This window comes from Amycolatopsis keratiniphila, from assembly GCF_000400635.2.
Taxonomy (GTDB): Bacteria; Actinomycetota; Actinomycetes; order Mycobacteriales; family Pseudonocardiaceae; genus Amycolatopsis; species Amycolatopsis keratiniphila.
The window spans coordinates 7654166-7766552 of the sequence record NC_021252.1 but is presented as its reverse complement, the minus strand read 5'-3'; the positions used below and the strand labels follow the sequence as shown (position 1 = coordinate 7766552).

General features: G+C 69.4%; 111 protein-coding genes and 1 pseudogene (2 of these 112 cut by a window edge). 59 read left to right on the top strand and 53 right to left on the bottom strand.

What is annotated here, in order from left to right; all coding sequences use genetic code 11:
* A protein-coding gene (locus AORI_RS75765) for a glycoside hydrolase family 3 N-terminal domain-containing protein (protein WP_016337230.1) crosses the window boundary here: on the bottom strand, window positions 1-857 show its 5' portion. 385 nt of this gene lie to the left of the window's left edge; only the first 857 of its 1242 coding nucleotides appear in the window; it begins with the start codon at window positions 855-857; the stop codon falls past the left edge of the window.
* 255 nt (window positions 858-1112) lie between these two features.
* Here AORI_RS75765 and AORI_RS75760 point away from each other — a divergent pair, with 255 nt between their 5' ends.
* Genes AORI_RS75760 through AORI_RS75750 form a run of 3 tightly spaced genes read left to right on the top strand, consistent with a single transcriptional unit; the run spans window position 1113 to window position 2559 of the window.
* The gene (locus AORI_RS75760) at window positions 1113-1463 is read left to right on the top strand and encodes an ArsR/SmtB family transcription factor (RefSeq protein ID WP_016337229.1); all 351 of its coding nucleotides are present in this window, start codon (window positions 1113-1115) and stop codon (window positions 1461-1463) included.
* Window positions 1464-1492: 29 nt separating this feature from the next.
* A complete protein-coding gene (locus AORI_RS75755) occupies window positions 1493-1987 on the top strand; it encodes an SRPBCC family protein (RefSeq protein WP_016337228.1) in 495 nt (164 codons plus the stop codon).
* Entirely contained in the window at window positions 1984-2559 is a 576-nt protein-coding gene (locus AORI_RS75750; RefSeq protein WP_016337227.1) for a TIGR03086 family metal-binding protein, read from the top strand. Before AORI_RS75755 ends, AORI_RS75750 begins: the two co-directional genes overlap by 4 nt.
* 6 nt (window positions 2560-2565) lie before the next feature.
* Here the strand turns inward: AORI_RS75750 and AORI_RS75745 are convergent, their stop codons facing one another.
* On the bottom strand, window positions 2566-2979 hold the full coding sequence (locus tag AORI_RS75745) for a MerR family transcriptional regulator (RefSeq protein WP_043849169.1): 414 nt from the start codon (window positions 2977-2979) through the stop codon (window positions 2566-2568).
* A gap of 67 nt (window positions 2980-3046) precedes the next feature.
* On the opposite strand from AORI_RS75745, the gene AORI_RS75740 reads away from it, so the two are divergent.
* Window positions 3047-4141 (top strand): alkene reductase, encoded by a 1095-nt coding sequence (locus AORI_RS75740; protein WP_043848385.1) that lies wholly within the window; start codon window positions 3047-3049, stop codon window positions 4139-4141.
* A 28-nt stretch (window positions 4142-4169) separates the two neighbouring features.
* Entirely contained in the window at window positions 4170-5495 is a 1326-nt protein-coding gene (locus tag AORI_RS75735) for an amidase (RefSeq protein WP_016337224.1), read from the top strand.
* Between the two features lie 82 nt (window positions 5496-5577).
* Here AORI_RS75735 and AORI_RS75730 read toward each other — a convergent pair whose 3' ends face one another.
* The 4 genes from AORI_RS75730 to AORI_RS75715 all read right to left on the bottom strand — a co-directional run bounded on the left by AORI_RS75730 (window position 5578) and on the right by AORI_RS75715 (window position 11075).
* Window positions 5578-6699, bottom strand: a complete 1122-nt coding sequence (locus tag AORI_RS75730; RefSeq protein ID WP_016337223.1) for a coiled-coil domain-containing protein — start codon at window positions 6697-6699, stop codon at window positions 5578-5580.
* Window positions 6700-6817: 118 nt separating this feature from the next.
* Entirely contained in the window at window positions 6818-8809 is a 1992-nt protein-coding gene (locus AORI_RS75725; RefSeq protein ID WP_016337222.1) for an SDR family oxidoreductase, read from the bottom strand.
* 97 nt (window positions 8810-8906) lie between these two features.
* Window positions 8907-9593 carry a class F sortase gene (locus tag AORI_RS75720; protein ID WP_016337221.1) on the bottom strand — a complete coding sequence of 229 codons (687 nt, stop codon included), beginning with the start codon at window positions 9591-9593 and terminating at the stop codon, window positions 8907-8909.
* Window positions 9594-9605: 12 nt separating this feature from the next.
* On the bottom strand, window positions 9606-11075 hold the full coding sequence (locus tag AORI_RS75715; protein WP_016337220.1) for a SpaA isopeptide-forming pilin-related protein: 1470 nt from the start codon (window positions 11073-11075) through the stop codon (window positions 9606-9608).
* 315 nt (window positions 11076-11390) lie between these two features.
* On the opposite strand from AORI_RS75715, the gene AORI_RS75710 reads away from it, so the two are divergent.
* The 5 genes from AORI_RS75710 (at window position 11391) to AORI_RS75690 (ending at window position 16742) form a co-directional block, all read left to right on the top strand.
* Window positions 11391-12227, top strand: a complete 837-nt coding sequence (locus AORI_RS75710; RefSeq protein WP_016337219.1) for a Bax inhibitor-1/YccA family protein — start codon at window positions 11391-11393, stop codon at window positions 12225-12227.
* Window positions 12228-12300: 73 nt separating this feature from the next.
* Window positions 12301-12813: an LppU/SCO3897 family protein gene (locus tag AORI_RS75705; protein ID WP_016337218.1), complete on the top strand. Its 513-nt coding sequence runs from the start codon at window positions 12301-12303 to the stop codon at window positions 12811-12813.
* 111 nt (window positions 12814-12924) lie between these two features.
* The gene (locus tag AORI_RS75700; RefSeq protein WP_228688243.1) at window positions 12925-13506 is read left to right on the top strand and encodes an LppU/SCO3897 family protein; all 582 of its coding nucleotides are present in this window, start codon (window positions 12925-12927) and stop codon (window positions 13504-13506) included.
* Between the two features lie 209 nt (window positions 13507-13715).
* On the top strand, window positions 13716-14984 hold the full coding sequence (locus AORI_RS75695; RefSeq protein WP_016337216.1) for a YeeE/YedE family protein: 1269 nt from the start codon (window positions 13716-13718) through the stop codon (window positions 14982-14984).
* 225 nt (window positions 14985-15209) lie between these two features.
* The gene (locus AORI_RS75690; protein WP_016337215.1) at window positions 15210-16742 is read left to right on the top strand and encodes a DHA2 family efflux MFS transporter permease subunit; all 1533 of its coding nucleotides are present in this window, start codon (window positions 15210-15212) and stop codon (window positions 16740-16742) included.
* Between the two features lie 280 nt (window positions 16743-17022).
* Here AORI_RS75690 and AORI_RS75685 read toward each other — a convergent pair whose 3' ends face one another.
* Window positions 17023-18243 (bottom strand): acetyl-CoA C-acetyltransferase, encoded by a 1221-nt coding sequence (locus AORI_RS75685; protein ID WP_016337214.1) that lies wholly within the window; start codon window positions 18241-18243, stop codon window positions 17023-17025.
* A gap of 179 nt (window positions 18244-18422) precedes the next feature.
* On the opposite strand from AORI_RS75685, the gene AORI_RS75680 reads away from it, so the two are divergent.
* From AORI_RS75680 to AORI_RS75655, 6 genes are all read left to right on the top strand, one after another.
* Window positions 18423-19793, top strand: coding sequence for a cystathionine beta-synthase (locus tag AORI_RS75680; RefSeq protein WP_016337213.1), 1371 nt, complete (start codon window positions 18423-18425; stop codon window positions 19791-19793).
* A gap of 233 nt (window positions 19794-20026) precedes the next feature.
* On the top strand, window positions 20027-21436 hold the full coding sequence (locus tag AORI_RS75675; protein ID WP_043848383.1) for a hypothetical protein: 1410 nt from the start codon (window positions 20027-20029) through the stop codon (window positions 21434-21436).
* A gap of 154 nt (window positions 21437-21590) precedes the next feature.
* Window positions 21591-22151 carry a hypothetical protein gene (locus tag AORI_RS75670; protein WP_016337211.1) on the top strand — a complete coding sequence of 187 codons (561 nt, stop codon included), beginning with the start codon at window positions 21591-21593 and terminating at the stop codon, window positions 22149-22151.
* Window positions 22152-22187: 36 nt separating this feature from the next.
* A complete protein-coding gene (locus tag AORI_RS75665; RefSeq protein WP_016337210.1) occupies window positions 22188-22658 on the top strand; it encodes a hypothetical protein in 471 nt (156 codons plus the stop codon).
* Between the two features lie 34 nt (window positions 22659-22692).
* Window positions 22693-23286 (top strand): hypothetical protein, encoded by a 594-nt coding sequence (locus tag AORI_RS75660; RefSeq protein ID WP_016337209.1) that lies wholly within the window; start codon window positions 22693-22695, stop codon window positions 23284-23286.
* Between the two features lie 51 nt (window positions 23287-23337).
* On the top strand, window positions 23338-24495 hold the full coding sequence (locus AORI_RS75655; protein WP_016337208.1) for a cystathionine gamma-synthase: 1158 nt from the start codon (window positions 23338-23340) through the stop codon (window positions 24493-24495).
* Between the two features lie 131 nt (window positions 24496-24626).
* Here AORI_RS75655 and AORI_RS75650 read toward each other — a convergent pair whose 3' ends face one another.
* From AORI_RS75650 to hppD, 7 genes are all read right to left on the bottom strand, one after another.
* A complete protein-coding gene (locus tag AORI_RS75650) occupies window positions 24627-24905 on the bottom strand; it encodes a hypothetical protein (protein ID WP_016337207.1) in 279 nt (92 codons plus the stop codon).
* Window positions 24906-25014: 109 nt separating this feature from the next.
* A complete protein-coding gene (locus AORI_RS75645) occupies window positions 25015-25866 on the bottom strand; it encodes a hypothetical protein (RefSeq protein ID WP_016337206.1) in 852 nt (283 codons plus the stop codon).
* Between the two features lie 11 nt (window positions 25867-25877).
* Complete coding sequence (locus AORI_RS75640) at window positions 25878-27428, bottom strand: TNT domain-containing protein (protein ID WP_016337205.1); 1551 nt, start codon at window positions 27426-27428, stop codon at window positions 25878-25880.
* 36 nt (window positions 27429-27464) lie between these two features.
* Window positions 27465-32126, bottom strand: a complete 4662-nt coding sequence (locus tag AORI_RS75635) for a DNA/RNA non-specific endonuclease (protein WP_016337204.1) — start codon at window positions 32124-32126, stop codon at window positions 27465-27467.
* On the bottom strand, window positions 32126-32440 hold the full coding sequence (locus tag AORI_RS75630; protein WP_016337203.1) for a type VII secretion target: 315 nt from the start codon (window positions 32438-32440) through the stop codon (window positions 32126-32128). Before AORI_RS75630 ends, AORI_RS75635 begins: the two co-directional genes overlap by 1 nt.
* Window positions 32441-32473: 33 nt before the next feature.
* Entirely contained in the window at window positions 32474-33031 is a 558-nt protein-coding gene (locus AORI_RS75625; RefSeq protein ID WP_016337202.1) for a YbaB/EbfC family nucleoid-associated protein, read from the bottom strand.
* A gap of 199 nt (window positions 33032-33230) precedes the next feature.
* Entirely contained in the window at window positions 33231-34430 is a 1200-nt protein-coding gene (gene hppD, locus AORI_RS75620) for a 4-hydroxyphenylpyruvate dioxygenase (protein WP_043848382.1), read from the bottom strand.
* 122 nt (window positions 34431-34552) lie between these two features.
* Between hppD and AORI_RS75615 the strand changes: the two genes are divergently transcribed.
* Window positions 34553-35026 (top strand): Lrp/AsnC family transcriptional regulator, encoded by a 474-nt coding sequence (locus tag AORI_RS75615; RefSeq protein WP_016337200.1) that lies wholly within the window; start codon window positions 34553-34555, stop codon window positions 35024-35026.
* Here AORI_RS75615 and AORI_RS75610 read toward each other — a convergent pair.
* The 3 genes from AORI_RS75610 to AORI_RS75600 all read right to left on the bottom strand — a co-directional run bounded on the left by AORI_RS75610 (window position 35023) and on the right by AORI_RS75600 (window position 37221).
* Complete coding sequence (locus AORI_RS75610) at window positions 35023-35826, bottom strand: MBL fold metallo-hydrolase (protein WP_016337199.1); 804 nt, start codon at window positions 35824-35826, stop codon at window positions 35023-35025. The two genes, AORI_RS75615 and AORI_RS75610, sit on opposite strands and share 4 nt — an antisense overlap.
* Before the next feature lie 239 nt (window positions 35827-36065).
* Window positions 36066-36566 carry a transcription elongation factor GreA gene (gene greA / locus AORI_RS75605; RefSeq protein WP_016337198.1) on the bottom strand — a complete coding sequence of 167 codons (501 nt, stop codon included), beginning with the start codon at window positions 36564-36566 and terminating at the stop codon, window positions 36066-36068.
* 199 nt (window positions 36567-36765) lie between these two features.
* Window positions 36766-37221 carry a DUF4307 domain-containing protein gene (locus AORI_RS75600; RefSeq protein WP_016337197.1) on the bottom strand — a complete coding sequence of 152 codons (456 nt, stop codon included), beginning with the start codon at window positions 37219-37221 and terminating at the stop codon, window positions 36766-36768.
* Between the two features lie 146 nt (window positions 37222-37367).
* Here AORI_RS75600 and mca point away from each other — a divergent pair, with 146 nt between their 5' ends.
* Both mca and AORI_RS75590 read left to right on the top strand, forming a co-directional pair.
* Window positions 37368-38261: a mycothiol conjugate amidase Mca gene (gene mca / locus AORI_RS75595; RefSeq protein ID WP_016337196.1), complete on the top strand. Its 894-nt coding sequence runs from the start codon at window positions 37368-37370 to the stop codon at window positions 38259-38261.
* Entirely contained in the window at window positions 38262-38591 is a 330-nt protein-coding gene (locus tag AORI_RS75590; RefSeq protein WP_016337195.1) for a hypothetical protein, read from the top strand. It abuts the gene before it with no gap.
* A gap of 70 nt (window positions 38592-38661) precedes the next feature.
* Here the strand turns inward: AORI_RS75590 and AORI_RS75585 are convergent, their stop codons facing one another.
* Window positions 38662-41154, bottom strand: a complete 2493-nt coding sequence (locus AORI_RS75585) for a polynucleotide kinase-phosphatase (protein ID WP_016337194.1) — start codon at window positions 41152-41154, stop codon at window positions 38662-38664.
* Entirely contained in the window at window positions 41151-42518 is a 1368-nt protein-coding gene (locus AORI_RS75580) for a 3' terminal RNA ribose 2'-O-methyltransferase Hen1 (RefSeq protein ID WP_016337193.1), read from the bottom strand. The genes AORI_RS75585 and AORI_RS75580 overlap by 4 nt, the downstream gene beginning before the upstream one ends.
* A 63-nt stretch (window positions 42519-42581) precedes the next feature.
* Between AORI_RS75580 and AORI_RS75575 the strand changes: the two genes are divergently transcribed.
* Window positions 42582-44600: a thioredoxin domain-containing protein gene (locus tag AORI_RS75575; protein ID WP_016337192.1), complete on the top strand. Its 2019-nt coding sequence runs from the start codon at window positions 42582-42584 to the stop codon at window positions 44598-44600.
* Here AORI_RS75575 and AORI_RS75570 read toward each other — a convergent pair.
* Window positions 44581-45063: a hypothetical protein gene (locus AORI_RS75570; protein WP_016337191.1), complete on the bottom strand. Its 483-nt coding sequence runs from the start codon at window positions 45061-45063 to the stop codon at window positions 44581-44583. The two genes, AORI_RS75575 and AORI_RS75570, sit on opposite strands and share 20 nt — an antisense overlap.
* A gap of 154 nt (window positions 45064-45217) precedes the next feature.
* On the opposite strand from AORI_RS75570, the gene AORI_RS75565 reads away from it, so the two are divergent.
* From AORI_RS75565 to AORI_RS75555, 3 genes are all read left to right on the top strand, one after another.
* A complete protein-coding gene (locus AORI_RS75565) occupies window positions 45218-45778 on the top strand; it encodes a hypothetical protein (protein WP_016337190.1) in 561 nt (186 codons plus the stop codon).
* Between the two features lie 69 nt (window positions 45779-45847).
* Window positions 45848-47203, top strand: coding sequence for a glycoside hydrolase family 28 protein (locus AORI_RS75560; RefSeq protein WP_016337189.1), 1356 nt, complete (start codon window positions 45848-45850; stop codon window positions 47201-47203).
* Window positions 47204-47268: 65 nt separating this feature from the next.
* Window positions 47269-49155: an acyl-CoA dehydrogenase family protein gene (locus AORI_RS75555; protein WP_016337188.1), complete on the top strand. Its 1887-nt coding sequence runs from the start codon at window positions 47269-47271 to the stop codon at window positions 49153-49155.
* On the opposite strand, the gene AORI_RS75550 is transcribed toward AORI_RS75555, so the two are convergent.
* Both AORI_RS75550 and AORI_RS75545 read right to left on the bottom strand, forming a co-directional pair.
* Window positions 49112-49858, bottom strand: coding sequence for a potassium channel family protein (locus tag AORI_RS75550; RefSeq protein ID WP_016337187.1), 747 nt, complete (start codon window positions 49856-49858; stop codon window positions 49112-49114). The two genes, AORI_RS75555 and AORI_RS75550, sit on opposite strands and share 44 nt — an antisense overlap.
* A 38-nt stretch (window positions 49859-49896) precedes the next feature.
* The gene (locus AORI_RS75545; protein WP_016337186.1) at window positions 49897-50346 is read right to left on the bottom strand and encodes a pyridoxamine 5'-phosphate oxidase family protein; all 450 of its coding nucleotides are present in this window, start codon (window positions 50344-50346) and stop codon (window positions 49897-49899) included.
* A gap of 69 nt (window positions 50347-50415) precedes the next feature.
* Between AORI_RS75545 and AORI_RS84080 the strand changes: the two genes are divergently transcribed.
* Complete coding sequence (locus tag AORI_RS84080; protein WP_016337185.1) at window positions 50416-50856, top strand: type II toxin-antitoxin system HicB family antitoxin; 441 nt, start codon at window positions 50416-50418, stop codon at window positions 50854-50856.
* Window positions 50857-50986: 130 nt separating this feature from the next.
* Here the strand turns inward: AORI_RS84080 and trhA are convergent, their stop codons facing one another.
* Window positions 50987-51628, bottom strand: coding sequence for a PAQR family membrane homeostasis protein TrhA (trhA, locus tag AORI_RS75535; protein ID WP_037342457.1), 642 nt, complete (start codon window positions 51626-51628; stop codon window positions 50987-50989).
* 131 nt (window positions 51629-51759) lie between these two features.
* Between trhA and AORI_RS75530 the strand changes: the two genes are divergently transcribed.
* On the top strand, window positions 51760-52536 hold the full coding sequence (locus tag AORI_RS75530) for an isoprenyl transferase (protein ID WP_037306485.1): 777 nt from the start codon (window positions 51760-51762) through the stop codon (window positions 52534-52536).
* 60 nt (window positions 52537-52596) lie between these two features.
* Here the strand turns inward: AORI_RS75530 and AORI_RS75525 are convergent, their stop codons facing one another.
* Window positions 52597-52845, bottom strand: coding sequence for a hypothetical protein (locus tag AORI_RS75525; protein WP_016337182.1), 249 nt, complete (start codon window positions 52843-52845; stop codon window positions 52597-52599).
* Window positions 52846-53575: 730 nt separating this feature from the next.
* Between AORI_RS75525 and AORI_RS75520 the strand changes: the two genes are divergently transcribed.
* On the top strand, window positions 53576-54862 hold the full coding sequence (locus tag AORI_RS75520; protein ID WP_016337181.1) for a PhoH family protein: 1287 nt from the start codon (window positions 53576-53578) through the stop codon (window positions 54860-54862).
* Between the two features lie 61 nt (window positions 54863-54923).
* Here AORI_RS75520 and AORI_RS75515 read toward each other — a convergent pair whose 3' ends face one another.
* From AORI_RS75515 to guaB1, 3 genes are read right to left on the bottom strand one after another with little or no spacing between them, the layout of a single operon-like run.
* Window positions 54924-56522 carry an alkaline phosphatase family protein gene (locus AORI_RS75515; protein WP_016337180.1) on the bottom strand — a complete coding sequence of 533 codons (1599 nt, stop codon included), beginning with the start codon at window positions 56520-56522 and terminating at the stop codon, window positions 54924-54926.
* The gene (locus tag AORI_RS75510) at window positions 56519-57562 is read right to left on the bottom strand and encodes a glycosyltransferase family 2 protein (protein WP_016337179.1); all 1044 of its coding nucleotides are present in this window, start codon (window positions 57560-57562) and stop codon (window positions 56519-56521) included. Before AORI_RS75510 ends, AORI_RS75515 begins: the two co-directional genes overlap by 4 nt.
* Before the next feature lie 32 nt (window positions 57563-57594).
* Window positions 57595-59034, bottom strand: a complete 1440-nt coding sequence (gene guaB1, locus AORI_RS75505; protein ID WP_016337178.1) for a GMP reductase — start codon at window positions 59032-59034, stop codon at window positions 57595-57597.
* Between the two features lie 35 nt (window positions 59035-59069).
* Between guaB1 and AORI_RS75500 the strand changes: the two genes are divergently transcribed.
* A complete protein-coding gene (locus tag AORI_RS75500; protein ID WP_016337177.1) occupies window positions 59070-59540 on the top strand; it encodes a DUF309 domain-containing protein in 471 nt (156 codons plus the stop codon).
* On the opposite strand, the gene AORI_RS75495 is transcribed toward AORI_RS75500, so the two are convergent.
* On the bottom strand, window positions 59526-59930 hold the full coding sequence (locus AORI_RS75495; RefSeq protein WP_016337176.1) for a winged helix-turn-helix transcriptional regulator: 405 nt from the start codon (window positions 59928-59930) through the stop codon (window positions 59526-59528). The two genes, AORI_RS75500 and AORI_RS75495, sit on opposite strands and share 15 nt — an antisense overlap.
* Between AORI_RS75495 and AORI_RS75490 the strand changes: the two genes are divergently transcribed.
* Both AORI_RS75490 and AORI_RS75485 read left to right on the top strand, forming a co-directional pair.
* Entirely contained in the window at window positions 59922-60296 is a 375-nt protein-coding gene (locus tag AORI_RS75490; protein WP_043848381.1) for a YybH family protein, read from the top strand. The two genes, AORI_RS75495 and AORI_RS75490, sit on opposite strands and share 9 nt — an antisense overlap.
* A gap of 73 nt (window positions 60297-60369) precedes the next feature.
* Window positions 60370-61599, top strand: coding sequence for an NADH:flavin oxidoreductase/NADH oxidase family protein (locus AORI_RS75485; RefSeq protein WP_016337174.1), 1230 nt, complete (start codon window positions 60370-60372; stop codon window positions 61597-61599).
* Here the strand turns inward: AORI_RS75485 and AORI_RS75480 are convergent.
* Window positions 61543-62244, bottom strand: a complete 702-nt coding sequence (locus AORI_RS75480) for a Pr6Pr family membrane protein (RefSeq protein ID WP_043848380.1) — start codon at window positions 62242-62244, stop codon at window positions 61543-61545. The two genes, AORI_RS75485 and AORI_RS75480, sit on opposite strands and share 57 nt — an antisense overlap.
* 117 nt (window positions 62245-62361) lie before the next feature.
* Between AORI_RS75480 and AORI_RS75475 the strand changes: the two genes are divergently transcribed.
* From AORI_RS75475 to AORI_RS75465, 3 genes are all read left to right on the top strand, one after another.
* Complete coding sequence (locus AORI_RS75475) at window positions 62362-63171, top strand: NBR1-Ig-like domain-containing protein (protein ID WP_016337172.1); 810 nt, start codon at window positions 62362-62364, stop codon at window positions 63169-63171.
* Between the two features lie 180 nt (window positions 63172-63351).
* Complete coding sequence (locus AORI_RS75470) at window positions 63352-63693, top strand: hypothetical protein (RefSeq protein WP_016337171.1); 342 nt, start codon at window positions 63352-63354, stop codon at window positions 63691-63693.
* The gene (locus AORI_RS75465; protein ID WP_016337170.1) at window positions 63690-64067 is read left to right on the top strand and encodes a hypothetical protein; all 378 of its coding nucleotides are present in this window, start codon (window positions 63690-63692) and stop codon (window positions 64065-64067) included. Before AORI_RS75470 ends, AORI_RS75465 begins: the two co-directional genes overlap by 4 nt.
* Before the next feature lie 297 nt (window positions 64068-64364).
* On the opposite strand, the gene AORI_RS75460 is transcribed toward AORI_RS75465, so the two are convergent.
* Both AORI_RS75460 and AORI_RS75455 read right to left on the bottom strand, forming a co-directional pair.
* Window positions 64365-65876, bottom strand: coding sequence for an ATP-dependent DNA ligase (locus AORI_RS75460; protein ID WP_016337169.1), 1512 nt, complete (start codon window positions 65874-65876; stop codon window positions 64365-64367).
* Between the two features lie 37 nt (window positions 65877-65913).
* Window positions 65914-66756 (bottom strand): helix-turn-helix transcriptional regulator, encoded by an 843-nt coding sequence (locus tag AORI_RS75455; protein WP_016337168.1) that lies wholly within the window; start codon window positions 66754-66756, stop codon window positions 65914-65916.
* A gap of 417 nt (window positions 66757-67173) precedes the next feature.
* Here AORI_RS75455 and AORI_RS75450 point away from each other — a divergent pair.
* A pseudogene (locus tag AORI_RS75450) lies at window positions 67174-68094 on the top strand (DMT family transporter); the annotation flags it as partial.
* Here the strand turns inward: AORI_RS75450 and AORI_RS84810 are convergent.
* Window positions 68092-68547, bottom strand: a complete 456-nt coding sequence (locus AORI_RS84810; protein ID WP_360960219.1) for an SRPBCC family protein — start codon at window positions 68545-68547, stop codon at window positions 68092-68094. The pseudogene AORI_RS75450 and the gene AORI_RS84810 overlap by 3 nt on opposite strands.
* Window positions 68548-68590: 43 nt before the next feature.
* Here AORI_RS84810 and AORI_RS75445 point away from each other — a divergent pair, with 43 nt between their 5' ends.
* A complete protein-coding gene (locus tag AORI_RS75445) occupies window positions 68591-69172 on the top strand; it encodes a TetR/AcrR family transcriptional regulator (RefSeq protein ID WP_043848378.1) in 582 nt (193 codons plus the stop codon).
* Here AORI_RS75445 and AORI_RS75440 read toward each other — a convergent pair.
* The gene (locus AORI_RS75440; RefSeq protein ID WP_016337165.1) at window positions 69169-70566 is read right to left on the bottom strand and encodes a class II fumarate hydratase; all 1398 of its coding nucleotides are present in this window, start codon (window positions 70564-70566) and stop codon (window positions 69169-69171) included. The two genes, AORI_RS75445 and AORI_RS75440, sit on opposite strands and share 4 nt — an antisense overlap.
* Before the next feature lie 113 nt (window positions 70567-70679).
* Between AORI_RS75440 and AORI_RS75435 the strand changes: the two genes are divergently transcribed.
* A complete protein-coding gene (locus AORI_RS75435; protein ID WP_016337164.1) occupies window positions 70680-71669 on the top strand; it encodes an NAD(P)/FAD-dependent oxidoreductase in 990 nt (329 codons plus the stop codon).
* Window positions 71670-71732: 63 nt separating this feature from the next.
* Here AORI_RS75435 and AORI_RS75430 read toward each other — a convergent pair whose 3' ends face one another.
* The 6 genes from AORI_RS75430 to AORI_RS75405 form a co-directional block, all read right to left on the bottom strand.
* Window positions 71733-72512: a S1 family peptidase gene (locus tag AORI_RS75430; protein ID WP_016337163.1), complete on the bottom strand. Its 780-nt coding sequence runs from the start codon at window positions 72510-72512 to the stop codon at window positions 71733-71735.
* Between the two features lie 9 nt (window positions 72513-72521).
* Complete coding sequence (glpX, locus tag AORI_RS75425) at window positions 72522-73592, bottom strand: class II fructose-bisphosphatase (protein WP_043848377.1); 1071 nt, start codon at window positions 73590-73592, stop codon at window positions 72522-72524.
* Window positions 73593-73676: 84 nt separating this feature from the next.
* Window positions 73677-73898, bottom strand: a complete 222-nt coding sequence (locus tag AORI_RS75420) for an exodeoxyribonuclease VII small subunit (protein WP_016337161.1) — start codon at window positions 73896-73898, stop codon at window positions 73677-73679.
* Window positions 73895-74296 carry a hypothetical protein gene (locus AORI_RS75415; RefSeq protein ID WP_016337160.1) on the bottom strand — a complete coding sequence of 134 codons (402 nt, stop codon included), beginning with the start codon at window positions 74294-74296 and terminating at the stop codon, window positions 73895-73897. The genes AORI_RS75420 and AORI_RS75415 overlap by 4 nt, the downstream gene beginning before the upstream one ends.
* Window positions 74293-75555, bottom strand: a complete 1263-nt coding sequence (xseA, locus tag AORI_RS75410; RefSeq protein ID WP_016337159.1) for an exodeoxyribonuclease VII large subunit — start codon at window positions 75553-75555, stop codon at window positions 74293-74295. The genes AORI_RS75415 and xseA overlap by 4 nt, the downstream gene beginning before the upstream one ends.
* Complete coding sequence (locus tag AORI_RS75405) at window positions 75552-76208, bottom strand: lipid droplet-associated protein (RefSeq protein WP_016337158.1); 657 nt, start codon at window positions 76206-76208, stop codon at window positions 75552-75554. Before AORI_RS75405 ends, xseA begins: the two co-directional genes overlap by 4 nt.
* A gap of 151 nt (window positions 76209-76359) precedes the next feature.
* Here AORI_RS75405 and AORI_RS75400 point away from each other — a divergent pair, with 151 nt between their 5' ends.
* Window positions 76360-77373: a 4-hydroxy-3-methylbut-2-enyl diphosphate reductase gene (locus tag AORI_RS75400; RefSeq protein WP_043848376.1), complete on the top strand. Its 1014-nt coding sequence runs from the start codon at window positions 76360-76362 to the stop codon at window positions 77371-77373.
* A 90-nt stretch (window positions 77374-77463) separates the two neighbouring features.
* Here the strand turns inward: AORI_RS75400 and AORI_RS75395 are convergent, their stop codons facing one another.
* Together AORI_RS75395 and rmuC are read right to left on the bottom strand one after the other, a co-directional pair.
* Complete coding sequence (locus tag AORI_RS75395) at window positions 77464-78351, bottom strand: DUF6542 domain-containing protein (RefSeq protein WP_016337156.1); 888 nt, start codon at window positions 78349-78351, stop codon at window positions 77464-77466.
* Window positions 78352-78745: 394 nt separating this feature from the next.
* Window positions 78746-79660 (bottom strand): DNA recombination protein RmuC, encoded by a 915-nt coding sequence (rmuC, locus tag AORI_RS75390; RefSeq protein WP_016337155.1) that lies wholly within the window; start codon window positions 79658-79660, stop codon window positions 78746-78748.
* 179 nt (window positions 79661-79839) lie between these two features.
* Here rmuC and AORI_RS75385 point away from each other — a divergent pair, with 179 nt between their 5' ends.
* Together AORI_RS75385 and AORI_RS75380 are read left to right on the top strand one after the other, a co-directional pair.
* Entirely contained in the window at window positions 79840-80991 is a 1152-nt protein-coding gene (locus AORI_RS75385; protein ID WP_016337154.1) for an exonuclease SbcCD subunit D, read from the top strand.
* Window positions 80988-83939, top strand: coding sequence for an AAA family ATPase (locus AORI_RS75380; RefSeq protein ID WP_016337153.1), 2952 nt, complete (start codon window positions 80988-80990; stop codon window positions 83937-83939). The genes AORI_RS75385 and AORI_RS75380 overlap by 4 nt, the downstream gene beginning before the upstream one ends.
* Window positions 83940-84024: 85 nt before the next feature.
* Here the strand turns inward: AORI_RS75380 and AORI_RS75375 are convergent, their stop codons facing one another.
* A complete protein-coding gene (locus AORI_RS75375) occupies window positions 84025-84525 on the bottom strand; it encodes a methylated-DNA--[protein]-cysteine S-methyltransferase (protein WP_016337152.1) in 501 nt (166 codons plus the stop codon).
* Window positions 84526-84535: 10 nt separating this feature from the next.
* Window positions 84536-85981 carry a DNA-3-methyladenine glycosylase 2 family protein gene (locus AORI_RS75370; RefSeq protein ID WP_016337151.1) on the bottom strand — a complete coding sequence of 482 codons (1446 nt, stop codon included), beginning with the start codon at window positions 85979-85981 and terminating at the stop codon, window positions 84536-84538.
* Window positions 85982-86086: 105 nt separating this feature from the next.
* On the opposite strand from AORI_RS75370, the gene ychF reads away from it, so the two are divergent.
* Both ychF and AORI_RS75360 read left to right on the top strand, forming a co-directional pair.
* Window positions 86087-87169 (top strand): redox-regulated ATPase YchF, encoded by a 1083-nt coding sequence (ychF, locus tag AORI_RS75365; protein ID WP_016337150.1) that lies wholly within the window; start codon window positions 86087-86089, stop codon window positions 87167-87169.
* Window positions 87170-87171: 2 nt separating this feature from the next.
* A complete protein-coding gene (locus AORI_RS75360) occupies window positions 87172-87489 on the top strand; it encodes a hypothetical protein (RefSeq protein ID WP_016337149.1) in 318 nt (105 codons plus the stop codon).
* A 1-nt stretch (window position 87490) separates the two neighbouring features.
* On the opposite strand, the gene AORI_RS75355 is transcribed toward AORI_RS75360, so the two are convergent.
* Window positions 87491-87859 carry a hypothetical protein gene (locus AORI_RS75355; RefSeq protein ID WP_016337148.1) on the bottom strand — a complete coding sequence of 123 codons (369 nt, stop codon included), beginning with the start codon at window positions 87857-87859 and terminating at the stop codon, window positions 87491-87493.
* A gap of 42 nt (window positions 87860-87901) precedes the next feature.
* Between AORI_RS75355 and AORI_RS75350 the strand changes: the two genes are divergently transcribed.
* Genes AORI_RS75350 through AORI_RS75340 form a run of 3 tightly spaced genes read left to right on the top strand, consistent with a single transcriptional unit; the run spans window position 87902 to window position 89935 of the window.
* A complete protein-coding gene (locus AORI_RS75350) occupies window positions 87902-88267 on the top strand; it encodes a hypothetical protein (protein ID WP_016337147.1) in 366 nt (121 codons plus the stop codon).
* The gene (locus AORI_RS75345) at window positions 88264-88731 is read left to right on the top strand and encodes a DUF6357 family protein (RefSeq protein WP_016337146.1); all 468 of its coding nucleotides are present in this window, start codon (window positions 88264-88266) and stop codon (window positions 88729-88731) included. Before AORI_RS75350 ends, AORI_RS75345 begins: the two co-directional genes overlap by 4 nt.
* A gap of 28 nt (window positions 88732-88759) precedes the next feature.
* The gene (locus tag AORI_RS75340) at window positions 88760-89935 is read left to right on the top strand and encodes a DUF6357 family protein (RefSeq protein WP_016337145.1); all 1176 of its coding nucleotides are present in this window, start codon (window positions 88760-88762) and stop codon (window positions 89933-89935) included.
* Between the two features lie 4 nt (window positions 89936-89939).
* On the opposite strand, the gene AORI_RS75335 is transcribed toward AORI_RS75340, so the two are convergent.
* Window positions 89940-90416: a hypothetical protein gene (locus tag AORI_RS75335; RefSeq protein WP_043848375.1), complete on the bottom strand. Its 477-nt coding sequence runs from the start codon at window positions 90414-90416 to the stop codon at window positions 89940-89942.
* On the opposite strand from AORI_RS75335, the gene AORI_RS83740 reads away from it, so the two are divergent.
* Complete coding sequence (locus AORI_RS83740) at window positions 90415-90558, top strand: hypothetical protein (protein WP_158509148.1); 144 nt, start codon at window positions 90415-90417, stop codon at window positions 90556-90558. The genes AORI_RS75335 and AORI_RS83740 overlap by 2 nt on opposite strands.
* A gap of 13 nt (window positions 90559-90571) precedes the next feature.
* Window positions 90572-91633: an ankyrin repeat domain-containing protein gene (locus tag AORI_RS75330; protein ID WP_016337142.1), complete on the top strand. Its 1062-nt coding sequence runs from the start codon at window positions 90572-90574 to the stop codon at window positions 91631-91633.
* 39 nt (window positions 91634-91672) lie between these two features.
* Here the strand turns inward: AORI_RS75330 and AORI_RS75325 are convergent, their stop codons facing one another.
* Both AORI_RS75325 and AORI_RS75320 read right to left on the bottom strand, forming a co-directional pair.
* Window positions 91673-93034, bottom strand: a complete 1362-nt coding sequence (locus AORI_RS75325; protein WP_016337141.1) for a M20/M25/M40 family metallo-hydrolase — start codon at window positions 93032-93034, stop codon at window positions 91673-91675.
* A 92-nt stretch (window positions 93035-93126) separates the two neighbouring features.
* The gene (locus AORI_RS75320) at window positions 93127-93501 is read right to left on the bottom strand and encodes a hypothetical protein (RefSeq protein ID WP_016337140.1); all 375 of its coding nucleotides are present in this window, start codon (window positions 93499-93501) and stop codon (window positions 93127-93129) included.
* 136 nt (window positions 93502-93637) lie between these two features.
* Here AORI_RS75320 and AORI_RS75315 point away from each other — a divergent pair, with 136 nt between their 5' ends.
* From AORI_RS75315 to AORI_RS75305, 3 genes are read left to right on the top strand one after another with little or no spacing between them, the layout of a single operon-like run.
* The gene (locus AORI_RS75315) at window positions 93638-93841 is read left to right on the top strand and encodes a hypothetical protein (protein ID WP_016337139.1); all 204 of its coding nucleotides are present in this window, start codon (window positions 93638-93640) and stop codon (window positions 93839-93841) included.
* Window positions 93838-94218, top strand: a complete 381-nt coding sequence (locus tag AORI_RS75310; RefSeq protein ID WP_016337138.1) for a type II toxin-antitoxin system death-on-curing family toxin — start codon at window positions 93838-93840, stop codon at window positions 94216-94218. The genes AORI_RS75315 and AORI_RS75310 overlap by 4 nt, the downstream gene beginning before the upstream one ends.
* Before the next feature lie 17 nt (window positions 94219-94235).
* A complete protein-coding gene (locus AORI_RS75305; protein ID WP_016337137.1) occupies window positions 94236-94574 on the top strand; it encodes a winged helix-turn-helix transcriptional regulator in 339 nt (112 codons plus the stop codon).
* Between the two features lie 387 nt (window positions 94575-94961).
* Here AORI_RS75305 and AORI_RS75300 read toward each other — a convergent pair whose 3' ends face one another.
* Window positions 94962-95252, bottom strand: coding sequence for a 4a-hydroxytetrahydrobiopterin dehydratase (locus tag AORI_RS75300; protein WP_016337136.1), 291 nt, complete (start codon window positions 95250-95252; stop codon window positions 94962-94964).
* 75 nt (window positions 95253-95327) lie between these two features.
* Here AORI_RS75300 and AORI_RS75295 point away from each other — a divergent pair, with 75 nt between their 5' ends.
* From AORI_RS75295 to AORI_RS75280, 4 genes are all read left to right on the top strand, one after another.
* The gene (locus tag AORI_RS75295; RefSeq protein WP_016337135.1) at window positions 95328-96380 is read left to right on the top strand and encodes a thiamine ABC transporter substrate-binding protein; all 1053 of its coding nucleotides are present in this window, start codon (window positions 95328-95330) and stop codon (window positions 96378-96380) included.
* Between the two features lie 47 nt (window positions 96381-96427).
* Complete coding sequence (locus tag AORI_RS75290) at window positions 96428-98005, top strand: ABC transporter permease (RefSeq protein ID WP_043849167.1); 1578 nt, start codon at window positions 96428-96430, stop codon at window positions 98003-98005.
* Window positions 98005-99021 (top strand): ABC transporter ATP-binding protein, encoded by a 1017-nt coding sequence (locus AORI_RS75285; protein ID WP_043848374.1) that lies wholly within the window; start codon window positions 98005-98007, stop codon window positions 99019-99021. The genes AORI_RS75290 and AORI_RS75285 overlap by 1 nt, the downstream gene beginning before the upstream one ends.
* An 81-nt stretch (window positions 99022-99102) precedes the next feature.
* Window positions 99103-100206: a serine hydrolase domain-containing protein gene (locus tag AORI_RS75280; RefSeq protein WP_016337132.1), complete on the top strand. Its 1104-nt coding sequence runs from the start codon at window positions 99103-99105 to the stop codon at window positions 100204-100206.
* 67 nt (window positions 100207-100273) lie between these two features.
* Here the strand turns inward: AORI_RS75280 and AORI_RS75275 are convergent, their stop codons facing one another.
* Genes AORI_RS75275 through AORI_RS75265 form a run of 3 tightly spaced genes read right to left on the bottom strand, consistent with a single transcriptional unit; the run spans window position 100274 to window position 103226 of the window.
* A complete protein-coding gene (locus tag AORI_RS75275) occupies window positions 100274-101152 on the bottom strand; it encodes an ABC transporter permease (RefSeq protein WP_016337131.1) in 879 nt (292 codons plus the stop codon).
* Window positions 101149-102144 carry an ABC transporter ATP-binding protein gene (locus AORI_RS75270; RefSeq protein WP_016337130.1) on the bottom strand — a complete coding sequence of 332 codons (996 nt, stop codon included), beginning with the start codon at window positions 102142-102144 and terminating at the stop codon, window positions 101149-101151. The genes AORI_RS75275 and AORI_RS75270 overlap by 4 nt, the downstream gene beginning before the upstream one ends.
* The gene (locus AORI_RS75265; protein WP_016337129.1) at window positions 102141-103226 is read right to left on the bottom strand and encodes a LolA family protein; all 1086 of its coding nucleotides are present in this window, start codon (window positions 103224-103226) and stop codon (window positions 102141-102143) included. Before AORI_RS75265 ends, AORI_RS75270 begins: the two co-directional genes overlap by 4 nt.
* A gap of 144 nt (window positions 103227-103370) precedes the next feature.
* Between AORI_RS75265 and AORI_RS75260 the strand changes: the two genes are divergently transcribed.
* The 3 genes from AORI_RS75260 to AORI_RS75250 are packed head-to-tail and all read left to right on the top strand — an operon-like array spanning window position 103371 to window position 105820.
* A complete protein-coding gene (locus AORI_RS75260; RefSeq protein WP_016337128.1) occupies window positions 103371-104099 on the top strand; it encodes a response regulator transcription factor in 729 nt (242 codons plus the stop codon).
* Entirely contained in the window at window positions 104096-105421 is a 1326-nt protein-coding gene (locus tag AORI_RS75255) for an ATP-binding protein (RefSeq protein WP_016337127.1), read from the top strand. Before AORI_RS75260 ends, AORI_RS75255 begins: the two co-directional genes overlap by 4 nt.
* Before the next feature lie 9 nt (window positions 105422-105430).
* Complete coding sequence (locus AORI_RS75250; protein WP_016337126.1) at window positions 105431-105820, top strand: (deoxy)nucleoside triphosphate pyrophosphohydrolase; 390 nt, start codon at window positions 105431-105433, stop codon at window positions 105818-105820.
* Between the two features lie 148 nt (window positions 105821-105968).
* On the opposite strand, the gene trpS is transcribed toward AORI_RS75250, so the two are convergent.
* Window positions 105969-106934, bottom strand: a complete 966-nt coding sequence (trpS, locus tag AORI_RS75245; RefSeq protein WP_016337125.1) for a tryptophan--tRNA ligase — start codon at window positions 106932-106934, stop codon at window positions 105969-105971.
* A 278-nt stretch (window positions 106935-107212) separates the two neighbouring features.
* Here trpS and AORI_RS75240 point away from each other — a divergent pair, with 278 nt between their 5' ends.
* Window positions 107213-107512 (top strand): YciI family protein, encoded by a 300-nt coding sequence (locus AORI_RS75240; RefSeq protein WP_016337123.1) that lies wholly within the window; start codon window positions 107213-107215, stop codon window positions 107510-107512.
* 7 nt (window positions 107513-107519) lie between these two features.
* Here AORI_RS75240 and AORI_RS83965 read toward each other — a convergent pair whose 3' ends face one another.
* Window positions 107520-107678, bottom strand: coding sequence for a hypothetical protein (locus tag AORI_RS83965; protein ID WP_167337783.1), 159 nt, complete (start codon window positions 107676-107678; stop codon window positions 107520-107522).
* A 195-nt stretch (window positions 107679-107873) separates the two neighbouring features.
* Here AORI_RS83965 and typA point away from each other — a divergent pair, with 195 nt between their 5' ends.
* The 3 genes from typA to AORI_RS75225 form a co-directional block, all read left to right on the top strand.
* Window positions 107874-109796 (top strand): translational GTPase TypA, encoded by a 1923-nt coding sequence (gene typA / locus AORI_RS75235; RefSeq protein WP_016337122.1) that lies wholly within the window; start codon window positions 107874-107876, stop codon window positions 109794-109796.
* Between the two features lie 166 nt (window positions 109797-109962).
* Window positions 109963-111177, top strand: coding sequence for an IS30 family transposase (locus tag AORI_RS75230; protein WP_420806970.1), 1215 nt, complete (start codon window positions 109963-109965; stop codon window positions 111175-111177).
* 869 nt (window positions 111178-112046) lie between these two features.
* Window positions 112047-112387 carry the start of an ABC transporter family substrate-binding protein gene (locus AORI_RS75225; RefSeq protein WP_016337120.1) on the top strand. Its footprint extends 1369 nt past the window's final position, so only the first 341 of its 1710 coding nucleotides appear in the window; the start codon lies at window positions 112047-112049; its stop codon lies off the right edge, out of view.

Here is a 112387-nt window from a genome sequence, read left to right as displayed (position 1 = left end):
TCGACCTTCCGCAACGAGGCCAGCGGCGGTGTCCGCACCAGTCCCTTGTGGGAATCCCCGCTGGCGTGCCCGTGCCCGGGGAAGTGCTTCAGCACCGGCTGAACTCCGGCGTCGCGCAGGCCCTGCGCGAACGCCAGGATGTACTTGCGGGCGACATCGGGATTCGCTCCGAACGACCGGTCGCCGACGATGTCGCGGTCCGGCTGGTCGGTGATGTCGGCGTCGGGCGCGTAGTCGACGGTGACGCCGCGGGCCAGCATCTGCCGCCCTCGCTCGGCGGCCTTCGCTCGCACCTGTGCCGGTGTCATGGTCGAGGCCATCTTCCGCGCACTCGGCATGTCGCCGTCGAGGGTGTCGATCCGCTGGACGCGGCCGCCTTCCTCGTCGATCGCCACCGATACCGGGACCTTCGCGGCACGCTGGACCTCGTCCAATGCGCGGTTTCGCAGGAGGGCCGTCTCGTTGCCGCCGAGGAAGATCCCGCCGACCTGCTGATCGCGTACCAGCTTCACCGCCGCCTGCGGGTCGCCCGCGTTCACGCCGACCACCACCAGTTGCGCCAGCCGCTGCCGGGGGCTCATCCCGGCGATGACGGCTTCGCAGGCTGGCACAGGCGCCTGCTCCGCCCTCGGTGACGGCGAGGACTCGGGCCTGGTGGAGCTGGCCGGGGCCGAAGCGGCACTGCTACGCGGCGGAGGTACCGTCCCCGCCGGCTGCGCGGATCCGGCCTCGTCGTTCGCCGTACCGCACTGCACGCTGGTGAGCAGAACGGTCGCGGCTCCCAGGATGACGGTCGCCCATCGCTTCGTCGTCTTCGGTCGCCCGGAGTTCATCGGCTCGTTTCGTTCGTCGTCCATGCCGGTATCGACGGTAACCCCAGTTGCCCTTTCGTACGCGCTCGCGTGCCTTTTGGTGCGTTCGCGCGCCTGCTGGAGCTTCGGCTCCACCTCCTTCCTCTTCTGCGTTCTCCCTCGTCAGCCCGATGTTCGGACTTGACAGCCGGATCTGCTCCGCCGTAGATTACCACATGGTTATGGAACCGCAAGGTTATCCAGCGGCCCGATCGTGAGAAGTCGAACTTGTGAGAACAGAGAAACGAAAGGCGGGCGACCGTGGCACAGGATCTGCTCGATGTCACCTTCGCGGCGCTCGCCGACCCCACCCGCCGCGCGATCCTCGCCCGGCTCGCGCGTGGTGATGCCACGGTGACGGAGCTGGCCGAGCCGTTCGAGATGAGCCAGCCCGCCATCTCGAAGCATCTGAAGGTGCTGGAGCGGGCGGGGCTGGTGACGAGGGGGCGAGACGCTCAGCGCCGCCCCTGCCGTCTGGCGGCCCAGCCGCTGAAGAAGGCGAACGACTGGCTCGGCGGCTACCGCCGCTACTGGGACGAGGCCTTCACGGAGCTGGATCTCGTTCTGGAAGGGGAGATCCAGCACCCGGAACGCCACGACAAGACCGAATGACCACCGCACGAGCGGAAAGGAACAGCACGATGGGAAGAACTCTCAGCGTGACGAAATCCGGCGATCTCGAGATCGTCATGACGAGGTCCTTCGACGCACCGAGGGCATTGGTGTTCGACGCGTGGACGAAACCCGAGCTGGTACGCCGGTGGTTCGGTCCGCGCGACTGCGAGGTCGTCGAATGCGAGATCGACCTGCGGGTCGGTGGCGGATGGCGCTATCGGCTGCGCCACGGCGGCGGGATGGAGATGCTGCTCCAAGGCGTCTACCAGGAGATCGACCCTCCGGGGCGGCTCGTCTCGCTCGAGACGAACGAGGACTGTGAGGCGTCGGAGGGGCAGGCATTGGCGACTCTGACGTTGGTCGAACAGGACGGGGTCACCACGCTGACCCAGGTGGTGCGGTACGGCTCGAAGCGGATCCGGGACGCCGTTCTCGAATCCGGGATGGAGCGGGGCGTCGGCGAAGGCTTCGACAAGCTGGCCGAGGTCGTGGCCGCTCCGTTGAGGGCGGGAACACGATGAACGCCATCGCCGACCGCTATCGCGTCAGGGCCGACGCCTTCGAGAGCAAGGCCGCCGCCGTCGAAGCCGGGCAATGGGAGAGCAAGTCCCCTTGCGAGGAGTGGAACGCCAGAGATGTCGTCGGGCACATCGTCGACATGCACGGCGCGATGCTGAGGCCCTTCGGACGTGACCTCGGGCCTGCGCCATCACTCCTGGACGATCCGCTGGGTGCCTTCCGGGCGGCTCGCGCCGATGTCGAAGCCGTCCTCGACGATCCCGTGCTCGCGGCCACGGAGCACGAGACACCGACGGGGAAGATGACCGCCGAACAGCACATCGATCAAGTCGTCAGTGCCGACATGGTGATCCACGGCTGGGATCTGGCCAGGGCCACCGGACAGGACGACACGATCGATCCGGAGGAGGTCGCGCGGATGTGGCCGGCGGCGCAGGCGATCCCCGAACAGATGAGGATCCCGGGAGCCTTCGGGCCCGGCATCGTCGTCTTCGGACCTGAAGTCAAGGTTCCCGAAGACGCACCCTTGCAGGACAGGCTGCTCGGACTGATGGGCCGGGACCCGAACGCCTGATACGAGTCAGACGTGGATCCCGCGATGCCGCCGGACGGGCCGGGCGGGAACAGGTACCTCGGCGGTATCGGTCCCCTTGGCCGCGGCCAGGACACGTTCCAGAACCGACAGAGAGGTGGTGAGCAAGGAAATCTGGTTCTGGATACGGGTCTTGGCGATCTCCAGTTCGCCGGTCATCTCCGGCGAGGGCACCAAATGCGTGTGGTCCCCGGAAACACAGGGAAGGAGTTCCGCGATCTTGCCGCTGCACAACCCGGCTGAATAGAAGAGCTGGATCTGCAGCACCCTGGCGATGTCGTCTTCGGCGAAGGTCCGGTAGCCGTTGCCGCATCGGTCGGGTCGGAGCAGGCCTTCCGTTTCGTAGTACCGCAACGAGCGGACGCTCACGCCGGTCCGCTTCGCCAGTTCGCCGATCCGCATGGGTCCACAGTAGCCGCGGAAACCGAGGTTGACCGTGACGCCGGTGTCAGGGTTTAGCTTCGCGTTCATGAGATTGCTAGAAGCGTTCCGCGGTACCGCGATCCAGCTGCCGAACCGCATGGCGATGGCTCCGATGACCAGGGGCCGCGCCGACGATCTCACCGGCGTGCCACATCCGCGGACGGCCGAGTACTACTCGCAACGTGCCAGTGCCGGGTTGATCGTGAGTGAAGGCATCTGGGTGAACAAGACCGGCAAGAGCGGTCCGGGAATCCCAGGACTGGTGAACGAGCGGCAGACCGAGGCATGGCGTGAGGTGACGGCGGCCGTGCACGAGGAAGGCGGTCGGATCTACGCCCAGCTCTGGCACGCGGGACGGGTCAGCCACCCCGGCGTGACGGGCCGGACACCGGTGGCGCCGTCGGCGGTCCGGCAGGCCGGGCGGATCTTTTCGGCCGACGGCTGGACGGACACCGTCGAACCCCGGGCGCTCGGTGAGGAAGAAATCGGCGAGGTCGTCCAGGACTTCGCCGAGGCGGCACGCCGGGCCGTCGAGGCGGGATTCGACGGTGTGGAACTCCATGGAGCCAACGGCTATCTCATCCAGGAGTTCCTCGCCGGCAACACCAACCGCCGGGAAGACCGTTACGGCGGCTCGGTCGCCGCCCGGCTCACCTTCCCGCTCGAGGTGGTGGCGGCCGTGACCGAGCAGATCGGTGCGGCCAAGGTCGCTCTGCGTATTTCGCCGGGCAACCCGGAGAACGACATCGTGGAAGACGATTGGAAGGAGGTGTACTCACGACTGCTCGCGGAACTCCGCCGTCACGAGCTCGCATACCTGCACGTCATCGATACCCCTGACGTCGAGGTGCTGTCGCATCTGCGGCCTTTGTGGCCGGGAACGCTCGTCGCGAATCTGCGGTCCGAGAAGCCGACCAGCCGCGCCGAGGGTGAGTCCTTGATCGGATCCGGCCTGGCCGACGTGGTCGCCTTCGGCAGGCTGTTCATCGCGAATCCGGATCTGCCCGCCCGATTCGCGCTCCACGCCCCGCTCGCCGAGGCGGATCACGACGTCTACTACGGCGCGCGGCTCGACGGCTACACCGATTTCCCGGCGTTCGAACCGGACTCGGCGAAGTTCGCCTGTTCGGCGCGCAGCTGATCTTGGCCGCCCGTTCTACAGTGCGGGGATGGTCAAGACGGCAGTGGAAATCGCGGCGGCTGTGCGCGCCAAGGAGCTCGACCCGGTCGAGGTGACGCGCGAGGCGTTGGCCCGGATCGAGGCGGCGGACGGGGTGGTCGGCGCGTTTCGCCGGGTGAGGGTCGAGGAGGCGCTCGCTGAGGCCGCCGCCGTCGCCGAACGCACGGACCTGGCCGATCTGCCCTTGGCCGGGGTGCCGGTCGCGGTCAAGGACGTCGCGCCGATCGAGGGCGAATACGCCTCGTGGGGGTCACGAGCGGGTTCGTCGACGCCGTCCACAGAGGACGGTGAGATCGCGCGTCGGCTGCGCGCCGCCGGTGCGGTGATCGTCGGTCTGACCCGGGTGCCGGAGCTGTGCATCTGGCCGTCGAGCGACGATCCGGACGGGACGGCGCGCAATCCGCGCAACCCGTCGTACGCCGCCGGCGGTTCGTCGGGCGGGAGTGCCGCGGCCGTCGCGGCCGGACTCGTGCCCATCGCGCACGGCACCGACGGGCTGGGCTCGATCCGGCTGCCGTCCGCGATGTGCGGGATCGTCGGTCTCAAACCGGGCAAAGGAGTGGTCCGCGTACCGGGGGAGGACGGCTGGTTCGGCCTGTCCACGCACGGTCCGATGACGACCACGGTGGCGGATGCCGCAGTGCTGATGTCGGTCCTCGCCGAACAGCCCGGCTTGGCGGAGCTCACCGACCCGAAGCGATCCCGCATCGCCCTGTCGACCCAGGTCCCGTTGACGAGGGCGCCGCTCCCGCGCGCGTTCAGCCGGGCCGTCACCCGGGCCGGTGAGCTGTTCCGCGCGGCTGGGCACACCGTCGCGCCCGGAACGCCGCGGTACAACGCCGGAGCGATCGGTGGCCTCCTTGCGCGCTGGGTCGCGGGTCCGGCCGAGCAAGCGGTCGAGTTCGATCTCGCCGCACTTCAGCCCCGCACCCGTACCCATGTCCGGCTGGGGCGGCTGATGGCCAAGCGTGTCCGGGAGACCACCCGGGAGCGCTGGCTGGAGCGCGCCGAAGAGTTCTTCGCCGACCACGATGTCCTGGTCACGCCCATGATCGCGACCCTCCCACTCAAGGCGCGCACGTGGCATGACAGCCGGTGGATCGCCAACGTACTGCCGTCGGTGCGGGTGGCGGGGTTCGCCGGGCTGTGGAATCTCGCGGGCTATCCGGCGATGTCGGTGCCGGTCGGCGTGCACCCTTCGGGCATCCCGGCCTGCGTCCAGCTCGTCGCCGCGCCCGGTGGGGAAGCGCTCCTGCTGGGCCTCGCCGCCCAGCTCGAAACGGCCAATCCCTGGCCACGCACCACCGCGTCCTGACCAAGCCCGAAAGAGAGCAAGGGACCTTTGCTACCACTCTCCACAAGAGTGGTAGCAAAGGTCCCTTGCTACTTCGCGCTGGTCAGGAGCCGGTTTTGGCCGGTGACGGCTTCTGCCCGTTCGCCTTCGGGCCGTTCTGCTCGGTCTGTCCGTTCTTCGGCGCAGCGGCGGCAGGCGCCGAAGAAGCGGGCTTGGCGGGCGAGGGCTTGGCGGCGGCCGGAGCGGCGGCCTTCGACGCGGGCGGCTCGGCCGGCTTGCCCGCCGGCTTCGTCTCCTCGGCCTTGCTGTCGCCGCCGACGAGCTTCGAGGCGTGCGGGATCACCGACTCCTCGGGCAACGCCGCGAGCATCGCCTCGCTGCCCTTCAGGACCTCGTCGGCCTGCATGAGGCTTTTGCGGGCCTGCTCGCGGATCTCCGCCAGCCGCTCGACCTTCCGCTGGGCGGCCGTCGTGCGCTGGGCGGCGGTCGTCGTGGCTTCGTCGAGCCGGCGCTTGGCCTCGGCCGTCGCCTCGTCGATGCGGCGCTTGGCCTCCGCGGTGGCCTCCGCGATCCGGCGTTCGGCCTGGTTCTTGCTGGCCGTCTGCTGGTCGGCGATGTGCTTCTCGTGCGCCGCCTTCTGCGCCGAGATCGTCTGCTCGAACTCGCGCTCGATCTTCCGGCGCTTGCGCTCGGCCTCGTTGTCCAGCAGTTCCCGGCGCTGGGCGGCCTCGACGGTCAGCCGCTGGACCTCGGCGCGCGTCTCGGCAAGGGCGGACTCATGCTCGGAGTGCAGCGCGTCCGCCTGCTTGTCCAGTTCGGCGACGAGCCGCGTGTAGCGCTCGCGGAGCTTCTTCGAGGCTTCACTCGAAGAAGCCCAGTGCTTCTCGGCGGCGACTTCGGCACGCTTCGTGATCTCTTCCGCGCGCGCCTGCGCGAGCGTGACGGTGCGCTGCATCCGCTCGTCGAGGTCTTCGAGCCGCTCCGGCGGCTTCTTCAGCTCCTCGATCCTGGCGTTCAGCTTCGCCACCTCGTGGCGAACGGTTTCGAGTTCGCGTGTGGCCGAGGTCGCCTGCGCGATCGCGGCGTCGCGGTCGGTGATCACGCGATGCAGCTGGGCTTCGAGATGATCCAGATACTGGCGCACTTCGTTCCGGTCGAAGCCGTGCCAGGCCTGGGTGTACTCGCGCCGCAGGGGCAACAGGCCGTTGTCTCGCTCGGGAACCATGGCCACGACGGTACCTGCGTACGCGGGGTCGCCGTTGTCAGGCTTGGTGATTCACCGACGTGTGTCGTCTCTCAGCTGCGATCCCTCACCTGAACGGCCGCCACCCGTGTGCGCAGTGTCACCAATGGAAGCCGCGGCTGAGCCGGGCGAGCGCCATCGCCGCGCGGGACAGATGCTGCTCGCCCTTCCCGATCTTGAGCCCGCCTTCGCCACCCGCGGCCGCGGAGTCCGGGAACACGCGGAATCCTTGGTAGGCCACGGCATCCGTGAGCCCCGGCGTGAGTGTGTACGCGAGTCCGATCGCCTGCCCGGCGGGCGTGCCGATGTGCTTCGGACGTTCCCGCAACGCCTTCATCACCATGTCCGCGGCCTGATCCGGGGATTTGGTCGGAAACGCGTCGTAGATCTTCGTCGGCCGGATCATCGGCGTGCGCACGAGTGGCATGTGGATGGTCGTGAAGGTGATTCCGTCGCCGTGGGTCTCGGTCGCGGCGATCCGGGAGAAATAGTCCAAAGCGGCCTTCGACGCCGCGTACGCCGAAAAGCGCGGCGCGATTCCCTGCACGCCGATCGACGAGACGTTGACGATATGCCCGAATTTCCGCTCGGACATATGCGGCAGCACCGCGAGGATCAGCCGCACCGCGCCGAAGTAGTTGATCGCCATCGCGCGTTCGTAATCGTGGAACCGGTCGTACGACAGTTTGATCGACCGCCGGATCGAGCGGCCGGCGTTGTTCACGAGCATGTCGATCCGGCCGTGCTCGGCGAGCATCGCGTCGACGGCCTTGTGCACCGATTCCTCGTCGGTCAGGTCGGCGGGGTACACCGACGCCGTGCCGCCCGCGGCGATGATCTCGTCCCGGACCTCTTCGAGCTCGTGCTGCCGCCGCGCGACGAGCAGCGGCACCCCGCCCGCGGCCGCGACCTTGATCGCGGTCGCGCGGCCGATACCCGAGGACGCGCCGGTGATGATCACGCGACGGCCGTCCAATTCACCGCGAGGGCCGTGCTTGCGGGCGCGGAACGGGTCGAGGTGCTCACGCCAGTAGCGCCACAGGGTGGGCGCGTAGTCCTCGATCCGGGGCACCTCGACCCCCGAACCGATGAGTGCCTTGCGCGTCGACGCCGACGAGAACACCGACGGGAAGGCCATCGTCTCCAGCAGCACCGGCGGGATGCCGAGCCGCTCCATCACGGCGTCGCGCGCGATCGTGAAGCCGGGGATGTGCTCGCTCAGCTTCACCAGGTTGACGATGCCCTTGGACACGCGTTCGTTCAGCTGCACGGAGATGGTCGGCGCGCCCGCGGCCTTCGCGAAGGCGTTGTAGACCGAGACGACCGGCTGCGGCTCCGGGTTGACCAGGTGGAACGCGCGCCCGTCGAGGCCCTTCGTGGTGACCAGGGCGTTCAGCGCCTCGGCGACGTAGTCCACCGGGACGACGTTGGTGTCGCCGAGGTCGGGGCCGACGATCGGCACGTCGGGCAGTCCGGCCAGCCTGCTGATCGCGGGGAACAGGTAGTACGGGCCGTCGATCTTGTCCATCTCGCCGGTCTCGGAGTTCCCGACGACGACCGCGGGCCGGTACACCCGCCACGGGACGTCCTGCTGCTCGCGCACGAGGCGCTCTGCCTCGAACTTCGTCCGGTGGTACGGCGTGAGGAGCCGCTGGCCGACGTCGAACATCTCCTCGGTGAACATGCCCTCGTGGTCACCGGCGACGGCGACCGAGGACACGTGGTGCAGGCAGCCGGCGTTCAGGCCGGCGGCGAGCGCGATCACCTGCGCGGTGCCTTCGACGTTGGCCTTGATGCTGGCCTCGTCGTCGGCGGTGAGGTCGTAAAGGGCGGCGAGGTGCACGACGTGGTCGACGCCGCGAAGCTTCTCTCGATCCTCTTCGCCGACGCCGAGCAGCGGCTCGCCGAGGTCACCGGTGACGAGGGTGACGCGTTCCGGATGCGGCCAGGCGTTCACGAGTTTCGCGAGTTTGTCCCGTGACGACGCGCGGACGACGAGCGCGACCTTGTCGACGTCGTCCCTGGTGAGCAGCAGCCGGGTGAACTGGCGCCCGATCAGTCCGGTCGCCCCGGTCACCAGAAAAGTCGCCATCTGCCTCACCCTTCACCGTGTCGCCGCGTCCCCCGGCATTCTGCTGCATGAGGACGGCGAGGACCACCACGGCGCCGGTGAAGTTACTCACGGGTAACTAGGCTGGGTCGGCGATGACGACCCGGTTCTCGGCGTAGCCGGTCTCCCCGCCGACCCAGCGGCCGCCACAGGTGACGAGGACTATCCGATGTGGACCGGATTGGCCGAACAACTCGTCCGCCCGCTGCGGCAGCTCGTTCTTCTTCAGCGTGATCAGCTGGGAGACCTTGTACTGCCAGGACTTCCCGGCCTTGTCGACCACGGTGACGGCGCCGCCGATCCGCTCGGTCCACAGTTCCGCGAACGGGCCCGTCGCGCCCTTCCAGTTCACGTGCCCGGCGAACACGCTCGCCCCGGTGGCCGAGCTCAGCTCGGCACCCCACCACGTCACTTCGCCGAGGTTCTCTGGAACCGGCAACTCCGCGCCCGGCCCGAGTTCCTTGCGCACGAGTTTCGCCGCGCCGCCCGCGGGCAGCCGGATCGTCCCCGGACCCTGCGGCTTCGGGGCTTCTGGCTCCTTCGACGGCGGCGGAGGAACGGACGTCGGAGTCGTGGGGACGATATCCGGCGGAGGCGGGACCTCCTGCTGTGCGGGCGCGGCGGGGGCGCCACCCGCGACGGAGACGGAGACGGGCTGAGCCGTCCCCGTCACCACGGTCGTCGGCGGCCAGATGAGCAGGGCCGCGACGAGGTCCGCGCACAGGACCGTGACCGCTCCCAGCGCGAACCCGCGTCGTACTGACATTCCAGAACCCTCTTAGCGTCGCGAAGACCGCCGCGCGGCCACGCCCACCATCACCGAACCGAGCAGCGCGAGCGCGCCGACGCCGAGGATGCCGGCGGTCGACGCGGAGTTCTCGACGGTGCCCTGCATCATCGCCACCGGCCGGTCACCGGCGGGGATGGTGCGCGGTACCTCGTTGGGCGTGTTGGCGACCTTGAGCGCCAGCGTCTCACCCGGCTTGAGCTCGCCGCAGGCGGACGGCGGATTCTTCGGGTCGAACGCGTTGGTGTAACCCGGCGGCGCGCTGACCTCGACCACGCAGATCTCCTGCGGGGTCCGCAGGTTCTCCACGGTGACCGTGCCGTTCTCGCCTTCGGTGGTGACGACGGCGGGTTTTCCGTCGGCGCCGTTGAGCGGCTTGCCGTCGTGGCCGAGGGCGGCGGTGGACTTGTCCTTGGCGGTGATCCGCAGCGCGGCGCCCGCGATGCCCTTGCCGGTCTTCGCGTCGACCTTGGTCACCTGGACCTTGCCCGGCTTCGCGACGACGGCGACCCCTTGCGCCTTCAGTTCCTTCTCGCCGCCGGTCGACACGACCTTCTGCACGCCGGTCTCGACGGGGAACTGGACGTACGGCCGGTCCGCAGGGGCGGACAGCGAGCTGGCCAGCTTCGGCTGGTCACCGGTCGGCGTCACCTTGACCGTCACGGTGCCGTCTTCGCCGGTCTTCACCGTGGTGGCCTTCTCGGCCTTGGCGTTCGAGGTCGACGCGGGCTTCGTGCTCTCGCCGCTGTCGACGGTCGCGTTCGACGGCGTGAGCTGCACGGGCACGCCGGAGACGCCCTTGCCCTTGGCGTTCTTGACGCTGATCGTCCACTCGCCCGCGGTGCCGATGTGCTGGTCGTCCTTCGGCGGGGTGATCGCGGTGGTCCACGGGCCGCGGTTGGCTTCGGCGTCCTTGGTCAGCTTCTCGACGGCCGTCGCGGCGTCGGCGTGCTGCGCCTTCAGCTTGTCGAGGTGGCTCTGGACGTCGTAGCCGACCTTCTCCGGCGGGAGGCTCGGCTTCAGGTCGTCGGCGGAACGCGGCTTCGACGTCCACGAGTGCAGCAGGTGCGCGAGCGCGGCGGCCTCGGCGTTGTCCTTGGTGCCGCCGTACCGCAGCAGCAGGTAGGAGATGTTGGCCGCGGTGTCCTCCGGGAGCTTCGCGCCCCACTTGTCGAGGAGTTCGTCGCCCGGCTGGTACTTCTCGTTGGTGTCCGGCGCCTTCAGCTGGAAGGAGACGCAGAACACGTGCTTGCCGTTGACGACGTAGGAGCCCAGCCAGTCGCGCTCTCTGGGCTTGTCACTGACCGTCTGGCCGGGCGTGACCTGGTAGCCGACGCCCTCCTCCTTGGCGGCCGAAGCCGGTGTCGCCGCGACGGTGGCGGACAAGGCGCCTAGCAGGCACGTCGCGATCAGGCTGGTCAAGGCGCGCGAACGCACGCTCGGGCGTGTGGTCCACCCCATGGTGTGTTGACTCCTTTGGCCGTGCTCTGCCTTCGACGCCTGTACGTCGACGCAGGTCACACGATCGATAGGTTCCCCGACACGCCTTCGGTGATTATCCGAACACGCAACGTGGAGGGTGTCGTGTGAGCAGCGGTTTTGGCAATACGGCATCAGGTGGGGTATCGGTGAACGGTCGGTGATCTCCGCCGCATACGGTGTGGGGGATGGGCGTCGCGCCGATTGTGAGTAAAGTCGTCTTTACTTCGACGGGAACCGGGCGGCCCACGCGGTCGTTGAACCCGATGCAGGTGCCAGTAGATCCAGGAGGATCAGGTGCGATCCAGTAGCAACCCGGCGTTCCGGAACCTGCCGCGTGGCGCGGCTCAGTACGGACCCAACGTAGGCTTCAACCAACCCCAGGGCGGCGTGCCCGGCTACGGCCCTCCGCAGACCTCCGCCGGCGCCGGCGACCGTCCGATGACCGTCGACGACGTCGTCATCAAGACGGCGCTGAGCCTCGGCACCGCGCTGGTGACCGGTGTGCTCACCGCGATCTGGGCGATCAGCCAGCTGCCCGTGGACGCCGCGGGCCGGATCACCGGTATCAGCGGCGGCGTGATCGGCGCCCTCGTCGGCGGCATGATCGTCGGCCTCGTGATCTCGCTCGTGATCATCTTCAAGCAGAAGCCGAGCGGTCCGCTCACGCTGGCGTACTCGGCTGCCGAGGGTGTCTTCCTCGGTGCGATCAGCGGTCTTTTCGAGGCGCTGTACCCCGGTATCGCGCTGCAGGCGATCATCGGCACCGCGGGTGTCTTCGTCGCGATGCTGGTCGTCTACAAGACCGGCGCGGTCAAGGTCACCCCGAAGCTGACGAAGTGGATCATCGGCGCCGTCGTCGGTGTCGCGATCCTGATGCTGGTCAACCTCATCACCAGCTTCTTCGGCTTCAACCCGCTGCGTGACGGCGGGCCGATCGCGATCATCTTCAGCCTCGTGGTGATCGGTGTCGCGGCGTTCAGCTTCCTGCTCGACTTCGACCAGGCCGACCGGATGATCCGCGAAGGCATGCCGTCGAAGTGGGCGTGGTTCGCCGCCTTCGGCCTCATGACCACGCTGGTCTGGCTGTACCTCGAGATCCTGCGGCTGCTGTCGTACTTCCAAAACGACTGACGCGAACTCTCCGCGAAAGGGCGCTCCGAGCGATCGGGGCGCCCTTTTCCGTGGTGGCGAATACCCTGCTGGCATGACCGAACACAGGCGTTCCAAGTGGTTCTGGCTGGGCATCCTGCTGCCGGTCGCGATCGTGGTGCTCAGCGCGTCTTCGTGGATCGTCGGTTATCTCTCCAACACGGACGACGTCCGGGTGGGCGACTGCTACGCGGTCACCACCTTCGGCGACGTCGACGAGGACCCGGCCAAGGCGGACTGTGGCTCCGTCGAGGCCAACGCGAAGGCCGGGGCGAAGACCGACGCCGGCGGCGCGTGCCCGGCGGGCGAGTACGACCAGCTCATCGTCGACAAGACGTTCGCCTCGTATCGGCTCTGCATGATGATCAACGCGAAGCAGGGCGACTGCCTCGAGAACTTCCTCGCCGACAGCGTGGCCTATCAGAAGGTCCCTTGTTCGGACCGCGCGAAGGATGCCGAGGTCGTGAAGGTGGTCGACGGCGTGGCGACCTGCGACGACACCGAAGCGACCCATCTCAAGAGCTACTCGATGCCGCCGTCGACGGTCTGCGTGAAGAGCCTCAAATAGCGACTTCGACCAGGGGCTTTCACTCTTTCGGGGGCCCGGGTTATGGCGTTGGTCACCGTAAGTGTTTGATACCGAGGTTCTCATTCCTCTTCACACCTGTGAGGTTTCTCGGTGACCACTTCCCAGCCGGCCCCTGGGGGCCAAATGCCGGTGGGGCAGCCCGACGTTTTCGGTCAGCCGTCTGCACCCAAGAAGGCCAAGCTCCGTTGGCTGAGATTCGCCATTCCCGTGCTCGTCGTCGTGATCGGCGGTGGCCTGTTCCTCTTCAACCACTTCACCGGGACGGGCAGCGCCCAGGCGGGCGACTGCCTGAGCGTGACCGAGTTCTCGCGGGCGGCTGACGACCCGAAGCAGATCGACTGCGGCGCGCCGGAGGCGAACGTCAAGGTCGCCGCCCGCGTGGGCGGCGGCGAATCCTGCCCGGAAGGCGGCTACGACAGCGTCTCGATGTCCGGCCGGATCTCGTACAAGCTGTGCCTCATGCCCAACGTCAAACAGGGCGATTGCCTCAAGGGCTACATCTCGCAGACCGCCGGCTACCAGAAGGTGTCCTGCACCGACCCGGCCAAGGACGCGGAACTGGTGAAGATCGCCAACGTTTCGGACGAGGGGACCTGCGAGGGCACCGAAGCCAAGCGAGTGGCGACGTACTCGACGCCGCCGACCACGTACTGCATCAAGACGGCGGAGTAGCACTAAGCGCGTGAAGGCCCCCTTCTCTCGGCTCAGTCGAGGGAAGGGGGCCTTCACGCGTGCCGGGGGAGCAAGGGACCTTTGCTACCACCCGCCATCCGGCCGCGTCCCAGCCGCCGTTCGTCGCACAGTGTGGGACGGGCTGCGATCGGGCGGTCACCGGTCCTAACGTTGCTCGTCCCCCACCCACCGATCGATCTGGAGTCCTGGTGGCGACGACGGAAACCCAAGCCGGTGAGAAGAAACTCCTCGACTTCCCGACCTCTTGCGCCGCCCCGGTCCCGCAACCGGAGGAGCCGGTCAAGGTCGTGCCACTGGCGGTCGCGGGCGCGCTCGCGGTCGGGCTGACCTGGTACGTCTGGGCCGCGCACGGCGCGAAGTTCGGCGTGCTGCTCATCCTCGGCCTGCTGCTCGGCCTCGCGCTCTTCCACTCCCGCTTCGGGTTCACCTCGGCCTGGCGCCAGCTGATCGCGGTCGGGAACGGCCAGGGGCTGCGGGCGCACACGCTGCTGCTCGGCACGGCCGCGACATTGATCGCGCTGATCGTGGGCACCGGCTCCGGGCTGTTCGGCAGCACGCCGAAGCCGACCGCCGGCGGGCTGGGGCTCGCGCTGTTCGTCGGCGCGACGATCTTCGCGATCGGCATGCAGCTGGGCGGTGCGTGCGCGTCGGGAACGTTGTTCGCCGTCGGTTCCGGGCAGTCGACGATCGTGCTCACCCTCGGCGGGTTCATCACCGGGTCGGTCCTCTACACATGGGCGTATCCGCTGCTGTCGGGCTGGCCCGAGTTCAAGGGTGTCCTGCTCGCCGACCACGTCGGCTGGTTCGGTTCGTGGGCGATCACCGTCGCCGTCCTCGCCGCGATCGTGCTGGGGACCCGCTTCGTGCAGAAGCGCCGCAACCCGCCGCCGGTCGACGTCGTCCCGACCGCGCGCGGATTCGCGAGGATCTACCGCGGCTCCTGGCCGATCCTCGTCGGCGCCGTCGTCCTCGGCGTGCTGGCGGGCGCGGTCTTCCTGGTCTCCGGCGGGATTTGGGGTGTCACGAGCGCGTTCAGCCTGTGGGGCGCCAAGATCCTTCAGGTGTTCGGCCTGCACCCCGAGACCTGGGAGTTCTGGCGGATCAAGGCGAACGCGGCTTCGCTGGCCGGGCCGATCTGGACGGACAAGAACAGCCTCACCGACATCGGCATCATGATCGGCGCGGGGGTCGCGGCCGCGGCGGCGGGCGCGTGGAAGATCCACAGCTCGATCCCGTGGCGGACCGCCGTGGCCGCGGTGCTCGGCGGGATCCTGATGGGCGTCGGCGCGCGGATGGCGGGCGGTTGCAACATCGGCGCGTACCTCGGCGGTATCTCGGTCGGCAGCCTGCACGGCTGGCTGTGGGGCGTGTTCGCGCTCGGCGGCACCTGGATCGGGCTCAAGCTGCGGCCACTGTTCGGGCTCGGCAATCCGGCTCCGACCGACAGCGTCTGCTGATCACTCTTCGTCACATCCCGTATGCGGGCCTGCCCTTTCGGCCCGTATACGGGGAAAAAGTTGGCAGGTAAAACCTGTGTTCGGCTACCCTCGGCTACATACCTGAGCTTGCGCCCTTATGCACAAACTCGGTTGGGGAAGGCCCGGCGCCGCGCCGGGCGTCGATTTCGTAGTCGCGACCACGGGGGTTGTCGCGTCCACTCAGTACCAGGGGACGGACCTTTCATGTCAACGCAAAGCCCGGCCGCACCGGGCGGCGACAAACTCGACGCCGGCGTGCTCAAGGTCGCCGGCGTCGTCATCCTCGGCGCGATCATGGCGATCCTCGACACGACGGTCGTCAACGTCGCGCTCCAGAAACTGACCATCGAGTTCCAGACCTCGTTCGACACCATCCAGTGGATCGCGACCGGCTACATGCTCGCCCTGGCGACGGTCATCCCGATCACCGGCTGGGCTTCGGACAGGTTCGGCACCAAGCGGCTCTATATGACCGCGATCGGGCTGTTCTTGATCGGCTCGATGCTCGCCGGTATGGCCTGGGACGTCGAATCGCTGATCATCTTCCGGGTTCTGCAGGGCTTCGGCGGCGGCATGCTGATGCCCGCCGGCATGACGATCCTGACCAGGGCCGCGGGCCCGCACCGGATCGGGCGCGTGATGGGCGTGCTCGGGGTGCCGATGCTGCTCGGCCCGATCGGCGGCCCGATCCTCGGCGGCTGGCTGGTCGACGCGGTGAGCTGGCGCTGGATCTTCTACATCAACGTGCCGATCGGCCTGATCACCATGGCGCTGGCCTGGCGTGTGCTGCCGAAGGACCGGCCGGAACCCAGTGAGCGGTTCGACTTCCTCGGCATGCTGATGGTGTCGCCTGGTCTGGCGGCGCTGATCTTCGGCGTTTCGAACATCCCGTCGGCGGGTGGCGTCGGCGCGGTCGACGTCTGGCTGCCCGCGCTGGCCGGGGTCGCGTTGCTGGTGGCGTTCGTGTTCCGGGCGAACCGGGTCAAGAACCCGCTGCTCGACCTGAAGCTGTTCAAGAACGGGTCGTTCACCGTCGCCATGGTGACGATGACCTTCTTCTGCGTCGCGTTCTTCGGCGCGATGCTGCTCCTGCCGACGTATTTCGTGCTGGCGCGCGGCGAATCGGCGATGAACGCCGGTCTGCTGCTCGCCCCGCAGGGTGTCGGCGCGATGCTGACCATGCCGATCGCGGGCCGGTTCGCGGACAAGATCGGCGCGCGGAAGATCGTGCTGCCCGGTCTCGTGCTGATGCTCGCCGGGCTGATCGCCTTCACCCAGCTTTCCGCGACGACGCCGTACTGGCTGCTGCTCTCGGCGCTGTTCGTGATGGGGCTCGGCATGGGCGCGACGATGATGCCGATCACCTCGGCCGCGTTGCAGACGCTCAAGTCGGAGGACATGGCGAAGGCGTCGACGGCGACGAACATCCTGCAGCAGACCGCCGGGGCGATCGGTTCGGCGGTGCTGTCGATCATCCTGGCGGCGCTGCTGGCAGGGAAGTTCGGCGTGCCGACCGCGCAGGGGCAACTGGCCGCGACGGCCGCGGTGATGAACCCGGCGACGCGCGAAGCCGCTTCGGGGCTGACCGCGGACGCGTTCTCCACGACGTTCCTGTGGTCGATGATCCTGCTCGCGCTGTGCCTGATCCCGGCGGCCTTCCTGCCGAAGACCAAGCCCGCGCTGCCGGAGGGTGCGGACGGTGAGGGCGCTGCGGCCCCGCCGATCCTGACCCACTAGTGCCCTGTGTCGTTGGTTGGTCTCGGGGGGGTGAAGGGGACTTTCACCGCATGCGATGCGGGTAAAGCGTCCTTCATCGCGTTAGGCAAGGGGGTCGTGAGTGGCGATTCGGGTTAGAACGCTCATTGGCACTCACGACCCCTCGCGGGATCAGGCGAAGTGCTCAAATCGGGCGCGTCCAAAGCCCGGCAAGAAGCAAGGGACCTTTGCTACCGCCTGCTTAGCCACGCTAAGCGAGTGGTAGCAAAGGTCCCTTGCTCTCTTCGTGCAGGTCAGCGGGTCAGGAGAGGCGCTCCAGCACCATCGCCATGCCCTGGCCGCCACCGACGCACATCGTCTCGAGGCCGAACTGCTTGTCGTGGTGCCGCAGCGAGTTGATCAGCGTCGAGGTGATCCGCGCGCCGGTCATGCCGAACGGGTGGCCGACGGCGATCGCGCCGCCGTTGACGTTCAGCTTGTCGAGGTCGATCCCGAGGTCCTTGTACGACGGGATGACCTGAGCGGCGAACGCCTCGTTGATCTCGACGAGGTCGATGTCGCCGATGGACATCCCGGCGCGCGCGAGCGCCCGCTTCGACGCCTCGACCGGGCCGTAGCCCATGATCTCCGGCGACAGCCCCGAAACGCCGGTCGAGACGACGCGGGCGAGCGGCGTGAGGCCGAGTTCCTTCGCCTTGGTGTCGGACATGATGATCACCGCGGCCGCGCCGTCGTTGAGCGGGCAGCAGTTGCCCGCGGTGATCCGGCCGTCGGGGCGGAAGACCGGCTTGAGGCCGGAGACGCCTTCGAGGGTGACGCCGGCGCGCGGGCCGTCGTCCTTCGAGACCACGGTGCCGTCCGGCAGGGTGACCGGCGTGATGTCCTTGGCCCAGAAGCCGTCCGCGATGGCCTTCTCGGCGAGGTTCTGCGAGCGGACGCCGAACTCGTCCATCTCCTCACGCGAAACGTTCTTCAGCCGCGCCAGGTTTTCGGCGGTCTGGCCCATCGCGATGTAGACGTCCGGCAGGGCGCCGTTCTCGCGCGGGTCCGTCCAGCTGTCGGCGCCCTCGGCCGCCACCTGCGCGGTACGGGCCTCGGCGTCGGCGAACAGCGGGTTGTGCGTGTTCGGCCAGGAGTCCGAGCTGCCGTTGGCGAAGCGGGAAACCGTCTCGACACCGGCGGAGATGAACACGTCGCCTTCGCCCGCCTTGATCGCGTGCAGCGCCATGCGGGTGGTCTGGAGGCTCGACGAGCAGTACCGCGTGATCGTGCAGCCGGGCAGATGGTCGTAGCCGAGTTCGACGGCGACGGCGCGGCCCATGTTGAAGCCCTGCTCGCCGCCTGGGAGACCACAGCCCAGCATGAGGTCTTCGATCTGCGTCGGGTCGAGTTCGGGGACCTTGTCGAGCGCGGCGCGGACCATCTGCACGGTGAGGTCGTCCGGGCGGACGCTCACCAGCGATCCCTTGCCGGCGCGGCCGATCGGGGATCGGGCGGTGGAGACGATGACGGCTTCGGGCATGGAACGACACTCCCTTGTTCTCGATCCAGACGCGCTAAGCGGTTGCTCACCCCGCATCCTCCACCGGAGGGAGGTGCGGGTCAAAGGCGAACGCGACCCACGCCACTCTCCGAAAGTGCGGTTTTCACACCGCCTGGTTGAGTGGACACATCACGACCTGCGGCGTTTAGGCTGTGGGAGTGGAATACGTCGAGCACATCGTGGACCTCGTGGGCAACACCCCTCTGGTCAAGCTGAACGCACTGGCCGAGGGGCTGCAACCGCTCATCCTGGCCAAGGTCGAGTACGTCAACCCCGGCGGCAGCGTCAAGGACCGCATCGCGCTGCGGATGATCGAAGCCGCGGAGCGTTCCGGCGAGCTGAAGCCCGGCGGCACCATCGTCGAGCCGACGTCCGGCAACACCGGCGTCGGGCTGGCCATGGTGGCGCAGCGCAAGGGGTACAAGTGCGTGTTCGTCTGCCCGGACAAGGTCAGCGAGGACAAGCGCAACGTGCTCAAGGCCTACGGCGCCCGCGTCGTGGTCTGCCCGACCGCGGTGGCGCCGGAGCACCCGGACTCCTACTACAACGTCTCCGACCGCCTCGTGCGTGAGATCGAGGGCGCCTGGAAACCGAACCAGTACGCCAACCCCGAGAACCCCGCCAGCCACTACCACTCGACCGGCCCGGAGCTCTGGAGCCAGACCGAGGGCAAGATCACGCACTTCGTCGCGGGCGTCGGCACCGGCGGCACGATCTCGGGCACCGGCAAGTACCTCAAGGAGGTCAGCGACGGGCGCGTCCAGGTCATCGGCGCCGATCCCGAGGGTTCGGTGTACTCCGGCGGGACCGGGCGGCCGTATCTGGTCGAGGGCGTCGGCGAGGACTTCTGGCCGGACACCTACGACCGCGACATCGCCGACCGGATCATCGCGGTGTCGGACGCGGACTCCTTCGACATCACCCGCCGCCTCGCCCTCGAAGAGGGACTCCTCGTCGGTGGTTCGTGCGGGATGGCCGTCGCCGCCGCGCTCAAGCTCGCCGAGGGCCTCGGCCCGGACGACGTCGTCGTCGTGCTCCTGCCCGACGGCGGCCGCGGCTACCTCACCAAGGTGTTCAACGACAGCTGGATGTCGTCCTACGGCTTCCTGCCGCCGGACTCCAGCGGCGCGACCGTCGGCGACGTCCTGATGAAGAAGAGCGGCTCGCTGCCCAGCCTCGTGCACAGCCACCCGAACGAGACCGTCGCCGAAGCGGTGGCGATCCTTTCGGAGTTCGGCGTCAGCCAGATGCCCGTGGTCAGCGCGGAGCCGCCGGTCATGGCGGCCGAGGTCGTGGGCGCGGTCAACGAACGCGACCTGCTCGAAGCGCTCTTCACCGGCAAAGCCCAGCTCGCCGACCGGCTCGAGCAGCACATGTCGCCCCCGCTGCCCACCATCGGCGCCGGTGAACAGGTCGGCGCGGCGATGAACGCGCTCTCGGGCGCAGACGGCGCGCTCGTGCTGGTCGACGGCAAACCGGCGGGTGTCGTCACCCGGCACGACCTGCTCGCGTTTCTCGCGGGACGGTAAAGAAGCATTTCATCGGATGGTCGGGCCGGGGCGTTACGAGCGGCCCACCCGGCTATCCGATAGCGTGTCGGGTGAGTTGAACTTTTATGTCCTCGTCAAGGGGGTTCAAGACCCAAATGAGTGCTCCGCAGCCACCGAATCAGCCTTGGGGTGGCGCCCAGCCACCGCAGGGACCCCCGAGTGGCCCTCAGCCGCAGCAAGACAACCCGTTCGGTTCCCCGGAACCGACGCAGGTGGTGCAGCCCGGTCAGCCGGCCCAGCCCGATTACGGGCAGCCGCAGTACGGGCAGCAGCCTCCCCAAGAGCAGCAGTCCCAGGGCGGCGGGTTCGGCGACACGCCGGAGCCCACGCAGGTCGTGCAGCCGGTCCAGCCGGGTTCCGGTGACGCGAACGCGACCCAGGTCGTGCAGCCGGTGAGCGGCGGCGGGGAAAGCCCCACCGCCGAGTCCACCCAGCTCGTGCCGCCGGGTTCGCAGCCGCCCGCCATCCCGTACGCCCCGCCGCCGAGCGCGGCCGACAACCCGGCCGCCGGTGCCTACGGCGCCCAGGGAGGCGGCTTCGGTCAGCAGCAGGGCTTCGGCCAGCCGCAGCAGGGCGGGTTCGACCCGGCGCAGGGCCAGCAGCCCGGTTTCGGCCAGCCGCAGCAGGGTTTCGGCGGGCCGCCGCAGGGCGGCTTCGGCCAGCAGCCCGGGTTCGGCGGGCCGCCGCCGGGCTACAGCCCCGCGGCAGCGGGCGGGGGCGGTGGCAACCAGATGTTCGGGCTCATCGCCGGCGGCGTCGTGGCGTTGCTCGGCCTGGTCGCCTTGATCGTCTCGTTCGTCTACTTCGGTGACGCCAGCGACTACTCGAAGGTCTTCGACACTGCTCCGAATCAGGAGCAGATCGACAAGTTCCTCGACGAGGCGGGACTGGTCGGCCCGGGCGCGATCTGGTTCTACGTGATCATGCTCCTGGTCGGCTCGCTCGCTTCGCTCGCCGGTGGTGTCGGGCTCGCCCTCGCGGGCAAGCTCCCCGGCACGGTGAAGAAGATCGCGCCCATCGTCGTCGCCGCCGGCGGCGCGCTGCTGGTGCTGTTCGGCGTCCTCCTGCTCAGCGGTTCGTCCCCGTCGTCGGACTTCCTGGACAAGCTGCCGCCGTCCGCCAGGGACAGCGCCGGTATCGGCGGTGGCCTGCTGCACCTGCTCCTCGGCATCGTGATCCTGATCGTCGGTGTGCTGGGCCTGATCCCGGCGACCGCGCAGTTCGTCGGCCTCGGTGGCGGCGGTTCGGTGCTGGGTGCCCCGCAGAGCGGTCAGCCCGGTGGTTTCGGCGGTCCGCCGCAGGGTGGCTTCGGCCAGCCGGGTCAGCCCGGACAGTTCGGCCAGCCGGGGCAGCCCGGTGGCTTCGGTCAGCCCGGACAGCCCGGTCCGTCTTCGGGTGGTTTCCCGCAGCCGGGGCAGCCCGGCGGTTTCGGGCAGCAGCCGGGCCAGCAGGGTCCGCCCAGCGGCGGGTTCGCGCAGCCGGGGCAGCCGCCGCAGGGTGGCTTCGGCCAGGCTCCGCAGCAGCCCGGCGGTTTCGGGCAGCAGCCCGGTCAGCAGGGTCCGCCGAGCGGCGGTTTCGGCCAGCCGGGCCAGCAGCCCGGTCAGCCCCCGCAGCAGTGGTGATTCGCCGCCACTGAACGGTTTCGTCAGGAGCACCCCCGGCCCGTGGCCGGGGGTGTTTCGTTTTCGCCGGGGTATGCCGATTCGCCTGCCACGGCCACTGCCCGCGGACTAGGGTGAGCGCCGTTAACCGCACACCTGGCCCGACGGGAGCGACGTGACCGGTCCGTACGGATATCCCGCCCAGCAACCCGGACCGCCAGGTTTCGGGTATCCCGCACCCCAGGCACGGCCGTCCGGGGCGACGGCGATCATCGCCGCGGTGCTCGGTCTCGTCGGGGCCCTCGCGTCCGGTTACCTCCCGATCCGCTACTTCATCGAGCTCCCGTCGGGGTTCAGCCTCTCGAACCTGCCCGGCTTCGCGCTCGTCGAGCTGGTGCTCTACCTGGTCGCCGCGCTGTTCCTGCTGATGGGCGCGTTGACGACGTTCTTCCGCTCGCTGATCGGCGCCATCCTGCTCATCCTCGGATCGCTGCTCGCCATCCTGGCCGTCGTGCTGGAGCCGATCGCGTTCCGCGTGCCGTACCGGATCCATCTCGACATCCTGCTCCGGTTCGCGACCTTCGACGGCGTCCTCCGGCTGGTCATGGTCGTGTTCGGCCTGCTGGGGCTGCTGCTGGCGGTGCTCCCGCCGACGTTCAGGTACCTGCGCTGGCGGCCGGCCCCGGTGCAGCCGTATCGGCCGCAGGATCAGTTTCCCCAGCAAGGCGGATGGTGAGATCCTGAGCCGTCCGGCTCGGCTTGGGGGAGTTCGATGAGTCAGAACCAGTCTTCGGGGACCGCCATCGGCGCGGCCGTCCTCGCCTTCCTGTGCGGCACGCGGTACCTGTCCGAGGCGGGCACCTTCGTCGGGCAACTCGCCGTTTTCGAGCCGGCTCCCCAGTACTTCGTCGGGATGGCGTGGAACGGGGCACTGACCGCGACCCTGTTCCTGGGCGGCGTCCTGGTGCTGCTGCGCCGGACACTCGGCCGCACCCTCGTCGCCGCGGGGGCGGCGCTCGCACTGGTGGCCACGGTGCTCGCGAACGGCGCGGTCCGCGTCTACTTCTTCGCCGAAGTGGACGGGGAGCCGCTGGTGACGAGCGAGGTGGCCGCGTTCGCCTTGTTCGTGATGACCTTCGCCGCGCTGGTGCTGGCGGTGATCAGGCCGACCTCGGACTGGCTGGAGGGACGGCGGCGCGACGACGAGGAGCCGTCGAAGCAGGATCGGCTTCCCGGCTGGTAGCCGGGGACGGAATAAGGATTCGGCAAGGGGAGAAATGACTTACCAGCAATTCCCGCCGCAGGGCGGCTACCCGGCACCCGGTGCCTACCCGCCGCCGGGAATGGCGCGGCAGCCGAGCGGTGCGACCGCGATCATGGCCGGGATCTTCGCGATCCTCGGCGGGCTCTGGTTCCTCGCCGGGGTCGTGTCCCACGTCATCGAGCTCTCCCACTACGTCATTTCGTTCCTCGTGATCGGGGCGGTGCTGGACCTCGTCAGCGCGGCTCTGCTCCTGGGCGGCGGGATCCTGTTGGTCTTGCGCAAACGCGCCGGACGGCTGCTCACCGTGATCGGAGCCGCGGGCGCGATCGGTTTCGTGGCGCTGACCTTCCTGTTCCGGGCGATCGGCTCGAGCTTCTACTTCTCGTACGGCGGGGTGATGCTGCACTTCGGCTTCGGCTGGCTTCTCTTCGTGGTCCTGATCCCGGCGATCGTGACCCTCGTCCTGGCGCTGATCCCGCCGACGGGACGCTGGCTGGCGGCCAAGAACGCGGCCGCGCAGCCGCCGGACTTCGGGTACCCGCAGCAGCCCGGTTATCCGCCGGCTCCGGGTGCCCAGCAACAGGGACAGCCACCCGCGCAGTGGTGAGTTCAATCCCAGACGATGGGATCTCGAGTGGGTGGCCGTACCCTTGGTGGTATGGCCGACGATTACTCTCTGCTGGGCTTCGAGACGCGCGCGATCCACGCCGGGCAGACCCCTGATCCCCGGACCGGCGCGGTCATCGTGCCGATCTACCAGACCTCGACTTACGCGCAGGACGGCGTCGGCGGCACGCGCGAAGGCGACTACGAGTACTCCCGCACCGCGAACCCCACGCGCACCGCGCTGGAGGTCGCGCTGGCGGCGCTCGAAGGCGCGCGGCACGGTCTGGCGTACGCGTCGGGGATGGCGGCGAGTGACGTCCTGCTGCGGGCGACCCTGCGGCCGGGAGACCACCTCGTGCTCGGCAACGACGCGTACGGCGGCACGTTCCGGCTGATCGACAAGGTGCTCAGCCTGTGGGGTGTCGAGCACACGGTCGCCGACCTGGGGAACATCGCCGAGGTCCGGGCGGCGATCCGGCCGGAGACGAAGCTGATCTGGTGCGAGTCGCCGACGAACCCGATGCTCGGAATCGCCGACATCGCCGCGCTGGCCGAGGTCGCGCACGGTGCCGGTGCGCGACTGGTCGTCGACAACACCTTCGCCACCCCGTACCTGCAGAACCCGCTTTCGCTTGGTGCCGACGTCGTCCTGCACTCGACGACCAAGTACCTCGGCGGGCACTCCGACGTCGTCGGCGGCGCGATCCTGACGAACGAGGACGAACTGCGCGAGCAGCTGTTCTACCTGCGCAACGCGGCGGGTGCGGTGCCCGGCCCGTTCGACGCGTGGCTGACCCTGCGCGGGATCAAGACGCTCGCGCTGCGGATGGAGCGGCACAGCGACAACGCCGAACTGATCGCCCGGATGCTGCTGAAGCACCCGAAGGTCGAGCGTGTCTACTACCCGGGCCTGCCGGAGCACCCCGGACACGAGGTCGCTTCGAAGCAGATGCGCCGCTTCGGCGGGATGATCTCGTTCACCCACGTCGACGGCGAGCAGGCCGCCCTCGAGGCCGCGTCGAAGACGAAGCTGTTCATCCTCGCCGAGTCTCTGGGCGGCATCGAGTCGCTGATCGAGCACCCGGGCCGGATGACCCACGCGAGCACCGCCGGGTCGACCCTGGAGGTGCCGGACAACCTGCTGCGCCTGTCCGTCGGCATCGAGGACGGCAGCGACCTGGTCGCCGATCTGGCCCAGGCTCTGGGCTGACCGCCGCCGAGCCCAGAGAGTGAGCAAGGGACCTTTGCTGTCGTTCGCGTAGCCATGCTAAGCAAATGACAGCAAAGGTCCCTTGCTCCTTTCGCGCTGGTGAGCGCGGTGTGGTGGGAGGAATCGCCCGGCTAAGGGCGGAAGTTGCTGGGCGTGACGCCGCTCTTCGCGTCCGCCTCGTGCGAAGTCCCCTGCGGCGCGGCGGGCAGCTCCGAGCCGTCGACGCAGCCGCCGACGAGCTCGATGTGGTTGTCGTGCCGGATGTACTGGCCCGGGTCCACGCAGCCGGCGCGGTCGACCGTGTAGACGGCGGCGCCGGTCAGCAGCGCGGCCGAGGTGAGTGCCAGCACGACCGGGAGCATCCCGGCGGAGCGGGTCGCCCGGACCCTGCCGATGTTCCCCCGTGCCATGTGCGCTCCCTGGTCGCCTTCGCCGACGCCGTCAAGAGTACCCGGACCGCGAACTTGTCACGTGACGTATCCGTCAGGTGGCATCATGCGGCCGCGAAATCAAGGGGTCCTAAGTGGACGGCTGACCGGTGATCGCGGCGACCGCGAGTTCGCGCTCGGGCTCGCCGACCTCGGGCAGGGTGAACCGCAAAGCCCGGATGTGACCGAGGAGTTCGGGATCGGGAGCGACGCCGTGCTCGCGCAGGTAGTAGGCGACCGCGCCCGGCCAGTACCACCGGCCGTCCGTGCGGAAGTTCAGCGGCACCAACGGCTCCCTGTCGGGGTCGAAGGCGTCGGCGTCGTAGGACCGCGACGCCAGCACGACCGGCGCGCCGTCGAGGTACTGCAGCACCCGGTCCCGCTCGGCCGGGGACAGCGGCTCACGGTTCACCACCGGGCGGCCCGACTCGTCGAGACCGTCGTGCACTCGGGGGACGCGCAAGGCTTCCGGTGCGTCCGCCGGCGGGGTGGCGACCGGCGCCGGTGCCAGGCCTGCCCGCTGCCGCAGCCACGGCGGGATGTGCTGGTCGCTCCGCGGGAAGAACCGGAGTTCGTCCTGGAAGCCGATCGGCGGCGGAGTGCGACGCCAGGCGGGCTCCTGGTCGAGCATGAAATCGACGGAGGTGCCTTGCGCGGCGTCGAAGGTCAGCGTCGCGGCCAGCCAGGTGCCCTGGCCGGGCTGGTACATCCCGGCCCGCAGCGTGCCGAGGAGCTGGACCAGTTCCGGCGGTGCCGCGATCGGCTGGGTCGTTCCGTCCGGTCCGGTGATGAGCACGTCGGTCTCGAGATGCCTCCCGACGGCCCGGTGCTCGGTCCGCAGCCGTCGCCAGCCGGGCGGGGCCATCGACGCGAGACCGTTGCCGATCTGGGTGACGATCTGCTGTTGCTGTTCCGGGCTCAGCGGTCCGGGTGGCGTGGTCATCGATGCTCCCCTCAGGTCCGCGGCGGCGGGGGCTGCGTCGTCGCCTGCGGGATCTCCACGAGGGAGCCGTCGGCGAGCAATTCCGCGATCGAGCGTTCGAGAACGTACGCGGTACCGCCGCCGGCCTGGTCGTACCAGGGGATCGGCGATCCGACGATCGCGCGCACGGGACGGAGCGTCCGGTACACGTGGTACTCGAACCGCTGCTCTTCGGCGGGCTGCGATCGATGGGTGAACTCGGTGCGTGCCGCGTAGAGCGTGTTGCCGGACGGAGCTCCGTAGCGGTCCATCTCGGTGCCCGGCGGCAGGGTCGCCACCCGTTTCCCGCCGTACAACTGAAGCCCGACGTCACCCCCGACGGGCTGGATCGGCCAGTCCTCGGTCGGGCGCTTGGCGTCCGGGGGGAGTTCGCCGCGGAACTCGGCCTGGTTCAGGTAGAGGTGCCCGACGAAGTACCGGAGCGCCTTCCGTGCCGTGTCGAAGACGACCTCTTCGAGCCGGTTCTCGCCCTGTGCCTGGAAAACCGCCCAGTCGCCCTCTTCGGACACTAGGCACCAAGCGCCGTCGGCCACCTCGCCCACGCGGTACCGGGCCGGATCCAGCTCCAATTCGGCGGCCACGTCGAGGGCTTCCTTGGCGACGGCTTCGGGGTCCTCGTCGCCACTGGCCAGCCGGCCGGCGGCGAGCCGTTCGTTCAGCCAGTCCGGGATCCGTGCCGGATCGCGGGGGAAGGCGGTCAGTTCGGCGGCGAATTCCGCGGCGGGCGGCTCACCGTCCCAGGCGGGTTCGTCGTCCCAGGTGTACTCGTATTCCGCGCTCAGGTCGTACGGGACGTGGGCGACGGCCTGGAACCACGTCCCCCGGCCGGGCCGGTACATCCCGCTCCTGAGTTCGGCCAGGAGCAAGGGAATCTGCTCTGGCGGATCCCACAGCTGAAGACCGCCGTCGCTGTCCCGGCGGACCATCACCACCAGCTCGGTGTAGCCGCCGATCACGCGATAGGTCAGCATGACCTGCGCCCAGTCGGTCGGGACGTTCAGCGCGACGACGTTCGCGATCCGGACCCAGAGCCGGTTCTGTTCGGCGGAGTCGAGCGGCTCGCCGCGTTCTTCCTCCGCCGGTGCGGCCACCGGCTGCCCCGCCTCGGCGAGCTTCTCGCGCAGCCACGCCGGGATGTACTCGGCGTCCCGCGGGAACGCCTCCAGATCCCGCGCCCAGCCGAGGAGATCGATCGACGGCTGCCACCGCGGATCCCATTCGAGGTTGTGGATGATCCGGAACCGGGTCGGCGGATCGACGATGAACCGCATGGAGAACCAGGTTCCCTCGCCGTCCTCGTAGTACAGCTCCCGCATCCGGAGCGCGATCCGCACGGCCTCCTGCGGTACCTCGATGGTCGCGTAGCCACCGTCGCCCATCAGCACGGCGATGGTGAAGTCGTGCACGTCGACGTTGGCGCGGCAGACCAGGTCGATCCGGCGCCAACCCTCGGGCGCGGCGTCCGACAGCGCGTAAACCATGTCGTACTTCAGCTGCTGGAGCTCTTCCGCGTCACGGGGCATCGGAGAGGTTCCTTTCTTCTGGTGCCACCGCGGTCATCACGTCGTACTCGCCGGGGGGTTGTTGGGGAAACTGCGCATGTGGACGTTGCGGTTGCCGAACTCGTCGACCTCGATCCAGCGTACTTGGATCGTGTGCGGCACCTGGCTGCCGTCCCGCATCGGGAAGACTTCCATACCTTCGATCTTCCGCTTCCCGCCGCCCTTCTCGAGGAAGCTGGCGAGGTCGCTTTCGAAGGCGTGCCAGTGGTCCGGCCCCGCGATCTTCCGGCCCTGATTCTGTGGCCGCCACTGGGCCATCATGTTCAGCAGCTCGCCGGGACTGTCGAACTGCTTGCCGAACAGGTGGCCGCCGTCGTACTTGCCCGGCGTCCCCGCGGCCTGCTTGTTCGACGTGTCCTGCGCCGACGGGTCCCGGTTCGGCGCCGCGCCGTCTTCCTGCAGTTTCAGATCGTTGGCACGCCCGCGCACCGTGTCCACCTTGCCGCCGTCGAATTCGGGGCCGGTGTGGTAGACGAACTTTCCGCCGTCGACGTTGTAGACCATGTTCGGCGCCGGATTGTTGAGGTCGGGGCTCGACGGCCGATAGGTCTCGACGACGACGTTGCCGTGCTCGTCGGTCCAATAGATCGACCGTGTGTGCTTCTCGCGACCGGGATTCCGGTACTCGCTGCTGACGACGTACTTCTTGTTCGGTTCGAGGAGCGGCTTTCCGTCCGCGTCCTTGGGCAGGGAATCGAGGAACGACTCGCCACGGCGGAGGGTGACGTTCACCCGCTCGTTGCCGCGGAAACGGTCCGGCTCGTTCGCACCGTGCGGCACTGCGGCTTTCGGGTCGAGCCGCTGGCGGACAATGGGGTCGCCTTCGCCGATGCCATGCTTCCGATTCGCGTCGATATCCGGATTGGTGCGCATCATCCGGCCGGACTCGAGGTCGGCCCACCGGACGTTTCCCTTGGCGTCGGTGTAGAAGGTGCCGCGGTGCACGCCCGCCGAATCCGTGACCCTGTACTGGGTGTGCGGTGCGTACGGACCGCCGCTCGCGAAAGACGCTTTGGGGTCCGGCGCGTGGGGGTGACCGGGCCCGACCGTGACCGGGTCGCCCACGAAGTCCGGCCGGTGGAACGTCACCGACGGATGCGGGACCCCGTCCGCGTCCGTCGCGAACGTCTGGTGCCTGCCCTCGATCTCCACCCGGTACGTCGTGTTCGGGTGGGGGTTCGCGACGTCGGGATTCGGGTTGTACTTCGGGTTCGGTTCGTAGACGACGTTGCCGTTCGCGTCCTCTTTCTTGACGCGCGGCTGTTCGTTCGGGTGGTGGGTGTCGATGTGGGTGACCCGGCCGGTGCCGTCCGTGTGGTACACGCCGCGCCGGTTTCCGGCGTCGTCGAAGACCTCGTACGCCCGGTTGCGCCCCAGTTGCTGCTCGCCGGGGAACCGTTCGCCACGGGCAGGCGGGCGGATGTCGGTGTCGGGGTCCGGCCCGCCGATCCGCGAGGGGGTGGAGTTCGGTGGGGTCGGCGGGTCGAAGTCGGTCTGGTGCTGGGGGTTGCGATGGATGTTCTGCTGACGGGTGTCGTCGAGCAGATCGGCTTCCTGTTGCACCGATTGCGGGTTTCGGTCCCTGGGGATGCCGGTGTCGGGGTCCGCGCCGGGCGGGGGGTCCTGACGCGGGGGTGTCGCGTCGGGGTCCGCGCCCGGCGGCGGCTGGTCGCGCCGGGACGAGGTGCCGTCGTCGCCGTCGCCGTCGCCGCGGCTGCGGGAGCTGTCGGCGTCGACGTCCTGCTTGTCCGCGTGCGAGGTGTCCGGGGTGAAGCCGTCGTCGCTCGCCCGGCGGGCGGTGCCGTCGGGGCTGTGGACGTCCCATTCGCCGTTCGGCGGGATCTTGGGCCGGGGGCGGCCGTCGGGGCCGATCTCGTAGTCGGACGAGAAGACACGCCCGTTCGAGTCGGTCCAGGCCGGCTTGCTCGGCGCCATCACTTCGGTGTCGAGTTCCCGCGACAGACGGCGCGCGAAGTCGTTCGAGCCGGCGTCGCAGCCGATCAGCCGGATCGGGCGGCCGTCGTAATCCCCGTTGCGGCGCAGGATGTCCGCGAACTCTTCCGGGGTGTAGGTGCGATTGCCGATGCGGGCGTGCCCGTCCGGCGTGACGTGCACGTCGACGGTGTAGCGGCCGTCCGGATCCGGCTGGACCCGGTGCGGCAGGTCGCCCATGTCCGAGTCGCCGCGGTGGTACGAGCTGCCCGCCGGGGTGCTCTCGGAATGCCGTTGGTTGACCTCGTCCGGTGTCAGCGGACGGTCCGGCTCGGCGTCGGGGCCGCGGTCGTGCGGTGAACCGTCGGGGTCTTGGCGCGGGCCGTGCCCGTCGGGACCGTGACCGTCCGGCGAGTGCGGCGGCCCGGAGTGGCCTCCTGGACCACGGCCGCCCGGGCCGGTGTGGCCGGGGCCGGTGCCGCCGGGGCGGTTGCCGGGACCGTGGGAGCCGGGGGTGCCGGTGTGCGGCTGGGCGCCGGGGCCGAAGTCGTTGCCACGGGCGACCGGCTGCGGCTGATGCGGCTGGTTCGGCCGTCCACCGGGGCCGGTCTGGCCGGGACCGCGGCTGGGGCCGGTGTGGGTGTCCGGGGTGCGCGGGGCGTTCGTGTCCGGGGTGCGTGGCGAACCGGGCGTTCCCGTCCAGCTGCCACCCTGCGGCCTGCCGCCGGGCGAACCCGGGGTACCGCCGGGGGTGCCGCCCGGAGCGCCTTGGGGCGGCATGCCGCCGGCCATCGGCTGGCCTTGCGGCGGGACACCGGGCGAACCGTCGCCGCTGGAACCGCCGCGCTGCGAAGGCATGTGAGACGGGCCGGCGTCGCCCAGACGCGGCGCCGTGGGCGCGGTGCCGCTGGTCGTCGTGCCGCTGTCGGTCGGCCTGGTGGGGCTGCCGCCGTCGTTGCCGCCGTGGTGGCCGGACGACGAGTCGGTACGAGGGGTGGGGGATCCGCCGCCGTCGCCGCCGTGCGTGCGGGGCGAGCCGCCGCCGTCGCCGGTGTGGCTCGGGGAGCCGCTGTCGGTACGGGTGTGCGGGGCGGGGGAGCCGCCGTCGGGTGTGTGACTCGGGGAACCGCTGTCCGCACGGGTGTGCGGAGCGGGCGACCCGCCGTCCGGTGTGTGGCTGGGGGATCCGCCGCTGTCGGCCCGCGTGTGCGGGGCCGGGGAACCGGTGTCCGGTGTGTGGCTCGGGGATCCGCCGGTGTCGGCACGGGTGTGCGGCGCGGGGGAACCGCCGTCGGCACGGGTGTGCGGGGTGGATGAGCCGCTGTCCGGTGTGTGGCTCGGAGAACCGCCGCTGTCCGCCCGTGTGTGCGGCGCGGGAGAGCCGCCGTCGGGTGTGCGGCTGGGCGAACCGCCGGTGTCCGCGCGGTTCGGGCTCGGCGAGCCGCCGTCGGACGCGCGGTTCGGCGTGCCGGAATCACCGGGGGAACCACTGTCGGACCGGGCGGTGCTGGGAGAACCGTTGCCGCCGGAACCACTGTCCGAAGTGGACGATCCGTCGCCCGTGCGGTCGGGAGAGCCGCCGTCGGAACGGGACGACGGGCTGCCACTGTCCCTTGTGGACGGTGAGCCGCCGCCGTCGCCGCGGGTGGTGCTCGACGGGCCGCCGGAATCGCCGGAGCCGCCCGGATCGCCGTCTGAGCCGTTCGAGCCGTTGGAGCCATCGCCCGAGCCGCTGCCGGAGTCACCCGAGCCGCTGCCGTTCGAGCCGTCACCGGAGCCGCTGCCCGAACCGTCGCCGTCCGGACCGTCCCCGGAACCGGAGCCGGATCCGCCGCCGGACCCACCGGATCCGCCGCCGCTGCCGCCGCGCTGGATGAACCCGCCCGACTTGATGTTCTTGGTGTTGATCACGTCCAGGCCGGTGACCTTGCCCGCGATCTTGCCGAAGATCTTGATGATCTTCTCGAAGACGTCGGCCAGCTTGCCGAGCAGCGGCGAGACCCGCCGCATCGCGTCGCACAGTTCCTTGAGCTTGTCGGCGATCTTCGCGGCCCACTTGGCGATCGCGGTGACGGCCTGCGCGACCACCACGGGCGTGCCGAAGCCGAGGGAGAACACCGTCTCCATGACCCACGCGATGAGCTTGCCGACCGCGTCCGCGATCAGCTGGCGGATGAACTCACGGACGAACGCGACGATCTCGCCGAAGATCATCACGACGGTGCTGATCGCGCCCGCGACCGTCGCGGCGCCGCTGATCGCCTCGGCCTGTTCCGCGGCCTGCTTGCGGTACTGGTCGGCCGCCTCGCCCGTCCAGCCGGTCGTGCCGTTCTTGACCGCGTTCGAGAACTCGACCTGGGTGTCTTCCAGCTTCTTGGCTACGTTGCCCCAGGTTTCGGAATACGACTGGATGACCGGCGGATCGCCGGCGACGGCGTCCAGCATGTCCTTCAGTGGCTGCATGTGTTCCATCAGGAACGAGGCGACCGACGACATCAGGTAGCCGAACGGGTCGATCGCGGCGCTGGCGAGCTCGCCCGCGAGGCTCAGCACGCCGAGCCCGCCGCCGATCCAGTCGCCGTTCGAGATGCCGTTGAAGGCGTCCATGGCCGACTCGGCGACACCGATGCCCGCCGCGTAGCCGTATTCGCTGTTCCCGGCCGTCAGTGGACCGGGGCCGTCGCCATCCGTCGGCGCCTTCGCGACGAGCGGGTTTCCCTCGGGCATCAGTCAGGCACCTGCGCGTTCTTGAACTCGGCGGCGAAGTTCTCGTCCTGCGCCTGGTAGGCGTTGGACGCGGACCGCACGTTGTTCGCCACCGCCGTCGCGGCCTCGACGGCCTTGTTCAGCGCGTTGATGCCGAACTCCTCGACCGGGTCGAGCATCATCCGGAACGGCTGGCAGATGATGCCGTACGCGTCGGTCGGCATGCTCACCTGCTGCGCGGCGTCGACCGCCGTGCGCAGGCCGTCGGCGATGCCGTCGATCTGCTTCGCGTGCGCGTCGAGGTCGGCGCCGAGCTCAAAACCCTTGCCTGCCATGGTTTCTCCCCTCTACCAGGCCGGATGGAACGACTACGAAAGAATGCTGCCGCCGAAGTCGTCGTCATCGTCGTCCTGCGTGCGGCGGCGACGCGGGATCGGCTTCGGCTGAGGTGGATTCTGGGGCGGGTTCGCCTGCGCGGGCGGCGGAGCGGGATCGTCCTCCTCGGGGCCGAAGCGGTGGTGCCGCTCGGGCTCCGGCGGAGCGAGGTCCTCCTCCGGCGGAGCTTCCGGGAAGGTGCTCTGCGCTTCCGCGATCACCCTGTTCGCCGTCTCGTCACTGGTGCCGACGGTCTCGGCCATCGCCGCCTGCAGCAGTTCCGGGATCCGCGACTGCGCGAGCTGGACGAGGCGCATGACCTGCGCCGAGACCTCCGCCATCCGTTTGCCGCTCGCGGCTTCGGAGATGACGAGGTTCGTGAGGAGGCCCTTCGAGTCGATGGTGACCTCGATGGTGTTGTCCTTCGACCGCTCGGTCACCGTCTGACCCTGCATGCGGGCGGCCATCGCCTGATAGCGCGCGGCGGTCTCCTGGATCTGCTTCGTCCAGTTGTCCACCATGCGTTCGCTGGCGTCGACGTTGTCCGGCATCGGGACCCTTCCAAGCTGCGTGATGACGTCTTCACACTGACGGTCCGGAGAGGCCTCCGGTTCCGGGTGCGCTCGAAGTTTAGTTCCCGTCCGGTGTACCACCCTCCGCCGACAAAGTCGGCCCCGTCACGTAGTGAAAGGGCCCTCCACCGCACGAAGTGCGATGAAGAGCCCTTTCACGCCCTGCGAACTGCCGGGGTCAGAGGTTGCCTCGACGCTCCTGTTCACGCTCGATCGCTTCGAACAGGGCCTTGAAGTTGCCCTTCCCGAAGCCGAGCGAACCGTGCCGCTCGATGAGCTCGTAGAACACCGTCGGGCGGTCGCCGATCGGCTTGGTGAAGATCTGCAGCAGGTAGCCGTCCTCGTCGCGGTCGACCAGGATGCGGTGCTCCTTGAGCTTCTCGATCGGCACCCGGACCTCGCCGATCCGCGCGCGCAGCTCAGGGTCGTCGTAGTAGGAGTCCGGGGTGTCGAGGAACTCGACGCCCGCCGCGCGCATCGCCTTCACCGTCGTGACGATGTCGTTGGTGGCCAGCGCGATGTGCTGGCAGCCCGCGCCGCCGTAGAACTCGAGGTACTCGTCGATCTGCGACTTCTTCTTCGCGATCGCCGGCTCGTTCAGCGGGAACTTGACGCGGTGGTTGCCGTTGGAGACCACCTTGCTCATCAGCGCCGAGTACTCGGTCGCGATGTCGTCGCCGACGAACTCCGCCATGTTCACGAAGCCCATGACGCGGTGGTACCAGTCGACCCAGTAGTCCATCTTGCCGAGTTCGACGTTGCCGACGCAGTGGTCGACGGCCTGGAACAGCCGCTTCGGCGCGCCTTCGGGCCGGACGATCTTGCTCTCGCGCGGCTCGTAGCCGGGCAGGTAGACACCGGTGTACTTCGACCGGTCGATCAGCGTGTGGCGGGTCTCGCCGTAGGTCGCGATCGCGGCGATGCGGACGGTGCCGTGCTCGTCGGAGACGTCGTGCGGCTCTTCGAGGACGGTGGCGCCCTGCGCGCGGGCGTGGTCGATGCACTTGTCGACGTCGGCGACCTCGAGGGCGAGGTCGATGACGCCGTCGCCGTGACGGCGGTGGTGGTCGAGCAGCGCGGAGTCGGGCTTGACGCCACCGGTGATCACGAAGCGGGCCGAGCCCGACTTCAGCACGAACGACTTGCGCTCGAAGTTCCCGGTTTCGGGGCCGGAGTACGCGATGAGCTGCATGCCGAACGCGACCTGGTAGAACCAGGCGGTCTGCGTGGCGTTGCCCGCGATGAACACCACCGCGTCCATCGACTTCACCGGGAAGGGGTCGGTCGAAGAGTCGTGGTCGACGAGGCCGACGAGCTGACGCAGCTGGTCGTAGCTCACGTCGTCAAGAGCACCCTGGGGTTCCACTGTGTGCGTCATGCCCTGAAGCATCCGAGGGCGTGACAAAATGTGCAATGGTCAAAGATTTAGCTGCGCACTATGTCCAGTGAAAGGGCGGGAGGCGCAGTCAAAGTGGGCAACCTGCGTAGGAGGTAGGCACGATGTCGGACTCGCTCGACGCGCTGGACGCGCGGCTGTTGCTGTTGCTCACCGACTCGCCCCGGCTCGGCGTGCTCGAATGCGCCCGCCGTCTCGGCGTCGCGCGGGGCACGGTGCAGGCGAGGCTGGACCGGCTGACCGAACGCGGGATCCTCGGCGGGTTCCCGCCCGAACTCGACCTGGCGGCGATGGGCTACGGCCTCACCGCGTTCGCCGTACTGGAGATCGCGCAGGGCCGCCGGTCCGAGGTCGCGGAGGCGCTGTCCGCGATCGACGAGGTCTGCGAAGTCCACGCGACGACCGGGCAGGGCGATCTCTTCGTGCGGATGGTGGCGCGTAACAACGACGACCTGCAGCGCGTGGTGGACGAGGTGGTCGGCGCGCCGTACGTGCGGCGGACGTCGACGTCGATCGCGTTGTCGACGCCGGTTCCGCCGCGCGTACGGCCGCTGCTCGAACGGCTGGCGAGGAGCTAGCCCACCTGGCTCAGGTACCGCTTCGCCGACCGCTGGACCGCCTCGTGCCCGTCCGTGCGGATGATCGCGTCCCACCAGGCGCCGTAGATCGCCTCGAACGCGTACGGTTCGAGCAGTTCGGCCGCGCGGCGGACGACCTCGGGGCGCTCCGGGATCAGGTTCGGGTAGCTGTACATCATGCCGACGAAGCGGCGGTCCGGGATGACCTGCAGGATGTCGCCCGAGAGCACCGCGCCGCGGCCGTTCTCCCCGGCGGGCCAGTGCAGCACGGTGCCGCCGGCGAAATGCACGCCGAGGTTGATGAGCCGCAGGCCGGGGGCGACGTCGAGGGTCGTCCCGCTCCACAGCTTGATCGCCGGATCCGGCCTGCCGATCCACTGCTGGTCGCCCTCGTGCAGGTAGATGGGCGCGTCGAAGGCGTGAGCCCACTCGACCATGGTGGTGTAGTAGTGCGGGTGGCTGATCGCGATGCCGGTGAGCCCGCCGAGGTCACGGACCTTGGCGACGAGGTCGTCGTCGATGAAGCCCGCGCAGTCCCACAGGAAGTTGCCGGATTCGGCCTTGACCAGCAGCGCGCGCTCGCCGATGGCGAAGTTGGGAGTGGACCCGACTCCGATGAGGCCGGGCCCCTGCTCCTCGATGCGTGCCTGATACGTCCCGCTCGCGCGGACGGCGTTCAGATCGGTCCACCGCTGTCCGGCCTGCGGGATGTACTGACGTTCGTCCTCGCAGATCGGGCAGTCGGACCGGGGTTTCGCGTACTGCATGCCGCAGGCGACGCAGATGGGGTGTTCGCTCATCGTTTCCCTCCAGAATTCTCCGGAGGTCACGCTAACGGCTCATATGCGCGCCCGGCCATGCAGTGTCGATTGTCGCGCGCTGACGAAAACTCGCCGAAGAGGCGCCGGTTCGCAGTCGAACTCGCGCTGCGTGGAGGGCGCCTCTTCATCGAGTTTCCGGGGCCTTCGGCCGCAAGCGGCGCGCGACGGGTGAAGTCTCCGCCGGGCGCTGGACGCCCTTGGGGAGACCAGCGGCGCACTTACTTGCCGGTGTACGGCACGGCCTTGACGAGCGTCACCTTCTGGATGCTGCCGTTGGGCAGCTCGTACTCGCGGGTCTCGCCCTCTTTGGCGCCGAGCAGCGCCTTGCCGAGCGGTGACTCCGGCGAGTAGACGTCGAGGTCGCCCTCGGTGCCCTCTTCGCGGGTCGCCAAGAGGAAGTTCTCGTCCTCGTCGTCACCGTCGTAACGCACGGTGAGGACCTTGCCCGGTCCGGCGCTGCCGTCGTTGGCGGGCGGCTCGCCCACCTTGGCCGAGCGGAGGAGCTCCTGGAGGTGGCGGATGCGGGCCTCGTGCTGGCCCTGCTCCTCGCGGGCGGCGTGGTAGCCGCCGTTCTCCTTGAGGTCGCCCTCTTCCCGGCTGTCGTTGATCTTCGCAGCGATGACCGGGCGGAGCTCGATGTAGTGGTCGAGTTCCTGCTTGAGCCTGTCGTAGGCATCCTGGGTCAGCCAGGTCACCTTTGTGTCGCTCACGGTCACCATCTCCTAGTAGGGCCTGCCAGGCTTGGGTGTACAAGCCGGCCACCGGACCGGCATGGCGCGCCGGCCTGGCTGAGATAAAGGAAAAACACGGCCCGTCTTGGGCCGTGCCGGTAGATCAGAGTAACACGGCGCGAGGCATCGCCGCCGGTGGAATTCGGTCGCGCCTCGGCGTTGGGCGCCTGTTTCACCCCGTTGGCCGCTATGGCCTTGACAGGTACCGTGGTACGTCGTATGAGCATCCGAAGATATCAGCCGTGACCGGCCTTCCGATGCTCTTGATGGTGGTCGTCACCCGGCTGTTCTTCGAACCAGGCTGAATGAGGACCTCTTTACGGCCGCTTTCCGCGCCGGCCTTGTCACGGACCCGGACGACGCACACACCGGGCCGGTTCACATCGTCCCTGGTCACGTTGATGGTGATCTCCATCGCGTCGCCCGGTTTCTCGTCGAACGAGACGCGTTCTCCCTCGATGGGCGCGCTGCCGAAGTTCGTGTACGCGACATAGGCGATCCCGCCGCTGACCAGCAGCGCGATCACGCCGAACACCAGCCGCCGCCAGCGGGCGGGCTTCGCGGCACGGGTTTTGCCGTACCGGTCTCCCGGCACGTCCGTCCGGGTGTTTTCCGCGGTGGGAGCGTCCTGTCCCGTGCTCAACCCGGGCCTCCCGGTTGGTGTCGTCGTGCTCGCAGGGACAATGGGGGCGTATGCGAGTGGTTCCCCTCGAGTATCCGCGCCCGGCCGGGCGGCCCGTCAGGCAGGGTCTGGAGGGGAATAGGGAACGAGAAGGGGACGTTCGGAGCATGGTGTCTGCCGATGAACCGCCGAAGTCACGCCTCCGCCTGATGGCGGTGCACGCGCACCCCGACGACGAGTCGAGCAAGGGTGCCGCCACCATGGCCAGGTACGCCGCCGAAGGGCACGAGGTCATGGTCGTGACCTGCACCGGCGGCGAAGCGGGCAGTGTGCTGAACCCGGCCATGGACCGTCCCGAAGTACTGGCCAACATGACCGAGATCCGCCGGGAGGAGATGGCCCGCGCGGCCAAGATCCTCGGCGTGAGCCACACCTGGCTCGGGTTCATCGACTCGGGCCTGCCCGAGGGCGACCCGCTTCCGCCGGTGCCCGAGGGCTCGTTCGCGGTCATCCCGCTCGAAGAGTCCACCGGTGCCCTGGTGAAGGTCATCCGCGAGTTCCGCCCGCACGTGATCGTCACCTACGACGAGAACGGCGGGTACCCGCACCCCGATCACATCCGCACGCACGAGATCTCGGTCGCGGCCTTCGACGCCGCGGGCGAGGCGGAGCGGTACCCGGAGGCGGGCGAGCCGTGGCAGCCGATGAAGCTGTACTACGTGCACGGGTTCTCGCGCGCCAGGATGACCGTGTTCCACGAGGCCCTGCTCGCGCGCGGCCTCGAGTCGCCGTACGAGGAGTGGCTCAAGTCGTGGGACCCGGACAAGGCCGACGTCATGGAGCGGGTGACCACGCGCGTCGAATGCGGCGAGTACTTCGAGCAGCGTGACGAGGCGCTCAAGGCGCACGCCACCCAGATCGACCCGAACAGCCGCTGGTTCGCCGTCCCGCGCGACCTGCAGCGCGAGGTCTGGCCGACCGAGGAGTACGAGCTGGTCCGCTCACTGGTGGACAGCACCCTGCCGGAGGACGATCTGTTCGCCGGCTTGAAGGAGGGTTAGATGAGTTTCGTGGTGCCGGCGTTCGCCGTCGTTCCGGTGACGGTGTCGTCGCAGTTCCTGGCGCAGCAGCCGGGCAACGGCGACAACGGCGGCCAAGGTGAGGACTTCGGCAAGTCGTCGCCGGTGGGTTTCCTGATCCTGATCCTGTTCCTGATCGCCGTCGCGCTGCTGGTGCGGTCGATGACCAAGCACCTGAAGCGGCTGCCGGAGAGCTTCGACGAGCCCGCCTCCGCTTCGGAGGCTCCTGCTGAGGAGGCCACCGAGGCGCCGAAGGCCGACGCGGAGGCGCCCGCGGCGAAGGTCGAGAAACCGACCGCCAAGTCCGACTGAAGTGTCATGAAAGGGTCGTTCAGGACATAAAGTGTCTTGAACGACCCTTTCATGACATTCGGGAAGCGCGTCAGAGGCGCGGATCGACCGGATCCGACTCCAGTGCCAGCACGGCGAACACGCACTCGTGCACCCGCCACAGCGGTTCCCCGCGCGCAAGCCGCTCCAGCGCCTCCAGCCCCAGCGCGTACTCGCGCGACGCCAGTGCCCGCTTCCGGTTGAGTCCCCGCTTGCGCAGGCGCGAGAGGTTCTCCGGCAGCGTGTAGTCCGGCCCGTAGATGATCCGCAGGTATTCGCGCCCGCGCACCTTCACCCCGGGCTGCACCAGCCCGCGCGCGCCGCGTGTGAGGTTCGCCGCCGGTTTGACGACCATGCCCTCGCCGCCCGCGCCGGTCAGCTCCAGCCACCACTCGACGCCGCGTGCCACCGACGCCGGGTCGGTGGTGTCGACGGCGAGTGTCCGCGTGCGCGTGAACCGGTCGCCGGTGAGCCGGTCCAGCAGCGAAAGGTGCCACTCGTGCGGCCGGTCGTGGTACGCGTGGCCCTCCGACGCCAGGAGCTGGAACGGTGCCAGCCGGACGCCGTCGAGGCCGTCGGTCGGCCAGCAGTAACGCCGGTACGCCTGCCGGTACGCGTCCACAGTGGACTCGCGAGTCCGGGTGCGGGCCAACAGTTCCGACACGTCGATCCCGCGAGCGGCGGCCGCGTCCAGTGACTCGACGGCGGCCGGCAGCACGGACTGCGCCGCCGCGCCGACGGCCGCGTACTGGCCCGAGATCAGCGACCCCGCTTTCGCGCTCCACGGCAGCAACTCCGCGTCGAGCAGCAGCCAGCCGGTGTCCAGTTCCTCGAACAGCTCCGACGCCGCTTCGCGCACATCGGCGAGCAGCCGCGCGTTCTGGTCCGGGGTGAAGAACGGTCGGCCGGTGCGGGTGTAGACCGCGCCGGGACCTTGGATCCCGAACCGCGCGGGAGCCACGTCGTCGTCACGGCACACGAGCACGACGGCCCGCGAACCCATGTGCTTCTCCTCGCACAGGACGTGATCGACACCCGCCGCACGGAACTCGGCGAATGCCTCCTCGGGATGTTCGAGGTAGCCGTCCGCGGCGGACGTCGAACACGGCGCCATGGTCGGTGGCAGGTACGGCAGCCAGCGCGGGTCGACGGCGAAGCGGCTCATCACCTCGAGCGCCGCCGCCGACTGTTCGGCGGAGACCCCGACCCGGCCGTGGTGCCGGGTCTCGACGATCCGCTTCCCCGTGACATCGCCCAGTTCCAGCACCGCGGGCTCGCGTCCGCCCAGCGGGCGCGCCGGTTCGAGCGGCCGGGCCGGTTCGTACCAGACCTTCTTCGCCTTCACCGAGACGACTTCCCGCTCCGGGTAACGCAAAGCGGTCAGCTTGCCGCCGAACACGCAGCCCGTGTCGAGACACATGGTCCCGTTGATCCACTCCGGCTCCAACGTCGGCGTGTGTCCATAAAGGACCATCGCCTTGCCGCGGTAGTCGCGTGCCCACGGCAATCGCACCGGCAGGCCGTACTCGTCGGTCTCGCCGGTGGTGTCGCCGTACAGCGCGGTGCTCCGCACCCGGCCGGACGCACGACCGTGGAACTTCTCGGGCAGGCCCGCGTGCGCGACGACGAGGTTGCCGCCGTCGAGGACGTAGTGCGCGATGAGTCCTTCGCAGAAGGCGTGCGCCTTCGCGCGGAAGTCCTCGTCCTGCGCGGAAAGCTGCTCCAGCGACTCCGCGAGGCCGTGCGTGGTCTTGACGTTGCGCCCGTTCAGCGCGCGGACCAGCTTCTGCTCGTGGTTCCCGCAGACGACCAGCGCGCTGCCCGCCTCGGCCATCGCCATCACGCGGCGCAGCACGCCCGGCGTGTCGGGGCCGCGGTCGACCAGGTCGCCGACGAACACGGCGGTCCGTCCCTCCGGGTGCACGCCGTCGACGTACCCCAGTTCGGCGAGCAACTCGTCCAGTTCCTCGCGGCAGCCGTGGACGTCGCCGATGACGTCGAACGGTCCGGTCAGGTCGCGGCGGTCGTTGCGCAGCGGCTCGACGACGATCTCCGCCTCGGCGATCTCGGCCTCGCTCCGCAACACGTGCACGCGACGGAAACCCTCGCGCTCCAACGACTTCAGCGAGCGGTGCAGTTCACCGCGCTGACGCCGGACGACGTGCTCGCCGAAGTCGCGGTCGGGCCGGGCCGCGTTGCGTTCCTGACAGACCTTCACGGGTAGATCCAGCACGATCGCCGTCGGCAGGACGTCGTACTCCTTCGCCAGCTTCAGCAGGCTCGCCCGCGACGCGCGTTGGACGTTCGTCGCGTCGATGACGGTGATCCGTCCCGCTTCGAGCCGCTTCGCCGCGACGTAGTGGAGCACGTCGAAAGCGGCGCCCGAGGCGCTCTGGTCGTTCTCGTCGTCGGCCACCAGGCCGCGGAAGTAGTCGCTGGACAGTACTTGGGTGGGCGCGAAATGCGTCCGCGCGAAGGTCGACTTGCCGGAGCCGGAGGCGCCGACGAGCACGACGAGGGACATGTCGGGAATGGTCAGTTTCATGCCACGGCCTCCTTCCGAGACGTGAAGACCGCCATTTGGGTCGGCGGTCCTGATTCCTGGGACTCCTGTCCCACCGGCAGGTGGCGGACGTCGTAGCCGCGCCGTGCCGCGACTCCTTCGGCCCAGGTGCGGAACTGCTCGCGTGTCCACTCGAAACGGTGGTCGGCGTGCCGGAACCGGCCTTCTTCGAGGAATTCGAAGTGCCGGTTGTACTCGGCGTTCGGCGTCGTGACGAGGACCGTCCGCGGCGCGGCGACCCCGAACACGGCGTGCTCCAGCGCGGGAAGGCGCTCCTCGTCGACGTGCTCGATCACCTCCATGAGCACGGCCGCGTCGTAGCCGGCCAGCGACGGATCCGCGTAGGTCAGCGCGGACTGCTTCAGGGTGATCCGTGTCTTGTCCTTAAGCCGCTTTTCGGCGATGTCGAGCGCGCTCGCGGACACGTCGACACCGACGATTTCGGTGAACGACGGCTCCTTCTGCAGCACGCGCAGCAACGCGCCACCACCGCAGCCGAGGTCGAGCACGCGCCGCGCGCCCGCCGCCCGGAGCGCCGCGAGCACACTGCCCTGACGCTGGACGGCCAGCGGTTCGGGCCGGTCCGGCAGCTCGGTGACCCGGGCCTCGGCTTCGGCGGGCACGTCGTCCGCCTCGGCGAGCCGGTCGAGCGCGTACGAGACGATCGGGCGACGGCGTTCGAGGTACCGGTTGGTGATCAGGTCGCGTTCCGGATGCGCGGCGAGCCAGCCTTCGCCGACACGAAGCAGCTTGTCCGCTTCGTCCTGGCCGATCCAGTAGTGCTTGTCGCCGTCCAGGGCGGGCAGCAGGACGTACAGGTGCCGCAACGCGTCGACGACACGCTGGGTGCCGGTCAGCCGGAGATCGACGTAGCGGGAATCGCCCCACTGCGGGAACTCGGGGTCGAGCGGGATGACCTTCGCCTCGACCTGCCAGCCGAGCGGTTCGAAGAGCTTGTGGACGACCTCGGCGCCGCCGCGCGCCGTCAGCGACGGGACCCGGATCTCCAGGTCGAAGCGCTCGTCGACGAGTTCCGGCCGGTTCGCGCACCGGCCGGCCAGCGCCGTGGTGAAGGCGGCCCGCAGCGCCACCGCCAAATACGAGCCGCCCGCGTACGGACGGTCGTTGACGTACTGGGTCAGCGACGTGCCGCCACCGCGCACGAGGTCGACCGGGTCGATCTCGACCAGCAGCGCGACGGTGCAGCGTTCGCCGGACGCCTCCGGGTAGAAGACGTGCGCCGTCCCGGCCGAGAGCGTGAGCGATTGCGCCTTCTCCGGATGCTTGTGCAGGAGAAAGCCGAGGTCGGTGGCCGGGTTCCGGGTGGTGGTCATGGTCAGGAGCACCGGACGAGTGTCGCGCAGACGGCCGTTCTGCGCCCCCGCTTTTCCGCATGCGACCCTGGTGACATGTCGAACCGCCTGAAGGCCGCGACCAGTCCGTACCTGCTGCAGCACGCCGAGAACCCGGTGGACTGGTGGCCCTGGGGCGAGGAGGCGCTGGCGGAGGCGAAGCGGCGGAACGTGCCGATCCTGCTTTCGGTCGGCTACGCGGCTTGCCACTGGTGCCACGTCATGGCGCACGAGTCCTTCGAGGACGAAGCCACCGCGACGCTGATGAACGCGAACTTCGTCAACATCAAGGTGGACCGCGAGGAGCGCCCGGACATCGACTCGGTGTACATGGCGGCCACGCAGGCGATGACCGGCCAGGGCGGCTGGCCGATGACGTGTTTCCTGACGCCGGAGGGGGAGCCGTTCCATTGCGGCACCTACTATCCGCCGTCGCCGCGGCCGGGGATGCCGTCGTTCTCGCAGCTGCTCGTCGCGGTCGCCGAGGCCTGGGGCGAGCGCCCGGACGAGCTGCGTTCCGGCGCCCGGCAGATCATCGCCCACCTCACGGAGAAGAGCGGGCCGCTCCCTGAGTCCGTTGTGGACGGTGCGGCATTGGACGCCGCGGTCGCCACACTGCGCAAGGAGTTCGACACCGGCAACGGCGGATTCGGTGGAGCGCCGAAGTTCCCGCCGACGATGGCGTTGAACTTCCTGCTCCGCCACCACGAGCGCACCGGCTCCGACCTCGCCATGGTCGAGCACGCCGCCGAGGCGATGGCGCTGGGCGGGTTGAACGACCAGCTCGCGGGTGGTTTCGCGCGGTACTCGGTCGACGCGCGCTGGGAAGTGCCGCACTTCGAGAAGATGCTGTACGACAACGGTTTGCTCCTGCGGTTCTACGCGCAGTTCCACGGCGTGACCGGGCACGAGTACGCGCGGCGGGCGGTCGAAGAGACGGCGGAGTTCCTGCTGCGCGACCTCGGGACGGCCGAAGGCGGATTCGCCGCGTCGCTCGACGCGGACACCGATGGCGTCGAAGGACTCACCTATGTCTGGACGCCCGCGCAGCTCGCGGACGTCCTCGGCGAGGAGGACGGCGCCTGGGCGGCCGAGTTGTTCCAGGTGACCGAGCGAGGCAATTTCGAACATGGCGCCTCGACGCTGCGGCTGCGCGAACCGCATCCAGAGGACGAAACGCGTTATGAGCGAGTCCGCCGTGCGTTGCTGGCCGCGCGCAACGAGCGACCCCAGCCCGCCCGCGACGACAAGGTGATCGCCGCGTGGAACGGGCTCGCGATCGGCGCGCTCGCCAAGGCGGGCTCGCGACTCGATCGTCCACAGTGGATCGAAGCGGCGGCTCGCGCGGCGGCCTTCCTGATGGACACCCATTTCGTGGACGGACGCCTGCGCCGGACTTCCCGCGACGGCGTCGTCGGCACGACGGCAGGGGTGCTGGAGGACTACGCGTGCCTCGCCGAGGGGCTGCTCGAACTCCACCAGTCGACCGGGGAACCGCGATGGCTCGCCGACGCCGTCACCTTGCTGGACCTGGCGCTGGCCCATTTCGGCGTCCCGGACTCGACGGGCGCGTACTACGACACGGCCGACGACGCGGAAGTCCTGGTGCAGCGGCCTTCCGACCCGACCGACAACGCGAGCCCGTCGGGAGCCTCGGCCTTGGCGAACGCCTTGCTGACCGCGTCGGTCCTGGCCGGGCACGACCGGGTGGGCCGCTACCGCGAGGCGGCCGAGCAGGCGCTCGCCCGGGCGGGACGGCTCGCCGCCCACGCGCCGCGGTTCGCCGGGCACTGGCTCACGGTGGCCGAAGCCGCCGCTGCCGGGCCGGTGCAGGTCGCCGTCGTCGGGCCGGACGCCGCTTCACGCGCGGACCTGCTGGCCGCGGCCGTCGCGTCGCTGCCCGACGGCGCCGTCGTCGTCAGCGGGACCCCGGATGCCGAAGGAGTGCCGCTGCTGGCCGATCGGCCGCTGGTCGACGGCGCCGCCGCCGCGTACGTGTGCCGCGGTTACGTCTGCGAGCGGCCCGTCACCACCGCCGGCGACCTGCGGTCTCAGCTCACCAATCCCACGCCATAGGGGCGAAGGCGCCGCCGCCGGTCTGCGGTGCCCCGACCGGCTTCATCGCGACCTGTGGCTTCGGCTTCGGCTTGGCCGACGTGGTCTTTGTGGGTTTCGGTGGCTTCGTGGTCGGCGGCGTTCCGATGATGGTGAAAGTGCGAGAAGTCTTCGTGCCATCCGAGCAGGTGAATGTCGCCACGTACTTGCCCGGTGTCTTGCCGACCTTGCCGTAGCCTGCGGCCTTCCCCCAGTTGCCGCCGATCGTCCACTGGAGCGGCGCCGCGAACCCCGGCGATGTCACCGGGGTCGCCGGTCCGCAGCCGCCCATCGCGGCCTTCGTCTCGGCGTAGATCTGCCCGCCGGGTTCGACTTCGGTCGGGGCCAAGAACCAGGACACGTCCTTGGCCTCCGCCGCCGGCATGGCCACGGCGAGCTGGGCCGCTCCGAGCACGAGAGCGCCGATCATGGCTTTCTTCAACATGAGGTCCCCTTCCCTGTCGACTGCTGGTGGGAACACGTCCGCGCAGGTCGTCAGGTTGCCCCGGGTTTCGCCGGGGGAGAACACCCGTGAGTATCGCCCGTTGCGCGCGTAACGTCGATTGCGTTGTAATCATGTAATCGAGGAGGCGGGTCAGATGGGACGCGGAAGCTGGAAGGGCCGGGGCGGCTGGCAGCAGGCGGACATCCCGGCGGCGGACGACGCGGCCGCGTGGTTCGGCGGCAGGCTCCCCGACGGCTGGTTCACCGGCGACCCCGAGGTCACGGTGGATCGGGAAGAGATCGTGATCGTCGGCGAACTCCAGCCGCTCACCGGCGAGTACGCCGACGACGCCGCCCGCGCGGCGGCCGAGGACGGCCGGATCAGCCGGTTCCGCGAGGAGACCCGCGACGAGCGGATCGAGATCGCGCGCCAGGCCGAGCACCGTTATCAGCGCAAGGTCGCGTGGGGCGCGAGCCTCGGCGGCACACGGCATCTGTTCACCACGCATTCGGCGCCGGTCATGACCAGGCTGCGGCAGCCGGAACGCCTGGTGCTCGACACCCTCGTCGACGCGGGGGTCGCCCGGTCGCGGTCGGAGGCGCTCGCCTGGGCGGTCCGGCTGGTCGGGGAGCACGCGGACGCCTGGCTCGCCGAGCTCCGGGAGGCGATGACCAAGGTCGACGATCTCCGCTCACAGGGACCGGATCTTTCCTGAGGCCGGGGTCCGCCCGTAGAGTCGGGATTCCGCCGTCTTCACCGAAGTCCTCTTGCGAAAGAAGGCGTCATGGACGGCAGATTCTCCCGGCGTTGGCTGCTCAAGGGCGGTCTCGTGGTGGCCGCGAGCCCACTGCTCGCGCCCACCGCCTCGGCGGCCCCGGCCCTGCCCTGGCCCGCGGCCGAAGACATCGTCGCGCGGACGAAACGGCCGGTTTTCCCGGACCGGACCTTCTCCGTGCTCGATTTCGGTGCCAGGGGTGACGGGAAGACCGACAACACCGCGGCGATCAGGAAGGCGATCGAGACGGCCAACGCGCGCGGCGGTGGGCACGTCGTCGTGCCGAAGGGCACCTTCGTCACCGGTGCGGTGTACCTCAAGAGCAACGTGGACCTGCGTCTCGCGGCGGGCGCCGTGCTCGCGTTCGGTTCCGACGCCTCGAAGTTCCCGAACGTGCTCACCCGCTACGAGGGCATCGAGTGTGTGAACCGCTCGCCGATGATCTACGCGTACAAGGAATCCAACATCGCGGTGACCGGCAAGGGCACCCTCGACGCGGCGGGCACGGCGTCCTGGAACAAGGGCAAGGATCGCGAATACCTGGAATCGCTGGTGGCCAAGGGAATCCCGCCGGAGCGGCGGATCGTTCCCGGCTCCGGGCACGCCATGCGCTCCACGTTCGTCGAGCCGTACTCGTGCGACACCGTGCTCATCGAAGGGATCACGCTGAAGAACCCGATGTTCTGGCAGCTGCATCCCACGCTGTGCCGGAACGTCACGATCGACGGCGTCCGCACGGACGCGAGCACCGCGCACTCCAACACCGACGCCTGCGATCCGGAGTCCTGCGACCACGTCGTGATCGTGAACTCCCACGTCGGCGCGCACGACGACAACATCGCGCTGAAGTCGGGCCGCGACGCCGACGGCCGCAGGATCGGCGTGCCGTGCCAGAACATCGTCGTCGCGAACTGCGTGATGGACGGCAACTGGGGCGCGATCACCTGCGGCAGCGAACAGACCGGCGGCATCCGGAACGTCTACGCGCACAAGCTCACCGTCACCGGCGAGACGAAGTACGGGCTGTACGTCAAGTCGAACACCTTGCGTGGCGGGTTCACCGAGAACGTGAACCTCGACAGTGTCTCCGGCACGTTCGTCCGCTCGGTCGTGTACGTGCTGCCGGACTACAACGGACAGACCGGCGCGTACGTCCCCCGGTTCGGGCCGTTCACCCTCAGCCGTTCCCGCGGCACGAAATGCGGTCAAGCGGCGTTCAACGTCCGAGGGTTGCCCAACTCACACGTTCGGGGTCTGCGGGTCAGTGATTGCCGCTTCGACGGCGTCGCGAACACGGAGAACACCCTGAAACACGTCGACGACCTGCGCTTCGAGAACACGACGATCAACGGGGAACCGGTCTGATTCGTCCTGCGCTTCCCGATGCGGTGCGGCACGCTGAACGCAGACCGCACCGCATCGGAGGAATCGTGGACACACCAGGACTTCCCGCGAAGATCGACCCGGACGTGCTGACCACCGTCCTCGATGGACGGTGGGCCGAACTCCGCCGCGCGGTCCGCGAACAGATGGCCGCTGAGGTCTTCGAAGACCCGGTCGATGTCGACACCGAAGCGCATCGCGCCCAGGTGCTCGAATGGCTGCGGTTGCTCGCCCGCACCGACCGGCCGGGGCTCGGCTTCGACCCGGCGTACGGCGGTGGCGGAGACGTCGGCGGCGCGTTGACGTCCTTCGAGATGCTGGGCTTCGGCGATCTCTCGCTGATGGTGAAGGCCGGTGTCCAATGGGGCCTGTTCGGCGGGGCGGTGCAGTTGCTCGGCACCGAACGCCACCACGAGCGGTATCTGCGTGAGATCAAGGATCTGGAGCTGCTGGGCTGTTTCGCGATGACCGAGCATGGCCACGGCTCGGACGTCCAGCATCTGCGCACCACCGCGACCTACGATCCGGCGACGCGCGAATTCGTCGTGCACACGCCGGACCGCGGCGCGATGAAGGAGTACATCGGCAACGCCGCCCGCGACGGCGAACTCGCGGTGGTGTTCGCGCAGCTGATCACCGGTGGCGAGTCGCGCGGGGTCCACGCGTTCCTGGTGCCGATCCGCGGTGAGAAGGCGCGCGGCGTCGAGATCGAGGACTGCGGCCGCAAGGCGGGCCTCAACGGCGTCGACAACGGGCGGCTCACCTTCGACCAAGTGCGGATTCCGCGCGAGGCGCTGCTCAACCGGTTCGGTGACGTCGCCGAGGACGGGACGTACACGAGCCCGATCGACAGCGACGGCCGCCGGTTCTTCACGATGCTCGGCACGCTCATCCGCGGCCGGGTCAGCGTCGCGGGCAGCGCCGGCAGCGCGACGAAACGCGCGTTGGCGCTGGCGATCCGCTACGGCGAGCAGCGACGGCAGTTCGCGCGGCCCGACGGCGAGGAGGTCGTGATCCTCGACTACCGCGCCCACCAGCGGAAACTGCTGCCCGCGCTGGCGACGTCGTACGCGCTGCACTTCGCGCAGGAAGAGCTCGTCTCGAAGCTGCACGACATCGCCGAGGACGCACCGGAGGAGGAGCAGCGAGAGCTGGAATCACGCGCCGCCGGCATCAAGGCCGTCACGACCTGGCACGCGACGGCGACCATCCAGGCGGCCCGAGAGGCCTGCGGCGGCTCCGGCTATCTCTCGGAGAACCTGCTCGCCGGGCTGAAGGCCGACACGGACGTCTTCACCACCTTCGAGGGTGACAACACCGTGCTGCTGCAGCTGGTCGCGAAGGGGTTGCTGACCAGCTACAAGGACCACTTCCAGGATCTCAGCCCGCTCGCGACCGCGCGGTTCGTGGCGGAACAGCTCGTCGAGGCCGTGATCGAACGGACGTCCGCGCGCAAGGTCGTCGAGCGGCTCACCGAAGCCGACGACGGCGACGTGCTCTACTCACGCGAATGGCACCTGAAGCTGTTCGAAGACCGCGAAGAGCATGTGCTTGCCGGCGTCGCGCAGCGCCTGCGTAAGGCGGGCTCGGATCCCTTCGGTGTCTTCAACGACGCGCAGGACCACGTGCTGCGGGCCGGGCGAGCGCACGTCGACCGGGTGGTGCTGGAAGCGTTCGTCGGCGCCATCGAACGCTGTGCCGACGCGGAGGCCCGTGAGCTGCTGGAGCGGGTCTGCGACCTCTACGCGCTCGCGAACATCGAGGCGGATCGCGGCTGGTTCCTCGAACACGGACGCCTGACGTCAGGGCGCTCGAAAGCCGTCACCGCCGCGGTGAACGCGCTGTGCGCCGACCTGCGCCCGCACGCGCGGACCCTCGTGGACGCCTTCGCTATCCCCGAGCCGTACCTAGCGGCTCCGATGCTGCGGGACTGACCTCGGCGCGCTGCTCGGCGAGCTCGGCCCGCAACGCCTTGACCTCGCGGGTCAGCTCGTCGAGATGCTCGCGGGTCACGGCCTGCGCGGTCTCGTCGGCCTCGGCGACCCGGCGGATCAGCCACGACGCGAGCGTCGCGGTGACCACGCCGAGCAGGGCGATCCCGGCCACCATGAGCCCGACCGCGACGATCCGGCCGGTGCCGCTGATCGGATAACGGTCCCCGTAGCCCACCGTGGTGATGGTCGTGATCGACCACCACACCGCGTCCGGGAAGTCGGTGATCGGCGCGTCGGGCTGGGTGCGCTCGGCGTCGAGCACGGCGAGCGCCGAACAGAAGACGATGAGCGCCGTCGCGCCGACCGTGTAGAGCACGACGCGGCCGCGCAGCGACAGGCCGGCGTTGCGGTTGAGGACGTTGAGCACCGTGACCAGCCGGAGCAGGCGCAGCTGCCGGATCAGCGGGAGCACGATGATCAGCAGGTCGAAGAGGTTGCTCTTCAGGAAGGCCCGTTTGTCCTCGGCGTGCTGGAGGCGGACGCCGTAATCCAGGGCGAAGACCGCCCACGCGAGCCAGGTGACGACCTCGCACCAGACCCGCCCGGTGTGCCCGAGCGAGGGCTGGAGGATCGGCCAGGCGTACGCGGCCAGGAACAGTACGGCGGCGGCGTTGAGCGGCCACTCCATCCGTTTTTCCCACATCGGACGTCTCCTCACCTGGCCTTTCCCAGGTGCGTACGTTAAGCGATGTCGAGGGCCGTTCCATAGAGCTTGTCGGTTTTGAGGGTGATGTAGAGCCGTCGCTCGGCCGCGATGGTCTCGAGGAACTCCGCCTCGTCGTCGGGCTTCTGCCGCTGCGCCGCCAGGTAGGCGAGACCGGCCGCGTCACCGGGTGTCCGCGTGACTTCGGAGAGTTCCGCTTTTCCTTCCACGACGGCGAAACTCCAGTGGTCGGCGCTGGAGACGTAGAGGGAGGCGGTCGGGTTGTTGCGCAGCTGCTTGACCTTCAGACGGTCTTCGGTCGTGCTGATCCGGATCTCGCGCGTCTCGGGGTCCCACGTGTAGACGACGGTGGAGAGATGCGGTCGGCCGTCACGCTTGACGGTCGCGAGGGCGCCGAAGGTGTGTCCGGCGAGGAAGTCGCTGAGGGCCGCGTCGTCGAGGCGGCGGGGCGGTGCGTTCTTGGCCATGCGGTGATCATGACCCGTGAGGCGGAGGCGCGGAAGAAGGCACTTTCTTGTGCCAGAGGGAACACGCTTGTGTCCGTCCTGGTCACGGGCGCTCGGCACGCTCGCTCCGGTGATCGAGTTTCCGCCGCGCAACTGCTGTACTCGGCCGATCGACCTTGTGAGGAGCCGACGTTGCCTGTTCGGGTTGTCGCCGAAGGAAACGGCTGGTCCGCGTTCATCCCGGGCGTCCCAGTGGCGGTGGACGGGGAATCCTTCGACGAGACGATCTGCGAGTTGGTCGATGCGCTACGGGCGTATGCCGAGGACTGGCAACTGAGGTTGCGAGATGCTCCGAACCATCGGGACAACCATGGTCTGGTTCAGCTGATCAAGAGAGGTGACGACGGTCAACTGCGCGACTGGCTCTCAACGGTCGTGGCTTCGCGTGATTGGACGGACGGCACGTGTGATCCGACGGACGACACACGTGATCAGATGGACGACACGCTCGCGGCGAAGCCTTCGCCGTGAGTCGTCCGCCCAGACACGCGTGCCGTCCGTCGGATCACGTGTGTCGTCCATCCAGTCACGCAAGACCGCCAGTAGGTCCTCAGGACACGATTGGCTCGAACCCGAATCGCCACTCACGAACCGACGCGAGCTAGGCGTACATGGCCAGCCAGATCGCGATGTAGTGCGAAACGGCGGCGAGAACAGTGCAGGCGTGGAAGTACTCGTGATACCCGAACGTGTCCGGGAAGTGGTTCGGCCACTTCACCGCGTAGAACACCGCGCCCAGTGTGTAGAACAGCCCGCCGACGCAGAGCAGGACGAGCGCCGCGACGCCGGCGTGCGTGGCCAGTTCGGGCAGGACGAAGACGGCGACCCAGCCCAGCGCGATGTAGATCGGCACGCCCAGCCAGCGTGGCGCGTTCGGCCACAGCATCTTCAGGGTGACGCCGCCGATCGCGCCGCCCCACACGATCGCGAGCACGATGTACCCGGTCGGCTGGGACATGGCCAGAAGGGTGAACGGCGTGTAAGTGCCGGCGATGAACAGGAAGATCATCGAATGGTCGGCGCGCTTCATCCATTCGTATGCTCGTGGGCTCCACAAGCGACGGTGGTACAGCGCGCTGACGCCGAAGACGCCGAGTACGGTCAGGCCGTAGACCGAAGTGGACAAAGCGGCGATACCCGACACAGTGGACGCCGCGAGGCTGATGAGGGTCGCGGCTCCGGCGACAGCGCCGAAGAAGGACCAGAAATGGATGTGCCCACGCAATCGAGGACGCGTGTCCACCACGGGCGCGGGGCCGGACGGCTGGGGTTCGGTCGCTACGCTCACTCTCTCAGGTTACGGCACCGTAGGTTTTTCGCCAGTGTCCGTGGCGCGTCCCACTGGGGCCCGCGGGGTGACTAGTCTCCACTGGCGTGAGTCTTCGGTCCTTCTTGTCAGACGTCGTGTACAGCGCCTACGGCAGGCGCCTGATCCAGCAGGCCAAGGGGCGCCATCCACGCCACATCGCCATCATGCTGGACGGCAACCGCCGCTGGGCGCGCGAAGCGGGCTTCACGGACGTCGCCGACGGGCACCGGGCCGGGGCCAAGAAGATCGCCGACTTCCTGAGCTGGTGCAACGAGGCCGACGTCGAGGTCGTCACGATGTGGCTGCTTTCGACGGACAACCTCGGCCGCGCGGCCGAGGAGCTCAGTCCGCTGCTGAAGATCATCACCGACGTCACCGACGAGCTCGCCGCGCCGCACACGCCCTGGCGGCTCCGCATCGTGGGAGCCCTCGACTTACTGCCGCCTGAGGTCGCGAAGGCCCTCAGTGCGGCCGCGGAGCGCACTGAGGGGCGCTCCGGGATGGAGGTCAACGTCGCGGTCGGTTACGGGGGGCGTCAGGAGATCGCCGACGCGGTCCGCAAACTCCTGCTCCAGCACGCCGACGAAGGCACCTCGATCCGCGAGCTCGCGAAGATCCTGGACGTCGATCATATTTCCGAACACATGTACACCTCGGGCCAGCCCGATCCGGATCTGATTATCCGCACCTCGGGTGAGCAGCGGCTTTCCGGATTCCTGCTCTGGCAATCGGCGCATTCCGAATTCTGGTTCACCGAAGCGTATTGGCCCGCATTCCGGCGCGTCGATTTCCTTCGCGCCATGCGCGATTACGCGTGGCGGCACCGCCGCTTCGGTTCCTGACCGGTGACATGACGAAGGCCCCGGCGTGCACTCCGGGGCCTTCGACGTCTTCACTGAAGATCAGTGGTGGTGGTGCTCCAGCGAGTGGAGGATCAGGGCCGGGGTGGTGGCGATGCCCGTGTAGGCACCCGCGACCAGCGAAGCGGCACCGTAGCCCAGCGCGCCGCCGCCCTCGATGAAGGTGTTGTAGGCGTCGCCGAACGTCGGGTCCGGGGTGCCGGAGGTGTCCCCAGTGGCGGCGAACGCGGTCCCGCCGACCATCATGATGCCCGCGGCGACGGCGGAAACGAAACCAGCCTTCTTCAGCACTTCGCACACTCCTTGGTAGAGATATTCAGGGATCGGGGGCACCGAAATCCGGTGGGGGTGTCCCGCAGTGAGAAAATTACTCGCTATTCAGGAGTTGTGACCGTCGCGTAAGCCCATTGTGTGAGGCGAAAAAGGTTCATTTCACTCGGTCCGGTCCTCTGTCTCGGACACAAAATGCGGCCTGCTACCAAGCGTGGTAGAACCCTCGATCCCATCAGGTGAACGCCCTGCGTCGCGTTAATCCATCCGGGTCGCATCGACGAGCGTCCCTGAATGGAGATCATCACTACACACCGTGACGGTGACCAGGCGTTGATGTCACGCGACCGACAGTGAGATGACGGTTTGGCGAATCACCGTGGTGGCTGCCTGCGCGATCGGCCGGACGCAGGTACCTTCCGGAAGTGAGGGTTCGCGTCCCATGCGGACTCTCGCGGGAGGCCCTGGTCGTGGCGGTTGTCGACAGGGCGGCACAGCCGCCCAGTGGATGCACGAGGGGGCCGGCACCCGGCCCTCGTGGCCGTGCCGACTGACGTCGGAAGACGTCGGAAGGAGCGGTTAGCCAGGGAGGTGCCCGGCCCAGCGAGTGCGGGCGTGGTGCCACGCCCACGAGGGAGATGCCGTCGTGACTGCGCAGCGTTCACCCCGCAAGGCCTCTGGCCGTTCTTCGACCGGTGCCTCTGGCCCGGAGAAAGCCTCGATCTCGCCCGAATCCCAGCGGTCCACTTACGTGCTCGACACGTCGGTCCTGCTCTCTGACCCCTGGTCGGTGACCCGTTTCGCCGAACACGCGGTCGTGCTCCCGCTGGTCGTCATCAGTGAACTGGAGGCGAAACGTCACCATCCCGAACTGGGGTGGTTCGCGCGCGAAGCGCTCCGCATGCTCGACGACCTGCGTCGTCAGCACGGCAGGCTCGACGCGCCGATCCCGATCGGTGAGCACGGCGGCACCCTGCAGGTGGAGTTGAACCACTCCGATCCCACGGTGCTCCCGGTCGGCTTCCGCACCGACTCCAACGACCACCGCATCCTCGCCTGTGCGCTCAACCTGGCGGCGGAACGCGCGTCGGTCACGCTGGTGACCAAGGACATCCCCTTGCGCGTCAAGGCGGGAGCCGTCGGCCTCGAAGCCGACGAGTACCGCGCGCAGGAGGTGACGCCCTCGGGCTGGACGGGCATGGCGGACGTGGACGTCCCGCAGACCCTCGTCGACGCGCTGTTCAGCGGGTCTTCGGTGGATCCGGCGGAATTCGGGATGCCCGAGGTCGGTGAACTGCCCTGTCACACCGGGTTGAGGCTGCTGGCGGGCAGTTCGAGCGCGCTGGGCAGGGTCACCGCCGACAAGCGGATCCGGCTCGTGCGCGGTGACAAGGAGGCGTTCGGGCTGCACGGCCGGTCGGCCGAGCAGCGGGTGGCGCTGGATCTCCTGCTGGACTCCGACGTCGGCATCGTCTCGCTGGGCGGACGAGCCGGCACGGGTAAGTCGGCGCTCGCGCTCTGCGCGGGGCTGGAATCGGTGATGGAACGCCGCCAGCACCGCAAGGTGGTCGTGTTCCGGCCGGTTTACGCGGTCGGCGGCCAGGAATTGGGCTATCTGCCCGGTTCCGAGAGCGAGAAGATGCAGCCGTGGGCGCAGGCGGTGTTCGACACCCTCGGCGGGCTGGTCAGCCAGGACGTCCTCGACGAGGTCTTCGACCGCGGCATGCTCGAGGTGCTCCCGCTGACCCATATCCGCGGCCGGTCGCTGCACGACACGTTCGTCATCGTCGACGAGGCGCAGTCCTTGGAGCGCAACGTGCTCCTGACCGTGCTTTCGCGGCTGGGCACGGCCTCGCGGGTCGTGCTCACGCATGACGTCGCGCAGCGCGACAACCTGCGGGTCGGGCGGCATGACGGCGTTTCCGCGGTGATCGAGAAGCTCAAGGGGCACCCGCTGTTCGCGCACGTCACGTTGACTCGCTCCGAGCGTTCGCCGATCGCGGCGCTCGTCACCGAGATGCTGGAGGATCACGGCTAGGCACATGTCATGAAAGGGTCGTTCAGGACATTTTCTGTCCTGAACGACCCTTTCATGACACTCACGACACCGGTTTCGCCCAGGGGAGCGGCCGTCCGTCCACGTCATCGGTGAGTTCGACGCCGAGCATGGCCGAAAGGGTCGAACCCAGGTCGACAACGTCCAGATCCGGCAGCTTCGCGCCCGGTTCGAAACCGGGGCCGCTGGCGAGCAGGAGCCCATCCGGCCGGTGGTCCCCGGTGCGCCAGTGCTCGTCCGGGCCGTAGACGACGCCGGTCTTGGGCGACCAGACCGTCTCGATCGGCCCGGAGCGGGCCCAGTCGATCAGCAGATCCGGCAGTGTGTCGTCGGCTTCCCGGTCGTAGTGGTCGCTCGTGCGGGAAACCTCGCGCACGACGGGCTTCCCCGACGCGACGTTCACCAGCGAAAGCAGGTCTTCGGTCAGCTGCTCGCACACGGCTTCGTATTCGGCACCGGGCCGGACGACGCCGTGCGGCTCGCGGCCTGCCAGGTTGATCCGCACCCCGCCGAAGACGAAGTTGTTGGGAGACAGGTAGAACCGCTGCTTCGACCGCTGTTCGGCGGTCGCCCAGTTCGGCACCGCGGGCAGCGGCGCCGACGCGAGTCGCTTGCGCAGCAAGGGCATCGCGGCCGAAGCGAGCTTCGTCCTCAAAGGACGGGGGAGCGCGGAATAGGCGCGTTTGGCCGTCGTCATCGCGCCGCCGCCCCGCAGTCCTTCGGTCTCCACCGTGTCGAGAAGCCGCAGGATTTCGTGCAGCAGATGGCTTCCCTCGTACCGCGATCCCATGCCGTGGCTCAGCAGCACGAAGACCGTGGTGTCCGGTCCGGCCAGCGCGAGATGCTCTCCGATCGCCTCGTCGAGGCCGCGGTAGACCGCGCGGATCGGATCCAGTTCCGCGGCGAGCGCCACGTCGTGGTCGCGGTGCCCCGGGTCGTGCAGATGCCACTGCTGATGGCCGATGCTGTGGGATTCCCCGTACACCGAAAGGAAAAGATCCCAATCGCCCTCGGCGAGCAGCTTCGTCGACACCTGGGTCTTCTGCCCGATCCCGGCGACGAGCCCGTGGGTCAGCGCACGTTCCTCGTCGGGTGTCCGATGTGGACCTTCGCGGTGGAGGTAGTCGTCCGGTGCCCAGTCGCGGACCAGGTCGGGCTCGGCGGTGAGGATGGGGGTGAGCCCGAACTCGGCCTCGATCTCCTTCGCCAGCTCGGGTGGTGAGGTGTGGAAGCCGAAATGCCGGTCGTGGCAGGCGTATTCGCTCACCATGGCCCCGTTGATCGGTTTGTCCGCACGGGAATGCGGGACGTCGAGCACGGCGACCCGTTTGCCGGCGTCGGAAAGCGTCTCCCAGAACGGGGTCCCGCGGATCTCCAGCGGGCTGGTCAGCCGCCGTTCGTAGGTCTTGGTGTCGACCTCTTCCCAGCAGTGGAACCCGGTCCGCGCGGCGGTGCGCGCGGTGAAGAAGCTGCTCCACAGCGAGCCGACGAACAGGCCGTAGGGATTGTGCGTGGTCGCCGAAGCGCTGGTTTCGAGCAGGCGCGCCAGCGTCGGCACCTCACCCGCGGCGGCGAGTTCCCTGATCGTGGTGGGATCGCACGCGTCGAGTGCGACCACGAGGATCTTGGCGGGCTCGGTCATACTCGGTGCTCCGGTCCTGAATGCTTGCGGCGGATGGCGGCGAAGTCGTCGTCGTAGGTCGGCCCGTGGGAGAGCCGGTCCCCGGAAGTCGTCGTGTAGTAACAGGAGATCGCCGGGACGACCAGGGGCGCGCGGTCCGCGGTCAGCGCCAGCAACAAATCCCAGTCGCCCATCTCGACCAGCGATTCGTCGAACCGGGCTTCCGGCAGGCCCGCCCGGTGCGCGACGGCGCCGATGTCGGCGAGATTCTCGCGCTCCAGGGTTTTCCGGTCGTAGCGGCGCAGGAACAACGTCGGCAGTCCGCCGATGTCGTCGATGACGAAGCCGCCGTAGGCCGCCGTGATCTCCGGATGCTCGCCGAACGCCCAGCCCAAGGCCTTGAGCCACAAGGGATGCATGGTGTTGTCGTCGTCGAGGTAGGCGACCACGTCGCCGGTGACCTCGGCCAGCCCGGCGTTGCGGGCGGCACAGACGCCGCCGTGCTCGACCCGGATCGAACGGATCCGCGGGTCCTCGAAACCGGCGATCACCTTCGGCGTGGAATCCGAACTGGCGTCGTCGACGATCACCAGTTCCCAGTTGTCGTAGCGCTGCGCCAGCACCGAAGCGACGGCACGCGGCAGCAGCGCGGCCCGGTCGTGGGTGGGCAGGACGATCGAGATCTTCGGGGCGGCAAGGAGTTCGTGCTGATCGATCCAGTGCGTGAACGTGCGGACGTCACGCGCGGCCTCGAGGTTTTCGGTACGGAGGTGCAGGCCTTCGAACGCGGTGTCGTGACCGCCGAGCCAGCCGTCGAGCGCTCCCTGCCGCGCGTCGAGGGCGGCCTGCCGGTCTTCGACGGTGGAGATGCGCGCGTCGCCGTCCCGCAGGGCTTTGCCGTGGTCTTCGAGCCAGGCGGTGCGATGCTCCAGCGTGGCGCGCAATCGCTCGATTTCCGCCGCCTGCTCCGCGAGCGCGGCCCGCAGCTCGGCGATTTCCCCGTTTTCCGCGTGGCGGCGGTCGTCCTTCGCCGCCGCCACGATCCGTCTCAGGCGTCTCACCCGGTGCACCTTAGTGCTTCGGGTGCGCTGAATCACCAGCCCGACGGCAGCGGACGTCCTTCCGCGAAACCGGCGGCGGACTGGATCCCGAGCAGCGCGCGCTCGTGGAACTCCTCCAGCGTCCGGGCACCCGCGTACGTGCAGGCCGAACGGACACCGGAGCCGATGGAGTCGAGCAGGTCCTCGACGCCGGGACGTGCCGGGTCCAAGGCCATCCGCGACGCCGAGATGCCCTCTTCGAACAGGCCCTTCTTGGCGCGCTCGAAGACGTTGTCCGTGCGCGTGCGGGCGCCGACGGCGCGCTTGGACGCCATGCCGAACGACTCCTTGTACGGCTTGCCCTGCTCGTCGTAGCGCAGGTCGCCCGGGGATTCGTGGGTGCCGGCGAACCACGAGCCGACCATCGCCGCCGACGCGCCGGCGGCCAGCGCGAGCGCGACGTCGCGCGGATGCCGCACGCCGCCGTCCGCCCAGACGTGTTTGCCCAGTTCACGCGCCGCGGCAGCGCATTCGGCGACGGCGGAGAACTGCGGGCGTCCGACTCCGGTCATCATCCGGGTCGTGCACATGGCGCCGGGGCCGACGCCGACCTTGACGACGTCCGCACCGGCGTGGATCAGGTCGCGTGTGCCCTCCGCGGTGACCACGTTCCCGGCGACCACCGGGACCTGCGGGTTCACCGATCGGACGGCTTTGAGTGCGGAGATCATCTTCTCCTGGTGGCCGTGCGCGGTGTCGACCACCAGCACGTCGACGCCCGCCGCGAGGACGGCCTCGGCCTTCGCCGCGACGTCGCCGTTCACGCCGATCGCGGCGGCGACGCGCAGGTTGCCGCCGTCGTCGACGGCCGGGGTGTAGATCTCGGCGCGCAGGGCGGCGATCTCGGTCAGGACGCCCGCGAGCCTGCCGTTCTCGTCGATGCCGAGCGCGAGGCGGCCGCCGTGGTCGTGCAGCCGCTCGAACACCTCGCGGGGCGGAGTGTCCAGCGGGACCGTGACGACCGCGGGCTCCGCGACGTCGGCGAGCCGCGCGAAGCGGTCTACACCGGCGCAGCCCGCTTCGTCCACGACGCCGACGGGCTTGCCGTCCTCGTCCACCACGACGACGGCGCCGTGGGCACGTTTGCCGACCAGGTTCAGCGCGTCGGCCACCGCGTCGCCGCCGGTCAGCACGAGCGGGGTGTCCCACACGGTGTGACGGCTCTTGACCCAGGTGACGATGTCGGCGACCGCGGCCACGTCGACGTCCTGCGGCAGGACGACGAGCCCGCCGCGCCTGGCGACCGTTTCGGCCATCCGGCGGCCCGCGACGGCGGTCATGTTGGCGACCACGATCGGGATCGTCGCGCCGGTGCCGTCCACAGTGGACAGGTCGACGTCGAAACGGGACTCCACGTCCGACCGGTTCGGCAAAAGGAACACGTCGTCGTAGGTCAGGTCGTGAGCGGGCCTATGCCCGTCGAGAAAGCGCACGAGGCCCCAGGATACCCGCGTGGGACAATGACGGCATGACGGACCGGGACCGTGACGAAGCCGGACGAGCCCGCAACGCGCGCCCGCGGGACGGTCTCGGCAGGCCGCTCCCGTACGGCGCCGACGGTGTCGAGCGGCAGCCCGAGGGCATCGAACGCAGCCCGGAGGACACCATTTCCGAGGCGCAGCGCCTGCTCGACGCGGGCCGCCCGTTCCATGCGCACGAGGTGTTCGAGGACGCGTGGAAGTCCACCGACGGCCCGGAGCGGGAGCTGTGGCGCGGCCTCGCGCAGCTCGCCGTGGGCCTGACCCACGCGGCCAGGGGGAACGGCAACGGCGCGGCTTCGCTGCTGGAGCGTGGCGCGGACAACATCGAGCCGTTCCGCGAGGCCGGGCCGCACGGGATCGACATCCCGGGGTTGCAGGCGTGGGCGCGGGCGATGGCCGACGAGGTGAAGGTGCGGGCTCGGGTGAAACCGATCGCGCCTCGGCTACTGGGCCAGTAGGGCCGAACCTGAGCGGTACAGCTCGATCAGCAGCGGCCGCAGCTCCTGTCCCGCGGGAGTGAGCCGGTAGCTGGTCCGGCTCGGGAAGCCTGGCAGCTCTTCGCGGACGGCGAGGCGTCGCGCGGTCAGGTCGCCGAGGCGTTCTGTCAGCACCTTCGCCGACAGGCCGGGCAACGCCGCGCGTAGGTCGCTGAAGGACCGTGCCCCGCCCATCAGTTCTCGAAGCACCAGCGTGGTCCAGCGGCCCGAGATCGCGGCGAGCGCGACCTCGACGGGGCAGTCCGGCTCCGGTCGCCGCGTGCGGCCGCGGGCGTCCGGGACGAGTTCGCCGTCGAAGGTTTCCGTTTGGTGACCTGCTTCGCGGTCGGTTTCGCTGTCCGCATGACGCATTCCCCCAGTGTGCCTTTGACCACCGACCCGGCCGGACATCCCTTCGTCTTCCAGGCCGCCTTCAACACCGGATCCGCCGAAATCCTCGACACGGTCTACGAACCGGACGCCGTGTTCGTCCGCCGGGACGGCGTGCGGGTGACCGGCGCGGACCGCCGGGCCGCGAACGGCGGGATCCTGGCGCTCGGGCAGCCGATCGAGGTGACGCCGCGCCAGGTGCACATCGCCGGTGACCTGGCGCTGCTGATCGTCGACTGGACCATCGAAGGACACCTCGCCGCGACAGCGACCGACGTTGTGAGGCGTGGCGAAGACGGGTTCTGGCGCTACGTGATCGACAACCCCTTCGGCATCGCCACGCCTTGAGTACTCGACATACCGCGAGTATGTTACTTCGAGTAGGGATACTGCTCGGTAGGTAACGGCGGGAGAGAGCGCGATGAGCGAGCCCAAGGAACTGCTGGCCGAGCCGCTGAAACTGCGATGCGGCGCGACCCTGCCGAACCGGCTGGCCAAGGCCGCGCTCAGCGAACAGCTCGGCGACCGCCGCAACCGGCCGACCGCCGAACTGGCCGAGCTGTACCGGACGTGGTCCCGCGGCGGCGCCGGGACCCTGATCACCGGCAACGTCATGGTCGATCCGACCGCGCTGGGCGAACCGCGCAACGTCGCGGTGCCCCGTGAACCGGACGCGACCGAGTTCAAGCCGTGGGCGCGGTCGGTCGACGGGACCGAGTCCCGGTTGTGGGCCCAGCTCAACCATCCGGGCAGACAGAGCCCGCGCTTCCTCTCCCGCCGGCCGGTCGCGCCGTCGGCGGTGCCGTTCGGCGACCGCGGCATCCGCTCGGTCTTCGCGACGCCGCGCGCGCTCACCGTCGGCGAGATCGAGGCGATCATCGATCGGTTCGGGGTGGCCGCGCGGACCGTCGTCGACGCCGGGTTCGCCGGTGTCCAGATCCACGGCGCGCACGGCTACCTCGTGTCACAGTTCCTTTCGCCGCTGACCAACCAGCGCACCGACGGCTGGGGTGGCGACGCGCTCCGGCGGCGCCGCTTCCTGCTCGAAGTCGTCGCCCGGGTGCGCGCCGAGGTCGGCGACGCCGTGCCGATCGCGGTCAAGCTCAACAGCGCGGACTTCCAGCGCGGCGGTTTCAGCGAGGAGGACTCGCTCGAAGTCGTCCGCGAGCTGGGCGAGGCGGGCATCGACCTGCTGGAGGTCTCCGGAGGGACTTACGAGAAGGCCGCCATGATGGGCTCGGCCAAGGCGAGCACCCTCAGCCGCGAGGCATACTTCCTCGACTACGCCGCGAAGGCGCGGCAGGTCACCGATGTCGCGCTGATGGTCACCGGCGGCTTCACCAGTCCGGAGGGCATGGCGGAGGCGCTGCGTTCCGGGGCGCTGGACGTCATCGGCCTCGGCAGGCCGCTGATCGTCGACCCGGCGCTGCCCGGGCGGCTGCTCGGTGGCGAGGAGGTCCGTGCCCAGCGCACGGCGCCGAAGACCGGCATCCGGCTGGCCGACAGTCTGCTCGAGATCCAGTGGCACACCCAGCAGATGCACCGGGTGGCCGCCGGGAAACCGGTGGACCGGCGGCTCGGGGCGGTGCGGACGCTAGTACGTGCCGGCGTCGCGGATCCGCTCAACGCTTTCCGCCGGGTCCGGGGCTAGATAGTCGTCGGGTTCATCCCGGCGGCTGAACGTGCGGTCGAAGCCGACCGCGGCCGCCGCGAGACCGATGAACAGCACACCGATCAGCACGCAGTTGAACGCGACACCGCCGTAGCTGTTGATGCCCGGGTCGACGAACGGGTACGGGTAGAACCCGATGATCGCGCCGCGCACCAGCGTGACGGCGAGCCAGGCGAGCGGGTACAGCAGCGACCACCACAGGACCCGCCACGACAGCTGGCCGCGCGGCCCGAACAGCAGCCAGCCCGCGACGCACATCAACGGCGACACCTTGTGCAGCATCGTGTCGGCGAACACCGCCCAGCCGTGCAGTTCGTAGAGATCGGCGAGCGCGACCTGGAAGACGACGCCGGTCACGGTGATGCCGACGAGCCCGGTGAGCCGCAGCACGCCGAACAACGTCGACCGGCCCGCGACGCCGAGCGCGAGCAGCAGGCTGCCGACGCCGACCAGGATGTTCGAGTCGATGGTGAAGAACGCGAGCAGGTTGGCCACCCGGCCGGCCGGGGTGTGGAAGGTGCCGCCGGTGGTGCCCGCGGAGACCGGGATCTGCGCGGCGAGACCGGCGATCACCACCAGTGCCGTCAGGCCGAACCAGGCACGCGCGATCTTGGAAGCCTGCATTCGCCCACTTTATGGGTGATCGGGTGAGGACGTCCCGTCACCACCGCACGCCGCCACTCGATCGGGGGCGGGACGCCGCCGGGTCTTCCCGCCCATCGGGTCATATCGTGGGAACCGATGGACGTCGAGCGGAGGCCCGGACGCCGCGGCCGGGTCGCGCGGGGTCCGGCGGAGGACAGCGGACCCGTCGCGGAGATCGCGCGGCGGCTGTGGGAGCTGAAACGGGCCGCCGGTGACCCTTCCTACGACCGGATGCGTGACGAGTACGGCGCGCTGGCGTCGAAATCGGCGCTTTCGGCCGCGGCCCGCGGAGAGCGGCTGCCCAGCTGGGAAACGTCCTGGGAGTTCGTTCGCGTGCTGGCCGTCGGGGTGCTCGGCGGCGACGAGGACGAGGTCCGCCACGAATGGCGCGGCGAATGGGAACGCGCGCGGGACGCGCTGACCGCCGGGCCGGAACCGGTCGCCGTGAAGTCTCGCCGGACGGCGTTCGTCCTCGCCGGAGCCGTGGCATTCGTGCTCGTCGCGGCGCTCGTGCTCGTCTTCGCCGTCCCGTTCGGTTCCGAGCCCGCCGCGCCGGCCGGTGACGCGTCGGAATTCGTCGCCGATGTGACCGTGCCCGACGGCAGCGAGGTCGCGGCCGGATCGGTCTTCGTGAAGACCTGGGAGTTCCGCAACGCGGGAACGGTCGGATGGATCGGGCGCTATCTGGTCCGCGCCGGATCGTTCGGGAATCCGGGCGAATGCGCCACGCCCGAACGCGTCCCCGTCCCGCAGACCGCGCCCGGCGAACGGGTGCGCGTCTCCGTCGAGGTGCGGGCGCCGGACCGTCCCGGGCATTGCCAGGTGTACTGGAAGATGGCCGACGAACAGGGCCACATCCTGCTGCCGAACGCCCGCGCCGTGTTCTTCTCGGTCCGCGTCATTTGACCTTCCGGGCCGATGGCCAAAGCGCTGACCTGCGAGGACATTGTTTCTTCGGCCATGGCCATTTCGCGGCCGTGAATCGCTTCCGCGGCAGCTTCCGGCGCCCATAACGTCATCGGCGTCCGGGAATTCCGGACGGGGATTTTCCGAAACACTCTCACATTATTTGCGGAAAGGGAATCCATGCGTCCGTACGTCAAGGTCGCCGCACTGGCCGGGGCCGCGCTCACCGTGGCGCTCCTGCCGGTCACCGCCGCACAGGCGGCTCCGGCGCCCGCATCGGGCAGTGATCCGATCATCACCTGCGAATCCGGCTATCACGGCTGGATGCGCCGGGCCGGGAAGGACGCGATCTGCCTCAAGCCGGGCACGCGCACTTGGGACGTCAAGGTGTTCGAATGCGCCGGGGATCTGACGGTGCATTTCAAGAACGGTGAGAAGGCCTATTGCGGGGGGAACATGAAAATCGGCCTCGACCTGGCCGTCCAGTCCAATGTCGTCAAGACCGTTGTGGGGAACCGATGAAGAAGAAGCTGTTCGCCGTCGTCCCGGTCGCGCTGGCCGGCACCCTGCTGATGGCACCGTCCGCTTCGGCGGCGTCGAAGGTCTGTGAGGGCGGACCGCTGATGGGCGGGAAGACGAAGGTCGTCGAGGTGAGCGCGGGGCAGAGCATCGACATCACCGTGCACAACCACGACTACCGGGGGATGCTCGTCCAGATCATCGACGACGTCTTCGACAAGGGGCTCTGGAGCGGGGCCATCGCGCCGGGCAAGGAGCGCACCGTCAAGCACGGCGTGCTCGGGGAGCCGCCGGTGTATCACAAGATCCGCTTCGAGGTGACCTCCAACCTCTCGAACAACTACACCTACAAGATCACTTCGGACCGCTGCTACTGACGCATTTCGTCCTCTGGATGCGGCGAGCGGGGAGGATTTGGGACGTCGAGTGTCCCCAATCCTCCGTTGATCAAGCTCCGGCACCCGAGCGGCCATCGACGATGTGGGAATCGGGACACTCAATGTCCCGATTCCCACATCGTCAACAACCAGCGCGCCGAGCAGCCATCGCCTGCACGGCCAGGAACCACCTGGGCGCGAAGCCCGTCGAACAGACTTACAGGACACGGCCTAGTCCTCTGGATGCGGTTCTTGCACGCGCAAGGACCGCATTCAGAGGACGAAATGCGGGAGGGGTCAGGGCTTCAGGAGGCCGCGCACGGTGTCGATGGTGTCGGCGTCCGCGGCCTCCTTGTCCGGCCGGTAGCGCACGACCCGCGCGAAGCGCAGCGCCAGCCCGCCCGGGTACCTCGTGCTCACCTGGGCTCCGTCGAGTTCGATCTCGACGACGAGCTCCGGCCGCACGTGGACCGCCCAGTCCGTGCGGTGGGTCTCGATCTCCTGGAACGTCTTCGTCTGCCAGGCCAGCAGCTCGTCGGTCATACCCTTGAACGTCTTGCCGACCATGATCGGCGGGCCGCCGTCGGGGTCGCGGGCGCCGAGGTGCAGATTCGACAGCGTGCCGGTGCGCCTGCCGTGCCCCCATTCCGCGGCGAGCACGATCAGGTCGATCGTGTGCACCGGTTTCACCTTGAGCCACGCGCGGCCACGGCGGCCCGCCGCGTACGGCGAAGCGAGGTCCTTGACCATCACGCCTTCGTGCCCGGCGGCCATCGCCGCTTCCAGCACCCCGTCGGCCGAGGCGGGCCTGAGCTCACCCGGGATGACGTGCTCGCCCGCGACCCGGTGCAGGGCCGCGTTCCGTTCGGAGAGCGGCGCGTCCAGCAGGTCGACGCCGTCGAGGTGCAGGCAGTCGAAGAAGTACGGCCGCAGCAACAGCGCCTTGACCTGCTCCTCGCGGCTGCTGCCGAACCGGCTCATCGTCTCCTGGAACGGCCTCGGCCTGCCGTCGTCGGTCAGGGCCAGGGTCTCGCCGTCGAGCACCACCGACGTGCAGGGCAGGGAACGCACCAGATCCACCAGCTCGCCGACGCTGCCGGTGATCTCCCGCAGCGTGCGCGTGTAGATGTGCACCTCGTCGCCTTCGCGGTGGACCTGGATCCGCGCGCCGTCCATCTTGTACTCGACCAGCATCTCGGCGTGTTCGGCGATCGCCTCGTCGAGCGACTCCGCCGGGGAGGCCAGCATCGGCCGGATCGGCGTGCCCAGCGCCAGCTTGAACTCCGCCAGCCGCTCGCGGCCGCCCGTCATCGCGGCCAGGCCCGTCACCGGGAGCTGCCCGGACAGCATGAACGCCCGCCGCACGTCCTCGGCCGGGATCTCGGACGCCGCCGCGATGGCGTCCACCATGATCCCTTCGAGTGCGCCCTGCCGGAGCTCGCCGGTGAGCAGCCGGAACAGGAATTCCTGCTCCTCCTTGGTCATCTTGGTGAGCAAGGCCCGCAGTGTCTCCGCGCGCAGCTTCACCGACCCCGAACCCGACGCCGCCCCCACCGTGTCGAAGGCCGTGTCGACCTCGGCGACGGTCAACGACGGCTCGGCCGCCGGGGCCGCGTCCAGTGCGGCCAGTGTCCGCCAGCCGGTGCCGATGCGGCCCTGCGTCGGCTGCCCGGTGAGGAACCCGATGACCGCGGGCAGCTCCAGCTCGTCCGCGGCACGCAGCACCGCGGCCAGGGTGGCGATCTTCGCCTTCCTGGACCTCGTGGCGGCCAGCTCGGCCGACGCGGTCACCACCGCGGAGAGCAACATGGATCCATCATGGACCCGGGCACCGACAGTTTCGCGTTCAAACGTGCGCGGGATCGGCGACCCAGCTGGCGAGCAGGCGGAGCGCGCGTTCACTGTCGGAGCCGGGCTCGGCGGTGTAGATCACCAGGGCCTGGTCCGGATCGTCGGGCAGCCGCAGCGTCTCGTAGCGCAGCCGGAGCTCTCCCACGATCGGGTTGATCATCACCTTCCACGCGTGCGCCTTCTCGCGCACGGTCTGCTTCGCCCACAGCTTCCGGAAGACTTCGCTGCCGAGGGAGAGCTCGCCGACGAGCTGGGCGAGGTACGGGTCGTCCGGATACCTCCCGCTTTCCGAGCGCAGGTTCGCGACGATCTCCTTCGCCACGGTTTCCCACTCGGGATGCAGCTCGCGGGCGTGGTCGTCGAGGAAGAACATCTTCGGGATGTTGCGTTCCCCCGCCGGCCGCGAGGCCAGATCGAAGGAGAGCGAGCCACCCAGGGCATTCCAGGTGAGCACGTCCCCGTAGCGGCCGAGGACGAGCGCCGGGGAGTGGAGGGCGTCCAGCATCATCTGGAATTCCGGCCGGATCCGCTGGGTCTTCGGCCGTGCGACGCGTTTGCGTTTCGGTGCGGCCAGATTGCGCAGGTAGGTGGCCTCGTCGCGATGCAGTCGCAGCGCCCGGCTCAGCGAATCGAGGACCGAGTCGGACACGTTGCGCGCCCGGCCCTGTTCCAGCCGCGTGTAGTAGTCGACGCTGATCCCGGCCAGCTGTGCCAGCTCCTCGCGCCGCAGCCCGGCGACCCGCCGCTGGTTGAACCCCGTCGGCAGGCCGAGGTCCGCCGGATCCAGCGCGGCCCTGCGTGCCTTGAGGAATTCGCCCAGTCCGGCCGTCTCGGTCATGTCGACAAGTATCCCGGATCTCCTGGGGCCGGTGCCTGGTCCTGACAGACCCAGGCTGGGTCGTGACCGGCACCGCCGCGGGTGGCCGACGCGTGTCACGAAAGCCACTTGCGCGACGTCTGATGTCCCGAAAGTGGCTTTCGTGACCAGGTCGCGGCGGCTGAGCTCGCTGGGGTAAGTCAAACGTGGCGCCGGCTTCGCGATGCGGGCTACCCCGGCGCACAGTGTCCACAAGGGACAACGCACGTCGATCGTGCGTCCGTTTGGCGGCATTATGTCCGGTTCTCGCGGGGGGTCGTGAGTGGCAAAGAGGGTTAGAACGATCATTGCCGCTCACGACCCTCGCTCAAAACGCCCAAATTGGACACGGTTGGCGAGTTGGCGTCCTTTGTGGACGGTTGTGGGCGGGGCGAGACCATGTGCTGCGCTCGACCGCACTTATGGTCCGGTACGGAACGCAGGATTTGGCTCTTCGATTCGGGCCAAAGGGCCGCCATCGTGAAGGGTATGGACAACGAAAGAAGAGGCGTGACGATCGGCGTACTGGGGGTGCTGATCGTCGGCGCGTCCGTGCCGGTGACGGGAATGCTCGACGGCTACCCCGTGATCACCGGGCAGGCGCTGCGGTACGCGCTGGCGGGAGTGCTCCTGCTGGCGTGGGCCCGGCTGAGCGGGCGCCCGTTGCCGTTGCCGGGCGCGCGCGACCTGCCGTCGCTGATCGCCCTCGCGGCGACCGGAATGATCGGGTTCCAGGCGTGCTTGCTGTTCGCACAGCGCTACGCCGAGCCCGGCCTCGTCGCCGCCTTCCTCGGCGGCACGCCGCTCGTGCTCGCGCTCGCCGGCCCGCTGGCGAAGGGCAACCGGCCGTCGTGGGCGCCGGTGACCGGGGCGGTGCTCGCCGGGCTCGGGATCGCCGTGCTCTCCGGGGGCGGCGCGGCGCGCTGGCAAGGGCTGGTACTCGCCGCGCTGGCCATGGTGTGCGAAGCGCTCTTCACGCTGCTCGCCGTCGGCGTGCTCGAAAGGCTCGGGCCGTTGGCGACCGCCACCTGGGGGTGTTTCGCCGCGGGCGCCGGTGGCGCGGTCGTCGGGACGATCGCCGACCCGTCCGGCGCCTGGGCCTGGCCGGACGGGCGTGAACTGATCGCGCTCGGCTACCTGACGGTCGTCGTCACCGCGATCGCGTTTCTTCTTTGGTACTCGGCGGTTTCCGCGCTGGGCGCGGACCGGGCCGGGGTGCTGGTCGGCCTGATGCCGGTCTCCGGGCTCGCCGTGTCACTCCTGCTGGGAATGCAGGATTTCCGCTTCTCGCAAGTGATCGGGGTGGCGCTGGTGTCCTCAGGCGTCGTGATCGGCCTGCGCCGCCGCGAGCTCGACGAGCCTGGCGCACTTGACGTCGAAATGCTTCACGACGTCGCCGGCGATGACCGCGACCATGACCGCGCGCATCGGCCCGCCGAGGGTGATCTCCTGGACGAACTCCGTCCCGCCGCCGACCGCGGTCAGCCGGAACACGAGATCCATGGCGCCGAGGGGAATCGGCTGGCGAAGGGCGATCTCGCGGTCCTGCACCAGGGACGTGATCGTGAACGGCTCGGCGACTCGTGAATGCACGCGGCCGCGAAAACCGGTCGGTACGAGGAAACCGGTCGTCCCCGCCTCGGCAGGGCCGTGCAGTTCGGCGGAGCTGAGGTCGGGGTCCCAGTCGGGCCAACGGCCGAAGTCGGCCAGCGAGGGCCAGAGCGCAGACGGCGGGCAGGGAAGGATTTCGCGGGAGGTTCTCGTCCAGGTCATACCCGGACGATATACGGAACTGTCAGTCTCGTAAACTGCGGTAATGTCGAGAGGCAGGCCGAGGGAAGAAGGAATCGACGACGCGGTCCGCGTGGCCGTGCGGGCGCTGCTGACCGAAACCGGTTATCAGCGCTGCACGATCGACGCGGTCGCGGCGCGCGCGGGCGTCGGCAAGGCCGCGGTGTACCGGCGATGGCGGTCGAAGGCGGAGGTCGTGTTCGCCGCGGTGATCCATCCGGTCGAGCTCGAACCGCCGTCGGACACGGGCTCGCTGCGGGGCGACGTGGCGGCGGTCCTCGAAGTGATCCAGTCCTCTTTGGACGGTGCGGAACTGCGGCAGGCGTTGCCTTCGCTGCTCGCCGACGTGCGTGCGGATCCGGCGCTGGAGGCCCGGTTCGGTGAGGTCTTCCTCGGCCGCGAACGCGGTTATCTGGTCCAGATGCTGGATCGGGCCGTCGCGAGAGGGGAACTCTCACGACGGCCCGATCCGGCTCTCGTGCACGCGATCCTGCTCGGACCGGTGCTGACCTGGCTGCACCTGTTCACCGAGACACCGCCTTCGGGTGGGCTGGCGGCTTCGCTCGCCTCACCGCTTCACGCGGCTGTGGTCGCTCTCGACGCTTAGCGTCCTCCGCGGGCCATGCGGAGGACGTCGAGAGCCTCGTCCAGCTGCGCTTCGGTGAGCTTGCCGTTCGCGACGTGACCGCGTTCGATCACGACCTCGCGGATCGTCTTCAGCTCCTTGAGCGCCTGCTTCGCGATGGCGGCGGCCTCTTCGTAGCCGATGTATTTGTTGAGCGGCGTCACGATCGACGGCGAGCCCTCGGCGTACTCGCGCGCGCGGTCGGCGTTCACCGTCACGCCCGCGAACACCTTGTCCGCCAGCAGCCGCGAGACCGCGGCGAGCAGCCGCGCCGATTCGAGCACGTTGCGCGCGATCACCGGCAGGTTCACGTTGAGCTGGAAGTTGCCCGCCGCGCCGGCGAAGGCCACCGCCGCGTCGTTCCCGATCACCTGGGCGACCACCTGCAGCGTCGCCTCGGGGATCACCGGGTTCACCTTGCCCGGCATGATCGACGAACCCGGCTGGAGATCCGGCAGCGCCAGTTCGGCGAGCCCGGTGCGCGGGCCGGATCCCAGCCAGCGCAGGTCGTTCGCGATCTTGTTCAGCGACACCGCGACCGTGCGCAGATGCCCGGACGTCTCGACGACGCTGTCCTGCGTCGCCTGCGCCTCGAAGTGGTCCCGCGCCTCGGTCAGCGGAAGACCGGTCACCGAAGCCAGCTCCTGCGAGACCGCCGCGCCGAAGCCCTCGGGCGCGTTCAACCCGGAGCCGACCGCGGTCCCGCCGATCGGCAGTTCGCCGAGCCGCGGCAGGCCCGACTTCAGCCGTTCGACCCCGAACCGGACCTGCGACGCCCACGCGCCTGCCTCCTGGCCGAAGGTGATCGGCACGGCGTCCATCAGGTGTGTGCGGCCGGACTTCACGATGTCCGCCCATTCGCCCGCGCGCGTCTCGATGGCGGCGGCCAGGTACTCCAGAGCGGGGATCACATCGGAGAGCACTGCTTCCGTCGCGGCGACGTGGATCGTCGTCGGGAAGGTGTCGTTGGAGGACTGCGAGGCGTTGACGTGGTCGTTCGGGTGCACGTCGCGGCCGAGCGCCTTCGACGCGAGCGTCGCGATGACCTCGTTGGCGTTCATGTTCGACGAGGTCCCGGAACCGGTCTGGAACACGTCGATCGGGAAGTGCGCGTCGTGCTTGCCCTCGGCGACCTCGTCCGCGGCCTTCGCGATGGCCTCGGCGACCTCGGCGTCCAGCACGCCGAGCCGCGCGTTGACCCGCGCCGCGGCGGCCTTCAGCAGGCCGAGCGCGCGGATCTGGGCGCGCTCCAGGCCCCGGCCGGAGATCGGGAAGTTCTCGACGGCGCGCTGCGTCTGCGCGCGGTAGAGGGCGCCGACGGGGACGCGCACCTCGCCCATGGTGTCGTGTTCGATCCGGTATTCCTGTTCAGCCATATCCCAAGTCTCGCGCAGGGTCTCCCGGCGCGCTCCGTGTCTTTCGGCACGCGAGGGCTAGGATCGAATGTGTTCTCGATCACGCCGCCCACCACCGGCCGGGAGAGTGCCGAATGAGCGAGTCCGCTGGGGAAACGTCGTACGACCTCGTCATCATCGGGGCCGGTCCGACAGGTCTTTTCGCCGCCTACTACGCGGGATTCCGCGGCCTTTCGATGGCCGTCGTGGATTCACTGCCGGAAGCGGGCGGCCAGGTCACCGCGATGTACCCGGAAAAGATGATCTACGACGTCGGCGGGTTCGCCGAAGTCCGCGGCCGGGACCTGGTGCGCGGTCTCCTCGACCAGGCGGCGCCGTTCAAGCCCGTGTACCTGCTCGGTCGCAAGGCCGAGAAACTCGAAAGCGTCGAAGGCGGCGTCATCATCACCCTCGACGGCGGGCAGGTCCTGCGGGCCGGTGCGGTGCTGATCACCGCCGGGATCGGCGAGTTCACGCCGAGACCGCTGCCGGCGGGCGACGGCTGGCTCGGCCGCGGCATGGTCCATTTCGTGCCGTCGTTGAAGGCGCACGAAGGGCAGCACGTGGTCGTCGTCGGCGGCGGGGATTCGGCGTTCGACTGGGTGCTCGCGCTGCATCCGGTCGCCGCGAGCGTCACCCTCGTGCACCGGCGCGCGAAGTTCCGCGCGGCCGAGTCGATCGTGCGGCAGGCGCGGGAACTCGGCGTGCGGATCGTCACCGACGCCGAGGTCACCCGGTTCCTCGATCGCGACGGCGCGCTGGCCGAGGTCGAGATCCAGGTCAAGGGTGCCGAGCCCGAGGTGCTGCGCGCCGACACGGTGGTCGCCGCGCTCGGGTTCACCGCGGATCTCGGGCCGATCGAAAGCTGGGGACTCCAGATCGATCACCGCGCGATCGCGGTCGACTCGACGATGGCGACCCCGCGGGAGCGGGTCTACGCGGCGGGCGACGTCGCGGCGTATCCGGGGAAGGTGAAGCTGATCGCGACCGGGTTCGGGGAAGCGGCGACGGCGGTGAACAACATCGCGGTCATGCTGGATCCGGAGGCGCATCTGTTCCCCGGTCACTCGAGCAACGCCGAGTAGCGCGTGCAATGAACGGGACGTTCCTTGCGAAATTTGCAAGGAACGTCCCGTTCATTGCATCTCTCAGGCGGGCGGAGCGGGCGTAGGCGGCGTGATCTTTTCCGCGATCCACTGCGCGTAAGCGACCACCGAAGTCGCGATCGACGGCGAGGTCGCGCACACCGGATCCGCGTTGCCCGGCCGGCTGATCGTGCCCAGCAGCACCCATTTCTCGTCGACCTTGGCGATCTCCGGCCCACCGGAATCGCCGTAGCACGAACCGGTGTTCCCGCCGGGGTTGTCGGTGCACAACTCGACCGCTCCGTCGAACTTCGCGGTGCACCGCGTGCCTTCGACGATCTTCGTGTCCAGTTGCTGCAGCTTCGCGGGCCCCTTGCCACAGCCCGAAGTCGGGCACGTCTGGCCCCAGCCGAGCAACCGCGTCGGCGTCCCGGGTGCCACGACGGCGCCGATCGTGATCGGCGCCGCCTTCACCGGGGCGGCCAGCCGCACCAGCGCGAGATCGCCGCCCGCGTGCTCGGGTTCGGGGTTGTAGGACGGGTTCACGACGATCTCGGCGGGCTTCGCGATTTCGCCGCCTTGGGTGTTGTCGTTGCTGCCGATCCGCGCGCCCAGATTCGCCGGGTTCTTGCCCTCGACGCAGTGCCCCGCCGTCACGAGCCAGTCCGCCGCGATCAGCGTCCCGGCGCAGAAAGCCTTGCCGGAGGCCGAATGCAGCGAAACGATGAACGGATACGGCTCGTCGGCCTCTCTGCCGCCGACGAGGTCGCCCGCGCCCGAGGCCTGCCCGGCCGGCGTGAGGAGCATCGCCGCGAGCAGGACCACGAGCACGCGCTTGAGCACGGTTTCTCCTTACGGGAGCGGGGGAACGACGTCGTCTTCCAGGGTCTCGTCGAGGTGGCCGTCGAAGTTGACGGACGAGTACGAGCGGAGCTTGGTCAGCCGGTGGTAGCCGTCGATCATCCGGACCGTGCCGGACTTGGACCGCATCACGATCGACTGGGTCGTGGCGCCGCCCGCGCGGTAGTGCACGCCGCGCAGCAGGTCGCCGTCGGTGACGCCGGTGGCGCAGAAGAACACGTTGTCGCCGCGGACGAGGTCGTCGTTGCCGAGCACGCGGTCGAGGTCGTGGCCCGCGGCCAGCGCCTTCTCGCGCTCCGCGTCGTCCTTCGGCCACAGGCGGCCCTGCAGTTCACCGCCGAGGCACTTCATCGCGCAGGCCGCGATGATGCCTTCGGGGGTGCCTCCGATGCCGAGCAGCATGTCGACGCCGGTGCTCGGCCGGGCCGCGGCGATCGCGCCCGCGACGTCACCGTCGGAGATGAACCGGATCCGGGCGCCCGCCTCGCGGACCTCCTTGATCAGCTGCTCGTGGCGCGGCCGGTCGAGGATGCACACGGTGACGTCGGAGACGCTGGAGTTCTTGGCCTTCGCGACCCGGCGGATGTTCTCCGCGATCGGGGCGGCCAGGTCGACCTTGCCCGCGGCGTCCGGGCCGACGGCGAGCTTCTCCATGTAGAACACCGCGGACGGGTCGAACATGGCGCCGCGTTCGGCGACCGCGAGCACGGCCAGCGCGTTCGGCATGCCCTTGGCCATCAGGGTCGTCCCGTCGACCGGGTCGACCGCGACGTCGCAGTCCGGCCCGTCGCCGTTGCCGACCTCTTCCCCGTTGAACAGCATCGGGGCTTCGTCCTTCTCACCCTCGCCGATGACGACGACACCGCGCATCGACACGGTCGAGACCAGCTGGCGCATCGCGTCCACCGCGGCACCGTCCCCGCCGATCTTGTCCCCGCGGCCCACCCAGCGGCCCGCGGCCATCGCGGCGGCTTCGGTCACGCGGACCAGTTCCATCGCGAGGTTGCGGTCGGGGGCTTCAGGACGTCGAGAAGAGCTGGCGGACGAGGTGGGGGTGGGCATGCGGCCTCCCGGGTCAGGAACTCGGCGGGGTCCCAGTCTCTCAGATACCCACGGTGGTTCGGTGGCACAGGAGCATGGTGAACGTCACTGACCGTCGCCGGTCTCGTCCTCGACGGACGAAAGCGCCGCCTCGATCCGCTCGCGCGCGCCATCGAGGTGGTGCTCGCAGACCTTCGCCAGCTGCTCGCCCTTCTCCCACAGGGCCAGCGACTGCTCCAGGGACAGCCCGCCCGCTTCGAGCTCGCGGACGACCTCGACCAGCTTGTCGCGGGCCTGTTCGTAGCCGAGTTCGGCGGTCTCGCTCACGCTGTGCTTCCTTCTACCGGACGTCGGTGCTTGCCGATACCCGCGCACACTACCGCGCCGGCCATGGCGTTGTCGTAACCCACGAAGGCGAGAGCGAACTCCTGGCCGTCACCCTCCGCGATCGCGGCGACGAGGTTCTCCTGGGCGCGCGCCACCCGTTTGCGGTGTACGGAACCGTCCGCGAACCACCATCGGGTGCCGACGTGCTCCGCCGTCGCTTCGGAGAGTTTGCGCAGCTGGGCGTCGAGACCGCGTTTGGTGGAGAACTCACATCCCGCCAGCAGCACGGTCCAGCACTCGGCGGCCGCGCGGTCGGTCAGCAGCGCGTTGCGCAGTACCTCGGGGGCGTCGGCCCGTCTCGCGGCGTCGATGGTCAAAGGCAGGAAACTCGCCGTCAACGCCCCTCCTCCGGCTCTCCCGAGACGACGGCGCCGAGCGCGCCGTCGACCACGCGGACGCGGAGTTTCGCGCCGTCCACGACCTCGGAGACGGACCGGAGTACCTGGAGGTTGCCTTCGGAATCGGTGTACTGCACCACGGCGTAGCCGCGTTCGAGGGTCGCCGCCGGGCCGAGCGCGGTCAGCCGCGCCCGGGCGCTGGCGATCTCGGCCTGGTCTTTGGCGAGCAGCGTGAGCATGGCGCGCCGTCCGCGTTCGCGGTGGATCTCGACGTCGTCCGAGCGCCGCTGGATCGGGCCGAGCGGGTCGGCCAGGACGGGGCGGCTGCGCATCTGGTTCAGCAGCCTGACCTGCGTGTCCACCCAGCCGTGCAGGGCGCGGCGGCCGCGATCGCGCATCTGGCGGACGCGCTGGGTCTCCTCGCGCACGTCGGGCACGATCCGTTTGCTGGCGTCGGTCGGCGTCGAGCAGCGGAGGTCGGCGACATGGTCGAGCAGCGGGGTGTCGGGCTCGTGCCCGATGGCGCTGACCACCGGGGTCCCGGCCGCGGACACGGCGCGGCACAGCGCTTCGTCGGAGAACGGCAGCAGGTCTTCCACGCTGCCGCCGCCGCGGGCGATCACGATGACGTCGACATCCGGATCACGGTCCAATTTGGACAGTGCCTGGAGGATCTGCGGGACGGCCAGCGAACCCTGCACGGCGGTGTTGATCACCTTGAACGCGACATGCGGCCAGCGGGCCTGCGCGTTCACCAGGACGTCGCGTTCGGCGGCGGACGCGCGACCGGTGATCAGCCCGATTCCCTTGGGCAGGAACGGGATCTTGCGTTTGCGCTCCGGCGCGAACAGGCCCTCGGCGGCCAGCAGCCGTCGCAGCCGCTCGATCCGCGCGAGCAGCTCGCCGATGCCCACCGCGCGGATCTCGTTGGCGCGCAGGCTCAGCGAACCGCGGTTCATGAAGAACGTCGGCTTCGCGTGCACCACGACGCTCGCGCCTTCGCGCAGCGGCGGTTCGATCGTGCGCAGCAGGCCCATCGGGCAGGTCACCGACATCGAGACGTCCGCGGACGGGTCGCGCAGGGTCAGGAACGCGGTGTTGGTGCCCTGGCGGGCCGAGATCTGCGTGACCTGGCCCTCGACCCAGACCGCGCCGAGGCGGTTGATCCATTCGCCGACCTTGCGGGCGACCGTGCGGACCGGCCACGGGTTTTCGGCGGTGGTGGACGGGCCCGCCGCGGAAGTGGGTTCGGCGCTCACTGGCCTTCCGCGCCGTCGCCGTCGGCCTTCTTCACGTTCCCGATCCGCCGCGCGAGCATGCCGACGAACGACGCCCTGTCGGCGTTCGCCTTCTCGTAGGTCAGCAGCTCTTCCAGTTGCGCGAGGTCGAACCGGCGCAGCCGGGCGCGCAGCTGCGGCAACGTGAGCGTGTCGTAGTCGTCGAGCCCGGCCGGACCGGAGGTGACGGGCGTGCTCGCGCTGTCGAACTCCCCGTCGGGGTGCTCCTCGGCGAGCGCGCGCTCCTCCTCGGCCCACGGGTCCTCGGTGAGCGCTTCGAGGTCGCGTAGGTGGCCGTTGGTCTCCGCACGCGGCTCGGGAACCTCGGCGTCTTCCCGCAGCGGGACGACGCACGAGTCGCGCTCGTACCGCCGTTCGCCCAGGTCCGGCGGGAGATCTTCGTCGAAGGTCGCCCAGCTGGGCGTGTCCTCGACCGGGCGAAGGCCCGACAGCGCGTCGTCGCCCTTGATCGCGAGCTCGGTGACGTGCTGCTGGACGCGCATGGAGAACTGGAGCACCTGGCTGACCACCGTGACGGGGAGTCCGGTGAGCTGCTTGGGAAGTTCGCGAACCCGCTCGGCGGTGGTGACGGCGAGGCCCGCGGCGACCCGGAGGGGGAGCGGGAGAGGCTTCATGCGTCTAGCCTGCCGTATTCGGCCCATCCTGCCCAACCGAACGGGTGTGTCGGCTCACAGGACGTGACTCCCCGCACATACTTTGGAGGGGTTCCCTGGTCACCTGAACGTGAGTGCGAGGTGCCCCCGGGGCAGCCCGTACCCTGGGGGCATGAGTTCTGCGAGTCCCGGAATCACGCCCGCCGGCAGTCCGACGATCAGCGAGTCCGGTGTGCCGGCAGGTGGCAAACGTGTCCTGCTCGCCAAGCCTCGCGGCTACTGCGCGGGTGTCGACCGCGCGGTCATCGCCGTCGAAAAGGCACTCGAGCTCTACGGCGCACCCGTCTACGTGCGCAAGGAGATCGTGCACAACCGGCACGTCGTGGAGACCCTGCGCGAACGCGGGGTGATCTTCGTCGACGAGACCTCCGAGGTGCCCGAGGGCGAACTGGTGGTGTTCTCCGCGCACGGCGTCTCGCCCGCGGTGCACGCCGAGGCGGCCGAGCGCAACCTGCGGACCATCGACGCGACCTGCCCGCTCGTGACGAAGGTGCACAAGGAAGTCAACCGGTTCGCGAAGGACGACTACGACATCCTGCTGATCGGCCACGAAGGCCACGAAGAGGTGGAAGGCACCGCCGGCGAGGCTCCCGACAAGGTGCAGCTCGTCGACACCGCCGAGGACGTCGACAAGGTCCAGGTCCGCGACCCGTCGAAGGTCATCTGGCTTTCGCAGACCACCCTTTCGGTGGACGAGACCATGGAGCGCGTGGATCAGCTGCGGGACAAGTTCCCCGGCTTGGCCGACCCGCCCAGCGACGACATCTGCTACGCCACCACGAACCGCCAGGTCGCGGTCAAGGCCATGGCCGCCGAGTGCGACCTGGTGCTGGTGGTCGGCTCGACGAACTCGTCCAACTCGAAGCGGCTGGTCGAGGTCGCGCTGAAGGCGGGGGCGCGCGCGTCGCACCTGGTCGACTTCGCGCACGAGGTCGACGAAGCCTGGCTCGAAGGTGTCGAGACCGTCGGTGTCACCAGCGGCGCTTCGGTGCCGGACGTGCTGGTGATGGACCTGCTGGCGTGGCTGGCCGAGCGCGGCTGGGACAGCGTCGACGAGGTCACCACGGCGAACGAGAAGATCGCTTTCGCGCTTCCGCACGAGCTGCGCAAGGCCGCGAAGGCCTGACGTTCCTTAAGAGAAAGGGCCGTCCGAGGAAGTCCTCGGGCGGCCCTTTTCGCTGGTCAGCGGCTCAAGTGGGAGCAAAGGTCCCTTGCTTCACCGCTCGTCGTCCCACGGCCGGCGGCGGGGCGGCTGCCCTCCGCGGCGCGGGTCGTCGGCACGCGGCGGGCGGCGGCGCGGGGCACCGGGGGCGCTTTCGCCACGGGGGTCGCGGCGGCGCGGTTCGCCGTCTTCCGGACGCGGCCGCCGGGGCTGACGTCCCGGGGGCGGCGGTTTGCGGGCACCGGGTTCGGCGTCGCGGCGGGGCCGGCGCTCGTCGTCGACCGGACGGCGACGGGGCGGGGCACCGTCTCGCGGCGCGGCGTCCCGGGGAGCACCGCGGCGGGAAGGCGGGGGCGGGGTCTGGCCGGTCCGGGAGGCCGGACGGCCACGGCCCGGCGCGGCGGCCGCGGCGGGCCGGGCGGCGGGCTTGGCCTCGTCGCGACGTTCCGGTTTGGTGCCCGGCTTGACCTTCACCGGGGCCTCGGGATCGCGTTCGCGATAGATCCGGAAGATGCCGATCGCCAAGGTGACGCCGGTGGTGATGGCCATCGTCGGGAAACCGTTGATCAGCGGCGTGCCGACGTCGAAGGCTCTCGAAAGAAGGTCCGTGCCCTTGCTGCCGTCCGAGGTCAGGAGGATGACCCCCGGGACGGTCACGGCGAGGACCAGGGGCGGCTGCACCATCGGGCCGAACAGCCCGCGACGCTGGACGGCCACCACCGCGGCCACCGCGCCGAGCGCGTAGCAGGCCTTGAACAGCAGGCCCAGGTCCTTCTGCATCATCATGTCGACGAAGGCGCCAAGGATGGCGAGCCCGAAGCCCACCAGGACGGCCGCCCACCAGGGCAGCCCGCGCCTGGCGCCGACGAGCGGACGCTCGTCCCAGGCAACGGGGACGTCGTCGGCATCAGGATCGCTCTGGCGATCGCGAATCGCGGTCACAGGCTCCACCGTATATCCAAGCTGCGGGCATACCGCCAACAGGCGGTGTGTCTATCGCCTGGTAGTGGTCATTCCGGACCACCCGGACGGAGCGTCCGGATGCTTACCGGAGGTACTACGAGTAAGCGGGCGACAAGGTTGTCGGGTCCGGCGAAATGGAGCCTCCGATTCCGGAAGTCGCAGGTAGGGAGGTCCGGTGCGCATCCGGCTCGTGAGTGGTTAGGACGGTTCTAACCGTCCTAACCACTCACGATGCCGGGCCGCCGCGCCTTGCTTCAGCTGGCTACTCGACGTGCTTGTGGGCGCGCGAGTGTCACCGTGGGTGAGGGGTGTGTGGAAATAGGGACGTCGAACGTCCCTATTTCCACACACACAAGAGAACCGTCTTGGCCACTCACGAGGCAGGGAGTTCGTCCGCCTTCCTGATCAGCGGCACCGGCGCCGGGCTGCCCGCGGCGTCCGTCAGCGGCGAGACCGTGCTCCGGAAGCTCTCGAGCGCCTCCAGCTCCCGCCGCCGCGCCGAGATGAAACGCTGCAGATGGGTGCTCGACAGGTTCAGCGCGTCGACCGCGTTGCCCGCGGCCCGGTGCGCGGCCGCGGCGCCCGCCCGCACCTGCTCGACGTCCTCGACCAGTGCCCGTTCGGTCGCGGCGAACAGCGCGGCGGAGGCCAGTACGGCGAATCCCGTCGGCCCGCAGAGGAAGACCCGCCGGTCCAGCATCCAGCGCAGCAGTTCCGGGTCGGTGTCCAGCGCGGCCACCACGGCCGCGTCGGACGGGACGAACATGATCGTCCCGTAGATCGCGTCGGCCCAGCGCTGGTAACCCTTGCCCGCGAGCTCGGCCGCCCGCGACCGGAGCTGCCGGACGTGGACGCGCAGCGCGTCCAGCCGTTCTTCGGGGTCGTCGGTCTCGACGGCCTCGGCCCAGCAGGCCATGCTCGCCTTCGCGTCGACGGGCACCGTCCGGCCGCCGCCGACCCGCAGCACCATGTCCGGTTTCGCGGCGCCGCCGCCCGCCAGATCCGTCTGCAGCGTGAAGTGCAGCTCCTCGCGGAGCCCGAGCGCGCGTGCGGTCTCCAGGAGTACCTGCTCGCCCAGCTCGCCCCGGCCGCTGATCGAGGCGAACGCGACTTCGTACCGGCGCAGCGCGAGCTGCTGCTGATCCGCCTTCGCCCGCTCGGCCGCGACCTGTTTCGCCGCCGCGTCCGCCCGCCGCATGCCGTCGTTGTACAGCCGCCACAGCAGCGCGACGGCCGCGAGCAGCAGCAACGCGAGCACGACGGCCGCGGTGGTGATCACCGTCGCCACCGGTACCTCCCCTCCGGATCCGAGTCGGAGGACATCATGGCGGAACCCACCGACAAAACCGGAGCGGCGCGATCGCGCTCCGTATCTGACCTGCGCCGTCCCCGGCGTGTCGGAAAGCGCAGTGCCGACAAGGGCGCGCCTCCGCTGTCCGGCCGGTGCGCGGCCCTACCTTGGGCTGCGTGAAGCTCCTGCACACCTCCGACTGGCATATCGGCCGCACCTTCCACGGCGCCGATCTGCTCGCCGAACAGGAAGCCGTGCTGAGTCATCTCGCCGAGCTCGTGGCCGCCGAGTCGGTCGACGTCGTGCTCGTGTCCGGGGACATCTACGACCGCGCGGTGCCCTCGGCGGAGGCCGTGCGCGTGGCCACCACGGCGCTGGGCCGGATCCGCCAGGCCGGGGCGAAACTGGTGATGACACCGGGCAATCACGATTCCGCGCCGCGACTGGGCGCGTTCGCCGAATTCGCCGCGGCGGGCGGGCTGCACCTGCGCGCCACGATCGACGGGCTCGCCGAACCGGTGCTGTTGCCCGACGAACACGGCGAGGTCGCCCTCTACGGGATCCCGTATCTGGAACCGGAGCCCGCGCGGCACGCCCTCGGCGTGCCCGAGGCCCGCGGCCACACCGGCGTCCTCACCGAAGCGATGCGGCGGATCCGGGAGGATCTGGCCGGGCGGCCGTCCGGGACACGGGCGGTGGTGCTCGCGCACGCCTTCGTCACCGGCGGCGAGCCGACCGAATCCGAGCGGACCATCGCGGTCGGCGGCGTCGAGCAGGTGCCGGGTTCGGTGTTCGACGGCGTCGATTACGTCGCGCTCGGCCACCTGCACGGCCCGCAGACCCTCGCCGAGCACCTGCGCTATTCGGGCAGCCCGCTGGCGTACTCGTTTTCCGAGACACGCCAACGGAAATCGGTCTGGCTGGTGGAACTCGGCGCCGACGGGCTGGCCGAGGTCCGCCGCCACGAACTGCCGGTGCCGCGGCATCTCGCGATGCTGCGCGGCGAGCTGGCGGAGCTGCTTTCGGACCCGGAGCACGACGGACTCACCGAACACTTCCTTTCTTTCACGGTCACCGATCGGGTCCGCCCGATCGACGCGATGCGCAAACTGCGTGAGCGGTTCCCGTACGCGGTGCACATGGACTGGCAGCCGGAAGGCGGGCACGACGGGGCCGCGCTGAAGTACGCCGAAGCCGTCCGCGGGCGGTCCGACGTCGAGATCACCCGCAGTTTCCTGGAGGACTGCCGTGGTTCCGCACCGTCGGAGAGCGAGGAACGGCTGGTGCTGGCGGCGCTGGGCGCGGCGGGCAGGGAGCGCGAAGTATGAGACTGCACCGGTTGGAAGTCGCCGCTTTCGGTCCGTACGCGGGCCGCGAGGTGGTGGACTTCGACGCCCTCGGGGCGGACGGGCTGTTCCTGCTGCACGGTGACACCGGCGCCGGGAAGACGACGCTGCTCGACGCGATCGCGTTCGCCTTGTTCGGCACCGTCCCCGGCGCTCGCGGCGAGGTCAAACGGCTGCGCTGCGACCTCGCCGAGCCGGATCAAGTCACCGAGGTCGTCCTCGAACTGACCGTGCAGGGCCAGCGGATGCGGATCGCGCGCAACCCCGAGTACCAGCGGCCCAAGCGCCGGGGCGAGGGGATGACCGTCCAGCAGGCGAAGGCGGTGCTGAGCTGGGTCGGCACGGTGCCCGCCGGCCATGTGGCCGAGGGCATCACGCGGATCGACGAGGTCGCGCGCACGGTCGAGCGGCTCATCGGCATGACGCACGAACAGTTCTTCCAGGTGGTCCTGTTGCCGCAAGGCGAATTCGCGCGCTTCCTGCGTGCGAACACCGCCGAGCGCGAAGAGCTTCTGGAGCGCTTGTTCGGCACCGAGCGCTTCTCCGACGTCGAGGACTGGTTCGCGAATCTGCGTGCCGAACGCGGTCGCGAGTTGCAGGCCCGGCAGCAGTCGCTGCGGGAATGGGTCGCGCGGTTCGCCCAGGTCGCGGGGCAGGAAGCACCCGAGGAGGGGCAGGCCGAGTGGGTCGACGAGGTGCTCGCCGAGTCGGCGCGCCGTGTCGGCGAGGCGCAGGAACGCGACACGAAGGCTCGTGCGGCGGCCAAGAAGGCCGAGGCGATTTGGCAGGAGAACCGGTCCACCGCCGAGCGGATCCGCCGCGTGCGCACCGCGTACACGCGGCTGTCGGTGATCGCCGAGCAGGCGGACCAGCGGGCGGAGTGGGCGGAAGAGGTCGAGGCGGCCCATCGCGCGGCGGGGGTGGTCGCGGAGGCCGATCTCCTCGACCGCAGGCTGGACCAGTTCGCGGAGGCCGAAGCCGCCGAGGCTCTCCGCTCTCAGGAGGTTCCGGATGCCGCGGACAGTTCCGCCGCGGAGCTGCGCGCTCGGGCGGGCGGTCTGCGTGAAGAGGCGGGGGCGCTCGCCGAACTCGTGGCGGAAAGCGAGCAACAGCACCAGGATCTGGCTCGGCGCGAGCAGTTGACCGCGGTCGCCGCCAAGGCGGAGAAGCAGGCCGGGGAGTTCGCCGCCGAACTGGGGGCCGCGCCGGAGAAGGTCGCGGCGTTGCGTGCGGAAGCGGCCGCTGCCGCCGAGGCCGAAGCAAAGCTCGACAGCGCTCGCGCCCGTGTCGACGAGTTGACCGCGCTGGCCCGCGACGCCGACGAGATGCCTCGGGTGAAACAGATCGTCGAGCGGGCGCGTGTGGCGGTCAGTGAGGCCGTGGACGGTCATCAGCAGGCGCGGCAGCATCGTCTGGATCTGCGGGAGCGGCGTCTCGAAGGGATGGCGGCCGAACTCGCGGCCGGTCTCCACGCGGGCGAGGACTGCCCGGTCTGCGGGTCGACGGACCATCCGTCGCCGGCGACGCATACCGGCGGCCTGGTCGATCCCGAAGACGAACGCCGCGCCGAAGTCGCGGAGCAGCAGGCGCATACGCGGCGCGAGAAGGCGAAAGCCGCGTTGCAGGAGGCCGAAAACCGCCTGACCGTGCTGATCGAGCGGTTGGGCGAGCACACCGCCGAGACCCTGCGGACCGGGCTCGGCGAGGCGCGCGCTCTGGTCGCCACGCTGTCGGAAGCCGCTCGCCGAAGGCCTGATCTCGACACTCGGATCGTTGCCCTGGAACGGAAGATCGAGAAGCTCACCGAACAGCGCGGCGCGGCGGAGCGTCGTGCCGTCGAGATCGCGACCGAGGTGCGCGGCCTGACGGAACGGCTGACCGAACGCGAGCGGCGGTTGGAGAGCGCACGCGGGGAGTTCGCCGACGTCGCCGCCCGGCGACGTCATCTGCTCGGCTTCGCGGCCCGCCTCGACGCGCTCGCCGAAGCGCGGTTGAGCGTCGCTGGCGCCCGAGAACGGCGTGACGAGCAGGCGAAACTGGTCAAGGAAGCGTTGCGGGCCAAGGGATTCGCCGATCTCGACGAGATGCGCGCCGCCGCGCGGCCGGAAGAGCAGATCACGAAACTGGAGGCCAGCCTCGCCGACGCGAAGGTGATGGAGCGGGCCGCCCGCGAGGAACTGGCGCAGCCCGACCTGTTCGGCATCTCGCCGGAGGACGAGATCGACGTCGGTGCTTCGGCGGACGCGGCGCAGGACACGCGAGGCGAGGCCGAACAGGCGCTCGTGGCGCTGCGAGCGGCCACGTCACGGCACGCCGACCTGACGAAACTGGCCGAGCGGATGACGTCGTCGATGGCGGATCTGGCGCCGGTCGAAGAGCGGTACCTCGAACTGAAGGCGCTCGCCGAGGTGGTCAACGGACGCGGCCAGAACGCGCGGAAGATGTCGCTGCGTTCTTATGTGCTGGCCGCGCGGCTGGAGGAGGTCGCGGTCGCGGCGACCGCGCGCCTGCGGACGATGAGCCAGGGGCGTTACTCGTTCGTGCACTCCGACGCGGCCGGGGCGCGGGGCACCCGCGGCGGCCTCGGGCTCGACGTGCTCGACGACTACTCCGGCACCATCCGGCCCGCGAAGACGCTGTCCGGCGGCGAGTCCTTCCTCGCGTCGCTCTCGCTGGCCCTGGGCCTCGCCGACGTCGTCGCCGCCGAAACCGGCGGAGCGCTGCTGGACACGCTGTTCATCGACGAGGGCTTCGGCACGCTGGACGCCGAGACGCTCGACATCGTCATGAACATCCTCGACGAGCTTCGCGCGGGTGGGCGAGTGGTCGGGCTGGTGTCGCATGTGGAGGAACTGCGGCAGCGGATCCCGACGCGGCTACGCGTGCGGAAGGCGCGTACGGGCTCTTCGGTGGAGATTCACGCCGCCTGACCCGCTCCTTGAAGTGTCATGAAAGGGTCGTTCAGGACATCTTTTGTCCTGAACGACCCTTTCATGACACTCGGGACGGGCTGGGTCAGGCCGCTTCGTGGGTCAGCAGCCACTGCTTCGCCGGAACGCCCCACCGGAAGTTCCCCACGCCGCCGCCGGTCCGCACCACCCGGTGACACGGCACGAACAGCGCCGCCGCGTTCTTCGCGCACGCCGATGCGGCCGCCCGCACCGCTGCAGGATTCCCCGCCAGCGCCGCGTACTCCGCGTAGCTCACCGGCTCACCCGCGGGCACCTTCCGCAGGATTTCCCAAGCGTGCTCCCGGAAAGCGCCGGACCGCTGCCGCACCTCGATGTCGGCGACGGCGTCCAGGTCACCGTCGTGGTACCGGCGGATCGCGGTGCTCACCGGCCCCAAGTCCCGTCGCTCCTTCACCTCGCCGGGGGCGAGCGACGGCGAGATCAGCGGCGTCAGTTCGGCGACGTCGCCGGTCCAGCCCGAGGCGAGCACGGCCCCGTCACCCGCCACCACGGCGGTGAACGGGCCGATCTTCGTGTCCATTGTGGACCAATACGCGATGCTCATCGGTTTCCTTTCAAGCGCGCAGAAGGTACATGCCGGCGTACGAGGACCAGGGCTGCCAGGCCCGTCCGCGTTCGGCCAGCGTCTTTTCGTCGTCGGTGATGCCCAGCGCGGCCGCTCCACGGCGCAGCACCGGGTCACCGGTCAGCAGGACGTCCGGTGCGCCGAGTACGCGCATCAGGACGTAGTCCGCGATCTCCGGCCCGATTCCCGGGAGCTCCAGCAGTTCCGCCCGCAGCTCCAGGGGATCGCGGCCGACGTGAACCGAAACCTCGTCCGCCAGCGCGCGGGCCACCGCGGCCACCCGTTCCGGGCCGTGTTCGGCGATCTGGGCGGCCGTCGGGAACAGCGTGGTCAGCCCTTCGAGTGACTCTTCGCAGCTGGGCACGCGTTCGCCGAGGCTCTCGGCGAGCGCGGCCGTCTCGGCGGGGGAGAGCATCGCACGCAGGACGAGCTCGTCGCCGTCGACAGCGCCGGGCACCCGGATGCCGGGGATCGCCTCGACCAGCGGAGCGAGGGCCGGGTCGGCGCCGAGCACCCGTGCGACCGCCTCGGGGTCGGCGTCGAGGTCGAGCAGGCGCCGCATCCTGGCCACCGCGCTGCTCAGGTCGCGCAGGTCGGTGAGCCGCAGGTCGCAGCGGACGTGGTCGTCCTTCGCCGTCAGCCACACCACGCCGGAGCCGTGCGCGAGCCGCAGCGTGCGGCCGTAGCCGGTCACGCCGGACTCGTCGCGTGTCACGTGCTCGACGCCGGGGACGGCCCGATCGGCCAGGAAGTCCAGCACCCCGGCCGCGTCGAACGGCTTCCGGAACGGCAGCCGCAGGCTCAGCCGGGTCCCGGTCGGCAGCTCCTCGGCCTTACGGCGACGCAGGGCCGCCGCCCGAAGCTGCGAAGGCGTCGTCGCGAAGACCTCTCGGATCGTCTCGTTGAACTGGCGGACGCTGGAGAACCCGGCCGCGAACGCGACGTCGGTCAGCGGGAGCCCGGACATCTCGATCAGCAGCCGCGCCGAATGCGCGCGGTGCGCCCTGGCCAGCGCCAGCGGACCGGCGCCGAGCTCCGCGGTGAGGACGCGCCCGAGCTGGCGTTCGGAATAGCCGAGCCGCCGCGCGAGCCCTGGGACGCCGTCGCGTTCGACGGTGCCGTCCGAGATGAGCCGCATCGCCCGTGCGGCGAGGTCGGCCCGGATGTCCCAGTCGGGCGAGCCGGGGACCGCGTCGGGCAGGCAGCGTCGGCAGGCGCGGAAGCCGTGGGACTGGGCGGCCGCCGACGTCGGGTAGAAGCGGACGTTCTGCGGCTTCGGCGTCGACGCGGGGCAGGACGGGCGGCAGTAGATCCCGGTGGTGGAGACGGCCATGATGAACTGGCCGTCGAACCGGGAATCACGGGCGGCGACGGCGCGGTAACACCGTTCGGCGTCCCGCCACACGGCCCGTTCGGCCAGGGTCTGCTCGGTCATGACATCGATCGTGCCACCAGGTCGGAGGCGCGGCTGGCGGAAATCCGACACGGCGATCAAGGCCTCGGCGGATGGGGCGGCGGGCGGCACGTAGACTTCTGGCCCGTGAGTCTCACCCTCGGCATCGTCGGCCTGCCCAACGTCGGCAAGTCCACCCTGTTCAACGCGCTGACCCGCAACGACGTGCTCGCGGCGAACTACCCGTTCGCGACGATCGAGCCCAACGTCGGCGTCGTCCCGCTGCCGGACCCGCGGCTGGACAAGCTCGCCGAGGTCTTCGGGTCCGAGCGGACCGTGCCCGCCGTCGTGTCCTTTGTGGATATCGCGGGCATCGTGAAGGGCGCCTCCGAGGGGGCGGGGCTCGGGAACAAGTTCCTCGCGAACATCCGCGAGGCCAACGCGATCTGCCAGGTCATCCGCGTGTTCGACGACCCGGACGTGATCCACGTCGACGGCCGGATCGACCCGGGCAGCGACATCGAGACGATCAACACCGAGCTGATCCTCGCCGACCTGCAGACCCTGGAGAAGGCGCTGCCGCGGCTGGAGAAGGAAGCGCGGACCAAGAAGGAGAACAAGCCCGCGCTCGACAACGCGGTCAAGGCCAAGGAAATCCTCGACGCCGGGCGCACGCTCTTCCAGGCGCAGAAGGAGGTCGACTTCGAGGCGCTGCGCGAGCTGAGCCTGCTCACCACGAAGCCGTTCCTCTACGTCTTCAACGCCGACGAAGGCATCCTCACCGACGAGTCGCGCCGCGAGGAGCTGGCCAAGCTGGTCGCCCCGGCCGACGCGGTGTTCCTCGACGCCAAGGTCGAAGCCGAGCTGCTCGAACTGGACGACGAAGAGTCCGTGCGCGAACTGCTGGAGTCCGTCGGCCAGCACGAGCCGGGCCTCTACTCCCTCGCGCGCGCCGGCTTCCACACCCTCGGCCTGCAGACGTACCTGACCGCCGGCCCCAAGGAATCGCGCGCCTGGACGATCCCGCAGGGCGCGACCGCCCCGCAGGCCGCGGGCGTCATCCACACCGACTTCGAGCGCGGCTTCATCAAGGCCGAGGTCGTCTCGTTCGACGATCTGATCGAGAACGGCTCGATGGCCGCCGCCCGGTCCGCGGGCAAGGTGCGCATGGAGGGCAAGGACTACGTGATGGCGGACGGCGACGTGGTCGAGTTCCGGTTCAACGTCTGATCATGCCCCGTGACGTCTCGTTCATCGATCGCTGGGGCGTGCAGATCGAGGACGACATCTCCGTCGAGGCCTTCGGCGCCCTGCTCGACGCGCTGAACGACGACGATGCCGAGCACGTCGTCGTCGACATCAACGACAGCGACGACTGGTTCGTCGAGTTCACCCGCCGCTCTGTCAGTTTCCAGCAGGCAGAACGCGGCGGGGAAGTCGTCGGGACCCTTGACTACGCCGACCGCGGCGAGGCGCTCGCGATCGCCAAGGAGTTCATCGACGGCGACTTCGAGGCTCTTCGCGCACGCGCCTGGAAGTCCGACGGGTGAATCACACGCCGTAGCGGTCCTGGAACATCTTCGCGGGTGCCTCGCCGTGCCGCGCCGTGTAGGCCGCCACGATCTCGTCCGTCACGTCCTCACCGGTCTGGAGACGGACCAGATACGGCACCACCCAGTGCAGATCCGCCTCGTCGAACTGCTCCGCCCAGTACGGACCGAGCCCGGTCCGCGACTCGTCGAGCACCGCGGAGAGCGGGACCTGCCCGCCCGCGTTCACCGCATGCGGGCCCATCGAGATCGAGACGCGGGAAGCCGCCCCTGCGGGGTGCACGGCCACCTCCATGGGGTGCGGGTGGCGGCCGGGCGCCGTGCGTGCGATCACGAGGAACCGCAAGGGCCCCCGTTTCGTCTTCTTCATGCGGCCATTCGAGCACGCCGCCACGGACCGAGGATGAACCGCATGACGAGCCCCGCCCTCTCCCCGCTCGCCGGTGCCCTGGCGCGCAGCGGTTTCGCCGCCCTCCCCGCGAGTGAATTCATGCGGGCATATCGCGCGGCCGACGCCGAAATCTCGCGGGGCTCGAAAGGCCGTCGGTCGTTCACCGTGGAGGTCGCCGCGGGAGACGTCGTGTGCGTCCTGACGGTCCAGCTCGGACGAGGGCTCAACTCCCAGGAGTGCCGCGCGGCTGTCCGCCGTTCCCGGGGCGAGCCGGATCCGGAGCCGCCTTACCCTCGGCCGATCATCGGTGGTCGCAGTCACCTGGAGGTCGTGTCGCGAGAGATCGTCGACGTTCTCGGCCAGGTCGCCCGGGCCAGGGCAGCATGACCGAGGTCCTTTTCTCCCGTGAGAACGGCTGGATCCCCCGCGTGATTCGCGAGGGTGGTGAGCTCAGGCTCGAACTCGGCGCCGGAGCCGACGCCAACCACGATCCCCGCAGGTTCACCCTCCCGATCTGGGAAGCCCATTTCGCGGTGATCCGCGGCGATCTGGTCCGGCATCTGCTGCTGTGGAGCGCGATCCTGCCGCTCTGCGCGGCCGCCGGGATCCGGGGGCCGCTCGACGAACGCGCGGCGGTCGCCTTGCTGGACCCGATCCTCCTCGGGGCGCCCGCCGAAGTGGAGTCGTTCTTCCGGGATATCCGCTGGGACGTACGACGGCTCGTCGCCCAGGGCGCGGACGTCGAACTGCTCGGGCGCGGACGGCTCTTCGCCGCGTTGGGTTCCGCGACCGAGCGGTCCGACTGGTCGCTCGTCCAGCGATACGACGCCGACCGCGGGCGCGCCCGGTGAGTTTTCTGATGTGTTCGGAAGGACGACGATGAGGCCACTGACCTTCAGCGACGACAAGGACAACGAGGAGAAGTGGGTTCCGGGCGATGCCCGGTCCGCTCCCGACGCGTTCCGCGAATTCGTCGATCGGCACCGTGCCGAGGACAACGCGTCCTTCTGCATCGAGGACGAGCAGAACGAAGAGGCGCTGCTCCTCATGTTCGACGCCGGCACCATCTGCCGGATCAAGGGCGCACAGGATTCGCGGGTCGAGTATCGGCTCGTCACCAACGGCGGCGACTACCGGAGCCAGGTGGCGAACTTCGTCCGCGGCGGTTTGACCGCTCTCGACCGCGGCGGGCCGTGGTTGCCGGACGTCGCCGCCCTCAACCGGGCGAGGCTCCGCTTCGAGTTCGACGGGTCCGTGTTGCGACGGACTCATCCGCGCGAGCTGCGCCGCCGTCTGGAGATCCTGACCGTCATCGACGGGCACGAGCCGACGACGGTCGACGGGGTCACGCACTTCGGCTTCGGCAACGGCGGCGGTGACACGGTCAACGCCTGGTTCACCGCCGACGGGCGCGGCCTGGTGACGACGTTCGACCATACCGGCGCGCTCAACTTCTACGAAGACCCGCAGGCGCAGGCGGCCCTGTACGAGGGCGTGCCGGCGGACCTTCTCGCCATGGTGAAGAACGCGCCGGAGACTGAAACGACGCTCGAGGTCGGCGGCCTGGTGGCCGCCAGCGGCGTCTTCACCTTCTCGGGACCCTGTGCCATGGCGGAAGGACTGGTGTCCCGGCTGCAGGAGGCACAGGCGGGCATCGAGGACACCGGGGTCGGCTGGCTGCTGGAAGGCCTTCTCTCACTGGAGGACTTCACTCCCGCCGCGGTTGCGGAGGAAGTGGCGTGGTGGAGCGCCGAGGAAATCGAGAAGGGGTTCGCCGCGGGCACTCAGGAACAGCCCGCCCCGTTCGATCAGGAGACGGTGGATCGCTTCTGCGAGATCTGGGCCGACTCCGGGTACAACGACCGCTGGGACGTGCACTACGTCCTGTTCGACGGCGACACGGTCGAGGACGCGGGCGAGGCCAGGGACGAGCTCCTGGCCTTGGTCCGGACACTCGGACTCGAACGCGTCGATGCCCCGCCCGGAGCCCCCGACGGCGAAGTGTGGGTGCGCACCGATCCCCGGATCGACGCCGAACTCGAGCGCTGGTCGTAATCCGTCAGGGCAGGCCCCGGACCTGCCGCCCGGCGGTTCGGATGAACACGGACAGGGTTTCCTGGCTTTGTTCTTCGTGCTGTTTCACGGCGGCGAGATCCGGAGCTCGGTGCAGGGCCTCGATCGGTTCGAAGGTGGCGTCGACGAGTCGGAGGATCTCGGGATCGTCGGTGAGCATCTGGATCCTGAGCCGCGCGTGATCGGCCGTCGCCCCGCGTTCGTCCGATTCGGTGTGCGCGGCTCGCAGCTCGTCGTCCGGTGCCGAGCGCTGCTTGAGGAACCACTTCGCGATCACGCCTTGCCGCAGTTCGGTCATGGCTTCGGCGAAGGCCACGTAAGCGGCGATCCGTTCCTGTCGAAGCCGTTCGTCGCGAGCGGTCCGCTCCGTTCGTCGGGTGTTCAGCAAACCGAGGAGGTAGGTGAGGGTGGAACCGGCCAAGGTCCCGGAGATCGCGACCACACTGGTCAGCACACCGTTCATGGTCGGGGATCGTAGGATCCCCGCGGCCGCGCAGGAACCGGATCCGAGGAGAACGTCCGAGGACACCGGCGAGGACCGCTGGGCCGTGAAGCCGAAGAACTTCCGGACGATGCGCGAACAGCTGCGCCCGAACTTCGGCTGAAGGAGCGAGCACGATGGCACGGAAGCGAAAGACCCTTCCCAAGGACTTCCAGGAAATGCTGACCTGGGCGTCGGTGGACGAACTCAAAGCCGTCTTCGGCAAATGCGAGATAGACGCGCGGGGCGGCTACGCCAAAGGGACCGCCATCGGCTTCCCGGAGTGCCCGGACGAGCTCGTCGTCTGGCTGACCGGGCAGGGGCTCGCCGTCGACACCCCGGACAGCTACGGCAGGACGGCGCTCCATGCGCGGGCTTCCCGCGGTGTCCCGGAGCAGATCCCTTTGCTGCTCTCGCTCGGTGCGGACATCGACGCGGCCGACACCTCCGGGCAAACGCCGCTCCAGTCCGCTGTGGACGGTTTGCGGACCGGGGCGGCACGAGTGCTGATCGAGCACGGGGCCTCGACAGAGGTGCTCGACAGGCGCGGCAAACCGTTGCTGACACGAGCCCTGATCAGGACGGAGAACGCCTACATCCCCGAGTGTGCCGAGATCGCGAAGCTGCTCATCGAACACGGAGCGAGCATCACGGCCGAGATGCGCGAAAAGGTCGAGCGGATCGGCACTGGTTTCGAGTTCCACCGGGAGAGCTTCAACCGGGATCTCCTCGAAGAGACCGACGCCGCCCTCAGCGAGCTGTACCGGATCTTCGAGGTCGAGCCGGTCGCCCGGCGGTCGAAGCACGACGGGGTTTCGCCGATCGTCGTGCCCGATGGCTCCTGGCAGGAGCGGCACAAAGCGCTTTGGGAGCTTCTCGTGCCGTCGAGCGGCGCGGGCGCGACGGTGCAGTGCGAGGCCATCCGCGTCACCGGCCGGATCTCCGACGAGATGTTCCGCAACGGCGGGGCGAACTGGGACCGTGGCTATCGTGCGATGGCCGACGCGTTGCCGGGTTTCCTGGCGCAGGGCGAGCCTCTCGCCGAAGAAGAACTCCGAGAAGCCAAGGAGATCGCCAAGCAGGTCAGGTCGGGCCGGGGCTGGGAAGACCACCTTGATCGCTTGAGCGAGCTAGCCGTCGCCTGGGTCGCGAAGAATCCGGCCCCGATCGCCTTGGGGCCGGTGGACTACACACGCTGAGGAGTGCCGGGTGCCCCCGATGAGGACACCCGGCGAGCCTCACTTCCGCAGCAGGCTGTACGCGGCGGAACCGATCAGCTCCAGTGAAACCTGAAGCCGCTCAAGGGAAACGTTGTCCTTGATGGTGTCTTCCGGCGTGTGGTAGGTCGGCTCCAGCAGCGCCGGGCCGGTTTCGCCGCGCCAGCTGAAGTTGCCCGAAGCGATCCCGCGCTCGAAGAACGGCACATGGTCGCTCGAACCGCGCGCCACCGGACCCTTGACCCGCGGGTCGTAGCCGAGCCGCTTGGCGGCGGCGTTGACGGCCGCGGTCGTGGCGTTGTCGGCACCGTCGACCGAAAGCAGCCAGTAGGTGACCGCCGGGTCCCAGCTGGTGGCGACCATGTCGTTCTGGAAGCAGCCCGCGATCCGCTTCGCCTCCGGGTCGGACAGGTTCTTGACGTAGTGCCGCGAGCCGATCAGCCCGTACTCCTCCGAGCCCCACAGCGCGAACCGCAGCGTCTTGTTCGTCGGCAGGTACCGCAGGACACGCGCCAGCTCCAGGCACAGCACGGTGCCGCTGCCGTCGTCGTTGGCGCCGGGGGAGCCGGGGACGCTGTCGTAGTGCGCGGTCACCATGACCACGCCTTCGTCCTTGCCGGGGAACGTGGCGGGCCGCTCGGCGATGACGTTGTACGACGTCAGGTTCTTGTGGTGGGTGGCCGTCGCCTTGACCGTGACCGAGCCCTTGGCGAGCCGTTCGCGCAGGCGCTCCACCTGCACCTGGGCCAGGCCCAGCACCGGGATGGTGACCGGGGTGGCGAGCGTCGGGGAGAACGCCGACAGCTTGCGGGCCGGGTCGGCGCCGATCCGGCCGAGCAGCACGGCGTCCGCTCCGCGCTGCGCGGCCGTCAGGTACGCGTCGGCCTTGTTCGCGACGGCGCCGATCAGCACGATCTTGCCGGTCAGGTCGTCGGGCAGGGTGCTCCCGTCACCGGCGTCGACGACGACGGCCTCGCGGGTGACGTCCTGCGCGCCCTGCGGCGACGAGCCGGTCTGCCAGCTGTCGCGTCCGATCGTCAGGGTGCCGAGGAACTTGTCGGCGATCGGGAACGGCTGCAGCGTGACCTGGTAGCGCAGCTCGCGAAGCACCTTCGCGATGTAGTCCCGGGCCCGCAGTTCGCCTTCGGTGCCGGCGATCCGGGGGCCGATCTTGTCGCTGAGCACCCGCAGGTGCTCGAGCGCCCGCCGCGACCGCACTCGCGCGACCACCGGGTAGTCGCCGAACTCCAGCGACGGCGGGAACTGCGCGCCCGGACGTTGCTGCGTGGCCGCGGCGGCGGTGCCGGGGTTCAGCCCGATCGTCGCCGCGCCCGCCAGTGCCACCGCGCCCGCGAGCACCTCACGTCTGCGCAGACCTGCCATGGAACACCCCTCACTTCTCGAAGAAAACTCGTTCGAGTAGCTAAGAGTCACGAAGCCGCCAAGGCAACCTCCGATCGTCCCCTTTTTCCGGTTCAGCGCACGGCCACCTGGCGGTAGGCGCGGGAGACGGCGACGACACCGGTGACCGCCGCGGCGATCACCCCGCCGATGAGCAGCACGGTCCCGACGAAGGGCCCGAAGTCGCCGACGTCGGCGAGCCGTCCCCAGAACGACCCTTCGAGCAGCGCGCCGACGAGGATGAACATCGGCGCGGCGACGCCGAGGAAGAGGATCCACCGGTACTTGGCGGCCAACGTCAGCACGAGGATCCCGGTCACGCCGAGGATGAACGGGCCGGGCGGGATGTCCGGGAAGCCCGGGACGCCCGAGGCGATCTGGATGATCAGGCCGGCGACACCGACGAAGAGGAAGAAGGCGTTGGCGACGGCGGCGGTGGAACGGTTCATGGTGAACTCCTCACTGGGTTTCAAGACCACTGAAGAGTCGCGCTCGCGACGGCCGAGGGCGTCGGCCCGGAAGCGGCAATCAGGCCTACGCGGTTTTGCGTACGCCGCACTGATACCAAAGTGGTAGCATCGATCCATGGCCATGACCCTGAGGTTGAACGACGAGCAGGAGCGCGCGCTCGCCCTGCTGGCGGAGGCCGACGGCGTGAGCAAGCACGAAGCCACGGTCCGCGCCATCACCGAGGCCGCCGCGCGCCGCGTCCGCGACGATCGGGTCCGTGCGCTGTCGAAGGACGGCCGGGAGCGCTACGCCGCCTTGCTCGACCGTCTCGCCCAGTGATCGAGTACCTCACCGTCGAAGACCTCTTGGCGCTCGCGGAGGATCTCCGCGTGCCCAAGGTCCGCGATCTCGGGCTGCTCGACTCCGCCGCGCACCGGCCGCAATCCTCGTTGATGGGGCAGGACGCCTATCCGACGCTGCACGAGAAGGCGGCGGTGCTGCTGGAGTCGGTCGTGCGCAACCATCCGCTCATCGACGGCAACAAACGCCTCTCCTGGATGGCGACGTTCGTCTTCTACGGCCTCAACGGGTACGACCTCGACGCTCCGGAGGACGACGCGTACGACCTGGTGATCGCGATGTCCATCGGTTCGCGCACCCACCGGGAAGCGGCGGTCGAACTGGCTGCGTGGGCGAGGGTAACTTCGGACGGGTGAAGCCCTTGAGTCCAGACATGTTCGCGCCCGGCTGCCCGTCGAATCTGACCCCGTTCCGGATCGGCGACAAATGGGCGGGCATGGTCGTGCTGTGCCTGGAAGAAGGGCCGCGCCGGTTCTCCGAGCTGCGGGTGCCCTTGAGGGGAGTGACGTCGAAGGTGCTCACGGAGACCCTCAGGGCTCTGGAGCGCGACGGCATGATCACGCGGACGGCGTACGACGAGACGCCGCCGCGGGTGGAGTACGAGCTCACCTCGCTCGGCCGGACGCTGTTCGAACCGATGGAGGCATGCCGTGAATGGGCGGCGAAGCACCTTCCGGAGCTCGTCGCCGCCCGCGAGGCTTACCCGGGCTAGAACGAACTAGCCGAGCAGGCCGAGCACGACGATCGTCAGCAGCGTGATGGCCGCGGCGAAGGTGGTCACCCAGGCGCGCTGGGCGGCGGTGATGGAGGCGTTGTTCACGGCGGTTCCCCGGGGGAGAGAAGCGACAGGTCCGCCGGGAACAGCGCGTTGATCAGGCTCCGCGTTACCTTCGCGACGCCGGTGTGATCAAGATCACTGATCGTGCTGGTGATGCCGCTCGCGCGCGGTGTACCAGAGCACTCCGGCGGCGGCCGCCACCATCGCGCCGAACGCCGAGAACCCCACCACGATCGCCTGCGTCATCACTCGTCCTTTCTCGTTGTGTCCCTACTGGGGTGACGTCCGAGAAGCGGAGTTGTGGCGCGGTCGTAGCGGACGTCACATGGCCGCGAGTACCCCGTCGATCTGCGACGCGAGCGAGAAGTCCTTCTCCGTCAGCCCTCCCGCGGAGTGCGTGCTGAGCCGGAACGTCACCGTCCGCCAGCGGATGTCGATGTCGGGATGGTGGTCGGCCGCCTCCGCCAGTCCGGCCACCTTGTCCACCGCTTCGATGGCCTTGGGGAAGCTCGGCAGCTTCGCCGTCCGCTCGATCGTCACGCCGTCACGGGACCAGCCGGAGAGCTTGGTCACGGCTTCGTCGGCCTGCTGGTCGTTCAAGATTTCCGCCATGGCTCCATGGTGGTACGCCGTCGGCTACGCTGCACGTTTGCCACGGGTCCCCCCTTGAAGAACGCAGGAGGCTAGATGAAACGCGCCCTCCGCACGGTCGTTGCGGCTGGCACGGTGGCCGCCCTCGTCGCGGGCTGCTCGCTCTCCGGGAACACGGGGAACGACCCGCAGGCGCCGGCGACGGTCACGCTCGTGACACACGACTCGTGGCTCGCGCCCCAGGAGGTCCTCGACGCGTTCGAGCGGCAGTCCGGGATCAAGATCTCCGTGCTCAAGCAGGGTGACGCCGGCGCGCTGACCAACAAACTGGTGCTCACCAAGGCGAATCCGATCGGTGACGTCGCGTACGGCATCGACTCGACGTTCGCCTCGCGCGCGCTCGCCGAGAGTGTTTTCGAGCAGTACACCAGCCCGGAGGCCGATCGCGGCCCGCAGCGCTACTCCGTCGACCCCGGGCACCGGCTCTCCGCGGTCGACCTCGGCGACGTCTGCGTCAACATCGACGCCCGGTACTTCGCGGACAAGGGGATCCCGGAGCCGAAGTCGTTCGCGGATCTGACCGACGCCAAGTACAAGGACCTGATGGTCGCCGAGAGCCCCGCGACGTCGTCGCCGGGGCTGGCGTTCCTGCTCGGCACCGTCGCCCAGTTCGGCGAGCAGGGCTGGCAGGGGTACTGGACGCAGCTGAAGGCCAACGGGCTCAAGACGGTCAGCGGCTGGGAAGAGGCGTACACCAAGGAGTTCTCCGGCTCGTCGGGCAAGGGCCCGCGTCCGATCGTCGTCTCCTACGCCTCCTCGCCCGCCGCCGAGATCGGCGACGACGGCAAGCCGCGTACGAAGGCGCTGCTGGACACCTGCTACCGCCAGGTCGAGTACGCGGGTGTGCTGGCGGGCGGCAAGCAGGTCGAGAAGGCCCGCAAGGTCGTGGACTTCCTGCTGTCCCAGCAGTTCCAGGTCACCGTGGCGAGCAACATGTACGTGTACCCGGCCCGTCAGGGCGTCGAGCTCCCGCAGGGCTGGGCGCAGGCCGCGCCGCTGCCGCAGCAGCCGAAGACGCTCGAACCGGCCAAGATCCAGGCCGGGCGCGAGCAGTGGATCGCGCAGTGGCGCACGCTACTCGAAGGCTGAACACCACCGGGCTGACCTTCCGAGGAGCCGGGCTGGCCGCGCTCGCCGTGCCGCCGCTCGGTTTCCTCGTGGTGTTCTTCGCCTGGCCGGTCGCGGCGATCATTGGCCGGGGCTTCGGCTCCGGCGGCGTCGGCACGGCCATCGGCGACTCGCTGACCTGGAAACTCGCCGGATTCACCGTCGCCAGCGCCGGGGTTTCGACGATCGTCGCGGTGCTCGGGGGGCTGCCGGTCGCGTTCCTGCTCGCGCGGGTGCGGCTGCCGGGGGTGTCGCTGGTCCGGACACTCGTGCTGGTGCCGTTCGTGCTGCCGACCGTCGTGGTCGGCCTGGCGTTCCGCGCGCTCTGGCCCGACGGCGGACTGCTGCCGCTGGTGCTGGCCAACGCCTTTTTCAACGTCGCCGTCGTCGCGCGCACGGTTTCCGGGCTGTGGAGCCATCTCGACCCGCGCACCGTGGACGCGGCCCGCGCGCTCGGCGCGTCGCCGTGGCGTGCCTTCCGTTCGGTGACGCTGCCCGCGCTCGCGCCGGCCATCGCGTCCTCGGCCGCGGTGGTCTTCCTGTTCTGCGCCACCAGCTTCGGGGTCGTGCTCATCCTCGGCGGGGCGAAGTACCGCACCCTGGAGACCGAGATCTACCTGCGCACGGTCGAACTGCTCGACCTCTCCGGCGCGGCCGCGTTGTCGCTGGTGCAGTTCGCCGCCGTCGTCGCCGCGCTCGTCGTCGGCGCGCTGGCCAGGCGGCGCCGGGAGAACGCGGTGCGGCTGCGTTCGGGGAGCGAGACCGCGCGAAGGCCGAGGGGCGGCGAGTGGTGGGCCGTGGCCGCCGGGCTCGCGGTGATCGCGCTCCTGATGACGCCGATCGTGGCGCTGCTGGTCGAGTCCGTGTCCACTTCGGACGGATGGAGCCTCGCGGGTTACGAGGCGCTCGCCGGGCATGGCTCGCGCAACGCGCTCCAGGTTTCGGGCTGGGACGCGGCGTCGATGTCGCTGCGGACGGCGTTCGACGCGACGATACTCGCGATGATCGTCGGCGTGCTGGCCTCGGTCGTGCTGGTGGCGCTGCGCCGTACGCCGGGCAGGCTGGCGCGGGGCATGGGCGAGACGATGGACGCCGCGCTGATGCTGCCGCTGGGGGTGTCCGCGGTGACCGTCGGGTTCGGTTATCTCGTCACGCTCGACGCATTGCCGGGCGACCTGCGGACGTCGCCGCTGCTGGTTCCGCTCGCGCAGGCGCTGGTGATCATCCCGCTGATCGTGCGGATGGTGCTGCCGGTGCTGCGGTCGGTCGACGTCCGGCTGCGGCAGGCCGCCTCGACCCTCGGCGCGAGCCCCGGCCGGGTGTGGCGCGAGATCGATCTCCCGCTGACGGCGCGTTCGCTGGTCGCGGCGGCCGGGTTCGGGTACGTGGTCGCGCTCGGCGAGTTCGGCGCGACGAGCTTCCTGGCCAGGCCGGACGCGCCGACGCTGCCGGTCGCCGTCGCGACGCTGATCTCGCGGCCGGGGGAGCTGAACAACCAGATGGCCTACGCGGCCTGCGCGCTGCTCATGATCGTGACCGTGGTGGCGGTGGTGCTGATCGACCGGTTCGGCGCGGTCCGCGGGCAGAATTCGGTAGGGGAGTTCTAGTGTCGCTGTCGGTACGGGACTTGACCGTCCACTATGGATCTTTTGCGGCGGTGAAGAACGCCGGGCTGGACATCGCCGACGGCGAGGTGCTGGCGCTGCTCGGCCCGTCGGGTTCGGGGAAGTCGACGCTGCTGCGGGCGATCACCGGGCTGGAGCCGCTGACGTCGGGCACCGTGCGGTGGGACGGCGAAGACCTCGCCGGGGTCCCGGTGCACCGGCGGGAGTTCGGCCTGGTCTTCCAGGACGGACAGCTGTTCCCGCACAAGGACGTCGCCTCGAACATCGCGTTCGGCCTGCGGATGCACGACGTGCCGCGCGCCGAGCACGCGGACCGCGTCCGTGCGCTGCTGGAACTGGTCGGGCTGGTCGGCTACGAGCGGCGGAGGGTGACCGAGCTGTCCGGCGGGCAGGCGCAGCGCGTGGCACTGGCCCGCGCGCTGGCGCCGGAGCCGCGGTTGCTGTTGCTGGACGAACCACTGTCCGGGTTGGACGCCGGACTGCGGGAACAGCTGGCGATCGACCTCGCGGCCCTGCTGCGGCGCAGCAAGATCACCGCGCTGCTGGTCACGCACGACCAGGAAGAGGCGTTCACCCTCGCCGATCGCGTCGCCGTGCTCGAAGACGGCGAGATCCGGCAGGAGGGCGCGGTGCGCCGCGTCTGGCGGCAGCCGGTGGACGAGGGCGTGGCGCGGTTCCTCGGCGTGACCACGTTCGTCGACGGTGAGGCGGCCGGCGGTGTAGTGCGGACGCCGCTCGGAGAGGTCGCGCTGCCCGACGTCGAGGACGGCGCGGTGCGGCTGGGACTGCGGCCGCACGGCCTGCGGGTTTCCTCCGATGGTGTCGAAGGCGAGGTCGTCGCGGTCGTGCATCGACGGGAGCACGTCCGGCTCGTGGTCGCCCCCGGCGGCGATCTGTCCACTGTGGACGCCGTCGCGCCGGTCACCGCCGATCTGCGTCCCGGTGACATCGTGCGGCTCGCTCTGGACCCGGACGGCGTCGCCCAATTACGCGTTTAGTCCTCTGAATGCGGTAGTCCGGCCCCAAACCTGCGGTTTTCCGCAGGGGCGGCCGGGCTCGGCCGCCATACCGTTGGTTCCATGCTCCTGAAGACGATCTTGTCCTTCGTTCTCGCGGTCGGACCGGCGGCCGCACCGGCCACGCCGGACATCCCGGTCGCCGAGTTGCACGGCAGGCTCACCGCCCTCGCCGACGGCCGGGACATCACCGCCGGGCTGATCCACGTCCGGAACGGCACCCGCCAGTGGTCGGACGCGGTGGGCGTACGCGACCTGGCCTCCGGCGCGCCCGCCGTCGCCGGCGGTCACTTCCGGATCGGCAGTGTCACCAAGACCTTCGCGGCCACCGTCGTCCTGCAACTGGCCGACGAGGGACGGCTGGCCCTCGACGATCCGATCGAGCGCCATTTGCCCGGTGTCGTGCCCGACGGCGGTCGCGTCACCGTCCGGCACGTCCTGCAGCACACCAGCGGCCTGCACGACTACATGAGTGAACCCGGATACTCGACCAATCGCTGGCGCGCCGACGCCCGCTTCGACGACTACACACCTTCGCAACTGCTGAAGGTGGCGTTCGCGGAAGGCCCGGACTTCGAGAACCCGGGCGAGTCCTGGCATTACTCGAACACCAACTACGTCGTCGCCGGGCTGCTGATCGAGAAGCTGACCGGACGCCCGTATGGCGACGAGGTGACGCGGCGGATCCTGCGCCCGCTCCACCTCACGCACACCAGCGTGCCAGGGCACCGCTCCTCGCTGCCCGTTCCGCACGCCCGCGGCTACGAACCGCTGCCCACGACCCCTCCGTCGATCGTGGACGCCACCGAAATGGATCCCTCACTGGACTGGGCGGCCGGTGAGATGGTCTCCACCACCCGCGACCTCACCACCTTCGTCACCGCGCTCCTCGACGGCAGGCTGACGAGCCAGGCGAGCTTCACGGAGATGCGGCGGATGCGGGAAGCGGTTCCGCTGTTCCGCTACGGCCTGGGCTTGCAGGAGTTCGCGATCCCGTGTGCCACCGGCCCGAAGCCGGTGTGGGGGCACACGGGACAGCTGATCGGCTACCTCACCGTCGCCTTTACTGACGGGAAGGGCAAGTCGCTGACCCTGTCCCTCAACCCGCACGAGCGGGACCCGTCCACCGAAGCGGTGGTCTCGATGGCGACGGCGGTCTTCTGCTAGCAATTCGTCCTCTGAATGCGGTAGTTGCGCGTGCAAGGACCGCATTCAGAGGACTAAACGCGAGGGGTCAGCCGTCCCGGGTGGTCAGGCGCGAGTAGGCGATCGAGAGCCCGATGACGATGTAGCAGGCGGCCCGCAGCGCGCCCTCGCCGAGCATCGACATGTCCAGCGGGTCCATCAGCACCGCGGCCGGCGCCTGCGACCAATCCTTGTTGAGGAGGAACGGATGCAGCCACGAGACCGCGTCCAGGAAACCGAGGATGGTGAACACGATGGTCCCCGCCAGCACCGAGGCGACCACCAGCATCGGGTGCTCGGTGAACGACGAGATCGCGAGCGCGACCGCGCCGACCGCCCACAACTGCAGGGTGATCCACAGCGCCACCACCAGCAGCCTGCCCAGCGCGTCCCACACGCTCAGCGTCGAACCGGTGAGGGTGAACATCGAGTCGGTGCCGCTGATGATCAGCCCGGTCACGAAACCGGTGAACGTCATCGCCAGCACCGCGACCACCGACACCGTCGCGACGCCGAAGGCCTTGATCGCGAGCAGCTTGCCCCGCCCGACCGGCGCGATCAGCCAGCCTCGCAGCGTGCCGTGCGCCGCCTCGCCGGCGATCGCGTCCGCCCCGGCCATCGCCGAAGCCAGCGGCAGGAGCAGCGCCAGCGTCATGGTCAGCGCCGCGACCGGCAGGATGAACCCGTTGTTCATCGCGGAGGCGAGCAGCGCGCCGTCCCCGCCGCCATTGCCGCCGTTGGCTTCCGCCGGGTCCACCAGCGTCAGCGCGACCCCGATGACGATCGGGATCAGCGCGAGCAGGCCCAGCACGGCCAGCGTGCGGGGCCGCCGGAAGATCCAGCGCAGTTCGGCGCGATACAGCCGGAGCAGGCCGATACTGTCCCGGCCGGTCCTCGCCGCGGGTGCCGCGGCCAGAGCGTGGGTCACGACTCCCCCTCACCGTCTACAGTGGACTCCGGCTGGGTCAGCCGGGCGAACAGGTCCTCCAGGCCGGTCCGCGCCCGCGCCGCCTCGTGCACGGCCACCCCGGCCGTCACCAGATGACGCAGCACGTCGGGGGCCTCGGCGGCGGTCAGGTCCACGCGGACGCCGTCCGGGGTGAGCCTGCTGCCGATCCTGTTCTCCCGCAACGTCTCCACCGCGAGTTCGGCGTCCGGCGTCCGCACCAGCAGCGCCGCGTTCCCCGACTCCAGCAGTTCCGCGAGCTCGCCCTGGGCGATCACGTTCCCGGACTGGAGCACCGCGACGTGCGTGCAGGTCGCCTCGACCTCGGCCAGCAGATGCGACGACACCAGCACGGTGACGCCGTCGGCGTGCAGTTCGGCGATGATCCGGCGGATCTCCCTGGTGCCCGCCGGGTCGAGCCCGTTGGTCGGCTCGTCGAGCACGACCATCCGCCGCGGCACGAGCAGCGCGCTCGCCAGCCCCATCCGCTGCTTCATCCCCAGCGAATACCCCTTGTAGCGCCGGGTGGCGGCGTCGGTGAGGCCGACGCGCTCAAGTGCCGCGTCGACCGCCGCGGGGATCCCGGCCGAGGCCAGCCTCGGCTCGGCCGCGGCCACGCGCAGCAGGTTCTCGCGCCCGGAGAGAAAAGGGTGGAAACCCGGTCCTTCGACGAGCGCGCCGACGTCGGGCAGCGCGTGCGCCGCCTCGTCGGGCATCTTCTTGCCGAAGAGTTCGACCTCGCCCTCGGTGGGCCGCACGAGACCCAGGAGCATCCGGATGGTCGTCGTCTTGCCCGAACCGTTGGGGCCGAGCATCCCCAGCACGGCGCCTTCGGGAACGTCGAGATCGACGTGGTCCACGGCCACCGTGCGGCCGTAGACCTTGCGCAGGCCCCTGGTGCGGGCCGCCATGGGTACCGCCGGAGCGGACGCCTCCTGGGAGGCGTCCGTCCCGGCTTCGAAAGTGGTGGTCACTTCGCGGCCAAAGCCTCGAAGAGGACCTGCTCCGGCACCGCGCCGACGGCGTAGCGGCCGTCGTCGGTCAGCACGCCGCTGCCGACCTTGGTGGTCACCAGCCAGCCGCTGCCCCAGGCACCGCTGACCGGCTTGGCGAACCGCGAAAGCAGCGCCTTCGGGTCGACCTGGCGGCCTTCCTCGTCCTTGGCCTGGCCTGCCTTGGCCAGCGCGTCGGCCGGGATCTTGCCCGTGATCGCGGTGTCCCAGCCGTCGCCGACGACCTTGAGGTCGGACTTCGCCTGCTCGGCCAGCTCACGGTTCTTCGGGTCGACCTCGGCGGTCTTCTCGGTCACCTTCGCGCCCTTCGGCGGGGTGAACTCGAAGTTCGACGCGGGCTGGGCCGCGAAGTTGATCTCGCTGAACGAGACCTCGAGCGCCGGAGACGAGGTGCCGTTGGCCAGCACCGTGACCCGCAGCGGAAGCCGGGTCTGATCGTCGATCGCGACGCGGATCTCGCGCAGGAGCGTCCGCTCGGTCGGCTTCGGGGTCAGCACCAGTTCGTACGCGGACCGGTTCGCCACCGAGGCCGTCCCGCTGACGGCGATCGTGCTGCTCTCGCGCACCTTGCCGAGCAGTTCCGACGCCACCGTGGCCGGGTCGACGTCCTTGCTCTTCTCCTGGTGCTCCTTGGCCAGCCCGTCCGGGATGGTGACCTTGGTGGCCGAGTTGTCCTTGGAGCTGTACTCCCAGACGGTCTGGCCGTTCCGGACGATGGTCTGCTGGCTGGAGCCCTCGGTGAGCGAAACCTTGCTCTTGCCCGCGCCGTCGGTGGAGATCTGCGCCGAGTCGACGTCGAGCGCCGAGACGCCGGGCAGGGTGCTGCCGACCTGCGGCAGGCCGAGGTCGTTGCTGACCTTGACCTTCCCGTCGAACGCCGACGGCTTCGCGTTGAGCGTCGACTGCACCAGCTCTTCGGCGCTGATCTGCGGCAGGACGGGCGCGTCGCCCGCGGTGGCCGGCATCGCGACGACGGCGAGGCCGCCGACGCCGAGCGCCGTACCCACCACCGCCGCGGTGATGGCCTTCCTCTTCGGATCCATGCTGTCTCTCCCTGTTTCCCCGAACCCCAGTGTGCTCGGGTCTTGGCGACAACGCTTCCCCGGAAACGCTGAGATATCACTCAGACTCCGCCTTCCCGGCTGAGATGGCGCTGAGAGGTCGCGCGTGAGCTGGTGAAAGCGTGAATGATGAAGGACGTGAAACCTCGAGTACTGGTGGTCGACGACGAACCCGGCGTGCGCAAGGCGTTGCAGCGGGGGCTGCGCGCCGAGGACATGGACGTGGTCACGGCGGCCGACGGGCCCAGCGGCCTGCGGCTCGCGCAGACGGGCTCCTTCGACGTCGTCCTGCTCGACATCATGCTTCCGGGGCTTTCCGGCTACCGCGTACTCGAACGGCTGCGCGCGCTCGGCGTCACCACGCCGGTGCTGATGATCTCGGCGAAGGACGGCGAGGTCGACCAGGCCGACGGTCTCGATCTCGGCGCCGACGGCTACCTCGTGAAGCCGTTCTCATTCGTCGTACTGGTCGCGCAGGTGCGCGCGGTGCTGCGGCGGGCGTCGCCGGACGGGACCCGCGGGCCGCTGCGCATCGGCGCGCTCGAAGTCGACCGGAGCCTGCGGCAGGTCCGCTACGACGGCGTCGACGTGGCGTTCAGCCCCCGCGAGTTCGCGCTGCTGGAGGTGCTGGCGGGCCGGGCCGGAACGGTCGTCACCAAGGACGAGCTGCTGCGCGCCGTCTGGGGCGACGAGCAGGCCGCGACCCGCAACGTCGTCGAGGTCTACGTCGGCTACGTGCGCCGCAAACTCGACGCGGTCGGCGCCGGCGCACTGGTCAGGACCGTGCGCGGGCACGGATACCTGGCCTCGGATCCGCAGCTCGACGAAGTGATCGCCCCGGCGGGACAGGGGTGATCGGCTCGCCGTCTTGGTGGCGCCGCCGATCGCTCCAGGTCCGGATCACCCTGCTCGCGGCCACGGTCACGCTCGGCTTCCTGCTCGGGCTGGCGGCGGTCGCCGGGGACAACCTGCAACCGCTGCTCATCGGCTCGGTCGACGACGAACTGAGCGCTCAGCTGGAGACCGCGAAGGCCGACGTCTCGGCCGGGCGGACACCCTCGGGGTCGGCGGTCACCGTCCGCGTCCTCGACACCGCGGGCGGCCCGGTGGACGGCCTGCCGCCGTCGAATCTCGGGCCCACGGACGTCCGCGCGCTGAAGGCGGGCGAATCGGTCACGACCGGCGGCGAGCACAGCTGGCGCTGGGCGGGCACCGTCGTCACCGCGCCCGACGGTCAGCAACGCCTGGTCGTCGCGGGGGCCGGCCTGGTCGGCTTCGCGACGGCCGTGCACTCCGGCGGCTTGTGGCTGTTCGTGGTCGCGTCCGTCGGCGCGGTGGGCGCGGGGATCGCGACGTGGCTGCTGGTGCGGTTCGCCCTGCGGCCGGTGGCGCGGATGCGCGGATCGGTGCGGGCGCTCCCGCCGGGCGCGCGGCTGCCGCTCCCCGATTCGCACGACGAACTCCGCGCGCTGGCCGAGGAGTTCAACGCGTTGCTGGCGCGGCAGGAGGAGGGCGCCGACCGGCTCCGGCGGTTCACCGGGGACGCCGCGCACGAGCTCCGCTCGCCGGTCGCGTCGATCCGCGTGCAGGCCGAGGTCGCCGTCGCCAATCCCGATCCCGATCTCTCGCAGGAGACGCTTTCGGACATCCTGGAGGAGGCGGAACGGCTTTCCGCGCTGCTCGACGGGCTGCTGGCGCTGGCGAGGTCGGACGCGGGGGAGGTCCCGCCCGCGGAACCGGTCGAGCTGGTGAGCGAGGTACGGGCCGCGGTCGCGCGGATGCCCGCCGGCGCTCCCGAGATCCGGGTGAGCGGCACGGTCGGCACGGCGTGGGCGCTGGCCACGCACGCCGAGGTCGAGCTGGTGCTGAGCAATCTGCTGCGCAACGCCTGCCGGTACGCGCGGGCCGAGATCGTGGTGTCGGTGCTCGCGGCGCGGTCCACCGTGCGGGTGGTGGTCGACGACGACGGGCCGGGTATCGCCCCTGAGCACCGGGAACGCGTCTTCGACCGCTTCTACCGCGTGTCCGACTCGCGGGCGCGGTCCTCCGGCGGCACCGGGCTGGGATTGGCGATGGTCGCGGAGGCCGTCCGGCGCCGGGGAGGCCGGGTGCGCGTCGGCGAATCCCCCGACGGCGGTGCCCGTTTCCAGGTCGTCTGGCAGGCGGCGCGACCGTAGGGTGTGCGCGTGGTGATCGTGGGCGCCGCCATCGTGCGGGACGGACAGCTGCTGGCGCAGCAGCGGGCTTGGCCCGCCGACCACGCCGGGCAATGGGAACTGCCGGGCGGGCGGGTCGAGGACGGCGAAAGCGACGAGGCCGCCTTGGCGCGGGAATGCCTGGAGGAGCTGGATGTCGCCGTGACGGTCGCGGGCCGCGTCGGCGAAGACGTGCCGCTGCCGAAGGGGAAGGTGCTGCGGATCTACGCCGCCTCGCTGGTCAGCACGGGGGACGAGCCGCGGGCGGTCGAGCACAAGGACGTCCGGTGGATCTCCGCGCGCGAACTCGACGACCTCGACTGGTTGCCCGCCGACCGGATCCTCCTGCCCGCTCTGCACGCCCTGCTCACAAGTCCGTGAAGGCCTCCTTGAGGGACTCTGGGTCCCTCAAGGAGGCCTTCACGGACTTCGGGTACTGGGCGCGTGTGTCATGAAAGGGTCGTTCAGGACGAAATATGTCCTGAACGACCCTTTCATGACACTCGGGGACCGCCGCGGCACGAGAACTTCAGCCGGCGCCGATGAGCCGCAGCGCCGACTGGAGCCGGTGCTCACCCCGTTCCGCCGCCCGGACGGCGCCCGCCTTGCGGACCCGCTCCAGCTCACCGGGGTCGGCCAGCAGCGCCAGGGCGCGCTCCCGGACCGGCCGCAGCTCCTCGATGAGCGCCTCGGCGACGGCCTCCTTCACCTGGCCGTAGGAGTCGAACCGGTCCGCGAGGACCTCGGGCTTCTCGCGCGTACAAGCCGCGAGGATGTCCAGCAGGTTCGCCATCCCCGGCCGGGTTTCCGGCGCGTAGGCGGGCTTCGACCCGCCGTCGGTCTTCGCGCGTTTGACCTTCCGGCGGACCTGGTCGGGTTCGTCGAGGACGAAGATGACCCCGGCCTCTTCCTTCGTCGACTTCGACATCTTCCGCGTCGGCTCGGCGAGGTCCATGACCCGCGCGCCGGCGGGCGGCAGCACCGCCTTCGGCATGGTGAACACGTCGCCGTAGGTGGTGTTGAACCGCTTCGCCAGCGTTCTCGCCAGCTCGACGTGCTGCCGCTGGTCCTCGCCGACCGGGACCTCGTCCGCGCCCTGCAGCAGGATGTCGGCCGCCATCAGCACCGGATAGGTCAGCAGGGACAGCCGGACACCGGCGCGGCCCTTCGACTTCTCCTTGAACTGGATCATCCTGGCGGCCTCGCCGTAGTTGCAGGTGCACTCCAGGACCCAGTTGAGAGCACCCAGCTCGCGGGCGATGTCGGATTGCACGAACACGCGGTCCGGCTCGATCCCGGCCGCGATCAGCACGGCCAGCTGCTCCGACGCCATCGAGCGCAGTTTCGCCGGATTGTGCGAGTTCGTCATGGCGTGCAGGTCGGAGACGAAGTACAGGTCGTCCGGCCCGCCCTCGTCGGCCCAGCGCCGGATGGCCCCCAGGTGGTTCCCGACGTGGACGTGGCCGGACGGGGTGATCCCGGACAACCTGATCATCTGCCTTCTTCCTTCCGGATTCGGGCCGCCCCAGGGTCCGGGCACGAAAAAGGCCGCCCGGTGGGGCGGCCTGGTGGTGCGCTCGTCTGGTTCAGCGCAGGACTTCGGGGCCGCCGGAGGGCGGCCACCACTGGGCGTTCTGCGCGCGCATGGCGACGATCTTACCGCAGCCCGGAAAGCAGGGGCGGATCACTCATTCCGGGCACGCGGCGTCAACACTTCATATCAGCCGGGGCAGTACGTCCGTCATATTGGCGATCCGGGTTTACCTTCGACTCATGTTTGTCGTCCTGCTGACCTACACCGCGCCCATCGAAGAAATCGACTACGTGCTCCCTGATCACGCCGACTGGCTGACCAAGCAGTACGAACACGGCAATTTCCTCGCCTCCGGCAGGCGCAACCCGCGCATCGGCGGCGTCATCATCACCAAGCCCATGGCCAGGGGAAAGCTGGACGCGATCCTCGCGACCGACCCCTTCTCGGTCAAGCACATGGCGAGCTACGAGGTGATCGAGTTCTCGCCGACCCGGACCGCGCCGGAACTGCGGGCGATCAACGAGGCGGTGGTGCACTGACGATCTTCTAAGCGGCCTTCGCGATCTTCGTTTTCGCCTTTTTCAGTGCGAGAACGGGGCATTTGCCGCACCGCGACTTCGACCGGCAGCATTTCTTCTTGACCTTGCCGGACTTCATCCATTTGCGCACGAGCTTGTGCGGGTCGTCGGACGGTTTCTTGCCCACGCGCGCTCCTTCTCCGACCGGTGTCGGCGACCTCTACACGTTAGGTGAGCCTAACCGATCTGGGGGCGTGGGGCTGCTCACAGTCGGGCTACAGGTATCCTGGTTTGGTCCGCGTAAGGCCAAAGTCGGCCGGGCGTGTCTCGAACGCGCGAGCGCGGGCACCACACCCGAACTTGAAACCTTTGGAGCCTTCGCGTGCCCGCAGCCAGCGCCACCGCAGTCGATGCCGGCCGCTCGTCCGGCAAGACCCGGCCCGACCTGCGCAACGTCGCCATCGTCGCACACGTCGACCACGGCAAGACGACCCTCGTCGACGCGATGCTCCGGCAGTCCGGTGCCTTCGAGGAGCGCGCCGAACTCGTCGACCGCGTGATGGACTCCGGGGAGCTCGAGCGGGAAAAGGGCATCACGATCCTCGCGAAGAACACCTCCATCCGGCGCCAGACCGACGAGGGCATGGTGACGATCAACGTCATCGACACCCCCGGTCACGCCGACTTCGGCGGCGAGGTCGAACGCGGCCTGTCCATGGTGGACGGTGTCGTGCTGCTGGTCGACGCCAGCGAGGGGCCGCTCCCGCAGACCCGGTTCGTGCTCCGCAAGACCCTCGAGGCCGGCCTGCCGGTGATCCTGGTCGTCAACAAGACCGACCGGCCCGACGCGCGGATCTCCGAGGTCGTCGAGGAGACCCACGACCTCCTGCTCGACCTTGCCGGTGACATCGAGGACGCCGACCTCGACGCGATCCTCGACCTCCCGGTCGTCTTCGCCTCCGCCCGGTCCGGCAAGGCGAGCCTCGAGCAGCCCGCCGACGGCGAGGTGCCCGAGAGCGAGAACCTCGACCCGCTGTTCGAGACGCTCCTGCGTCACGTGCCGCCGCCCTTCGCCGACCGTGAGGGCCCGCTGCGCGCGCTGGTCACCAACCTCGACGCGTCGAACTTCCTCGGCCGGATCGCGCTGATCCGCATCCACTCCGGCAGCCTGCGCAAGGGCCAGACGGTCGCGTGGATGCGCGAGGACGGCGAAGTCAGCTCCGTCCGCATCTCCGAACTGCTCGTCACCGAGGCGCTCACCCGTGTCCCGGCGACCGAGGCCAGCGCGGGCGAGCTGGTCGCCATCGCCGGCATCCCGGAGATCACCATCGGCGACACCCTCGCCGACGTCGACAACCCGGAGGCCCTGCCCCGGATCGCCGTCGACGAGCCCGCCATCTCGATGACCATCGGCGTCAACACCTCGCCGCTGGCCGGCCGCAACGGCGGCGACAAGGTCACCGCCCGGCTGGTGAAGGCGCGCCTCGACCAGGAGCTGATCGGTAACGTCTCGATCCGCGTCCTGCCGACCGAGCGCCCCGACACCTGGGAGGTCCAGGGCCGTGGCGAGCTGGCGCTGGCCATCCTCGTCGAGCAGATGCGCCGTGAGGGCTTCGAGCTGACCGTCGGCAAGCCGCAGGTGGTCACCCGGATGATCGACGGCAAGCTGCACGAGCCGTTCGAGCGGCTGTCGATCGACTCGCCCGAGGAGCACCTCGGCGCGATCACCCAGCTGCTCGCCGCCCGCAAGGGCCGCATGGAGCACATGGGCGGGCACGGCTCGGGCCGCATCAAGCTCGACTACGTCCTCCCGGCGCGCGGCCTGATCGGCTTCCGCACCGACTTCCTCACCGAGACCCGCGGCACCGGTATCGCGAACCACGTGTTCGAGGGCTACCAGCCGTGGGCGGGCGAGATCCGCACCCGGCACTCCGGTTCCCTGGTCGCCGACCGGTCCGGCCCGATCACCGCGTACGCGATGATCCAGCTGGCCGACCGCGGCACCTTCTTCGTCGAGCCGGGCGCCGAGGTGTACGAGGGCATGGTCGTGGGCGAGAACCCGCGCGCCGAGGACCTCGACATCAACATCACCAAGGAGAAGAAGCTCACCAACATGCGCTCCTCCACCGGTGACGTGATGGAGACGCTGGCCCGGCCGCGCAAGATGGGCCTGGAAGAGGCGCTGGAGTTCTGCGCCGTGGACGAGTGCGTCGAGGTCGCCCCCGACGTCGTCCGCGTCCGCAAGGTCACGCTGGACATCAACCAGCGCGCCAAGGAGCGCAACCGCAACAAGAACCGCGGCTGAGCCGAGGCCACGATGGGTCGTGAGTGGCGATTCGGGTTCTAGCCCGAATCGCCACTCACGAGGCCGGGGTTGCCGCACTCACGCGAGTCACGCCTCCGCTCACACCGCGCCTGGTCCCAAGTCCGTGAAGGCCTCTTGGAGTCATGGGGTTGTTGCAACACCGTCTGTGGGAAGGGGCGGGGTTGTGCGGGTTTATCGATGGTTGCCGCGGTCGGTGCGGGTGGGGTTTTGGGATCAGGTCCGGGCCGGGGTGGCGGCGAAGCCGGCGGCGCGGGCGGTGGGGTTGTCCCCGACGACGGGGGTGCGGTTGTTCCGGCAGGCTGGCGGGGTGATCGGTAACGCACCCTGTCGGCCTGGGCCGGTCCGGTTGAGCCTGGCCGAGCGGGAAGAGATCGCCTGCTTGACCGCCGCGGGCCTGGGGCCCCGGGCGATCGGGCGGGCGATCGGCCGCCCGGCCTCCACGGTGTCACGCGAGCTGGCCCGTAACACCGGCCGCTCGGGCGCTTATCGGGCCGTTAGCGCCCAGCACACGGCCGAGGAACGCGCGAAACGACCGAAGGCCGCGAAGCTGGCCGCGGACCCCGTGTTGCGCCAGGTGGTGCAGGACAGGCTGGACCGCAAGTGGTCACCGCGTCAGATCGCGCGGAGACTGGTGCTGGAGTTCCCCGACCAGCCGGAGATGCGGGTGTCACACGAAACGATCTACCAGGCACTGTATGTGCAGGGCCGGGGCGCGCTGCGCCGTGAACTCACCCAGGCACTGCGGACCGGGCGGGCGCTGCGGATGCCCCGCCGGCAGGCCCAGACCCGCCGGGAACGCACCCCCGGCGGCATCAAGGACATGGTCAACATCAGCGAACGGCCCGCCGAGGCCGCCGACCGCGCCGTCCCCGGCCACTGGGAAGGCGATCTGATCCTGGGCAAGGACAACAAATCCGCGATCGGGACCCTGGTCGAGCGATCGACCCGGTTCGTGATGCTGCTGCACCTGCCCCACGGACGCGACGCCGCCACCGTCGCCACCGCCATGACCGAGATCATCCACACGCTGCCGCCCCTGCTGGCCAAATCCCTGACCTGGGACCAAGGCAAGGAAATGGCCCAGCACCAGCAGATCACCCTGGCCACCGGGATCGACATCTACTTCTGCGACCCGCACGCACCCTGGCAACGCGGCACCAACGAGAACACCAACGGCCTGCTCCGCCAATACTTCCCCAAAGGCACCGACCTCACCCAGCACACCCCAGCCGACCTCGCCCGGGTCGCCACCGAACTCAACGGACGCCCTCGCGAAACCCTCGGCTGGCACACACCCACCGAAGCCCTCGAAGCACTACTCTCAGGCCAACAAACAATGCGTGTTGCAACCACCACGTGAATCCACCCCTCCTTGAGGGACCCAGAGTCCCTCAAGGAGGCCTTCACGGACTTCGGACCAGTGACACACGGTTGGTTCTAGCCCGAATCGCCACCCACGACCACTTGTACCGATCGGTCGCGTGACTGGGTGGACGACACGGGTGATCAGACGGACGACACACGTGATTGGCTGGACGACACCTTGACGCGACCGGCCCTGCCGCGAGCCGTCCGGCTGGACACGTGTGTCGTCCACTCGATCACCCGTGTCGTCCGTCTGATCACGGGCGCCGTCCCAACGCCGAAGGGCGTCTGCTCACTCACCGTGAGTAGGCGCCCTTCGACGTTTCCGGCGCCGAATATGGTCACGCACCGTATTCGATCGAGCGTTCTTCGTTAAAGAAGGGTCCTTTCCCTGCAATTCCGAGGGAAAGCGATCGCCCTTTTCGGACGGTGTTCACAACACCGGAACGCCAGGCGCCGGAACGACGGCGCAGCGGCCGCACGCGCCCGTTGGCGGAATGCGGACCCGGCCGCCGCGAAACGAAAAAGCCTAAATGCGTCCGGATAGGACTCCCGATCGCGATCGTTTCGGTCGTGAATCGTCCGGTGCCGAACATTCCGGCGGGCGTTCCGGAATGTTCCGGGTTTGCGGAACCGATTGCCGGAGTATCGCGATCGGGTGTGCCCGAAAAGGTCCGGCGGGGCAGGAACCCCGAGCGGCTCCCGGACGTCTTCCGGGGGAGGACGGCATCCGGTCGGGCGACGGCCGGGCCGATATGGGAATCTCGCTGCCGAGGCCATGTCCGGCGTGATAGCTCTATGGCGACGGGGCGAGGGACAAACCAGGAGGATCCAGGCGTGCGGTCACGGACCACAGCGGCACCCATGCTGGCGTGCGCGGCGGTGCTCCTCGCCGCCTGCAGCAACACCCCGCCCCCGCCCGTGGTCAGCTCTTCGGCGTCCCCGGTGAGCACGTCGACCACGAAGACGCCTTCGCAGGTCGTCGTGGGGGTCGACGACGTCCTCGGCGGCTACAACCCGCACAACCTCGCCGACGCGTCCCAGGTGACGTCGGCGCTCTCGCAGCTGCTGCTCCCGTCGGTGTTCCGCCCCAAGGACGACGGCAGCGTCGAGCTGGACAAGAACCTGATGAAGTCCGCCGAGGTCGTCTCGCAGCAGCCGTTCACGGTCGCGTACACGATCCGCCCGGACGCCTCGTGGTCCGA

Bases quoted from the DNA above. Each gene is read 5' to 3' on its own strand.
- AORI_RS75730 (WP_016337223.1), bottom strand. From the start codon at position 6,699: ATGGTTCCCGAGCGAGACAACGGCCTGTTGCCCCTGCGGCGCGAGTAC.
- AORI_RS75655 (WP_016337208.1), top strand. From the start codon at position 23,338: ATGGCCGACGATTACTCTCTGCTGGGCTTCGAGACGCGCGCGATCCAC.
- AORI_RS75640 (WP_016337205.1), bottom strand. From the start codon at position 27,428: ATGCCCCGTGACGCGGAAGAGCTCCAGCAGCTGAAGTACGACATGGTT.
- AORI_RS75630 (WP_016337203.1), bottom strand. From the start codon at position 32,440: ATGGCAGGCAAGGGTTTTGAGCTCGGCGCCGACCTCGACGCGCACGCG.
- glpX (WP_043848377.1), bottom strand. From the start codon at position 73,592: ATGCCCACCCCCACCTCGTCCGCCAGCTCTTCTCGACGTCCTGAAGCC.
- AORI_RS75545 (WP_016337186.1), bottom strand. From the start codon at position 50,346: ATGGCCAAGAACGCACCGCCCCGCCGCCTCGACGACGCGGCCCTCAGC.
- trpS (WP_016337125.1), bottom strand. From the start codon at position 106,934: ATGATCAGGTTGTCCGGGATCACCCCGTCCGGCCACGTCCACGTCGGG.
- AORI_RS75435 (WP_016337164.1), top strand. From the start codon at position 70,680: ATGAGCGAGTCCGCTGGGGAAACGTCGTACGACCTCGTCATCATCGGG.
- AORI_RS75720 (WP_016337221.1), bottom strand. From the start codon at position 9,593: ATGTCAGTACGACGCGGGTTCGCGCTGGGAGCGGTCACGGTCCTGTGC.
- AORI_RS75320 (WP_016337140.1), bottom strand. From the start codon at position 93,501: ATGAACCGTTCCACCGCCGCCGTCGCCAACGCCTTCTTCCTCTTCGTC.
- AORI_RS75300 (WP_016337136.1), bottom strand. From the start codon at position 95,252: ATGGCGGAAATCTTGAACGACCAGCAGGCCGACGAAGCCGTGACCAAG.
- AORI_RS75565 (WP_016337190.1), top strand. From the start codon at position 45,218: ATGGGACGCGGAAGCTGGAAGGGCCGGGGCGGCTGGCAGCAGGCGGAC.
- AORI_RS75465 (WP_016337170.1), top strand. From the start codon at position 63,690: ATGAAGAAGAAGCTGTTCGCCGTCGTCCCGGTCGCGCTGGCCGGCACC.
- AORI_RS75685 (WP_016337214.1), bottom strand. From the start codon at position 18,243: ATGCCCGAAGCCGTCATCGTCTCCACCGCCCGATCCCCGATCGGCCGC.
- AORI_RS75455 (WP_016337168.1), bottom strand. From the start codon at position 66,756: ATGACCGAGACGGCCGGACTGGGCGAATTCCTCAAGGCACGCAGGGCC.
- AORI_RS83740 (WP_158509148.1), top strand. From the start codon at position 90,415: ATGGTCGGGGATCGTAGGATCCCCGCGGCCGCGCAGGAACCGGATCCG.
- AORI_RS75485 (WP_016337174.1), top strand. From the start codon at position 60,370: ATGAGCGAGCCCAAGGAACTGCTGGCCGAGCCGCTGAAACTGCGATGC.
- hppD (WP_043848382.1), bottom strand. From the start codon at position 34,430: ATGACGCACACAGTGGAACCCCAGGGTGCTCTTGACGACGTGAGCTAC.
- AORI_RS75590 (WP_016337195.1), top strand. From the start codon at position 38,262: ATGAGTTTCGTGGTGCCGGCGTTCGCCGTCGTTCCGGTGACGGTGTCG.
- AORI_RS75645 (WP_016337206.1), bottom strand. From the start codon at position 25,866: ATGACCACGCCACCCGGACCGCTGAGCCCGGAACAGCAACAGCAGATC.
- AORI_RS75380 (WP_016337153.1), top strand. From the start codon at position 80,988: ATGAGACTGCACCGGTTGGAAGTCGCCGCTTTCGGTCCGTACGCGGGC.
- AORI_RS75330 (WP_016337142.1), top strand. From the start codon at position 90,572: ATGGCACGGAAGCGAAAGACCCTTCCCAAGGACTTCCAGGAAATGCTG.
- AORI_RS75660 (WP_016337209.1), top strand. From the start codon at position 22,693: ATGACTTACCAGCAATTCCCGCCGCAGGGCGGCTACCCGGCACCCGGT.
- AORI_RS75635 (WP_016337204.1), bottom strand. From the start codon at position 32,126: ATGCCCGAGGGAAACCCGCTCGTCGCGAAGGCGCCGACGGATGGCGAC.
- AORI_RS75515 (WP_016337180.1), bottom strand. From the start codon at position 56,522: ATGACCGAGCCCGCCAAGATCCTCGTGGTCGCACTCGACGCGTGCGAT.
- AORI_RS75440 (WP_016337165.1), bottom strand. From the start codon at position 70,566: ATGGCTGAACAGGAATACCGGATCGAACACGACACCATGGGCGAGGTG.
- AORI_RS75295 (WP_016337135.1), top strand. From the start codon at position 95,328: ATGAAACGCGCCCTCCGCACGGTCGTTGCGGCTGGCACGGTGGCCGCC.
- AORI_RS75615 (WP_016337200.1), top strand. From the start codon at position 34,553: ATGTCGGACTCGCTCGACGCGCTGGACGCGCGGCTGTTGCTGTTGCTC.
- AORI_RS75375 (WP_016337152.1), bottom strand. From the start codon at position 84,525: ATGAGCATCGCGTATTGGTCCACAATGGACACGAAGATCGGCCCGTTC.
- AORI_RS75610 (WP_016337199.1), bottom strand. From the start codon at position 35,826: ATGAGCGAACACCCCATCTGCGTCGCCTGCGGCATGCAGTACGCGAAA.
- AORI_RS75625 (WP_016337202.1), bottom strand. From the start codon at position 33,031: ATGCCGGACAACGTCGACGCCAGCGAACGCATGGTGGACAACTGGACG.
- AORI_RS75750 (WP_016337227.1), top strand. From the start codon at position 1,984: ATGAACGCCATCGCCGACCGCTATCGCGTCAGGGCCGACGCCTTCGAG.
- AORI_RS75340 (WP_016337145.1), top strand. From the start codon at position 88,760: ATGAGGCCACTGACCTTCAGCGACGACAAGGACAACGAGGAGAAGTGG.
- AORI_RS75755 (WP_016337228.1), top strand. From the start codon at position 1,493: ATGGGAAGAACTCTCAGCGTGACGAAATCCGGCGATCTCGAGATCGTC.
- AORI_RS75480 (WP_043848380.1), bottom strand. From the start codon at position 62,244: ATGCAGGCTTCCAAGATCGCGCGTGCCTGGTTCGGCCTGACGGCACTG.
- AORI_RS75405 (WP_016337158.1), bottom strand. From the start codon at position 76,208: ATGAAGCCTCTCCCGCTCCCCCTCCGGGTCGCCGCGGGCCTCGCCGTC.
- AORI_RS75445 (WP_043848378.1), top strand. From the start codon at position 68,591: ATGTCGAGAGGCAGGCCGAGGGAAGAAGGAATCGACGACGCGGTCCGC.
- AORI_RS75690 (WP_016337215.1), top strand. From the start codon at position 15,210: ATGTCAACGCAAAGCCCGGCCGCACCGGGCGGCGACAAACTCGACGCC.
- AORI_RS75740 (WP_043848385.1), top strand. From the start codon at position 3,047: ATGAGATTGCTAGAAGCGTTCCGCGGTACCGCGATCCAGCTGCCGAAC.
- AORI_RS75315 (WP_016337139.1), top strand. From the start codon at position 93,638: ATGGCCATGACCCTGAGGTTGAACGACGAGCAGGAGCGCGCGCTCGCC.
- AORI_RS75400 (WP_043848376.1), top strand. From the start codon at position 76,360: ATGAGTTCTGCGAGTCCCGGAATCACGCCCGCCGGCAGTCCGACGATC.
- AORI_RS75665 (WP_016337210.1), top strand. From the start codon at position 22,188: ATGAGTCAGAACCAGTCTTCGGGGACCGCCATCGGCGCGGCCGTCCTC.
- AORI_RS75470 (WP_016337171.1), top strand. From the start codon at position 63,352: ATGCGTCCGTACGTCAAGGTCGCCGCACTGGCCGGGGCCGCGCTCACC.
- AORI_RS75715 (WP_016337220.1), bottom strand. From the start codon at position 11,075: ATGGGGTGGACCACACGCCCGAGCGTGCGTTCGCGCGCCTTGACCAGC.
- AORI_RS75460 (WP_016337169.1), bottom strand. From the start codon at position 65,876: ATGTTGCTCTCCGCGGTGGTGACCGCGTCGGCCGAGCTGGCCGCCACG.
- AORI_RS75240 (WP_016337123.1), top strand. From the start codon at position 107,213: ATGTTTGTCGTCCTGCTGACCTACACCGCGCCCATCGAAGAAATCGAC.
- AORI_RS75570 (WP_016337191.1), bottom strand. From the start codon at position 45,063: ATGTTGAAGAAAGCCATGATCGGCGCTCTCGTGCTCGGAGCGGCCCAG.
- AORI_RS75360 (WP_016337149.1), top strand. From the start codon at position 87,172: ATGCCCCGTGACGTCTCGTTCATCGATCGCTGGGGCGTGCAGATCGAG.
- AORI_RS75490 (WP_043848381.1), top strand. From the start codon at position 59,922: ATGACGCATTCCCCCAGTGTGCCTTTGACCACCGACCCGGCCGGACAT.
- AORI_RS75350 (WP_016337147.1), top strand. From the start codon at position 87,902: ATGACGAGCCCCGCCCTCTCCCCGCTCGCCGGTGCCCTGGCGCGCAGC.
- AORI_RS75280 (WP_016337132.1), top strand. From the start codon at position 99,103: ATGCTCCTGAAGACGATCTTGTCCTTCGTTCTCGCGGTCGGACCGGCG.
- AORI_RS75475 (WP_016337172.1), top strand. From the start codon at position 62,362: ATGGACGTCGAGCGGAGGCCCGGACGCCGCGGCCGGGTCGCGCGGGGT.
- AORI_RS75500 (WP_016337177.1), top strand. From the start codon at position 59,070: ATGACGGACCGGGACCGTGACGAAGCCGGACGAGCCCGCAACGCGCGC.
- AORI_RS75260 (WP_016337128.1), top strand. From the start codon at position 103,371: ATGATGAAGGACGTGAAACCTCGAGTACTGGTGGTCGACGACGAACCC.
- AORI_RS75575 (WP_016337192.1), top strand. From the start codon at position 42,582: ATGTCGAACCGCCTGAAGGCCGCGACCAGTCCGTACCTGCTGCAGCAC.
- AORI_RS75735 (WP_016337224.1), top strand. From the start codon at position 4,170: ATGGTCAAGACGGCAGTGGAAATCGCGGCGGCTGTGCGCGCCAAGGAG.
- AORI_RS75705 (WP_016337218.1), top strand. From the start codon at position 12,301: ATGACCGAACACAGGCGTTCCAAGTGGTTCTGGCTGGGCATCCTGCTG.
- AORI_RS75345 (WP_016337146.1), top strand. From the start codon at position 88,264: ATGACCGAGGTCCTTTTCTCCCGTGAGAACGGCTGGATCCCCCGCGTG.
- AORI_RS75725 (WP_016337222.1), bottom strand. From the start codon at position 8,809: ATGGCGACTTTTCTGGTGACCGGGGCGACCGGACTGATCGGGCGCCAG.
- AORI_RS75495 (WP_016337176.1), bottom strand. From the start codon at position 59,930: ATGCGTCATGCGGACAGCGAAACCGACCGCGAAGCAGGTCACCAAACG.
- AORI_RS84810 (WP_360960219.1), bottom strand. From the start codon at position 68,547: ATGACCTGGACGAGAACCTCCCGCGAAATCCTTCCCTGCCCGCCGTCT.
- AORI_RS75355 (WP_016337148.1), bottom strand. From the start codon at position 87,859: ATGAAGAAGACGAAACGGGGGCCCTTGCGGTTCCTCGTGATCGCACGC.
- AORI_RS75265 (WP_016337129.1), bottom strand. From the start codon at position 103,226: ATGGATCCGAAGAGGAAGGCCATCACCGCGGCGGTGGTGGGTACGGCG.
- AORI_RS75325 (WP_016337141.1), bottom strand. From the start codon at position 93,034: ATGGCAGGTCTGCGCAGACGTGAGGTGCTCGCGGGCGCGGTGGCACTG.
- AORI_RS75745 (WP_043849169.1), bottom strand. From the start codon at position 2,979: ATGCGGATCGGCGAACTGGCGAAGCGGACCGGCGTGAGCGTCCGCTCG.
- AORI_RS75585 (WP_016337194.1), bottom strand. From the start codon at position 41,154: ATGAAACTGACCATTCCCGACATGTCCCTCGTCGTGCTCGTCGGCGCC.
- AORI_RS75370 (WP_016337151.1), bottom strand. From the start codon at position 85,981: ATGACCGAGCAGACCCTGGCCGAACGGGCCGTGTGGCGGGACGCCGAA.
- AORI_RS75560 (WP_016337189.1), top strand. From the start codon at position 45,848: ATGGACGGCAGATTCTCCCGGCGTTGGCTGCTCAAGGGCGGTCTCGTG.
- mca (WP_016337196.1), top strand. From the start codon at position 37,368: ATGGTGTCTGCCGATGAACCGCCGAAGTCACGCCTCCGCCTGATGGCG.
- AORI_RS75550 (WP_016337187.1), bottom strand. From the start codon at position 49,858: ATGTGGGAAAAACGGATGGAGTGGCCGCTCAACGCCGCCGCCGTACTG.
- AORI_RS75335 (WP_043848375.1), bottom strand. From the start codon at position 90,416: ATGAACGGTGTGCTGACCAGTGTGGTCGCGATCTCCGGGACCTTGGCC.
- AORI_RS75305 (WP_016337137.1), top strand. From the start codon at position 94,236: ATGTTCGCGCCCGGCTGCCCGTCGAATCTGACCCCGTTCCGGATCGGC.
- greA (WP_016337198.1), bottom strand. From the start codon at position 36,566: ATGGTGACCGTGAGCGACACAAAGGTGACCTGGCTGACCCAGGATGCC.
- AORI_RS75650 (WP_016337207.1), bottom strand. From the start codon at position 24,905: ATGGCACGGGGGAACATCGGCAGGGTCCGGGCGACCCGCTCCGCCGGG.